Source organism: Pseudomonas sp. HMSC076A11, assembly GCF_001810205.1.
Lineage (GTDB): Bacteria > Pseudomonadota > Gammaproteobacteria > Pseudomonadales > Pseudomonadaceae > Pseudomonas > Pseudomonas aeruginosa.
Genome location: NZ_KV800281.1, coordinates 33,085 through 146,167 on the forward strand (window position 1 = coordinate 33,085; position 113,083 = coordinate 146,167).

The following is a 113,083-nucleotide window of genomic DNA, read 5'->3' on the forward strand; positions in this document are numbered from 1 at the left end:
AGCCGGACATCGGCTCGACGATCACCGCGGCGATGTTCGAGGCGTCGTGCAGTTCGATCAGCTTGAGCAGCTCGTTGGCCAGCTCGACGCCGCCGGTCTGGGCCATCCCGCGAGTGAACGCCATGCCCGGTTGAAGGGTGTGCGGCAGATGGTCGACGTCCATCAGCTGGCCGAACATCTTGCGGTTGCCACCGATCCCGCCGAGGCTGGTGCCGGCGACGTTGACCCCGTGGTAGCCGCGGGCGCGGCCGATCAGCTTGGTCTTCTGCGGCTGGCCTTTCAGGCGCCAGTAGGCGCGGGCCATCTTGATCGAGGTGTCGGCGCACTCGGAGCCGGAACCGGTGAAGAACACGTGGTTCAGTTCGCCTGGCAGCAACCCGGCGATCTTCTCGGCCAACTGGAAGGACAGCGGATGGCCGTACTGGAAGCCCGGCGAGTAGTCGAGGGTGCCGAGCTGGCGAGCCACCGCCTCCTGGATTTCCTTGCGCGAGTGGCCGGCGCCGCAGGTCCACAGGCCGGACAGGCTGTCGTAGACCTTGCGGCCCTTGTCGTCGGTCAGCCAGCTGCCTTCGGCGGCGACGATGATCCGCGGGTCCTTCTGGAAGTTGCGGTTGGCGGAGAAGGGCATCCAGTGGGCGCGCAGGTTGAGTTCGCTGGAAACCGGCGGGGCCACGTTGAGCGGCTGGTTCATCGTTCGATCCTCGGGCTTTCTTGTTGGAAGGTTCCGCGCACGCGGCGGCGGAGCGTTGGATCAAGCTTGGCCCTGACGAAAGGTTAGATAAAGCTTATTCTTCTCACGTTTAGTTTCGACTGGGTAAAACAATAATGGCCAAATCCCGCAACCCGTCGCTCGGCCAGGTCAGCGATTTCGATATCCGCCTGCTGCGCATCTTCAAGACCATCGTCGAGTGCGGCAGTTTCTCCGCCGCGGAGAGCACTCTCGGCCTCAGCCGCTCGGCGATCAGCCTGCACATGGGCGACCTGGAGAAGCGCCTGGGCATGCGCCTGTGCCAGCGCGGCCGCGCCGGCTTCGCCCTGACCGACGAGGGCCGCGAGGTCTATCGCGCGACCCAGACCCTGCTGGCGGCGCTGGAGGGGTTCCGCGCCGAGGTCAACGACCTGCACCAGCACCTGCGCGGCGAACTCAACATCGGCATCATCAACAACCTGGTGACCCTGCCGCAGATGCGCATCACCCACGCTCTCAGCGCGCTCAAGGGGCAGGGACCGCAGGTGCGGATCAACATCGGCATGACCACCCCCAACGAGATCGAACTGGGCGTGCTCGACGGTCACCTGCATGTCGGCGTGGTGCCGTTGATCAGTCCGCTGTCGGGGCTCGAGTACCTGCCGCTGTATGACGAGCACGCGCAGCTCTATTGCAGCCGCGGCCACGCACTGTACGAGCGCGCCGACGGCGATATCGCGGTGGACGAGGTGCTCGCCGCGGACGCCGTGGCGCCCAGCTACCGCCTGCCCGCCGAAGCCCAGGCGCGCCACCAGGAGCTGAACAACAGCGCCAGCGCCTCGGACCGTGAGGGCATGGCATTCCTGATCCTGACCGGCAACTTCATCGGCTACCTGCCGTCGCACTACGCTGCCGACTGGGTCGCCGCCGGGATGCTGCGGCCCCTGCTGCCGGAGCGTTTCCACTATGCCATCGCGCTGACCATCGTGACCCGCAAGGGACGCCGGCCGAACCTGGTGCTGGAGCGCTTCCTGGAGGCGGTGGCGGTGTCGTGAGGGCGCGGATGGAGTAACGCGAGCTTCGGCCGCCCGCCGAACGGCGTCTTTTCTCTACGGCGCGAGGAGGTGGCATGCAGCGACGGGCCGAGCCAACGCGGGAAAGAGACTCTCACCCCTTCACATGGCGCCGCTCCCCCATCACCCAGGTCTCCGCCACCGCGCGGTCGTCGCCCAGGGTGTTCAGCACGAACAGGGTATCGGCCAGGCCGCGCGCATGCTCCATGCGCTGGGCGATCATCGGCGTGGCGGCCAGGTCGAGGGCGACGAAGTCGGCTTCGCGGCCGGGCAGGAAGTTACCGACCAGGCCGTCCAGGTCGAGCGCCCTGGCGCCGCCGAGGGTGGCCAGGTAGAGCGCCTGGAACGGATCGAGGCTGGTGCCGCGCAATTGCTGGATCTTGTAGGCGTCGGCGAGGTTGGCCAGCAGCGACAGGCTGGTGCCGCCGCCGACGTCGCTACCGATGCCGACGCGGATGCCGTATTGCTGGGCGCGGCCAAGGTCGAACAGGCCGGAGCCGATGAACAGGTTGGAACTGGGACAGTGCGCCAGCGCCGCGTTCTTGTGCGCCAGGCAGCGGCATTCGCGTTCGGAGAGATGGATGCCATGGGCGAACACGCTGCGTTCGCCGACCAGGCCGGCGCGATGATAGACGTCCAGGTAGTCCTGCGCCTGGGGAAACAGCTCGCCGACCCAGGCGACTTCCTTGAGGTTCTCCGAAAGATGGGTGTGCAGGTAGACGCCGGGATACTCGTCCAGCAGGCGCGCCGCCGCGGCCAGTTGCTCGGGCGAGGAGGTCGGCGCGAAGCGCGGGGTGACCGCGTATTGCAGGCGCCCGTTGCCGTGCCAGCGCTCGATCAGCGCGCGGCTCTCGGCGTAGCCACTGGCCGCGGTATCGCACAGCGCCGGCGGCGCGTTGCGGTCCATCAGCACCTTGCCGGCGATCATCCGCAGGCGGCGCTTCTGCGCGGCCTGGAAGAATGCCTCGGCGGATACCGCATGGACCGTGCCGAACACCAGCGCGGTAGTGGTGCCGTGGCGCAGCAGTTCGTCGAGGAACAGCTCGGCCTGGGCGGCGGCGTAGCCGGCATCGGCAAAGCGCTGCTCGGCGGGAAAGGTGTGGGTTTCCAGCCAGTCCAGCAGTTGGGTGCCGTAGGAGGCGATCACTCCGAGTTGCGGGTAATGCACATGGCAGTCGACGAAGCCGGGCAGTAGCAGGCGCTGCGGATGCTCCTCCAGCGGCAGGTCGGCGGGCAGTTGCGGCAGCAGGTAGGTTGCGTGATCGAGCGCGCGCACGTGGCCGTGTTCGATCCACAGCAGGCCGTCCTCGAAATACTCCCAGGCCTTGTCGCCGAGTTTCGCCGGGTCGCCGAGGAAATGCAGGATCCGCCCGCGATGGGCCGAACTGCTCATCGCGCTCCCGCCGTGGTCGGAGTGCAGGATAAGTGGGGGGACGAAGTTGCCAGCAGGTACTGCATCGTTCATCTCCTCTGCTGCCGGAATGGCGCTTTCGCCTCTTTAGTCCGGGAAATCGACGGAAATATCCCGTCTTTGGCGCGTGATCTCGCTTCCGCCATTATGCACTGTGCGCATGCTGTGGATAAGTCTGTGTGTAGCGCGTGTGCGGAAAGATTGCACGAGCCATTGCGGGATGTGCCCATCTGGCTTCCGGCAGGCGATCCGCGGAAAGCGTTCCGGCACCTTGAATCCGCCTTGCGAAATGCCCGGTCGGCAACTGGCGCTTCTGTGGGTTTGTCTGTGGAAAAGCTGTTCGCATTCCCCGTTGAAAAAATGCCTTCGGCGGTCGGGGGAAAGGCATTGGACGGAGCCGCAGGATTTCTCCCGGTTGGCGAAAGAGCCAGGGAAAAGGTGCTGTGGAATGCGCCACGACGGTGCATCGCGAAACTGTGGACAGCGGATCCACCCATGGCGCCGCCGAGCATGCTTCCGTCGATCGCCGCGGACTTTCCTGGAAAGCCGGAAAACCCAGTATTCCTGGGCATCATGGCGTCTAAAGGGGAAGTCCTGGAGACATTTTCACGGGCATTCCCGTTCCGCGGGTTTCCTGTGGAAAAGCTGTTGGCAAACTGTGCCGGAAGCGGGCCGCCGGGGCTGCCCCAGGGATTCGGCCGACCCGTGGCTTGGCCGGGAGAGATCGTCCTGCCGTGCTCCTCCGAACGGCTGTCGATATCTTGTGGATAAAGCTGTTGGCAAAGTGTTGGAAAAAATGCCTTGCCAGGTCGCGCCCATGGCCTGCCGGGTTGGCTGTTTTCTGTCCACCGCCGATGTTGCGAAAATCGCCGGGACGATCGGCGCGGGAGGCTTCCCAAGGTCCCGGATGGGCTCCCGACACGCTGTGGATAACTCTGTGAGCAAGGTGGTGATGACTGTTTTGCGACAAATGCTCACGCGGGTGCGCCGCAGGGTTGCCCGCAAATGTGCCGCGGCGTCCCAGGCGTGCCCCGGCTTGGTGCCGCTCGGCGCGGGAGCCTGGTCCGTGGCTCCCGGTGCAAGCCGCGTTCCAGGGCTTTCCTGACCTCCTGGCCAGGTATTTGCACCGGCCGCCGCATCGTCGAGCAACCGATCGGGTCCGCCATGTCCGCACCTTCCTCCTTCGCGCCGCCGCGCCTCGAACTGCGCGGGATCAGCAAGCGTTATCCGGGTTGCCTGGCCAACGACCGCATCGACCTGTGCATCGACGCCGGCGAGATCCACGCCCTGCTCGGTGAGAACGGCGCCGGCAAGAGCACGCTGATGAAGATCATCTACGGCGTGACCCGTCCCGATGCCGGCGAGGTCCGCTGGCAGGGCGAGCCGGTGCAGGTACGCGACCCGGCTCGCGCCCGGGCGCTGGGGATCGGCATGGTGTTCCAGCATTTCTCCCTGTTCGAGACGCTCAGCGTGGCGGAGAACATCGCGCTCGCCCTCGGCGCCGAGGCGGGCAGCCCGCGCCGGTTGGAGGCGCGTATTCGCGAGGTGTCGCAGCGCTACGGCATGCCGCTGGAGCCTCGCCGGCTGGTCCATGGGCTGTCCATCGGCGAGCGCCAGCGGGTGGAGATCGTGCGCTGCCTGATGCAGGACATCCGCCTGCTGATCCTCGACGAGCCGACCTCGGTGCTGACCCCGCGCGAGGCCGAGGATCTCTTCGTCACCCTGCGCCGTCTTGCGGAGGAGGGCTGCAGTGTCCTCTTCATCAGCCACAAGCTGGCCGAGGTCCGTGCGCTCTGCCAGCGCGCCACGGTGCTGCGCGGCGGACGGGTGGCCGGACAGTGCGTGCCGGCGCAATGTTCCGATCTCGAGCTGGCGCGGCTGATGGTGGGCGACGCCGAGGGCCTGGCGGCGGAGTATCCGAAGGTCACCGGCGGCGCGCCTTTCCTCCAGGTGCGCGACCTGCACTGGCGCAACCCGGACCCCTTCGGCGTGTCCTTCGCTGGCCTCGACCTGGAGGTGCGCAGCGGCGAGATCCTCGGTATCGCCGGGGTCGCCGGCAACGGCCAGGACGAGTTGCTTGCCCTGCTCAGCGGCGAAGTGCGCCTGCCGCGCGCCCAGGCCGAGCGCATCCGCCTCGGCGGCTGCGCCGGCGCGCACCTGGCGCCGGATGCGCGGCGCCGCGCCGGCCAGGCCTTCGTGCCCGCCGAGCGGCTGGGGCACGGCGCGGTGCCGGAGATGAGCCTGGCGGACAATGCGCTGCTCACCGCCTTCCAGCAGGGACTGGTTAAGCGCGGGTTGGTCCGGCGGCGCAAGGTGCTGGCGCTGGCCGAGGAGATCATCCGCCGTTTCGCCGTGAAGGCCCCGGGTGCCGGGGCGCCGGCACGCAGCCTTTCCGGCGGCAACCTGCAGAAGTTCATTCTCGGCCGCGAGATCCTCCAGGCCCCGCGCCTGCTGGTGGCGGCGCATCCCACCTGGGGCGTGGACGTCGGCGCGGCGGCGCTGATCCACCGCGCGCTGATCGCCTTGCGCGATGCCGGTACGGCGATCCTGGTGGTCTCCGAGGACCTCGACGAGCTGTTCCTGCTCAGCGACCGCATCGCCGCGCTGTGTTCGGGTCGGCTGTGCCCGGCGGTCGCCACCGCGAGCGCTTCGCCGCAGCAGGTCGGCGGCTGGATGGCCGGTCAATTCGAGGCGCCGGCGGCGGTCGCCGGCGCCGTTGCCCAAGGGAGCCTGTGATGCTGTTGTCCCTGGAACCGCGCGGCCGGCAGTCGCGCTGGATGCTGCTGGCCTCTCCGCTGCTGGCGGGGTTGCTGACCCTGGTCTGCGGCGCGCTGCTGTTCGCCTGTCTCGGCCACGATCCCTGGCAGACCCTGCATACCGTGCTGGTACAGCCGCTCAGCGACCTCTATGGGCTCGGCGAGCTGCTGGTCAAGGCCATGCCGATCCTGCTCTGTGCCCTCGGCCTGGCACTGGCCTACCAGGCGCGCGTGTGGAACATCGGCGCGGAGGGCCAGTTGCTGGTCGGCGCCCTGGCCGGCAGCGCGGTGGCGATCCAGTTGCTCGACTGGCAGAGCCGCTGGGCGCTGGCCTGGGTGCTGCTCGCCGGCACCGCTGCCGGGGCGCTCTGGGCCGGGTTCGCCGCCTGGCTGCGAACGCGCTTCAACGCCAACGAGATCCTGACCACCATCATGCTCAACTACATCGCGCTGAACCTGCTGCTGTACGGCGTGCACGGGCCGTTGAAGGACCCGGATGGCTTCAACTTCCCGCAGTCGGCGCTGTTCGGCGAGGCCAGCCGCCTGCCGGCGCTGTTCGAGGACAGCCGGGTGCACCTTGGCGCATTGTTCGGCCTGCTGGCGCTGGCGGCGGTCTGGGTGCTGGCGCAGCGCAGCTTCCTCGGTTTCCAGGTCCGCGTGCTCGGCCTCGACCGCCGCGCCGCCGGTTTCGTCGGTTTCCGCGAGAAGCGCCTGGTCTGGTTCGTGCTGCTGTTCTCCGGCGCGCTGGCAGGCCTGGCCGGCGTCTGCGAGGTCGCCGGGCCGATCGGCCAACTGGTGCCGCAGGTCTCGCCGGGCTACGGCTATGCGGCGATCACCGTGGCCTTCCTTGGCCGTCTCAATCCGTTCGGCATCCTCTGCGCCAGCCTGCTGATGGCGTTGCTCTACCTCGGCGGCGAGGCCGCGCAGATGAGCCTCAACCTGCCATTGGCGCTGTCCGGGCTGTTCCAGGGGATGATGCTGTTCTTCCTCCTCGCCTGCGACGTGCTGATCCTCTACCGCCCACGTTTGCACGGACGCTGGCGCAAGCGCCCGGCGCTGCGCGACGCCCTGGCCTGACCGAACCGCCGAGGAACCACGATGGATATCGATCTGCTCGACAACCTGCTGTTCGCCATGGTCCGCACCGGTACTCCGCTGCTGCTGGTGGCCCTGGGCGAACTGGTCTGCGAGAGAAGCGGGGTGCTCAACCTGGGCCAGGAGGGGATGATGCTGTTCGGCGCGGTGATCGGCTTCATGGTCGCCTTCTCCAGCGGCAGCCTGTGGCTCGGCGTGCTCCTCGCGGTGCTCGCCGGCATGCTGCTGGCGGCGCTGTTCGCCGGGGTCGCCCTGTACCTGAACGCCAACCAGGTGGCCTGCGGCCTGGCGCTGACCATCTTCGGCGTCGGCCTGTCGTCGTTCGTCGGCGCCGCCTGGGTCGGCAAGCCGCTGCAAGGGTTCGCCCCGCTGGCGCTGCCGGTGCTGGGCGAGTTGCCGCTGCTCGGGCGCATGCTGTTCGCCCAGGACGCGCTGGTCTACCTGAGCCTGGCGCTGTTCGCCGCGGTCGCCTGGATGCTCCTGCGCAGCCGCGCCGGGCTGGTTCTCCAGGCGGTCGGTGAGAACCCTGACGCGGCCAGCGCGATGGGCCTGCCGGTGCTGCGCGTGCGCACCCTGGCGGTGCTCTTCGGCGGCGCCATGGCCGGCCTGGCCGGTGCCTACCTGTCGCTGGCCTACACGCCGATGTGGGCGGAGAACATGACCGCCGGACGCGGCTGGATCGCCCTGGCGCTGGTGGTCTTCGCCAGTTGGCGGGTGTTCCGCGTGCTGCTCGGTGCCTGGTTGTTCGGCCTGGCCAGCATCCTGCACCTGGTGGCCCAGGGGATCGGGCTGTCGATTCCGGCCAACCTGCTGGCGATGCTGCCCTATGCGGCGACCATCCTGGTGCTGGTCCTGCTCTCCCGCGATGCCCTGCGCACCCGGCTGTATGCCCCGGTTTCCCTGGGCCAGCCGTGGAAGGCCGGGCACTGACGAGGGCAGGTTCTTCGATTAGTTGTTTTAACTATTTATATATTCTTCGATAGATTTAGATAATTTCACTGATGGCCTAAATCAATGGGGCATTTTTGCCGAACCCCGTTAAGATTCTCCCAGTCGATTTGAAACACCCCATTCAACTGAGAGAGGAACGACTGATGTCCCTGATCAACACTCAAGTCCAACCGTTCAAGGTCAACGCTTTCCACAACGGCAAGTTCATCGAGGTGACCGAGGAATCCCTGAAGGGCAAGTGGTCGGTCCTGATCTTCATGCCGGCTGCCTTCACCTTCAACTGCCCGACCGAGATCGAAGACGCCGCCAACAACTACGGCGAGTTCCAGAAAGCCGGTGCCGAGGTCTACATCGTGACCACCGACACCCACTTCTCGCACAAGGTCTGGCACGAAACCTCCCCGGCAGTCGGCAAGGCCCAGTTCCCGCTGATCGGCGACCCGACCCACCAACTGACCAACGCCTTCGGCGTGCACATCCCGGAAGAAGGCCTGGCCCTGCGCGGTACCTTCGTGATCAACCCGGAAGGCGTGATCAAGACCGTCGAGATCCACTCCAACGAGATCGCCCGTGACGTCGGCGAGACCGTGCGCAAGCTGAAGGCCGCCCAGTACACCGCCGCCCACCCGGGCGAAGTCTGCCCGGCCAAGTGGAAGGAAGGCGAGAAGACCCTCGCTCCGTCCCTGGACCTGGTCGGCAAGATCTAAGACCGCGCCGGCGGCATTCGCCGCCAGCCTCTCCGGCGGACGATCCCTCGCGGATCGTCCGCCCTTCACCCAGCCAACGCGCCGTGCAGGGCGGATGTCCCATCCGCCGGGGATACGTTTGCCCGAATTTCGAGGAGCTGAACCATGTTGGACGCCAATCTTAAAACCCAGTTGAAGGCCTACCTGGAAAAGGTCAGCCAGCCGTTCGAGATCGTCGCGTCCCTCGATGACAGCGACAAATCCCGCGAGCTGCTGGGCCTGCTGCAAGACATCGTCGGCCTGACCGACAAGATCACCCTGAAGACCGACGGCAGCGATGCGCGCAAACCGTCGTTCTCGTTGAACCGCCCCGGTGCGGACATCGGCCTGCGCTTCGCCGGTATCCCCATGGGCCACGAATTCACCTCGCTGGTGCTGGCCCTGCTGCAGGTAGGCGGCCACCCCTCCAAGCTCGACGCGGACGTGATCGAGCAGGTCAAGGGCATCGAGGGCACCTTCGAGTTCGAAACCTACTTCTCGCTGTCCTGCCAGAACTGCCCGGACGTGGTCCAGGCGCTGAACCTGATGGCCGTGCTCAACCCGAACATCCGTCACGTCGCCATCGACGGCGCGCTGTTCCAGGATGAGGTCGAGGCGCGCCAGATCATGTCGGTGCCGAGCATCTACCTCAACGGCGAAGTCTTCGGCCAGGGCCGCATGGGCGTGGAAGAGATCCTCGCCAAGATCGACACCGGCGCCGCCGCCCGCGACGCCGAGAAGCTGACCGCCCGCGACGCCTTCGACGTGCTGGTGGTCGGCGGTGGCCCGGCCGGAGCCGCGGCGGCGATCTACGCCGCGCGCAAGGGCATTCGCACCGGCGTCGCCGCCGAGCGCTTCGGCGGCCAGGTGCTGGACACCATGGCCATCGAGAACTTCATCTCGGTGCAGGAGACCGAAGGGCCGAAGCTGGCACGGGCGCTGGAAGAGCACGTGCGTCACTACGAGGTCGACATCATGAACCTGCAGCGCGCCAGCAAGCTGGTTCCGGCGAAGAACGCCGGCGAGTTGCACGAGGTGCGGTTCGAGAGCGGCGGCAGCCTCAAGGCCAAGACCCTGATCCTCGCCACCGGCGCTCGCTGGCGCGAAATGGGCGTGCCCGGCGAGCAGGAATACAAGGCCAAGGGCGTGTGCTTCTGCCCGCACTGCGATGGCCCGCTGTTCAAGGGCAAGCGCGTGGCGGTGATCGGCGGCGGCAACTCTGGCGTCGAGGCGGCCATCGACCTGGCCGGCATCGTCGCCCACGTGACCCTGCTGGAATTCGACAGCAAGTTGCGCGCCGACGCCGTGCTGCAACGCAAGCTCTACAGCCTGCCGAACGTCGAGGTGATCACCAGTGCCCTGACCAGCGAAGTGAAGGGCGACGGCCAGAAGGTCACCGGCCTGGTGTACAAGGACCGCAACTCCGAGGAGTTCAAGTCGATCGAGCTGGAAGGTATCTTCGTGCAGATCGGCCTGCTGCCCAACACCGAGTGGCTCAAGGGCAGCGTCGAGCTGTCGCCGCGCGGCGAGATCATCGTCGACGCCCGTGGCGAGACCTCGCTGCCCGGCATCTTCGCCGCCGGCGACGTGACCACGGTGCCGTACAAGCAGATCGTGATCGCCGTGGGCGAGGGCGCCAAGGCTTCGCTGAGCGCCTTCGACCACCTGATCCGGACCTCCGCGCCGGAGTGACCCGGCCAGCGACCGTCGAACCAGGGACGCCCGGAGCGCGAAAGCGCCCCGGGCGTTTTCGTTGGCGCGACCGCCCGCCTCAGGCCGGGATATCCAGGTTCGCGTGGCCCGGCGCGGCGGCCGCCTCGGCGTAGACCTTCTCGTCGTCCTCGATCACCCGCGAGGCCGGCCCCACCAGCAACGGGTCGGGCTCATGGGCGATGCGCCGGTCCTTGTCCGGGTAGTCCAGCGAGTGCAGGAAGTGGCGGATGCAGTTGAGTCGCGCGCGCTTCTTGTCGTCGGACTTGATGACCGTCCACGGCGCGTCGGCGGTGTCGGTATGGAAGAACATCGCCTGCTTGGCGGCGGTGTAGTCGTCCCACTTGTCCAGAGACTTGATGTCGATGGGCGACAGCTTCCAGTGCTTGAGCGGATCGTCGCGGCGCGAGATGAAGCGCCGCAGTTGTTCCTCGCGGCTCACCGAGAACCAGTACTTGAACAGCAGGATGCCGCTGTTGGTGAGCATGCGCTCCAGCTCCGGCGCCTGGCGCATGAACTCCAGGTATTGCAGCGGCGAACAGAAGCCCATGACCCGCTCGACGCCGGCGCGGTTGTACCAGGAGCGGTCGAAGAAGACCATCTCGCCGGCGGTGGGCAGATGTTGGATGTAGCGCTGGAAATACCACTGGCCCTGCTCCTGGGAGGACGGTTTCTCCAAGGCTACGATCCGCGCGCCGCGCGGGTTCAGGTGTTCCATGAAGCGCTTGATGGTGCCGCCCTTGCCGGCGGCGTCGCGGCCTTCGAACAGGACCACCACGCGCTGGCCGGTCTCCTTCACCCAGCTCTGCACCTTGAGCAGTTCGATCTGCAGGTCGTGCTTGGCCTTCTCGTACTCGTTGCGGCGCATCCGCGTGTGATAGGGATAGTTCGCCGGCAGGCTCGCCGAGGTGCTGTCCTCGCTGCTGCCGTGGGGCGCACTGGCGACCTGCAGGGCCACCGGCTTCTGGCTGATTGCCTGGATCTCCTCGCGGGCCTTCTGCGCCGGGCTGGCCACTCGCGGGCGGCGGGTCGCCGGCTTGCGCGGGGCGCGGCGGGCGGCTGGCCGGGCCGGCTTGGCCGGCTGCGCGGCGGGTTGCTCGGGGGAGGGGGGACTGACAGTGGGTTCTTCGCTCATGCGGGACTCCTTCCGTTCTACGTTTTCAGCTATGCAGTCCCCCACTCTATGCCCCTGCCGGGAGGCGTCCGTTGACCCCCATCAAACCGCGCCCGGCCGCCACCGGGAGGAAAGCCTTACACCTCTCCAGAAATCCCTTGTAGGATATCGCCACGCGCGTGGCGCCCCGTCGTCGCCCCGCGGACCTGGATCAGCAGACAGGGTGAACACTGAGCTGGCTCTCATCAACCGAGGGCCGGCAGCGTTCGCGCCGGCCCGCCGATCCGACGAAGGTCCGCACATGTCCCGCACCTGGATTCGCAATCCCCTCGCCATCTTCACCGCCAACGGTCTCGACGCCGCCGGCGGCCTGGTCGTCGAAGACGGCCGCATCGTCGAGCTGCTCGGCGCCGGCCAGCAGCCCGCACAACCTTGCGCCAGCCAGTTCGACGCCAGCCGGCACGTGGTGTTGCCGGGGCTGGTCAACACCCATCACCACTTCTACCAGACCCTCACCCGCGCCTGGGCGCCGGTGGTCAACCAGCCGCTGTTCCCCTGGCTGAAGACCCTCTACCCGGTCTGGGCGCGGCTGACCCCGGAGAAACTCGAACTGGCCACCAAGGTGGCGCTGGCCGAGCTGCTGTTGTCCGGCTGTACCACTGCCGCCGACCACCACTACCTGTTTCCCGGCGGCCTCGAACAGGCCATCGACGTGCAGGCCGGGGTGGTCGAGGAACTGGGCATGCGCGCCATGCTCACCCGCGGCTCGATGAGCCTCGGCGAGAAGGACGGCGGCTTGCCGCCGCAGCAGACGGTGCAGGAGGCCGAGACCATCCTCGCCGACAGCGAGCGACTGATCGCCCGCTACCACCAGCGCGGAGATGGTGCCCGGGTGCAGATCGCCCTGGCGCCCTGCTCGCCGTTCTCGGTGACTCCGGAGATCATGCGCGCCAGCGCCGAACTGGCGGCGCGCCACGACGTACGCCTGCACACCCACCTGGCGGAGACCCTCGACGAGGAAGACTTCTGCCTGCAGCGCTTCGGCCTGCGCACCGTGGACTACCTGGACAGCGTCGGCTGGCTCGGCCCGCGCACCTGGCTGGCCCACGGCATCCACTTCAATGCCGAGGAGATCCGTCGTCTCGGCGAGGCCGGCACCGGTATCTGCCACTGCCCGAGTTCGAACATGCGCCTGGCCTCGGGCATCTGCCCGACCGTGGAGCTGGAGGCGGCCGGCGCGCCGATCGGCCTGGGGGTCGATGGCTCGGCTTCCAACGACGCCTCGAACATGATCCTCGAGGCGCGCCAGGCCCTGTACCTGCAACGCCTGCGCTACGGCGCCGAGCGGATCACCCCGGAACTCGCCCTGGGCTGGGCCACCCGTGGCTCGGCACGCCTGCTCGGACGCAGCGACATCGGCGAGCTGGCCCCCGGCAAGCAGGCCGACCTGGCCTTGTTCAAGCTCGACGAGCTGCGCTTCTCGGGGAGCCACGACCCGCTCTCGGCGCTGCTGCTGTGCGCTGCCGACCGTGCCGACCGGGTAATGGTCGGCGGCGCCTGGCGAGTGGTCGACGGTGCCGTGGAAGGGCTCGACCTGGCCGCCCTGATAGCCCGCCACCGCGAGGCGGCGAGCGCCCTGATCGCCGGGTGAGGCGGGCGCCGACGGAGGAGGCGCCAGGCTTCCTCTGTCGGTTCGCATAGGTCGGCGCCTGGCCTGCAACCGGCTAGACTTCGGCATCCCCCACCAGGAGCCGACCATGTCCCGCGCCGCCCGCCCCCGCAATCGCTTTTGCAGCCTTCTGCTAGGACTCTCCCTGCTGATGCCCGCCAGCCTTCCTCTGTCCGCTGCCGAAACGGCGGCGGCGCAATCGCCGCGGACCCTGATCATCGACACCGACCCGGGCGCCGACGACGTGATCGCCCTGCTGTTCGCCATGGCCTCGCCGAAGGAGCTGAAGATCCAGGCGCTGACCACCGTCGCCGGCAACGTGCCGCTGGAAAAGACCGCGCGCAACGCCCGGCTGGCCCGCGAGTGGGGCAAGCGCCCGGATATCCCGGTCTACGCCGGCGCCCCGCGGCCGCTGCTGCGCACGCCGATCTACGCCGCCGACGTACACGGCAGCGAAGGCATCACCGGCGTCGAGGTGCATGAGCCGAAGCAGCCGCTGGCCGAAGGCAACGCGGTGGACTACCTGATCCGTACCCTGCGCGCGGCGCCGGAGAAGAGCGTGACCCTGGCCATGCTCGGCCCGGAGACCAACCTCGCGCTGGCCCTGACCCAGGCCCCGGACATCGTCAAGGGCATCCGCGAGATCGTGATCATGGGCGGCGCCCACTTCAACGGCGGCAACATCACCCCGGCCGCCGAATTCAATATCTTCGCCGACCCCCACGCGGCGGAAATCGTGCTCAAGAGCGGGGCGCCGATCACCATGCTGCCGCTCGACGTGACCCACAAGATCCTCACCAGCCCCGAGCGCATCGCCAAGCTGCGTAACCTCGGCAACCGAGCCGGCAAGACCGTCGCCGACATCCTCGACGCCTACGTCCAGTACGACATCAAGTACTACGGCCTGAAGGGCGGCCCGGTGCACGACGCCACGGTGGTCGCCTACCTGCTCAAGCCCTCGCTGTTCAAGGGCAAGCGGATCAACGTGCAGGTCGACAGCCGCGAGGGCATCACCTTCGGCCAGACCGTGGCCGACTGGTACGGCGGCCTCAAGCAGCCGGCCAACGTCGAGTGGATCAACGAGGGCGATGCCCAGGGGTTCTTCGACCTGCTCGCCGAGCGTATCGCCCGCCTGCCCTGAGCGGGCTTCCCGCGGCGCCCGGCGTGGGCGCCGCGCTCAGAACGCGTAGCCGACGTTGAAGTAGTGGCCGATCCCGCTGGAGTCGGTGCGGCGTCCGTCCAGTTGCTCGCCGTCGCGCCACTGGGTCATGTTGCGGTAGACCTTGGCGCCGTAGCCGAACTTCCAGTGTTCGGTGTGATACCAGAGCCCGAGGTAGGCCTGGAAGCCGTTATCGGTACGGTATTCGCGCTCGAAGGCATCGTCCTTGTCGGGCAGCTTCGAGCCGAACTCGTAGTCGAAGAAGCCCTGGAAGGCGATGAAGCGCTTGCCGCCGAACTGCGCCAGCGGCTTGAACCAGTTCATGTGGGCGACGTAGCCGTCCCAGGCGTTCTCGTTGGACGCGCCGTAGTTCTTGTCGATGTAGCGCGCGTAGAGATTCAGCCCCACCGTACCCAGCCAGGGCAGCTCGGTGTTGGTGCCGATGCCCGACCACAGCACGTTCAGCCCCGGTCCCTGGCGCGCGTCGGCGTAGTAGTAGTCGAAGGCGACGAACCATTCGCGGATCGGGCCGATGGAGAAGTCGCGGCCGAGCAGGCGGTCGATGGAGAGACGTGGCTCGATGTCGACGAACCAGTTCTCGCCGTCGGGTACGTCCGAGCTGGCGTCGTCGAAGAGGTTCTTGTAGTCGATGTAGCCGTACAGGTCGAGCACCCCCTTGCGGCCGCCGAACTCCCATTCCAGGTAGCTGTCGTCGGTCAGGTAGGGGCCGCCGCGCTGGTTGAACGCGCGGTAGACGTGCAGGTTGTTCCAGAGCCCTTCGCGGGCGGCGTTCTCGTCGTTGTTTTCGGCGTCGAAGGCGGCGGCCGCGCACAGCGGGGCGGCACAGCACAGCAGGGCTTTGCGCATGGGAAGTCCTTGCCTGGAGTGGGACGGGTCGGACTCAGCCGCGGGATTGCCCGGCGAGTTGCCGGAGAGCCTGCTCGGCGTCGCCGACGACGATCCTGCCGGGCACCGCCAGCATCAGGTTGAGCGGCAGGCCGAACTCTTCCAGGGCCATGCCGTCGCGGTCGCGGGTCGGATCCTCGCCGACCAGCTCCGGGGCGTGCCGGCGGATCCGCTCGGCGTAGCTGCCGGCGTCGTCGACGTAGCCATAGACCGGCTTGCCGAGAGCGGTGGCGTAGCCGACCTCGAAGGCGGTGCCGCTGTCCGGCTCGGCGCCGCGGAAGAAGTTCAGGTTGGCCAGCACCGCGTCGGCGCGTTCGATCAGGCCGATGTTGGCGCGGTAGATCCAGGCCGCCTGTTCGCGCGGCTCGGCGAGCTGTTTCGGCAGCGCGTTGTCCAGCGGGTATAGGCCTTCGAAGCCGTAGCGTGCGCACAGTGCCTTGAGCGCTTCGCCGTGGGCGACGGCGTCGGCGCGGAACACGTCGGGACCGGCCAGATAGAGTTTCCGCGGTCTGGCCGCGGCGCGTACGCCCGGCAGGCTGCCGAGCAGGGCGCCGGCGGGCAGCAGCAGGGCCGCCAGGCGCAAGAAGGTACGACGGCTGCTGGAACCGTTGGATCGGCTCATCGGATGCTCCCCCCAGGATGCCGGACGCCCCGCGCGGGGGCCGTTGTTGTCCGGGGATTATGGGCAGCAAGCGACATGCCAGGCGGCGCCTACCTGGCAGCAGATAGGCGGCGGCTCGGGTGCTTCTTCCGGCGCTCGGCGCGGGCGCTTCAGGCGTTCCCGCCGAGTTCCTCGGCGAGGCGTCGCAGGGCCTCGCGCGGACCGCCGGCGACCAGCCGCGAAGGCACCGCCAGCATCAGGTTCAATGGCAGGCCGAAACCCTCCAGTTGCCAACCGTCGCGGTCCTCGCCGGGGCGCTCGCCGAGCCATTCCGGGGCCAGCCGGGCGAGGCGCTCGGCGTAGGCGCCGGCATCGCTGAGGTAGGCATATACCGGCTTGCCCAGGGCCAGGGCGTAGCCCACTTCGAAGGCGGTGCCGCTGTCCGGCTCGCTGCCGCGGAACGGTTCGAGGTTGGCCAGCACGCAGTCGGCGCGCTCGATCAGGCCGACATTGGCGCGGTAGATCCAGGCGGCCTGTGCGGCCGGCTCGCGGATGTCGGCGGGCAGGGCGTGGTCGAGCGGGTAGAGGCCGAGGAAACCGAACTCGGCGCAGAGCGCCTTGAGCATTTCGCCGTGGGCCTCGGCGTCGGGGCGGAAGACGTCCGGCCCGGCCAGGTAGATCGCGGTCATCGCGTGCGTGCCTTGTTACGGAAAGCCAGCGCCCATGGTAGGCCATCGTGGCGGCGCCGGCATGCACCAAGCGATGGCGCGCTGCACCGTCCTGCAGCCGCGCCGGCATGGCGCGGCACGCAGAAGCGCGGGCTTGAGCGGAGTTGTCCGGGTGGTCAGGTAATTGCATCGGCGGGCGGGCTGAACGCGAAGCCACGCCCGATGGCCAACCCTGCACTCACCGGAGCACGCCCATCCATGAAACACCGTCGCACGCAATCCCGCATGTCCGTCCTGCGCCGCCTTGCCGTCGTCCTCGGCCTCGGCGCCTGCGCTCTCGCCGCCGAGGCCGCCGATCCACTGAAGATCGGCTTCGTCTATGTCGGCCCGGTCGGCGACCACGGCTGGACCTACCAGCACGAGCTGGGCCGCCGCGAACTGGTGGAGCACTTCGGCGACAAGGTGAAGACCAGCTTCGTCGAGAACGTCGCCGAGGGCGCCGACGCCGAGCGGGTCATCCGCAACCTGGCGAAAGACGGCTACGGCCTGGTCTTCACCACCTCCTTCGGCTACATGAACCCCACCGCCAAGGTGGCCCGGCAGTTTCCCAAGGTGACCTTCGAGCACGCCACCGGCTACAAGCGCGACAGGAACCTCGGCACCTACCTGTCGCGCTCCTACGAGGGACGCTACGTGGGCGGCTTCCTCGCGGCGAAGATGACCCGCAGCCACAAGATCGGCTACATCGCCTCGTTTCCGATTCCCGAGGTGATCCGCGACATCAACGCGATCCAACTGGCGCTGGACAAATACGACCCGCAGGCCGAACTCAAGGTGATGTGGGTGAGCACCTGGTTCGATCCGGGCAAGGAAGCCGACGCGGCCAACGCGCTGATCGACCAGGGCGTCGACGTGGTGTTCCAGCACACCGATAGCCCGGCGCCGATCCAGGCCGCCGAGCGTCGCGGGGTGTACGCCGTGGGCTACGCCTCGGACATGCAGCACTTCGGTCCGAAGACCGTGCTCACCTCGATCGTCAACGACTGGGGCCCGCACTATATCCGCTCGGCCCAGGCGGTGATGGACGGCACCTGGAAATCCGAGGACTTCTGGGGCGGCCTGGCCGAGAGTACGGTGGTCCTGCCGCTGAACCAGGAGGTGCTGCCGGCGCCGGTGCGGGAAGAGGCGGGCAGGCTGATCGAGTCGATCCGCAGCGGAGCCTTCCACCCCTTCACCGGGCCGATCCGCGACCAGTCCGGCAAGGAGCGTTTCGCCGCCGGCGTCAGCGCGACCAATGCCGACCTGGCGTCGATGAACTATTACGTGGAAGGCATCAAGGCCGACCTGCCGAAGTGAGCCCTGGCCTTGTATGGAAAAAGTCGCCGAGCGCAGGCACTTTCCGTACAGGGCCCATCGAGGAGAGCGCGATTGGACCGTCTACCCATCATCGACATCGCCCCGCTCTACGGTGCCGACCGTGGCGCCTGGAACGACGTGGCGCGGCGGATCGACCAGGCCTGCCGCGAGTGGGGCTTCTTCTACATCGCCGGACACCCGTTGCCGGCCGCGCGCTTCGAAGCCCTGCTGGCGGCGGCGCGGGAGTTCTTCGCGCTGCCCGTCGAAGAGAAGCTGAAGATCGATATCACCCGTAGCCGCAATCATCGCGGCTATGGCGCGATCGCCACCGAGCAGCTCGACCCGGCGTTGCCCAGCGACTTCAAGGAGACCTTCGACATGGCCCTGCACCTGCCGGCGGAGCATCCCGACGTGCGCGCCGGCAAGTCCTTCTACGGGCCCAACCGACACCCCGACCTGCCCGGCTGGGAGGCCCTGCTGGAAGGACACTATGCCGACATGCTGGCGCTGGCCCGTACCGTGCTGCGCGCCCTGGCCATCGCCCTGGGGATCGAGGAGGACTTATTCGATCGCCGCTTCGAGCAGCCGGTCAGCGTGTTCCGCCTGATCCACTATCCGCCGGCCTCGGCCCGGCAGAGCGCCGACCAGCCCGGCGCCGGCGCGCACACCGACTACGGCTGCGTGACCCTGCTCTACCAGGACGCCGCCGGTGGCCTGCAAGTGCAGAACCGCCAGGGCGAATGGATCGACGCGCCGCCCATCGACGGCACCTTCGTGGTCAACATCGGCGACATGATGGCGCGCTGGAGCAACGACCGTTACCGCTCGACCCCGCACCGGGTGATCAGCCCGCGCGGGGTGCACCGCTACTCCATGCCGTTCTTCGCCGAACCGCACATGGACACCGAGATCCGCTGCCTGCCGGGCTGCTTCGACGCGGACAACCCGCCGAAGTATCCGCCGACCACCTGTGGCGATTGGCTGACCTCGCGCTTCGCGCAGACCTATGCCTATCGGCGCGGCGAAACGGCCTGAGCCGCCCGTCGCGCGCGGGAGCGGCTCGTGGGTTTGCCGCGGGCCTGACTCCCGGGACAGGTTAAACTTGCCGGCCAAGACCAGCCTGATCGAGAACCCACCCCATGTACGAATGGCTCAACGCCTTGCCCAAGGCCGAACTGCACCTGCACCTGGAAGGTACCCTGGAGCCGGAGCTGCTGTTCGCCCTCGCCGAGCGCAACCGCATCGCCCTGCCCTGGAACGACGTCGAGACCCTGCGCAAGGCCTACGCCTTCAACAACCTGCAGGAATTCCTCGACCTCTACTACGCCGGCGCCGACGTGCTGCGCACCGAGCAGGACTTCTACGACCTGACCTGGGCCTACCTGCAGAAGTGCAAGGCGCAGAACGTCGTCCACGTCGAGCCGTTCTTCGACCCGCAGACCCACACCGATCGCGGCATTCCCTTCGAGGTGGTGCTCGCCGGCATCCGCGCCGCGCTACGGGACGGCGAGAAGCTGCTGGGCATCCGCCATGGGCTGATCCTCAGCTTCCTCCGCCACCTCAGCGAGGAACAGGCGCAGAAAACCCTCGACCAGGCGCTGCCGTTCCGCGACGCCTTCATCGCCGTCGGCCTCGACAGCTCGGAAGTAGGGCATCCGCCGAGCAAGTTCCAGCGGGTCTTCGACCGGGCCCGCAGCGAAGGCTTCCTCACCGTCGCCCATGCCGGCGAGGAGGGGCCGCCCGAGTACATATGGGAAGCCCTCGACCTGCTCAAGGTCGAGCGCATCGACCACGGCGTACGCGCCTTCGAGGACGAGCGGCTGATGCGGCGGCTGATCGACGAACAGATCCCGCTGACCGTCTGCCCGCTGTCCAACACCAAGCTCTGCGTGTTCGACGACATGAGCCAGCACACCATCCTCGACATGCTCGAACGCGGCGTGAAGGTGACGGTGAACTCCGATGACCCGGCCTACTTCGGCGGCTATGTCACCGAGAACTTCCATGCCTTGCAGCAGAGCCTGGGAATGACCGAGGAGCAGGCCAGGCGCCTGGCGCAGAACAGCCTGGATGCGCGCCTGGTGAAGTGAGGGGCGGCGTGCCGGGTAGCCCGGCGCGCGACCCGCAAGGCGTTTCGTCGTCGCCGGCTTCTCGGTATTGATGATAAGCATTATCATTTGCGGGCCTGCTCAGCATTCCCATGGCGCCGCCCCGGCGCCGGCTTTCGTGCAGCCGTCCTCACCGATGCCCGACCGCGACCTACCTCCCGGCCCGCGCCCGGATGCCTTGCCGGCAGACGGCGAGGCGGCGCGCCGCGCGGATCTCCTCAAGGCCTTCCTGGCCCAGCGCCAGCGCATGGAAAGCCTGGTCAGCCGCTGGGTCGGCTGCCGGGCGACCGCCGCCGACCTGGTCCAGGAGCTGTTCCTGCGCTTCTGGCGGCGCCCGGCCGCCCCGGTGGAGGAGCTTGGCAGCTACCTCCTGCGCAGCGCGCGCAACCTGGCCATCGACCACTTGCGTGGCGAAGGATCGCGGCAACGGCAACTGGACGATTGGCTGCCGGAGCAGCGCCAGGGCGAGCCGGTCGGTCCCGAGCAGGCGCTCGAGGCCGGCGACCAGTGGCGCCGGGTCGAGGCCGCCTTGCGCGGCCTGCCCGAGCGGACCCGGCGGATTTTCCTGCTCAATCGCATCCACGGCCGCACCTACGCGGAGATCGCCCAGGCCATGCAGCTTTCCCAAAGCGCCGTGGAAAAACATATGATGCGCGCCCTCGACGCCTGCAAGGCGAGCCTGGCCGGCCCGGCCGGCGAGCAGGCAAGGAGCGCCCAGCCATGACCCGACCCGATAGCGACGCCGCGCCCTACGAGCCCGTCCTCGAGCAGACCGCACAGGCCTGGCTGGTGCGCCTGCGCGGTACGCCGGATGCGGCGACCCGGCGGGCCTTCGAGGACTGGCTGGCGCAGCGGCCGGCGCATGCCGAGGCCTATGCCCGCGCCGAGGCGCTCTGGCGCCTGACGGAAATACCGGCGAGCCGCCTGGCCATCGAAGAGGCCGATGCCCTGGAAGCCTACCTGCGGCCGCGCCGAGCGTCGCGCAACCCGCGGCGCTGGGCCTACCCGCTGGCCAGCGTCGCCTGCCTGCTGGCGATGCTCTGGCTGGGCGGCTGGTGGCAGCCCGGCGACTGGCTGCAGGACTGGCGTGCCGACTATGTCGCCGCGCCGGGACAGGTCGCCGAATGGAAGCTGGCCGATGGCTCCTACCTGAGCCTGGACGCCGGCAGCGCGGTGCGCGTGCGTATCGACGGCGGCCAGCGGCGGGTCGAACTGCTGCGCGGCGCCGCCGCGTTGCGGGTGAAGCGCGACGCGCTGCCATTCGTGGTCGAGGCCGGCGAAGGTCGGGCGCGGGTACTGGGCACCGAGTTCGAGGTCCGTCGCGGCGCCGGGGCGACCCGCGTCACCGTGTTGCAAGGGCGGGTCGCGGTGAGCGTCGGCACCGGTGCGGGCGCCGCCGAGGAAGTGCTGGGCGCCGGCCAGCAGGTCGGCTTCGCCGACGGCAAGCTGGGCCGGCCCGTGGCCATCGACGCCGCCGCCGCGCTGGCCTGGCGCCAGGGTTGGCTGAGCTTCTACCGGCGGCCGCTGGCGGAAGTGCTCGACGAACTCGCTCGCTACTACCCCGGACGCATTCTCCTGCTCGACGACGCGCTCGGTCGCCAGCCGGTCAGCGGCAGCTTCCGCAGCGATGATCCCGAAGCCGCGCTGAAGTCGCTGCAGGCGGTGCTCGGCTATCGCCAGCAGATCCTGTTCGGACGCCTGGTGGTGATTCGCTGACGGTGGCCCTGGTCCGTTTGGCCGCAGGAATCTTTCCCGGCGAAGAATTTTTTTGCCCTGCGGGGTGAGGTAAATCCGGCGCCGCTTCGTGTAGTGCTCATGACCGCGATTGATTCGCATTAGAAAAGCGACCGACACGAGCAACCCATGACCCTGTTCCCGCGCTTCGCCCTGCGTACTCTCCCCGCCCTGTTCCTCAGCCTCGGCTGTCTCGCCGCCACCGTGCAGGCCGCCGAGGCGGTTCGCTACCGCTTCAGCCAGGCTGCCGCGCCGCTGGCCCAGGCGCTCAACGCGTTCAGCCGGGCCAGCGGGCAGACGCTGCTCTACACCGCCGAGCTGCCGCCGCAGGCGACCGCTCCGGCATTGCACGGTTCGCTGGTCGCGGAGGAGGCGCTGCAACGCCTGCTGCAGGGCAGCGGCCTGCGCGCGCGGCGGATCGACGAGCGCACCCTGACCCTGGAACCGATCCCCGCCAGCGGCGCGCTCGACCTCGATGCCACGACGGTCTCCGCCGCCGCCCCGGCGCAGGGCTACCGGCCGGCGGCCAACGCCTCGATCAGCCGCGGCGATGCGCCGCTACTGGAAATCCCCCAGGCGATCAGCGTGGTCCCGGCACAGGCGCTGCAGGACCAGCGCCCGCGCAACCTTGACGACGCGCTGGGCAACATCAGCGGCATCACCCAGGCCAACACCCTCGGCGGTACCCAGGACGCGGTGATGAAGCGCGGCTTCGGCGACAACCGCGACGGCTCGATCATGCGCGACGGCATGCCCTCGGTGCAGGGCCGCAATTTCACCGCCACCGCCGACCACGTCGAGGTGCTGAAGGGGCCAGCATCCCTGCTCTATGGCATCCAGGATCCGGGCGGGGTGGTCAACGTGGTGAGCAAGAAGCCACAACTGCAACAAGCCAACGCCCTGACCCTGCGTGGCTCGGCCTACGCCCACGGGCGCAACGGCAGCGGCGGCCAGCTCGACTCCACCGGCCCGCTGGGCGACAGCGGACTGGCCTACCGGATGATCCTCGATCATGAGGACGAGGATTACTGGCGCGACTTCGGCAAGAGTCGCGAGACGCTGGTGGCGCCCTCGCTGGCCTGGTACGGCGAGGACACGACGGTCAACCTGAGCTACGAGCACCGCGAGTTCACCACGCCGTTCGACCGTGGCACGGCCATCGACCCGCGTACCAACCGCCCGCTGGACATCCCGCGCAGCCGGCGCCTGGACGAGCCCTTCAACATCACCGAGGGCCGTTCCGAGCTGACCCGCCTGGATCTCGAACGGCAGCTCGACGACACCTGGAAGGCCCACTTCGGCTACGGCTACAGTCGCGAGACCTACGACGACAACCAGGCCCGGGTGATGGCCGTGAATGCCGACGGCACCCTGACCCGGCGCATGGACGGCACCCACGGCGCGGTCAGCAGCGACAGCTTCGCCACCCTCGGCCTGAGCGGAACGCTGCAACTGGCCGGGATGCAACATGACCTGCAATTCGGCATGGACCACGAGAAGCGCAAGATCTTCCGCGCCGACCTGCTGCGCGACAGCAAGACCAGCCGCTTCGACTACCTCGACCCGGTCTATGGCCAGGTGGTGCCGTCGACCCGGGTGGTCGCCGGCGACAGCGACCAGACCGACAAGCTGCGCAGCGACTCGCTGTACTTCCAGGACTCGATCCACCTGGACGAACGCTGGATCCTGGTCGGCGGCGCGCGCTACCAGATCTACGACCAGCTCGCCGGGCGCGGCCGGCCGTTCAACGCCAACACCGATATCAACGGGCAGAAATGGGTGCCGCGCGGCGGCCTGGTCTACCGCCTGAGCGACGAGGTTTCGCTGTACGGCAGCTACACGCGCTCGTTCAAGCCGAACTCGACCATCGCCCCGCTGAGCACCGGCGAGACCATCGATTCGGCGATCCTGCCGGAGGAGGCGACCTCCTGGGAGCTGGGCGCCAAGCTGGATGTGCCGGGGCGTCTCAGCGGCACCCTGGCGCTGTTCGACATTCGCAAGAAGAACGTGCTGGTCAACGAACTCGACGGTGCCGGCAACAGCAGCGTGCGCGCCGCCGGCCGGGTCCGCTCGCGCGGCCTGGAGCTGGACCTCACCGGCCAGCTCAGCGAACGCTGGAGCCTGATCGGCAGCTACGCCTGGCTCGCCGCGGAAGTCACCGAGGACCCGACCCTGGAGGGCAAGCGCCTGCAGAACGTGGCGCGCAACACCGCGTCGCTGTCGGCGGTCTACGAACTCGGCCAGCTCTTCGGCGGCGACCGCCTGCGCCTGGGCGGCGGCGCGCGCTACGTCGGCAAGCGCCCGGGCGACCCGGCCAATTCCTTCGACCTGCCGTCCTACACCGTGGCCGATGCCTTTGCCAGCTACGACACCCGCTTTGGCGGACACGGCGTGAAGTTCCAGCTCAACGTGAAGAACCTGTTCGACCGCACCTACTACCCGTCCAGTGCCAATCGACTGTACGTGGCGATGGGCGAGCCCCGGCAGTTCCAGGTGTCGACGACGGTGGAGTTCTGAGTCGGCGCTCGCTCCAGGTGGGGTTCCCCGGCGTCCTCCTGGACGTGGAGGCCCCCCTGAAGGGCGAAGGGTCGGCGCGATGCTGCCCGACCATGCTCCATCCGGTTCCTTCTTCCCCCAGGGAAGGGATTGCCCGGCGCGTGAGTCGTTCCGCCATCCAGTGCCTTCTCCCTTTGGGGAAAGGAAGGCGGAGAACCGCCTGGCACGACCTCGCCGCACGCCACACCTCGTTCCCAACCCGCCCGTTGGGTACCATGCCCGCACCACTCGCCGCCCCGGCCGCCCCATGAACCTCGACAACCGCATCAAGTTCCGCCACCTCGCCTGCTTCCTCGAAGTCGCCCGCCAGCGCAGCTTCGCCAAGGCGGCGGATGCCGTGGCGGTGTCGCAGCCGGCGATCTCCAAGACCCTCAAGGAACTGGAGGAAATCCTCGGCGCGCGCCTGTTCGAACGGAGCAAGGCCGGCGCCGAGCTGACCGAGGCGGGCGTGACCTTCCTGCGCTATGCCGGCCCCTGCGTGCAGGCCCTGCGCGACGGGGTGAACACCCTGCGCGGCCACGAGGCGCAGGTCGAGACGGTGCGGGTCGGCGTGCTGTCGACGGTGGAGAGCCTGGTGGTGCCCGAGGTGATCCGGCGCCTGCACCGGCGCCACGGTGCGCTGGTGGTCAGCGTCGCCACCGGACCCAGCGCCTACCTGCTGGCGCAACTGAAGGTCGGCGAGCTGGACCTGGTGGTCGGGCGGATGACCGATAGCCCGGACATCCAGGGCCTGACCTTCGAGCACCTGTACAGCGAGTCGATGATGCTGGTGGTGCGTCCCGGCCACCCCTTGCTCGCCGCGCCCCTCGGCGACCTGCAGCGGCTGGCCGAATTCCCACTGGTGCTGCCGCTGGCCGGCACCACCATCCGCCGCCACGCCGACAGCCTGTTCGTGCAATGGGGCATCGCGCTCGCCGGACAGCGCCTGGAAACCCTCTCGCCGACCCTCAGCCGCAGCTATGTGTTGCGCAGCGAGGCGATCTGGGTGGCGCCGCGCGATGCCGTGCGCCTGGACGTCGGCAACGGCGAGCTGGCCGAGCTGGACCTGGGTATCCGCGAACCGGGCGGTTCGGTCGGGCTGTGCCACAACGCGGCCTTGCCGTTGCCGCTGGGGGCGCAATGGTTCAGCGCGGTGTTGCGCGAGGTGGCCGCCGAGTTGCACTGATAAAGCATAACCAAATGGTTATGTATGGGGCCGGATAATTCACTGTCCCCGTCCCGCCTCCTGCGCAAGACTTCGTTTTCCATGCCTGAATCCACAAGCCTGGCGACCGATAACGCGAATAACAGGAGCCCGACATGCACGACGCCGAAAGCCGTCGTTTCGTCATCCGTGACCGAAACTGGCACCCCAAAGCCTTGACCCCCGACTACAAGACCTCCGTGCCGCGCTCGCCGAGCCAGGCGCTGGTGAGCATCCCGCAATCGCTCTCGGAAACCAGCGGGCCGGACTTCTCCCACCTCAGGCTCGGCCGCCACGACAACGACCTGCTGCTCAACTTCGACCACGGCGGCCTGCCCCAGGGCGAGCGCATCATCATGTTCGGCCGGGTCTTCGACCAGTACGGCAAGCCGGTCCCGCACACCCTGGTGGAGATGTGGCAGGCCAACGCCGGCGGGCGCTACCGGCACAAGAACGACCGCTACCTGGCGCCGCTCGACCCGAACTTCGGCGGCGTCGGCCGGACCCTCACCGACAGCGAGGGCCACTATTACTTCCGCACCATCAAGCCCGGGCCCTATCCCTGGCGCAACGGCCCCAACGACTGGCGCCCGGCGCACATCCACGTGTCTGTCAGCGGCCCGGCGATCGCCGCGCGGCTGGTCACCCAGATGTACTTCGAGGGCGACCCGCTGATCCCCAAGTGCCCGATCATCCGCACCCTTGCCGACCCGGAGGCGGCGCAGAGCCTGATCGGCCGGCTCGACATGAGCATGGCCAACCCGATGGATTGCCTGGCCTACCGCTTCGACATCGTCCTGCGCGGGCAGCGCAAGACCTTCTTCGAGAACGCCTGAGGAGCCGACCATGAGCCACGAACTGCTGCGGGAAACCCCTTCCCAGACCGCCGGTCCCTATGTCCACATCGGCCTGGCGCTGGCCGCCGCCGGCAACCCGACCCGTGACCTGGAGATCTGGAACCGCATGGCCCGCGAAGACGCGCCGGGCCAGCACATCCTCCTGCTCGGCCACGTCTACGACGGCAACGGCCACCTGGTGCGCGACTCGTTCCTGGAGTTCTGGCAGGCCGACAGCGAAGGCCGCTACCAGGAGCGCTACGATCCGGAGCGTCCGTTCAACAGCTTCGGCCGCACCGCCACCACCTTCGATGCCGGCGAGTGGACCCTGCACACGGTCAAGCCGGGGGTGGTGCGTAACGCCCAGGGCGTGCCGATGGCGCCGCACATCAACGTCTCGCTGTTCGCCCGCGGCATCAACATCCACTTGCAGACCCGGCTGTACTTCGATGACGAGACCGAGGCCAACGCCGCCTGTCCGGTGCTCAACCTGATCGAGCAGGCGCCGCGTCGCGACACCCTGCTCGCGCAGCGCTGCGAAGTGGACGGACAGCTCGCCTACCGTTTCGACATCCGCATCCAGGGCGACAACGAGACGGTGTTCTTTGACTTCTAGGCGCATCGATCGCGCGGGAAGGAAGGGCGCCCTTGCCGGAGCGGCAAGGGCGTACCCAGAACCCGCCGATGGGTACCTGACATTACTCCCGGAGGGCGATGGGTAGCCCCGACAGTACTACAGTCGGAGGCGCTCCGGTCAATTGCGATGATCGAACGAGTGTCCGATAATCGGCGAGCCTTTCCGTGACCCGAGCCCGAACGTCCATGAGCGAACTCCCGGAACACCCCGCCACCCTGGCGCCGCCGACCGTCCTTTCGCCGGCCAAGCGCATCGAGGCCTTCACCGGCGATCCCAACTTCATGACCTCGCTGGCCCGTGGCCTGGCGGTGATCCATGCGTTCCAGGAGCGCAAGCGGCACCTGACCATCGCCCAGATCAGCCACCGCACCGAGATACCCCGCGCCGCCGTGCGTCGCTGCCTGCACACGCTGATGCAGCTTGGCTACGCCACCACCGACGGGCGCACCTACTCGCTGTTGCCGAAGGTGCTCACCCTCGGCCACGCCTACCTGTCGTCGACGCCGCTGGCGATCACCGCGCAGCCGATCCTCGACCGCCTCAGCGAACAGCTCCACGAAGCCTGCTCGATGGCCACCCTGGAGGGCGACGACGTGCTCTACATCGCCCGTTCGGCCACTCCCCAGCGGCTGATTTCGGTGGACCTCAACGTCGGCAGCCGGCTGCCCGCCTATTGCACCTCGATGGGCCGCATCCTCCTCGCCGCGCTGGACGACGACGCGCTGCACGCCTACTTCGGCGGAGTGGAGATGCAGGCCAAGACCAGCCGTACCCTGTATACCCCCGAGACCCTGCTGCCGTGCCTGGTGGAGATTCGTCGCCAGGGCTGGTGCATCGTCGACCAGGAGCTGGAAGTCGGCCTGCGCTCGCTGGCGGTGCCGGTACGCGACTCCGCCGGCCATGTGCTCGCCGCGCTGAACGTCGGCACCCATGCCGGGCGGGTCTCCCGCGCCGAACTGGAAAGCCGTTTCCTGCCGTTGCTGCTGGAGGCCAGCCGCGAGCTGAGCGCGCGCCTGTTCACCTGACGCCGGAGGCGATCCCCTCCACAAGTTTGGAAAAGGAACCCCCGCTTCCATCTGATAGTCGCAATCCTTGGGGACGCGGCTAGAATCCCTGCCAATTCTGGGAGTTTCCGGCCGGATCGGCCGGTATCTGTATGGATCGCGAAGGGGAAGGCATGTCAGACGCCAGAGGCGCTTTTCATTCCAAAGGTCGCTGGTCGCGGATGGCGCTGCCTGCCATCCTGTGCGCCGGCCTGCTTGTCGGTTGCGGCGCCGAGCCGCCCGCCGAGGAACACGTCCGTGTGCTGGCGCAGACGGTGAAGATGGCCGAGTTCGCCTCGGCCACCTCGATCACCGGCGACATCCAGGCACGGGTACAGGCCGACCAGTCGTTCCGTGTCGGCGGCAAGATCGTCGAGCGCCTGGTCGATGTCGGCGACCACGTCGCGGCTGGCCAGGTGCTGGCGCGGCTCGACCCGCAGGACCAGCGCAGCAACGTGGAGAACGCCCAGGCGGCGGTCGCCGCGCAGCAGGCGCAGTCGAAGCTCGCCGACCTCAACTACCAGCGGCAGAAGGCGCTGCTGCCCAAGGGCTACACCAGCCAGAGCGAGTACGACCAGGCGCTGGCCTCGGTGCGCAGCGCGCAGAGTTCGCTGAAGGCCGCCCAGGCGCAGTTGGCCAACGCCCGCGACCTGCTTTCCTATACCGAGCTGCGTGCCTCCGACGCCGGGGTCATCACTGCCCGCCAGGCCGAGGTCGGCCAGGTGGTGCAGGCCACCGTGCCGATCTTCACCCTGGCCCGCGACGGCGAGCGCGACGCGGTGTTCAACGTCTACGAGTCGTTGTTCAGCCACGATGTCGACGGCCAGCGGATCACCGTCAGCCTGCTCGGCAAGCCGGAAGTCACCGCCAGCGGCAAGGTCCGCGAGATCACCCCCACGGTGGACGAGCGCAGCGGTACGCTGAAGGTCAAGGTCGGCCTCGACTCGGTGCCGGCGGAAATGAGCCTCGGCAGCGTGGTCAACGCCAGCGTCGCCGCGCCGGCCGAGCACAGCGTGGTGCTGCCCTGGTCGGCGCTGTCCAAGGTCGGCGAGCAGCCGGCGGTCTGGTTGCTCGACCAGCAAGGCAAGGCGCGTCTGCAACCGGTGCGGGTGGCACGCTACGCCAGCGAGAAGGTGGTCATCGACGGTGGCCTGGAGGCGGGCCAGACGGTGGTCACGGTGGGCGGCCAACTGCTCCATCCGGGCCAGGTGGTCGAGGTGGCCCAGCCGCCGCAGCCGACCCAGAGCACCGCCAGCCGCGACGCCGTGGGCGGAGGCCAGCCATGAAGCCGTTTTCCCTCGCCGGCCTGTTCGGCTTCGCCCTGCTCCTCTCCGGCTGCGGCGACGAGCCGCCGCCGGCACCGCCGCGGCCGGTGCTGACGGTGACCGTGAAGACCCTGAAGAACGACGACCTCGGTCGCTTCGCCGGGAGCATCCAGGCGCGCTACGAGAGCGTGCTCGGCTTCCGCACCAACGGACGGATCGCCTCGCGCCTGTTCGACGTCGGTGACTTCGTCGGCAAGGGCGCGCTGCTGGCGACCCTCGACCCCACCGACCAGCAGAACCAGTTGCGCGCCAGCCAGGGCGACCTGGCCAGCGCCGAGGCACAGTTGATCGACGCCCAGGCCAATGCCCGGCGCCAGGAAGAACTGTTCGCTCGCAGCGTCACCGCCCAGGCGCGCCTGGACGATGCGCGGACCCGCCTGAAGACCAGCCAGGCCAGCTTCGACCAGGCCAAAGCGGCGGTGCAGCAGGCCAGGGACCAGCTTTCCTACACGCGCCTGGTGACCGATTTCGACGGCGTCATCACCACCTGGCACGCCGAGGCCGGGCAAGTGGTCAGCGCCGGCCAGGCGGTGGTCACCCTGGCCCGGCCCGAAGTGCGCGAGGCAGTCTTCGACCTGCCCACCGAGGTCGCCGAGAGCCTGCCGGCCGACGCGCGCTTCCTGGTCAGCGCCCAGCTCGACCCGCAGGCCAGGACCACCGGCAGCATCCGCGAGCTGGGTCCGCAGGCCGACGCCTCGACCCGCACCCGTCGCGTGCGCCTGAGCCTGGCGCAGACGCCGGAGGCGTTCCGCCTCGGCTCGACCATCCAGGTCCAGCTGAGCAGCGCCGGTAGCGTGCGCAGTGTGCTGCCGGCCAGCGTGCTGCTGGAGCGCGACGGCAAGACCCAGGTCTGGGTCGTCGATGGGAAACAGTCCAGCGTGGCCCTGCGCGAGGTACAGGTGCTCAGCCGCGACGAACGCCAGGTGGTGATCGGACAGGGCCTGGCCGACGGCGACCGGGTGGTCCGCGCCGGAGTCAACAGCCTCAAGCCCGGCCAGAAGATCAAACTCGACGAGGATGCGCGATGAAGGGCGGTTTCAACCTGTCGGACTGGGCCCTGCGCCACCAGTCCCTGGTCTGGTACCTGATGGCGGTATCGCTGGTGATGGGCGTGTTCTCCTACCTCAACCTGGGGCGCGAGGAGGATCCCTCGTTCGCCATCAAGACCATGGTCATCCAGACCCGCTGGCCGGGCGCCACGGTGGACGACACCCTGGAGCAGGTCACCGACCGCATCGAGAAGAAGCTCGAGGAGCTGGACTCGCTGGATTACGTGAAGAGCTACACGCGACCCGGCGAATCGACGGTCTTCGTCTACCTCAAGGACACCACCAAGGCCGGCGACATCCCGGATATCTGGTACCAGGTGCGCAAGAAGATATCCGACATCCAGGGCGAATTCCCCCAAGGCATCCAGGGACCGGGTTTCAACGACGAGTTCGGCGACGTGTTCGGCAGCGTCTACGCCTTCACCGCCGATGGCCTGGACTTCCGCCAGCTGCGCGACTACGTGGAGAAGGTGCGCCTGGACATCCGCTCGGTGAAAGACCTGGGCAAGGTGCAGATGATCGGTGCGCAGAACGAGGTCATCTACCTCAACTTCTCTACCCGCAAGCTGGCCGCCCTCGGTCTCGACCAGCGCCAGGTCGTGCAGAGCCTGCAGGCGCAGAACGCGGTGACCCCGTCGGGCGTGGTCGAGGCCGGCCCCGAGCGCATCTCGGTGCGCACCTCCGGCAACTTCCGTTCGGAAAAGGACCTGCAGGCGGTCAACCTGCGGGTCAACGATCGTTTCTACCGGCTGTCCGACCTGGCCAGCATCAGCCGCGATTTCGTCGACCCGCCGACCTCGCTGTTCCGCTACAAGGGCGAGCCGGCCATCGGCCTGGCGGTGGCGATGAAGGAGGGCGGCAATATCCTCGAGTTCGGCGAGGCGCTCAATGCGCGCATGCAGGAGATCACCGGCGAACTGCCGGTTGGCGTCGGCGTGCACCAGGTGTCGAACCAGGCCCAGGTGGTGAAGAAGGCGGTCGGCGGTTTCACCCGGGCGCTGTTCGAGGCGGTGGTGATCGTCCTCATCGTCAGCTTCGTCAGCCTCGGCCTGCGCGCCGGGCTGGTGGTGGCCTGCTCGATCCCGCTGGTGCTGGCGATGGTCTTCGTGTTCATGGAATACACCGACATCACCATGCAGCGGGTTTCCCTCGGCGCGCTGATCATCGCCCTCGGCCTGCTGGTGGACGATGCCATGATCACCGTGGAGATGATGATCACGCGCCTCGAACTGGGCGACTCGCTGCACGACTCGGCGACCTACGCCTACACCTCGACGGCCTTCCCGATGCTCACCGGGACCCTGGTGACGGTGGCCGGCTTCGTGCCCATCGGGCTCAACGCCAGCTCCGCCGGCGAGTACACCTTCACCCTGTTCGCAGTGATCGCCGTGGCGCTGCTGCTGTCGTGGATCGTCGCGGTGCTGTTCGCCCCGGTGATCGCCGTGCACATCCTGCCGAAGACTCTCAAGCACAAGTCGGAGCAGAAGAAGGGCCGCATCGCCGAGCGTTTCGACAGCCTGCTGCACCTGGCGATGCGCCGGCGCTGGACGACCATCTTCCTCACCGCGCTGCTGTTCGGCGTGTCGCTGTTCCTGATGAAGTTCGTCCAGCACCAGTTCTTCCCGTCTTCCGACCGTCCGGAACTGCTGGTCGACCTCAACCTGCCGCAAAACAGCAGCATCCACGAGACCAGGGCGGTGATGGACCGCCTGGAAGCGACGCTGAAGGACGATGAGGACATCGACCACTGGAGCGCCTACGTCGGCGAAGGCGCGATCCGCTTCTACCTGCCGCTGGACCAGCAGTTGCAGAACAACTTCTATGGCCAACTGGTGATCGTCACCAAGGACCTGGAGGCCCGCGAGCGCGTCGCCGCACGCCTGCGCGATCGCTTGCGCAAGGACTACGTCGGCATCAGCACCTACGTGCAGCCGCTGGAGATGGGGCCGCCGGTGGGACGGCCGATCCAGTACCGGGTCAGCGGACCGCAGATCGACAAGGTCCGCGAGTACGCCATGGGCCTGGCCGGCGTGCTCGACGGCAACCCGAACATCGGCGATATCGTCTACGACTGGAACGAGCCCGGGAAGATGCTCAAGATCGACATCGCCCAGGACAAGGCGCGCCAGCTCGGGCTTTCCTCCGAGGACGTGGCGCAGATCATGAACAGCGTGGTGACCGGCAGCGCGGTGACCCAGGTGCGCGACGACATCTACCTGGTGAACGTCATCGGCCGCGCCGAGGATAGCGAGCGCGGCTCGCTGGAGACCCTGGAGAGCCTGCAGATCGTCACGCCCAGCGGCACCTCGATCCCGCTCAAGGCGTTCGCCAAGGTCAGCTACGAGCTGGAGCAGCCGCTGGTGTGGCGCCGCGACCGCAAGCCGACGATCACGGTGAAGGCGTCGCTGCGCGGAGAGATCCAGCCCACCGACCTGGTCGCCCGGCTGGCGCCGGAGGTCAAGCGCTTCGCCGACGGCCTGCCGGCGAACTACCGGATCGAAGTGGGCGGCACGGTGGAGGAGAGCGGCAAGGCCGAGGGCCCGATCGCCAAGGTGGTGCCGCTGATGCTGTTCCTCATGGCGACCTTCCTGATGATCCAGTTGCAGAGCGTGCAGAAGCTGTTCCTGGTGGCCAGCGTCGCGCCGCTGGGGCTGATCGGGGTGGTCGCGGCGTTGCTGCCGACCGGCACGCCGATGGGCTTCGTGGCGATCCTCGGGATTCTCGCGCTGATCGGCATCATCATCCGCAACTCGGTGATCCTGGTGACCCAGATCGATGCCTTCGAGAAAGACGGCAAGACGCCCTGGGAAGCCGTGCTGGAAGCCACCCACCACCGCACCCGGCCGATCCTGCTGACGGCGGCGGCGGCCAGCCTGGGGATGATCCCCATCGCCCGCGAAGTGTTCTGGGGGCCGATGGCCTATGCGATGATCGGCGGCATCGTCGCCGCCACGCTGCTCACGCTGATCTTCCTGCCGGCGCTGTACGTCGCCTGGTACCGGATTCCGGAACCGGGACGCTGAGCGCGACGGAAGGGGAAGGGGGCGCCGCCGTAGCAGAGTCTGTGCGGGGGGAAGGAGAGCGGACGGCGGGTGGGCCATCCGCCCCGACGCCGGGCAGGGTATGCCCGGCGTTGCTACGGCGACGGCGGCCAGTATAGGCAGCCCGGCGTCAGGGAAAATCCGACCAATTTACGAATCTGTTTTGCAACCGAGGTAATAGTGGACACATTGCAAGGCATGCGCGTGTTCGCCAGGGTGGTGGACAGCGGCAGCTTCACTTCCGCCGCCCAGGCCCTGGACCTGTCCACCGCGCAGGTATCGCGGCTGATCTCCGACCTGGAGGCGCACCTGCAGACGCGCCTGCTGCACCGCACCACCCGGCGCCTGGCCCTGACCGAAGCCGGCGAGCGTTACCTGGAACGGTGCCGCGGGATCCTCGAGGACATCGAGGTCGCCGAGGCCGAAGCCGCCGGCGCGCACATCCGCCCCTGCGGCCGCTTGCGCGTGCAGTCGCTGATGGGCATGGGCCAGCATCACCTGGTGCCGATGATCGCCCGCTACGGCGCACTGTTCCCCGACGTGGTGATCGAGCTGACCCTGTCCCAGCGCAACCCGGACATGCTCGAGGAAGGCCAGGACGTGCTGATCACCGGCGAGCGCCAGTTGCCCGACTCGGAGTTCGTCGCCCAGCGCCTGGGCAGCATCCACAGCGTGCTCTGCGCCAGTCCCGGCTACCTGCAGCAGCGCGGCGTGCCACGCTCGGTGGACGACCTGGAGCGCCACGTCTGCCTGCGCCTGCAGGACCCGGCCTACCCGGAGGGCTGGATCTTCGCCGACGAGCAGGGCGAGCGCACCGTCAGCCCGCAGAACACCTTCATGGTCAATGTCGCCGAGGTCATGGCCCAGGCGGCCAAGGCCGACCTCGGCATCGCCCTGCTGCCCAGCTACGTGGCGGCCGCGGCGCTGCGCAACGGCGAGCTGCTACGGGTGTTGCCCGGCCATGCCATGCACCAGCGGACCATCTATGCGCTGTATCCCTCGCGGCGTTACCTGGACGCGAAGATCCGCACCTGGGTCGATCTGTTGCAACAGGAACTTCCCCAGGCATTCGCCCGCGACGAAACTACCATGCAAAGTTCAAGTTACTGGGCACAGTGAAGGATTGTTGTTATTGAGGTAATACTCTCTCGTCTGTTTGGCTATTTTTCCGAGCATGGCGGTTAACTAATATGGCGCCTGTCCCAAGTGAACAGGGTGTCATCGGAGACCCGCCATGAATCGCCAGATCCTTGCTGCCGCCATACTCAGTTTGTTTTCCCTCGCATTTTCCCAGGCCGGTTTCGCCGAAGAGTCCTCGCTGATGACCAACCGCATGGTCGACGCCAACCAGCAGGCCATCGAGCACCAGCAGGAACTTTCCGCCTCCGCCGCGCAGGCCGGGGCCCGCAGCGACTCCTGATCTAGCGCATGGCGCCAGCCGCGCCATGGCTTCCCCCGGGTACTCGGGAAGCGTGAGCCTGGGTACCCTGTCCTTGCGCCGCATATGATATGCGGCGTTTTTTTTGCCTTCCTGACCGTTCGGACAATTCTTGCAGAATATGTAAAAGACTTTCGTTGGATATCGGGTTTTTCCGATAGTGGCAAAAAAATATAATCGCGCCAGCTCAATGGATAATTGTCGCTGGCTGTCGACGATATTCGTTCTGTCTTCATCGATCTCGCCATGCAAGAGCGGGACGTGGAAAGCCTAAAGCCTGATGAGTCGAAGAGACTTTCAATAGAAGAGTCCGACTGCGTTCCAGCCGGTTTCCAGTGTCCGGAAATACACTGGCAAGACTTCCCGACGCCGAACTTTGATTGCTCCTATTCGACGTCTTCTCAAGGCCGCTGATACCAGCGGCCTTTTTTTTCGGGTTGCGCCCGGCTGGGCGCCCCATGGGAGCGATCGCCCGCGCGACGCCAGCAGAAGCGTCGCCGGGAACGACACCACAACACGCTTTCCGGCCTTGCCGGATTTCACCACGCTGTAAGAAGGAGCAACCGCAATGAGGAATCTGTTCGCCTTGACGCCGATGGCGCTGGCGCTGTGCACCGCGTCCGCCGCCTGGGCCGATGAGGGGGAAGCCAAAGAAGGCTTCATCGAAGGCTCCAGCCTCCAATTGCTGACCCGCAACTACTACTTCAACCATGACCGCCGGCACGCTTCCGGGCACGACAGCAAGGAATGGGCGCAAGGCTTCATCGCCACCTTTCAGTCCGGCTACACGCCCGGCGTGGTCGGCTTCGGCGTCGACGCCTACGGCATGCTCGGGCTGAAGCTCGACGGCGGCGGCGGTACCGGCGGCACCAGCATCCTGCCGATCACCGCGCCGAGCAAGGAAGGCTACGAATCCGGCAAGGCGCCCGATGAGTTCTCCAGTGGCGGGGCGGCGCTGAAGATCCGCGCCTTCGACACCGAGCTGAAGCTGGGCGACCAGTTCCTCAGCAACCCGGTGGTCGCCGGCGGCGAGTCGCGCATGCTGCCGCAGACCTTCCGCGGTGTGAGCCTGACCAACAACAGTTTCGAGGACCTGACCCTCACGGCTGGCCAGGTCAGTTTCACCAAGTACTACAACCAGAGTGGCCACCGTCGCCTCGGCTCGTACTACGGCGAACTGCCGGGCGACCGCGACAGCCATCATCTCAGCTGGCTGGGCGGCACCTGGGGCGGCATCGAGGGCTTCACCAGCAGCCTGTACGCCGCCGAACTGCAGAACGTCTGGAAGCAGTACTACGCCGACGTCGACTACACCTACGAGATCGACGACAACTGGTCGCTGAACCCCGGCGCGCACTACTACAAGACCGTCGACAGCGGCGACTCGTTGCTCGGCCGGATCGACAACAACACCTACAGCCTGCATTTCGCGGTCGGCTACAGGCAGCACACCGTCACCGCGGTGCTGCAGAAGGTCAACGGCAACACGCCGTTCGACTACATCAACCAGGGCGACAGCATCTTCCTCGACAACTCGCAGCAGTATTCCGACTTCAACGGTCCCAACGAGAAGTCCTGGAAGCTGCAATACGACTACGACTTCGTCGCCCTCGGCCTACCCGGCCTGAGCGCCTCGGCCTCGTACTCGCGCGGCAAGCTGGACCTGACCCGGGTCGATCCGGACAGCCCCGGCTACGGCGGCTGGTACAGCGCCGACGGCAAGAACGCCAAGCACTGGGAACGCGACCTCGACCTGCAGTACGTGGTCCAGGGCGGTCCGGCCAAGGACCTCTCGCTACGCCTGCGCTGGGCCACCCACCGCGGCACCGGCGGCTACAGCGCGGTGGACAACGACATCGACGAATACCGGGTGATCGTCGACTATCCCATCGACGTGTTCTGAGCCCCGCGCGCTGGGCCCTTCGCCGGGCTCAGCGCTGGCGGAACAGTTCGCCGGGAGTGAAGCCGAAGAGTCCCTTGAAGGCGGCGATGTAGGCCGAGGTCGAGTCGTAGCCGCTGTCCAGGGCGGCGCCGGTGACGCTGTCGCCGGCTTCCAGCGCGTTGAGCGAGGCGAGCAGGCGCTGGCGTTGGCGCCAGAGCCGGTAGTTCATCCCGGTCTCGCGCTGGAACAGGCGCGACAGGGTCTTTTCCGAGGTGCCCAGGCGCTGCGCCCAGTCGCCCATGGTCAGGCTCTGGGTCGGTTCGTCGATCAGTGCCTGGCACAGCCGCAGCAGGCGCGGCTCGCGCGGCATCGGCAGGGAGAAGGCGACCTCCGGCAGCAGCCGCAACTGGTCCAGCAGCACCTGCACCAGCCGCGATTCGGCGCTGTCGCCCTCCGGGTAGTCCACCGGCAACTCGCAGAAACTCTTGATCAGCTCGCGCGCCAGCGGCGTCACCTCCAGCACCCGGCAACGCGTCGGCGCCCAGGCGCAGGCGTCGCCACGGATGTACAGGCTGCGCATCTCGGCGCGGGTGGAGGTGACCACCTCGTGTTCCAGCTGCGCCGGAATCCAGATCGCCCGCTGCGGCGGGGCGAAGAAGCTGCCCTCGGCGGTATGTACGCCGAGCACGCCGCTGATGGCGTAGGAAAGCTGTACCCAGGCGTGCCGGTGGCGCGAGGTCCAGGAGCCGGCGCGCAGGCTTTCGGCGCGCGCGTAGACCGGCCGTGGCAGGCGGGCGAGGGTGGGAATCGGGCGGTGCAGTTCCGCAGGCTGTCCGTTCATCGTCATGACTTGGCGTCGTGTCGCTAGTCGGCAGAGTCTGGCAGGGCTAACCTGCCGCCTCAAGTTTCCCGGAGCCCACGCCGATGCTCGACTTCTCCGCCCACGCGCTTCCCTACGCCTCGCAACGTTCGCCGGTCCATGCCCGCCGCGGCATGGTCGCCACCTCGCAGCCGCAGTCGGCGCAGGTCGGGCTGGAGATATTGCGCCGTGGCGGCAATGCCATCGACGCGGCGATCGCCACCGCCGCCGCGCTGACGGTGGTCGAGCCGACCGGCTGCGGGATTGGCGGCGATGCCTTCGCCCTGGTCTGGACCCGCGGACGCCTGCACGGCCTGGACGCCAGCGGGCGCGCGCCGGGCCTGCTCGATCGCGAGCGGGTGCGCGCCGCCGGCCACGAGCGGATGCCGCTGTACGGCTGGACGCCGGTCACCGTGCCGGGCTGTCCGGCTGCCTGGGGCGAACTGTCGCGGCGCTTCGGCAAATTGCCGTTCGAACAACTGCTGCGGCCGGCGATCGAGCTGGCTCGCGATGGCTTTCCGGTCTCGCCGGTGATCGCCCGCCTGTGGCAGAGCGGCCTGGACAAGTTCCGCGCGGCGTTGCCGCAGCGGCCCGAGCTGCGGGCCTGGTTCGACGAGTTCCTCATCGACGGCCGGGCGCCGCGCGCCGGCGAGGTGTTCCGCCAGCCGGGCCAGGCCGACACCCTGGACGAGCTGGCGCGCAGCCAGTGCGAAAGCTTCTATCGCGGCGAGCTGGCCAGGGCCATCGTCGGCCACGCCGAGCGCAGCGGCGGCTACCTGCGCGCGGAGGACCTGGCCGGCTACCAGGCGAAGTGGGTCGAACCGATCTCGCTGAACTACCGTGGCTATGACGTCTGGGAGATTCCGCCGAGCGGCCAGGGCCTGATCGCCCTGATGACCCTGAACATCCTCAAGGGCTTCGAATTCGGCGAGCGCGACTGCGCGCGGACCTGGCATCGCCAACTGGAGGCGATGAAGCTGGCGTACGTCGACGGGCTGCACTACATCAGCCAGCCGCAGTCGATGCGGGTCTCGGTCGAGGAACTGCTGCACGAGGACTACGCCGCCAGCCGCCGTGCGCTGATCGGCGAGCGCGCGCTCGATCCCAGCCCCGGCCAGCCGAGGCCGGGCGGCACGGTGTACCTGGCCTGTGGCGACGAGGAGGGCAACCTGGTCTCGTTCATCCAGAGCAACTACCACGGCTTCGGCTCCGGCGTGGTGGTGCCCGGCACCGGCATCGCCTTGCAGAACCGCGGCGCCGAGTTCAGCCTCGATCCGGACCACGTGAATTGCCTGGAGCCGGGCAAGCAGACCTTCCACACCATCATTCCCGGTTTCCTCAGCAAGGACGGCGTGCCGCTCGGCCCGTTCGGCGTGATGGGCGCCTATATGCAGCCGCAGGGCCACGTGCAGATGGTGATGAACCTGGTGGACTTCGGCCTCAACCCCCAGGCTGCCCTCGACGCGCCGCGCTGGCAGTGGCTGGGCGGGCTGCGCGTCGGCATCGAACATGCCGCGCCGCGCGCGCTGGCGGCGGAGCTGGCGCAGCGTGGGCACCAGGTGGAGATCGCCTACGACTCGACCAGCTACGGGCGCGGCCAGATCGTCCTGCGCGACCCGGCCAGCGGCGTGCTCTGTGGCGGCACCGAGCCGCGCACCGATTCGCAGATCGCGGTGTGGTGAGGGGACCCATGTGGGTGAGGCGGGGAGACCTGTCCGGCGGATAATGCCCAAGGCGTATCCGCCCTGCGGATGGCGAAGCAAGAAGTCCCGGCAGGCATAGGCTGCCAGGCGACCCGTACTCGAGCGCGCTCCGCTACGCAACATCGAGAGCGCCTTCTGGATGTCATGCCACCGGAGTCTCCCAGGCCCTGGCGAATTTACGTCCGGGCGTCCTGAAACCCGACGAAAAACCCCATTCGGGGATGAATTCCGCCCGCCGTCTCTGGCATCATCCGCGCCGCTTCTCGCCCGAACGCCGGGGCGGTGATGTGTAGAAAGACCACGCACTGTTTTGTGTACAAAAGTCTGCTGATTCTTTTTGTCACAAATCGTTTTTGTGTATCCAGTTTTCTTCGCGCTGCCAACCCAAAGTCGAGCACGCCCCTCCCGACCACGCACCAGTGCAAGGCAAAAACTGTCCTTGGGGTCAGGTTTTTGCCGTCGTAGAGAGGTTGGAGGCATTTCGCCGCCTTTGTCCAAAACACTGAAAAAACAGGCGTTCCCTTCGCCGCAGGAAACCCGGCGAAGCGCCCGCGCCGTCTTGGCTTCGTTCTTGCTATCCATGGCGAGGCCTGACCGCTCGGACAGGTTCGCCCACTAGAAGAAAAGCTATTCACTCCAGGAGCGTTTCAATGAGCCGCACACTCGCCACCGTGATGCTAGCCGGGGGGCTACTGGCCGCAGGCCAGGCTGTCGCCGAAGACCATGACATGACGCCGACCCACGAGACCGACTCGGGGCCGCTGCTCTGGCACAACGAGAGCCTGACCTACCTCTACGGCAAGAACTTCAAGATCAACCCGCCGATCCAGCAGACCTTCACCCTGGAACATGCCAGCGGCTGGACCTGGGGCGACCTGTTCATCTTCTTCGACCAGATCAACTACAACGGCAAGGAAGACGCCAGCAACGGCAAGAACACCTACTACGGCGAGATCACTCCGCGCCTGAGCTTCGGCAAGCTCACCGGAGCGGACCTCTCCTTCGGCCCGGTGAAGGACGTGCTGCTGGCCGGCACCTACGAGTTCGGCGAAGGCGACACCGAGGCCTACCTGCTCGGCCCGGGCTTCGACCTGGCGATCCCCGGCTTCGACTACTTCCAGCTCAACTTCTACTACCGCAAGCCCGACGGCAACCGCGTGCGCGCCGGCGCCTGGCAGATCACCCCGGTATGGTCCTACACCATTCCGGTGGGCAACTCCGACATCCTCATCGACGGCTACATGGACTGGGTGATCAACAACAAGAGCGCCAGCACCAGCCGCCGCAACCAGAGCGACTATCACGCCAACCTGCACTTCAACCCACAGGTCAAGTACGACCTGGGCAAGGCCCTCGGCTACGAGCCTAAGCACCTGTACGTGGGCCTGGAGTACGACTACTGGTCCGACAAGTACGGTGTGAAGGACTCGCAGTACTTCACCACCGACCAGAACACCGCAAGCTTCCTGGTCAAGTATCACTTCTGAGTCCGTCGCGCGGGGCTGCCGGCCGGGCCCCGCCAGCGCGCCCCGTCATTGCGCGCCGTGCATCGGCACGGTGCGCGACGTCGTCTTCGTCGTCCTTGCGTTTGCCTCCCGTTGTTCGCTCGACCCACGCCGGGCGGGCCCTGCAGCCTGAGCGGCAGGAATAAGCTGATCACCTGGACAGCTTTTTGCAGAAGCCGTGCAACCTCCTCCTGTCCGAGGAGCGCCACTTGAGACGGCCCGATGCATAGCGAAGACCAACGCCCCAACGACCTCATCTACGGCCTCGACGACCGGCCGCGCCCGCTTCCCGCCTTCCTTGCCGCGCTACAGCACGTGCTGGCCAGCTTCGTCGGTATCGTCACTCCGCCGCTGGTGATCGGCTCGCTGCTCGGCCTCGGCGAGCACCTGCCATACCTGATCAGCATGGCGCTGATGGTTTCCGGCGCCGGCACCCTGATCCAGGCGCGCCGGCCGTTCGGCATCGGCGCCGGGATGATCTGCCTGCAAGGCACCAGCTTCGCCTTCCTCGGCGCCGTGCTGGCCGCCGGGATGCTGGTGAAGCAGCGCGGCGGCGGTCCCGAGGAGATCCTCGCGATGATCTTCGGCGTGTGCTTCTTCGGCGCCTTCGTGCAGATCGTCCTCAGTCGTTTCCTCGGCCATCTTCGCCGGGTGATCACGCCGCTGGTCACCGGCATCGTCATCACCCTGATCGGCGTCAGCCTGATCAAGGTCGGCATCACCGACCTCGGCGGCGGAGCCGGGGCCACGGACTTCGGCGCACCGGCCAATCTCGCGCTGGGCGCGCTGGTGCTGCTGAGCATCGTCCTGCTGAACCGCTCGCGCCTGCCCTGGCTGCGCCTGGCCGCCATCGTCATCGGCCTGGCGCTGGGTACCCTGGCGGCCTGGGCGACCGGCCTGTTCGTTCCGCGGGCGTTGCCCGAGCTGCCGCTGGTCAGCCTGCCGCAGCCGTTCCGCTTCGGCTTCGCCTTCGACTGGATGGCCTTCCTGCCGGTGGCGCTGATCTACCTGATCAGCAGCATCGAGACGGTCGGCGATCTGACCGCCAACTGCATGCTCTCGCGGCAGCCCCTGGAGGGACCGGCGTACCTGCAGCGGTTGCGCGGCGGGGTGCTCGGCGACGGCGTCAGTTGCCTGCTGGCAGCCACCTTCAGCGCCTTCCCGAACACCACCTTCGCGCAGAACAACGGGGTGATCCAGCTCACCGGGGTGGCCAGCCGGCACGTCGGGATCTATATCGGCGGCGTGTTGCTGGCGCTCGGCCTGTTCCCCTGGGTCGGCGCGATCCTCCAGCAGATCCCCAAGCCGGTGCTCGGTGGCGCCACCCTGGTGATGTTCGGCAGCGTCGCCGCCGCCGGCATCCGCATTCTCGGCCAGACCCCGATGGACCGCCGCAGCGTGCTGATCATCGCCGCCTCGTTCGGCGTCGGCCTCGGCGTGGCCGCGCAGCCGACCCTGCTCGACCAGATGCCGGCGGTGGTGAAGACCCTGTTCGACTCGGCGATCACCAGCGGCGGCATCACCGCCATCCTGCTCAACCTGCTGCTGCCCGAGGAGCGCGTTGCCGAAGCGGCGCAGGCCAGCGCGAAGGGCGGCGCCCTGGCGCGCTGGCGCAAGCCGCTGGGTTGATACGGGCGTTTGCAAATTTTTCCGCGCCTGGCTTGTGTCCCGCAGCCGGGCTGGGGTATCAACGCGGGGATCACGCCGATGGAAACCTGCGCATGACCCTGACAGTGCCCGCCCACGACCCGGCCGCCCGCGACAAGCCGGCCGGGCGCATCCGCCAGAAGAACGAGGAGGCGATCCTCGCCGCGGCCGAGGAGGAGTTCGCCCGCCACGGCTTCAAGGGCACCAGCATGAACACCATCGCGCAGAACGTCGGCCTGCCCAAGGCCAACCTGCACTACTACTTCGGCAACAAGCTGGGCCTCTACACGGCGGTGCTGAGCAACATCCTCGAACTCTGGGACAGTACCTTCAACACCCTCGGCGTCGACGACGATCCGGCCGAGGCGCTGGACCGCTACATCCGCGCCAAGATGGAGTTCTCCCGCCGCTACCCGCTGGCCTCGCGGATCTTCGCCATGGAGATCATCAGCGGCGGCGAGTGCCTCACCGCGCATTTCAACCAGGACTACCGCAGCTGGTTCCGCGGCCGCGCCGCGGTATTCGAGGCCTGGATCGCCGCCGGCCGGATGGACCCGGTGGATCCCGTGCACCTGATCTTCCTGCTCTGGGGCAGCACCCAGCACTACGCCGACTTCGCCAGCCAGATTGGCCTGGTCACCGGCCGCAAGCGCATGTCCAGGCAGGACTTCGCCGCCGCCGCCGACAACCTGGTGCGGATCATCCTCAAGGGCTGCGGACTGACCCCGCCGGCGGCCTGAACGCGATGCCGAGCACCCTGCAAGGCCTCGCCGAATACCGCGAGGAAATCCGCAAGAGCCGCTTCCACACCATCGCCGCGCCGGTGGCCGACGAGGACGAGGCGCAGGCGTTCATCGCCGCCCACCGCGACGCTTCCGCCGGACACAACTGCTGGGCCTGGAAGTGCGGCGCGCAGTACCGCTTCAGCGACGACGGCGAACCCGGCGGCAGCGCCGGGCGGCCGATCCTGGCGGCCATCGAGGGACAGGACATGGACTGCGTGGCGGTGCTGGTCAGCCGCTGGTTCGGTGGCATCAAGCTCGGCACCGGCGGCCTCGCCCGCGCCTATGGCGGCGGCGCGGCCAAGTGCCTGCAGCAGGCGCCGCGCAGCGAGCTGGTCGAGCGCTGCCGGGTGCGTTTCGCCTGTGCCTTCGCCGACCACGCGTTGCTCAAGGCGCGCAGCCTGGCGCTGGGCGCCAGCGTGGCGGCCGAAGACTACGGCGCCGACGGCGTCGTCCTGACCCTGGAGTTGCCGGTGGCGCGCTTCGAGGCGCTTCAGGTGCTGCTGGTGGACCTCAGCCGAGGCCAGGTGCGGCTGCAGCGGCTGGACGCCTGAGGAGGCTCAGCGCGCTGGAGCCGGGCGGGAAGGGGCAGGAAGCGGCGGGAGCGCGGCGAACACGCATTTGTCGCGGCCGCTGCGCTTGGCGTCGAGCAGTGCGGCGTCGGCGCGATTGACGGTCTGCGAATAGGTTTCGCCGATGCGGTGTTCGGTAACGCCGACGCTGGCGGTGACGCTCAGCGCCTCGGTGCCGACGCGTACCGCCAGGGTCCGTACGCTGTCGCGCACCCGCTCGAGTACCGGGCCGGCGTCCTGCAGGCGGGTCTGTGGCAGCAGCAGGAGGAATTCCTCGCCGCCCCAGCGGCCGCAGAGGTCGTATTCGCGTAGCTCGGACTCCATGGCCCGGGCGATTTCCACCAGCACCCGGTCACCGCTGTCGTGGCCCCAGGTATCGTTGACCTGCTTGAAGAAGTCCACATCGAGCATTGCCAGCACGTAGCTCTGGCCGTGGCGCTGGGAGCGTTCGTTCTCCTCCCTGAGGCGCTCCAGCAGCATGCGTCGGTTGGGCAGGCCGGTCAGTGGGTCGCGGATCGAGGCTTCCTTCAGCGCCAGGTTGAGGTCGCGCATCATCTGCTGGTAGCGGTCGGAGATCCGCGCCACCTTTTCCAGGCGCCGCAGCTGCTTGTGGTAGCGCTCGGACAGCGACAGGTTCTGCTCCCGCGCCATCGACTGGAAACCGTCGGAGATCCGGGCGATGCGCTCCAGCCGCACCAGTTGCTCCAGCGATTGCTGGCGCAGGCGGGCCAGCGCCTGGTGCAGCGGATGCCCGTGGAACTGCGGATCGGCCAGCAGGCCGTCGATCCAGGCGTCCAGTTCGCGTTCGCGGCTCATCGTCGGCTACTCGTCGTGGGCCTGGATGGCGAAGGGGAAGCTGCAGTCCTCGCGGAACTCCTCGGCCAGCTCGGCGACCCGTTCGTTGCGCCGGTCGTAGTGCCAGCGCAGGCTGACCGGGCGACCGCCCTGGTGGGCCTCTTCGAGCAGGTCGAGGATGTCCATCATGGCCTTGATCGAACTGGTGTTCAGGTACAGCAGGCGCAGGTCCAGTTCCAGCGGCCGCTGCCCGGCGGCGAGGAAGCGCTCGACCCAGTCGATCACCTGGCCGAACAGTTCATAGGAGTTTTCCGGGTAGGAATCGCCTTGCATGGACAGGCGTCCGGCCTGCCAGTCGCCCTGGATGGCGGGCGTGGACTGGGTGCCGGGTATGTGCAGGTCACTCATGATGGTGTTCTTCCTAAAACACGGGGTCAGATCACGGCGCGCAGGCTGAAGAAGGCGCGCCCGTCGGGCTGTTCCTTCAGCGATGCGGCCAGTGGTTCGCTGGACTTGCGGGCGATGTCCAGCAGGCCGAGACCGGCTCCGCTGGCGCAGCCGCTGTCGCGCGGGCGGCGTAGCTGCTCCTTGTAGGCGGCCTTGAGGGCGGCCTTGTCGAGGTTGGCGATGGCCTGGATGCTGCGCACCAGGCTCTGGCCGTCGTCGCGTTCCACCAGGTTGCCGGCGGACACCACGTAGTGGCCGTCCTCGTTGCGGGCGATGGCTACCGTGGCCGCCGCCTCGTGTTCGCCGTAGCCCTTGAGATTGGCGTAGTGGCGGATGTTCTGGGTCATCTCGATGTACACCGCGAAGACGTCCATCGCTTCGCTCGGCTTGGCCTGTTCGGCGTGCAGGTAGTTGCGCAGCGCGTGGCCTATCTCCTCGATCAGGCTGCGCGAGATCGGTCCGTTGAAGCAGAGCAGGATGCGTTGGCGGGTGTAGCTTTCACGCATGGCCAGCAGGTCTAGCGTTTCCATGGGTGCCCCTAGTCGAATCGGAAGGACAGGATGGTGATGTCGTCGCGTTGCGGGTGCTCGCCCTGGTACTCGGCGAGCGTCGCCACGAAGGCCTCGGCCTGCTCGGGGAGCGGCTGCCGCGCGTGGTCGCGGAGCATGTCGGCGAAGCGCCGGCTGCCGAAGCCGAAGCCGTGTTCGCCGCCGGCCTGGTCGAGGAAACCGTCGGTGCTCAGGTAGAAGGTCCAGCCCGGCGCCAGCGGTACCTCGATGTTGCGGTAGTCGCCACGGCGCTTGTCGCCGATCGCCCGGCGCGCGCCCTTGAGTTCCTGGACCTCCTCGCCGTCGCTGGCGTACAGCGAGATCTTCGCCCCGGCGAAGGCCAGCTGGCGGCGCCGGCGGTCGACCCAGACCAGCCCGGCATCCATGTTGGTGGCCAGCGCCTGGGGGATCTGCTCCTGGCTGAGCATGCTGCGCATCGCCTGGTCGGTCTCGCCGAGGATCGCCGCCGGGTCGCGGCTGCCCACCGCCTCGATGGCGTGGTCGATGGCGGCGCGGGCGAGCATGGTCATCAGCGCGCCGGGCACGCCGTGACCGGCGCAGTCGACCACGCCGATCAGGTAGCCGTCGGCCTGCTCGCGGTACACGTAGAAGTCGCCGCCGACCACGTCGCGCGGTTTCCACAGGATGAAGTGATGCTCGCCGAGGGTGGCGCTGAGCTGGCGGTCGGGGAGGATCGCGCGCTGGATCAGGCTGGCATAGTCGAGGCTGTCGCCGATCTTCTTCTGCGCGGCGGCCATCTCGCGGTTGGCTTCCTCCAGCGCCTGGGTGCGCTCCTGGACCTTGTCTTCCAGCTCGGCGGTGTGCCGGCGGACCTGGTCGGCCATGCTGGCGAAGGCCTTCGACAGCGAGCCGATCTCGTCCTGGCGCGCCAGCGGCAGCGGCGTGTCGTAGCGCCCGGCGGCGATCGCCTTGGCCGAGCGCTTGAGGCTGCGCAGGGGGCGCAACAGCAGGCGCTCGACGGCATAGGCGAAGCCCAGCAGCAGGGCCACCAGCAACAGCAGGAACGTGCCCGCCAGCGGCCAAAGCCAGCGGTTGTCGAGGACCTGGGCGGCGTGCAGGTCGACGGCGGTGAGCACGTACCAGCGCAGTTGGGGAATGTAGGCCACGGCGAAGAGTTGCTGGCGGCCGTCGAGGCCGGCCCACAGGCAGTGCACCGAGCCGGCCTTGGCGCGGGCCAGGCGCATGGCCTCGCGCAGGGCGTCGCGCTGTTCCGGCTGGTCGAGCAGGTCGAACACCCGGTGGCGTTCGCTGGCGCCGCCGGCGGCGGAGCTGTAGGCGATCAGGCGGCGGTCCGGGTGGGCCTGGATGGCGCCGTCGTCGCCGATGATCATCGGCGTCACGCCCGGCTCGCGGGCGATGATGAAGTCGTCGAGGAAGCCGCTCAGGTCCAGGCCGCTGCCGGCCAGGCCGATGGGCCGGCCCTGGTCGCGGATCACCAGGTTGAACCAGACCTTGGTCAGGTTCAGCTTGCTGTCGACATTGACGTTGATGTTGTAGGCGGCGCTGTTGCGCAGGGTATTGAAGTACCAGGCGTCTTCCGGGTCGCCGGCCTCCAGGGTGTAGCGCGGCCGTTCGCTGTAGGGTTGGCGGCCGTCGTTGAAGTAGTAGTGGTGGGAGCCGCTGGCGATGATGAAGTAGGCGTGGTCGCGGAAGTCGCCGCGGTAGCCCTCGGCCTCGCGGAAGAACAGCGCGCGGCGCGCCGGGTCGTCTTCCTTCAGCAGCCAGTCGCGGGTCACCACCGATTCGGCGAAACGGCGCGACAACGCCAGTTCGCGGGAGACCGGGGCGAGGATCTTCTGCCGGTGCAGCAGGGTGAAGTTCTTCGCGTAGGCCAGGCCGAAGTGCGTACGGATGTCGTCCATCGCGCGCCAGCCCAGCAGCACCGCCGGGACCAGTGCCAGGGCACAGGCCAGCAACAGCGCCACCACCGATTTGCCGCGCAACCCCCAGTTCGCCGCCATGGCTATCCCTATCAGTTTCTCGCCCGGCCCGCGGCCGAAATCATGGATCGAAAGCGTGTGTCGAACTTTTGGCGAAAGGGCCAATTGTGCAGATGTGCATTATTTCAGGCAACGTAATTTGGTTTTATTTCGCCATTAATTTGACGTCACAATGATGGCGAGCAGGCAAAGGCCCGTGGTTCGGGCCTGTCGTCGGCGGGGTCTCGGCGGGGGAGGTTGCGGGGGGCGGCGAAAAAGCGCAGCGGGCCGGCCAGGATCCCGCTCAGAGGCGGTTGCCGCTGCCGCGCCGGGCGGCTTGCTGGAGCAGCGCGGCGGCGATCCGTTCGAGCGGCAGCACGTCTTCCGCGGCGCCCAGTTCCACCGCTTCGCGGGGCATGCCGTAGACCACGCAGGTAGCCTCGTCCTGGGCCAGGGTGTAGCCGCCGGCCTGGCGGATCGCCAGGAGCCCGCGCGCGCCGTCCTTGCCCATGCCGGTGAGCAGCCCGGCGAGCAGGTTGCGCCCGGCGCAGCGAGCCAGCGACTCGAACATCACGTCCACTGCCGGGCGGTGGCCGTTGACCTGCGCCTGGCGGTTCAAACGCACCACGTAGTTGGCGCCGGAGCGCTGCACCTCCATGTGGTGGTCGCCCGGCGCGACCAGGGCGTGGCCGGGCAGTATGCGGTCGCCGTCGCGCGCTTCGCTGACGCTGAGCCGGGTCAGGCGATCCAGGCGCTCGGCGAAGCTGCGGGTGAAGCCGGGAGGCATGTGCTGGGTGATGACCACCCCGGGACTGTGCGCCGGCAGGCCGAGCAGCACTTCCTTGAGCGCCTCGGTGCCGCCGGTGGAGGCGCCGAGGGCGATGATCTTCTCGGTGCTGAGCAGCGGCGCCGCGCTTTCCGGCGGCGCCGGCGCGTCCGCCGCACGGCGGCGCAGGCGGGCGCGGGCGACGGTCTTGAGCTTGGCGCGGATTTCCTCGGCATAGGCCTGCATGCCTTCGGCGATGCCCAGCCGGGGCTTGGCGATGAAGTCCACCGCGCCCAGTTCCAGCGCGCGCAGGGTGGCTTCGGAACCGCGCTCGGTGAGCGAGGAGATCATCAGCACCGGGGTCGGCCGCGCCTTCATCAGCTTGTCGAGGAAGGTCAGGCCGTCCATTCGCGGCATTTCCACGTCGAGGCTGATCACGTCCGGCGCGTGCTGCTTGATCAGGTCGCGGGCGACGAAGGCGTCCGGCGCGCAGCCGACCAGGCGCAGCTCCGGGTCGGCCTGGATGATCTCCTTGAGCAGGCTGCGGATCAGGGCGGAATCGTCGACGACCAGGACACTGATGGGCATGGCGGGCTCTCCCGGAGAGTCAGAACAGGTCGATGGGGCCGCCGTCCGCGTTGCGGTCGATACGGCGGCGGTAGTCGCGTTCACGCTGCAGCACGGTGTCGTTCTTCAGCTCCACCAGGGACTTCACCAGGACCCGGCCATTGCGCGGGAAGAAGTAGATCTTGCGCGGGAAGGCCTCCAGCACGTCGCTGGCGAGCAGCGGGATACGCTCGGTGGCCAGGTAGTCGAGGGTGAACTCGACGTTGCGCTGGCCGATGGCGGCGCTGATCTGGCGCAGTACCGAGCCGCCGCCGAAGACCTTGGCCTGCAGGCGCTCGCGGCTGGCGCCGAGGGCCAGCATGCGGTTGATCAGCAGTTCCATGGCGTGGCTGCCGTAGCGCGCCGACGGCGAGGCCGGGTCGCCGCCGAGGCCGCGCTCGGGGAGCATGAAGTGGTTCATCCCGGCGATGCCGTTGAGCGGGTCGCGCAGGCACACCGAGACGCAGGAGCCGAGCACGGTGACGATCACCAGGTCTTCGCCGCTGGCGAAGTATTCGCCGGGCAACAGCTTCACCGCATCGCAGGCGAAGTACGGATCGTAGTAGCGGTTCAGCGGCGCGCCTTCCCGGGCCTGGAGATTCATCGCGATCAGGCCGGGCTGTAGACGGTCTGGCCGACGGAGCGCACCAGGTGGCTGGCGTGGACGAAGTTCTCCGAATGCCCGGCGAAGAACAGGCCCTCCGGCCGCAGCAGGGCCACCATGCGTTCCAGCAAGCGGGTCTGGGTCGGCTTGTCGAAGTAGATCATCACGTTGCGGCAGAAGATCGCGTCGAGTTCCCCGGCGATCGACCAGTCTGCCTCCAGCAGGTTGATCTGGCGGAACTCCACCAGTTGCCGCAGTTCCTCCACCACCCGCGCCTTGCCGGCGTTGGGCCCGGTGCCGCGGAGGAAGAAGCGTTTCTTCAGCGGCGCCGGCATCTGCTCCAGGCGCTCCAGCGGATAGACGCCCTGGCGGGCGCAGTCGAGCACCCCGGTATCGATGTCCGAGGCGACGATCTTCACCGGCGGATCGAAGCTGCCCAGCGCCTCCACCAGGGTGATGGCGATCGAATAGGGTTCCTCGCCGGTACTCGCCGCCGCCGACCAGATGCGCAGCGGGCGATGCCGCTGCAACTGGCGGCGGGCGAGGTCGGCGAGCAGGGGGAAGTGGTGGCGTTCGCGAAAGAATGCGGTGAGGTTGGTGGTCAGCGCGTTGACGAACAACTGCTGCTCGCCCGGCTCGCGGTCGAGGTGGGTGAAATATTCGGCGAAGCTGCCGAGCCGCAACAGGCGCAGGCGCCGCGAGAGGCGGCTATAGACCAGTTGCGCCTTGCTCTCGGCCAGGCTGATGCCGGTCAGCCGGTAGAGCCGCTCGCGTACTTGCTGGAAGTCCTCGCGGGTGTAGTGGAACTCCTGGTTGCCGAACACCGGCGAAGGCGTGGAGGTGGGCATTGGCGTCGGGTTTCCCTGGTCGACCCTAAGGGCTTGCCGCCCTCCGCCTGGCGGAGGCGCGGCGTGGTCTCAGAACTCTTCCCAGCCGTCTTCCTTGCGCGCCTTGCTGGCCCGCGCCATGCCGCTGCGGGCCAGCGGCGCCGGCGCGCTGGGGCGTGGCGCGGACGGCCGCGCGCTGGCGAGCTGGACCACGCTCGGCGGAGTGTCCAGCCTGAACACTGCCACCGACTGGTTGAGCAGGCCCGCCTGCTCCTGCATGGCCTCGGCCGCGGCCGCGGCTTCCTCCACCAGCGCGGCGTTCTGCTGGGTCATGTCGTCCATCTGCGAGACCGCGCTGTTCACCTCTTCGATGCCGGTGCTCTGCTCGGCGGAGGCGGCGGCGATCTCCGACATGATGTCGGTGACCCGGCGGATCGCTACCACGATGTCGCTCATGGTCTGTCCGGCCTGGGCCACCAGGGTGTTGCCATTCTCCACCTTGTCCACCGAGTCGGAGATCAGCGTCTTGATCTCCTTGGCCGCGGCGGCGGAACGCTGGGCGAGGGTGCGCACTTCCCCGGCGACCACCGCGAAGCCGCGGCCCTGCTCGCCGGCGCGGGCTGCCTCGACCGCGGCGTTGAGGGCGAGGATGTTGGTCTGGAAGGCGATGCCGTCGATCACCCCGATGATGTCGGCGATCTTGCGCGCCGACTCGTTGATCGAGGACATGGTGCTGACCACCTTCTGCACCACGGTGCCGCCCTGGGTCGCCACTTCCGAGGCATTGGCCGCCAGCGAGTTGGCCTGGCGGGCATTCTCGGCGTTGAGCTTCACCGTGCTGGTCAGTTCTTCCATGCTCGAGGCGGTTTCCTCCAGGCTCGACGCCTGCTGCTCGGTGCGCGCCGAAAGTTCGGCGTTGCCGCTGGCGATCTCGCTGGCGGCGGTGTTGATGGTGTCGGCGGCCTCGCGAATCTGCCCGAGCATCCGCGACAGGCTTTGTGCGGTGTCGTTGGAGAAATCCTTGAGCTGGCCGAAGGTGCCCTGGTAGTCGGCCTCGATGCGCTGGGTGAGGTCGCCCTGGGCCAGCGCCCCGAGCATCCGCGAGACGTCGCGCAAGCCGCGGTCGGCGGTATCCACCAGGCTGTTCAGGTCCTTCGCCAGCCTGAGGAAGAAGCCTTCCTTGCCGGCCTCCTCGACGCGCTTGCTGAAGTCGCCGGCGGCCGCCGCCTGCACCAGTTGCGAGACTTCCTGCTCGGCGCGGTGTTCCTCGGTGCGGTCGGTCCATTGCACGGCGGAGCCGAGGCGTTCGTTGGCGTCGTTGAACACTGGCACCACATCGAGGGAGAAGCGCCGGCCGCCGAGGTTGAGCTCGGCCTTGTGCACGCCGGTGAGGTTGGCCAGCAGGTGCCGCTGGTGCGCCGGATTCTTGTGGAACACGTCGATGTTGGCGCCCATCAGGCGGCCGGCGTCGAAGTTCGGCAACTGCTTGCGGATATCCGCTTCGGCGCGACCGAGCATCTCGCTGACGGTGCGGTTCATGTAGATGATGTTGAGGTCGTTGTCGGCGATCATCACGTTGGCCGAGACGTTGTCCAGCGCGCTCTTGATCCGCGCGTTGTAGGCCGCCGTGGCCAGTTGCGCCGAGGTCGCCTCGGCGGCCCCGCGCAGGCGTTCGCGAACGCCGTCGATGGCTTCGGTGATCTGCGCCTTCTTGCCCGGCAGGCGGTCCATCAGCGGCTCGAAGTTGCCCTGGCCGTAGGCGGTGACCACGCTGACCACCTTCATCTTCACCGCGATGTGCGCGGACACCAGTTCGTTGACGCCCTTGGCGATGCGCGCCGCGCGACCTTCCAGGCGTTCGGCGGGAATCGTCTGGTCGATCCAGCCGGCTTCGTGCTGGCGGCTCATCTCCGCCAGCCCCGCCTCCAGGCTTTCCACCTGCTGGAGTTCGGCGCGTTGTTCGCGCAGTTGCCGCTGCAGCGCCCGCAGGCTGTCGTAGAGACGCTCGTAGCCGGGCGCCGGGGCCTCGCCGACGGCGGTGTCGAGCTGGCCGTCGGCGAACGACTGGAGGAGCGTGGCGATCCGGTCGGCGCGTTGCTGCGCCACCGCATGTGCATTGAACAGACCCATTTCGATATCCCCTGCCTATCCCTCGTTGGCGCCGCTCAGGCCGCGGCTTCGTCGACCAGCGCCATTTCGCGGCTGGTCATCAGTCTCTCGATGTCCACCAGGATCAACATGCGCTCGCCCGCGGTGGCCAGGCCGAGCAGGTATTCGGTGTCGAAGCTGGCGCCGAACTCCGGCGGCGGCCTGATCGCGTCGCCGCCCAGTGCGATCACGTCGGATACCGAGTCCACCACCACGCCGACGATGCGCCGGCCGATGTTGAGGATGATCACCACGGTGAACGGGTCGTAGGTGACCTCGGCGAGGTGGAACTTGATGCGCAGGTCGACGATCGGCACGATCGCCCCGCGCAGGTTGATCACGCCCTTGATGAAGGGCGGCGCGTTGGCGATCGCGGTGACCTGGTCGTAGCCGCGGATCTCCTGCACGCGGAGGATGTCGATGGCGTACTCCTCGCGGCCCAGGGTGAAGGTCAGGTATTCCTGCGCCGGGCCGTTCGCCTGGCTTGCCTCAGTGCCGTTCATCGGCGGTGTCCTCCCGCGCCGCCAGGCGTGGCAGCGCATCGACGTCGAGAATCAGGGCGACGCTGCCGTCGCCCATGATGGTGGCGCCGGCGATACCCTCCACTCGGCGGAAATTCTGTTCCAGGCTCTTGATCACCACCTGCTGCTGGCCGACCAGTTCGTCCACCTGCAGGGCGAAGCTGCGCCCCTCGGACTCGAGGATCACCACGATGCCCTGCTCCGGCGCCGGCGCTTCGCCGCCGATGCGCAACAGCTCGTGCAGGCTGAACAGCGGCAGGTACTCGCCGCGTACGCGGATCATCGCGTTGTCTTCGCCGCCGAGGCCGCGCACGTCGTCGCTGCGCGCCTGCAGCGACTCGACGATGTAGGTCAGCGGAATCACGTAGTTGACCGCTTCGACGGCGACGATCAGGCCGTCGAGGATCGCCAGGGTCAGCGGCAGGCGGATGCCGATGCGAGTGCCCATGCCGGGCGCCGAGTCGATGTCGATGCGCCCGCCCATGGCACCGATGTTGCGCTTCACCACGTCCATGCCGACGCCGCGTCCGGACAGCTCGGTGACCGCCTCGGCGGTGGAGAAGCCGGGCATGAACACCAGTTGCCAGACCTCGGCGTCGCTCATCCCGTCATGCACCGGCAGGTTGCGCTCGCGGGCCTTGGCGAGGATACGCGGACGCGACAGGCCGCGACCGTCGTCGGAAACCTCCACCACCACGCTGCCGCCCTGGTGGCTGGCGGCGAGCTTCACCGTGCCGCTCGCCGGCTTGCCGGCGGCGAGGCGTTCGGCGGGCGTTTCGATGCCGTGGTCGATGCTGTTGCGGACGATGTGGGTGAGCGGATCGCTGAGTTTCTCGATCACGCTCTTGTCCAGTTCGGTGTGCTCGCCGTGCAGGTGCAGCTCGACCTGCTTGCCCAGGCGCGTGGCGGTGTCGCGCACCAGCCTGGGGAAGCGGCTGAAGATGAAGTTGATCGGCAGCATGCGGATCGACATCACCGACTCCTGCAGGTCGCGGGTGTTGTGTTCGAGCTGGGCCAGGGCGTGCTGCAGGCGCTCGTGGCGGCTCGGGTCGAGCTGCTCGCCGAGCTGGCCGAGCATGGCCTGGGTGATCACCAGTTCGCCGACCAGGTTGATCAGGCTGTCGATCTTTTCCACGCTGACCCGGATCGAGCCGGACTCGCCGTCGCCACGCACGGGCGCGACTGCGCCCCTGGCCGTCGCGGCGACGGCTTGCGCGGGCGCACTGGGCGCGGCGGGGCTGCCGGGGGCGCCGTCGAACAGGCCGAAGGCGCGTTCCTCCGTAGGTGGGGAACCCGGTGCCTCATCGAAGAGGCCGAACGCTTCGCTCGCGGCCGGTGCGCCGGGCGCCTCGTCGAAGAGCCCGAACGCTTCCGGCGCGGCCGCTCGTTCCGGAGCGCCCGGGCCTTCGTCGAAGAAGCCGAAGGCATCGTCGTCCGCGGTTTCCCTGGCGGGCGCGTCGTCGAACAGGCCGAAGCCTTCCTCCGCCGCTTCCTGTTCCGGCACCCGCAGCCAGCCGCGCAGCCGCTCGACCGTCTCCAGCAACGGCACCCCGGGGTCGGGACTGCCGCTGCGATGGGCGTCGAGCAGGCGCTGCAACACGTCGCGGGCTTCGAGGAAGGAACTGATCATGTCCGGCCGCAGGTGCATCTGGCCACAGCGGATGCGGTCGAGCAGGGTCTCCAGTTCGTGGGTGACGGCGGTGATGTCGTCGAAACCGAACATTCCGCTGGAACCCTTGATCGAATGCGCGGCGCGGAAGATGCCGTGCAGCGTCTCGCTGTCCGGCCGGTCCAGGTCGAGACCGATCAGGAGGAGTTCGAGGGTGGCCAGGTGTTCCTCGGTTTCCTCGAAGAACACCTGGAGAAACTGGCTCATATCCTGGGGCATGGGACCTCCCCCGCGGGGGAACGGGAATCAGGGCAGGACCTTGCGCGTCACTTCGAGCAGTTTCGGCGGGTCGAACGGCTTCACCAGCCAGCCGGTGGCGCCGGCGCTACGCCCCTGCTGCTTCATCGCGTCGCTCGATTCGGTGGTCAGCATGAGGATCGGCACGCTGCGGTAGCCGGCCAGGTTACGCAGGCTGCGGATCAGCGACAGGCCGTCCATGTTCGGCATGTTCTGGTCGGTGAACACCAGGCTGTAGCTCTTGCTCTGGGCCTTGCCGAGGCCTTCCTTGCCGTCCGCGGCCTCGTCCACCTCGTAGCCGGCGGACTTCAGGGTGAAGCTCAGCATCTGGCGGATAGACGCCGAGTCGTCGACGATCAGAATCGGTTTGCCCATGGTCTTGCGTCCTCACGGTGTCCCTACCGCAGCGCCAAGCTCGGCGGCGAAGGTGGTGTGTGCCAGGTGGCTGTGACGGAGGGCTCTGATGGCCCTTTGCTAGTTCCAGTAAAGACAATGTCCGGTGGATTTCAATTATTGGCGCCGGTTTCTCGTCGGATAGTTATCCGGTTAGACGGATTGGCTATCGATACCCCTCAGAACAATTCCACTTCGCCCACGTTGACGCTGTTCTGGCTCACCGGGCTGGGCAAGGGCCGGCGCAGTTCCTCGACCTCCCGCGCGACCCGTTCGGGCCATTCCTGGCGCGGCCGCGCCTCCAGCGCGCCGAGGCCGAGGGCGAAGGCGCCAAGACGCGCATGGTGCTTGCGCATCTGGCCGAGCAACTGGCTGCCCATGTCCTGGAATTGCAGGGCGGTGACCGCCGCGTCGACGCCCTGGCCGACTTCCAGCGAGAGCCGGTCCAGTTCGTGGATGACCTTCAGGGTGTGCCGGTTCATCGCCTCCAGGTCATCGAGCATGCCCTGGATCTTGTGCTTGGAATCGAGGGCGAAGGACATGTCCTTGTCGGCCAGTTGCGAGATCGCGCTCTCGGCGTCCTGGATCTCGTGGTGGACCACGTCGACGTGCTTGCGGATGGCGGCGGAAAACTCCGTGGAGCGGGTCGACAGCGCGCGCACTTCATCGGCGACCACGGCGAAGCCGCGGCCGCTCTCGCCGGCTCGGGCGGCCTCGATGGCAGCGTTGAGGGCGAGCAGGTTGGTCTGCTTGGCGATGGCGTCCATGTCCTGGGTCGACTGCAGGATCTCGGTGATCTTCAGGCGCACCTGGTCCATGCGTTCCACCAGTTGCTGCGAGGTCCGGCTGGTTTCCAGGGTAGCCTCGACGAACAGGCTGAGGGTCTGCTGGGTGGTCCTGACGAAGTCCTGGAAGTTGATGCCTTCGTCGACCTGGCCGCGCCCGTCGTAGCGCTCGATCAGCGAATGGGACAGGCCGCGCTGGGTATCGATGCGTTCGGCGAGGCCGTGGAAGCTGTCGCTGAGCTGGCGGATCGCCGAATGCAGCAGTTCGTCGATCTGCCGGGCGTGACCGTCCAGTTGCGCGGTTTCGTCGGCGAGCGCCCGTTGCGCCGCGCTCCAGGCCGGCGAAGCGGCATCCGCCTGCGGGTTGGCATTCGCTACCGCTTGCCGAGGGGCGCGCAGGAGGAGGACGAGCATGGCCAGGCTGGCGAACCAACCGAGCGCCAGGACCAGCCAGACGCCGAGGCCGACGGCATGCAGCCCGGCGCACAACGCCCAGGGTAGGGAAAGCAGGCCCAGCTTCAGCAGCAGGGGCCGGGATGGTAACGAAACACCGAGGGACTCGCGCATGCTGCACTCCATGTGCCGGATCGGAGCAGGGCTTCCAGGCGGTCCCTCGGGACCGTGCGGAAGACGCCTTCCAAGCTCGTCGGCGGCGTTTTCTAAAACTAGAGTCCCAATCGGTAATGTCAAACTGCCGTTTTTCCGGCGAGGCCGGTGCCAGGGCCTTTTCCCGTTTGCCGAGGCGACGGATGGCTGGCGCTAGCCGGTTGGGAAGGCGGAGAAGCGCCGGGCCAGGTCCTGGCGGCGGAAGTAGTCGACGACGAAGTCGACGAAGACCCGGGTCTTGGCCGGTAGCAGCTTGTTCGCCGCGTAGTAGAGGCTGGTGTTGCCGGCGTCGACGTACCAGTCCGGCAGGACCCGCACCAGGGCGCCGGACTCCAGGTAGGCATAGGCGTGCTGCATGCATACCAGGGTGATGCCCAGGCCCATGGCGGCGACCTCGCAGGTGGCTTCCGGGTCGCTCATGGTCATGCGTTCGCGCAGCTCGATCGGCGCCTCCTCGCCGTTGCGCCGGCGCAGCGGCCAGGAGCGCACGCGGCCGGTCTGCGGCGAGCGGATGCGGATCCCGTCGAAGCCGCCCAGGTCGCCTGGATGGCGGATTGGCGGCTTGTCGCGGAGGTAGGCGGGCGAGGCGAGGAGGATCAGGTGGCCCGGCGTTAGGTTGCGCGCCACCACCCCGGGAGGCAGTTCGAAACCGCCGCCGATGGCGGCGTCGAAGCCTTCGCCGATGAGGTCGACCTGGCGATTGTCGAAATGCCAGTCGGGCACGATGTCGGGATAGCGTTCGAGGAACTCGCCGAGCAGCGGCAGGATGTAGTCGCGGCCGAAGGCCAGCCCCATGCTGACCTTCAACGTGCCGCTGGGTTGGTTGCCGACGCTGGAGACGTTGGCGAGAGCGGTCTGGATGCCCTCCAGGCTGCCGCCGACCTCTTGCAGGAAACGCTCCCCGGCTTCGGTCAGGGTCAGGCGCCGGGTGCTGCGCTGGAACAGGCGCACGCCGAGGTTGCTTTCCAGGCGGGCGACGTTCTTGCCCACCCCGGCCGGCGTCAGGCCCAGGCGCCTGGCGGCCTCGGCGAAGCTACCGGCCTCGGCGCTGCGGACGAAGCACTGGATGTTGCTGAGGGTTTCCATGGGAAAGGGCCCGCATAAACCATTGGTATCGGCTGAATATAGCGATTACCCGCTACCAGGTCTGCAATGGACGACGGAAACTCGGGGCCTGTCTATCCACTCCGATGGAGATTTCCATGTCCGTATCCTCTGCATCCCTCGCCGGCAAAGTCGCCTTCGTCCAGGGCGGTTCCCGCGGCATCGGCGCCGCCATCGTTCGCCGGCTGGCCGCCGAAGGCGCCAGCGTCGCCTTCACCTACGTCAGCTCGGCGGACAAGTCCCGGGCCCTGGCGGCCGAACTCGAAGGCGCCGGAGCCAGCATCCTGGCCCTGCATGCCGATAGCGCCGACGCGGCGGCGCTCGTCGCCGCCGTCGACGAAGCGGCGGCTCGCTTCGGACGCATCGACATCCTGGTCAACAATGCCGCCGTCCTCGCCCTCGGTTCGGTGGAAGAGCTGCCGCTGGCCGACTTCGAGCGGACCCTGGCGATCAACGTGCGCAGCGTCTTCGTCGCCACCCAGGCGGCGGTCAAGCACATGGGCGACGGCGGGCGGGTGATCAGCATCGGCAGCACCAATGCCGAACGCATGCCGTTCGCCGGCGGCGCCACCTACGCGATGAGCAAGTCGGCGCTGGTCGGCCTGACCAAAGGCCTGGCCCGCGACCTCGGCCCGCGCGGGATCACGGTGAACAACGTGCAGCCGGGTCCGGTGGATACCGACATGAACCCGGACGACGGCGACTTCGCCGAGGCCCTCAAGGGCCTGATGGCGCTGCCGCGCTACGCCCGCAGCGAGGAAATCGCCAGCTTCGTCGCCTACCTGGCCGGGCCGGAAGCGGCCTACATCACCGGGGCCAGCCTGACCATCGATGGCGGTTTCTCGGCCTGACCCGGGTCGCCTCGTTCCACCCGGCGAAGTAGCCCCTCTCCCCGACCTTCTGGCCAGACGTTCCCTCCTGAAGGGAGAGGGCGAGGGGAGAGGTTCCGCTTATCGCACCAGGAAAGGCGAAGCCCCCTCTACGACACCGGTCTCGCTGACGTATCGCTTCCAATGCTCGATCAGCTCCGCCAGCTTGCCCGGCTGGCTGTCAGCGAGGTCGTGGATCTCGCCCGGGTCGCGGGCCAGGTCGTAGAGCTGCCAGGTGGCCGGGCCCACCGGGGCCGGCAGGTACACCGCCTTCCAGTCGCCCTGGCGGATCGCACGCATGCCGAACAGCTCCCAGCCGGTCACGGTGTTCTCGTCGTGGGCCGCCTCGGTCTCGCCGGAAAGCCAACCCAGCCAAGACCTGCCGCGCGGCTCGGCGATCTCGCGGCCGCGCCAGCGCTTGCCTGGGTGGCGGACACCGGCGAGGTCGAGGAGGGTCGGGGTGACGTCCATCACCGTGGCGAAGGCATGGCTGATCGCACCCTGCCGGCTTAGCCGCGGGTAGCGCACCAGCGCTGGCACGCGAATGCCGCCCTGGGTGGTGAACGCCTTGTACAGGCGCGACGGCGCGGTGGCCGCCTGGGCCCAGCGCGGGCCATACCAGACGTAGGAATTGGCGCGGCCGATATTCTCCAGGCTGTTGTCGTAGTGCCGGTCGAGAAAGCCCAGCAAATCCGGGCCGAATTTCGGAAAGGCCTCCAGCAGGGCGCCTTCGGCGCCGTTGTCGGACATGAACAGGACGAAGGTGTTGTCCAGCTCGCCCTGCCGACGCAGGTAGTCCACGACCCTGCCGATGTTCCAGTCCATGCGCTCGACCATCGCCGCGTAGACCTCCATCGCCCGCGCCGACTTCGCCCGTTCCTCATCCTCCAGGGCCTCCCACTCGCGGCTCAGGGCGAGCACCGGATGGGCTTCGACGTCCGCCTCCACCAGGCCCAGCTCCTTGAGCCGGGCCAGGCGTTCCTGGCGCAGCGCCTCTGGGCCGGCGTCATAGCGGCCGCGGTACTTCTCGACGATCTCCTGCGGCGCCTGCAGTGGCCAGTGCGGCGCGGAGAACGGCAGGTAGGCGAAGAACGGCCGGCTCTGGTCGCGCTCCTTGAGGTAGTGCAGCAGCTTGTCGCCGAAGGCATCGGAGGAATAGAAACCCTCCGGCAGCGTGTCGAGGTAGCGCTCGTCTTCCACGTAGAGCGCCGGCGTGCCCTTGAGAATGCGCGGAGTGCTTTCGTCGTAGGGAGGCTCGAAGCCGTAGTGGTTGGCGGCGCCCGGCAGCAGCGAGAAGGAACGCTCGAAACCACGCGCATGGGGCGTCTGTTCCGGCTTCAGACCGAGGTGCCACTTGCCGGCCATGAGGGTCTGGTAGCCGGCCTCGCGGAGCAGCTCCGGCAGCGCCACCACGCGCTCGTTGAGATGCCCTTCGTAACCCGGCTTGCCTTCCAGTTCCGGGGTCAGCGCCTCGGCCATGGTGCCGATCCCGGCGATGTGGTGGTCGGTGCCGGTGAGCAGCATCGAGCGGGTCGGCGAGCAGGTCGAGGCGGTGTGGAAGTCGGTCAGGCGCAGGCCGGCGATGGCCAGGGCGTCGAGGTTCGGCGTGGCGATCTCGCCGCCGAAGGCGCCGATATCGGAGAAGCCCAGGTCGTCGGCGACGATCACCAGGAAGTTGGGACGTTTGCTCATGCGCGGGTCTCGTCTGGATGGGAGGAGAGGGTGGGGCCCTCGCCCCCGCCCTTCCCGCAGGGGGAAAGGGCCAGGGCAAGGGGCTTTTCAGCAAGCGAGGAATTCGAAGGGCAGGTTTTCCACCCGTCGCGGCGGTGGCGCGACGTACTCGCCGTCGGCGGTCAGTTCGTGCAGCAGCGCTTCGCGCTGGCGCAGGAAGTCGAAGCCACCGCGCTCGCGCGGATGCGCCAGGTCCACCTCGACCACCCGCCTGATCCGCCCCGGGCGCGGCTCCATCACCACCACCCGGTCGGCCAGGTAGAGCGCCTCCTCGACGTCGTGGGTGACCAGCAGGGTGGTGATGCGGGTGCGCCGACGGATCGCCAGCAACTCTTCCTGCAACTGCTGGCGGGTCAGTGCGTCGAGGGCGCTGAACGGCTCGTCGAGCAGCAGCAGGCGCGGGCTGGCCACCAGGCCACGGGCGATCGCCACGCGCTGGGCCATGCCGCCGGACAACTGGTGCGGGTAGGCACGCTCGAAGCCGTGCAGGCCGACCAGGCGGATGTATTCGTCGATCCGCGCCGCCTTGTCGGTTTCGCCAAGGGCTTCGTTGACCAGGCCGAGGGCGACGTTCTGCTGCACCGTCAGCCAGGGGAACAGGCGGTGCTCCTGGAACACGATGCCGCGTTCGCCGCCGATGCCGGCGATTGGCCGGCCGTCGACGCGGATCTCGCCGTCGTAGTCGCGGTCCAGGCCGATCAGCAGGCGCAGCAGGGTCGACTTGCCGCAGCCACTGGCGCCGACGATGGCGATGAACTCGCCCTCGCCGATCTCCAGGTCGAACTGCTGGATCGCTTCCAGTCGCCGGCCGTCCACGGCGAAGTGCTTGCGCACCTGGCGGAAGCTGACCAGCGGGGTGCCCGTGGCGGGCGCGGTGAATGCGTTCATGCGTGTCTCCAGCGCGTGGCGCGCGCTTCGATGCGTTGGCCGAGGGCATTGAGCAGGGCGCCGGTGAGGCCGACCAGGAGCATGCCGGCGCCGATCAGGTCCATGCGGAACAATTGCTGGGCGCCGATCATCAGGCTGCCGATGCCGCCGTCGGAGGGCATGAAGTACTCGGCGCCGATGGTTCCCAGCCAGGCGTAGATCAGCGCCAGGCGCAGGCCGGCGAACACCGACGGGGCGGCACCCGGCAGGACCAGCCGGAGCAGCCGTCGCCAGGGACCCAGGCGCAGCACCCGGGCCGCCTCGCCGAGGCTCGGCGGCAGGCTGGCGATGCCGCGCTGGGTGGCCAGCAGCAGCGGGAAGAAGGCGGCGATTGCGACGAACGTCAGCTTGGCCGGTTCGCCCAGGCCGAACCAGGCGGTGAGCAGCGGTACCCAGGCGAAGATCGCCACCTGCCGCAGTGCCGCGAAAGTGGGGCCGAAGAAGCGTTCCGCCGGGCGCCACAGGCCGAGCAGCAGGCCGCCGAGGAAACCCAGGCCGCCGCCCAGCAGGAGCCCGCCGAGCGTGCGCTTCAGGCTGTCGAACAGGGCGCCTGGGAGGCTGCCGTCGAGCGCTCCGCTCCAGGTCGCCCGCGCCACTTCCAGAGGGCTGGCGAGGATCGCCGGGTCGACCCATTCGGCGCTGCTCGCCGACTGCCACAGGAGCAGCAGCGCCAGCGGCGGCAGCCACACCTGCAGGCGCTGCCAGCCGCGTCCCGGCGGGCGCCGGCGGAATTCGCCGGTGGCGGCTTGCGGCCAGTGCAGCAGGCGGCGGTCGAGCCACTGGATGGCGCGGTCCATGCCCACCCCGACCAGGCCGATGATGAGGATGCAGACGAACACGATGTCGAGCATGAACAGTTGCCGGCCCTGCACCATCAGGTAGCCGATACCCTCGCTGGAAGCCAGCAACTCGACCGCCAGCAGCGAGGTCCAGCCCTGCGCCAGGGCCAGGCGCAGCCCGGTGAGGAAGGCCGGCAGCGCCGCCGGCAGGATCAGCCGCCAGACCAGCAGGCGTGGCGGCAGGCGCAGTACTGCGGCGGCTTCGCGCAGCTTGGGCTGGGCGTCGCGCACGCCGACCAGGGTATGGATGGTCACCGGCACCACGACCGCTTTCACCAGCACCACCAGCTTGAGCAGTTCGCCGATGCCGAAGAACAGCATGAACAGCGGGATCCAGGCCAGCGTGGGGATTTGCGCGAGGGCGCTGAAGGTGGGGAAGACCAGGCGCTCGGCACGCGGACTGAAGCCTAGCCAGGCGCCTAGCGCGGCGCCGCTGGCGACCCCGGCGAGCAGGCCCCAGGCCAGGCGCCGCAGGCTGATCGCCAATTCGCTCCAGAGTTCGCCGGCGAGCAACTCGCGGGCGCTCTGCCAGACCAGCTCGGGAGTTGGCAGCACCTGGGCCGACATCCAGTGGCGATGGCTGGCGACCCACCACAGCAGCGCCAGCCCGAGCGGCAGCAACCAGGGCAGCAGGCCGTCCCCCAGGCGCCGGGCGAAAGCCGCGGAGGGCGGCGGCGCCAGGCGCGGCAGGGGCCGGCTCCAGGCGGGCGAAAGGGTTTTATCGATATTCTTCATGGGAATATAAATCGCCGAATCAATGCATTTTTTCGCTAAGAAGGGCCATTTAAAGAAAGGCACCAGGCAGCGGCAAATGCATTTGGAGAATATTTTCCATGCTCTGGCTGCATATGACGCGGAGAGGCCCGTGCGGCCTGTCATACTGCTTTTGGTTATAAAAAAATGAATTTTTATTATTTATTTTCGAGGCGCCGCTGTGCATAGCTAGCCGCACACCCGCTCCCGGCGGGAATCCCTCTCTTCCCGTTCCAAGGAGCTGCCCCATGAAAGCGCTTACGTCTTCCCTGCTCGGTCTGTTCGCCGCGCCTGTGCTCGCCGGCCTGCTCGGTGCCTACGTGCCGCTGGCGAGCGCCGCTCCGCCGAAGGAAATCCGCATCGCGGTGCCGGACGTCAGCGCCGGCAGTTCGCACTCGGGCGGCGGCGTGGTCGACGTGCTCTACACCCGCCAGTTGCTGGAGAAGGAGTTCGCCAACGACGGCATCGCGGTGAAATGGAGCTTCTTCAAGGGCGCCGGCCCGGTGGTCAACGAAGCGTTCGCCAACGGCCAGGTGGACTTCGCCTACCTCGGCGACCTGGCGGCGATCATCGGCAAGTCCGGAGGCCTGGACAGCCGCCTGCTGGCCGCTACCGCGCGAGGGGTCAACCACTATCTCGGCGTGCAGCCGGGCTCCGGGATCAAGACCCTGGAGGATCTCAAGGGCAAGCGCGTAGGCATCTTTCGTGGCACCGCCAGCCAGTTGTCGTTCGACAATGCCCTGGCCAGCGTCGGTCTCAGCGAGAAGGACCTGAAGGTGATCAACCTCGATTTCAGCGCCGCCCTGTCCGCCCTCGCAGCCAGGCAGATCGATGCCACCTGGGGCCTGGCCGGACTGTTCGCCCTGCGCGACCGCGGGCTCGCGGAAATTCCGCTGAGCACCCGCGACCTGAACGGCGCCGGCACCCTGCAGGCGCTGCTGGTCGGCTCCGGAGCCTTCGTCGATGCCCATCCGGACATCACCGAGCGGCTGCTCAAGGTGCAGTTGCAGGCCCAGGACTGGCTGGCCCGCGAGGAGAACCGCGACGCCTACATCGAACTGGTGTCGAAGCAGGCCAGCTACCCGGTGGTGATCCTGCAGAGCGAGTACCGTGGCCGCAAGCTGGGCGACGCCCTGTCGCCGCGCCTGGACGCCGATTTCCTTGGCCGGCTGGATGCTTCGATCCAGGCGGCCAAGCGTTTCGGCCTGATCCGTCGCGAATTCAGCGCCGAGCAGTGGGCCGCGCCGGAACTGCTGGAGGCGGCCGGCAAGCTGGCGAAGGCCAAGGCCGTGGCGCAGGCGGCGGAGTGACGCCGAGCCGGGGACGGCCGAGGCGGCGCCGTTTCGTAGCAATTTGTAATATGTTTCGAGATTCTTGCACCGACCCAACCAATGACTGGATCGAGCGAAGTATCCAGCCGTTGGTCGGGGATTCTGCGTATATCGCGTCATGAAAGTTTCACGCGGGTAATCCGCAGGTTATTCCGCGATCATTTCGTTCGTTAATCGCCCCATATATTCAGATACAAAATCGGCACTGCCAATTCTTCCAGTTTTCCCTTCCGACAATTCTCCCGACCCTCCCCGGAAACAACTCCAAGTATCTCGCGGCGAACCGCCGCGTCCCGCATCTAGCCTGCCCATCACTACGACAGCGCGGCGCCAGCGCCGGGCCTCGCCCTGCGCGTCGGCGGCATTCCTGATTTTCTTCCGGAGGAGAGCGGTCATATGAATCTCGATAGCAAATTGTTCGACGCGACACTCGATCTCGAACGCGTGAAAGTTTCGGTGAGAACGCTGGTGAAGTTATCCCGCCAGGAACAATCGGCGATCATCCGGACCCTCAACGAGTTTGGTTTCCTGCTGTTGCGCAGCGAACAGGGCGAAGACAGGCAGGAACTTCTCGCGCTCAAGGAGTTGTTCGGCCGCGCCGCCCCCCACCCGCGCGCCGACGCCGACGGCATCGTGCCGATCAGCAATGCGCGGTATGTCAGCGGCTACCTCGGCTCCACGCCGCTGGAGCACAAGCTGCACACCGACGGCGCTTTCCTCGACACCCCGGAGCAATTGTGCAGCCTGCAATGCGTGCGCAACGCCCGGGAGGGCGGGGAGACCCTGCTGGCCAGCGCCGGACTGGCCTTCGAGCGCCTGCGCCGGCGCATGCCGACCAAGCATCTCGGCCTGCTGCGCGGCGACGCCCTGACCATCGTGCGCAAGCACCAGAGCAGCACCCAGCCGGTGTTCCGCCTGAACGGCGAGGCGCTGGGCATCAAGTTCCGGCAGAACGACGGGGCGGCCGAGGTGGTCGAGCATCCTGTGGCGGTGGAGGCCTTCGCCGAACTGGTGGCGGCGCTCGAGGATCCGGCCTGCCAACTGCGGATCAAGCTCGAGCCGGGGGAAATCCTGGTGCTCGACAACACCGCGGTGTTGCACGGGCGCACTGCCTTCTGCGCCAACGAACTGCGCGAGATGCGCCGGCTCAACTTCGACGGCCACGGCCGCCTGCGGGCGGAGCTGGAACTGGGCTTCAAGGTGGGGTTGTGATCGCACAGTTCGTCGCGGTGGTGCTGCCGATCCTGATCTGCACCGGGATCGGTTTCGCCTGGAGCCGTTCCGCCGGGCCGGTGGATACCCGCGCGCTGGTGTTCCTGGTGGCCAACGTCGGCTTTCCCTGCCTGCTGCTGTCGTCGCTGGACCGCCCCGGCCTGTCCATTGGCATGGTGGCCGGGGTGTTCCTCGCCACCGCGCTGGCGGTGCTGGCGTTCGCCCTGCTGGGCCTGGTCGCCCTGCGCCTGCTGCGGATGCCGGTGCGGCGCTACCTGCCGTCGATCATGCTGCCGAACTCCGGGAACATGGGCATCCCCATCGCCTACCTGGCCTTCGGCGAGGAGGCGCTGGTGTATGCGGTGGCGTTCTCCACCCTGATCCAGGTGGGCCACGCGACGCTCGGCGTCTGGTTCGCTTCGGGCGATATCACCCCGGCGAGCATCCTGCGCAACCCGATGATCTATGCCCTGGCCGTGGCGCTGGGCCTGATCGCCCTGGGCTGGAGCCTGCCGCCGCCGTTGCGCGATGTGACCCGCCTGCTGGGCGGGATTACCGTGCCGCTGATGCTGGTGATGCTCGGCCTGTCGCTGGCCGGTCTGCGCCTGCACGAGACCTGGCGGCCGTTGCTGCTGTCTCTGGTGCGGGTCTGGGGCGGTTTCGCGGTCGGCTATGGGATCGCTGCCGGCCTGGGCATGGAGGCGGTGGCGGCGGGCACCTTCGCCATCCAGTGCGGGATGCCGACCGCGGTGCTCACCTACCTGTTGGCCAAGCGTTACGACGGACCGGTGAACGAAGTGGCAGGCATGGTGCTGATCACCACGCTGCTGGTGCTGCTCTCCACGCCTTTGTTCATCCAGTTGCTGCCGCGCGCGTGAAGACGATCCGGGCCGCCCCGCGGGGCGGCCCGGGGCGTCACCAGATCGAGCGGGAGTAATCGACGACCAGCCGGGTTTCGTCGATGTCGCCGTCGAGATAGCTCGCGTTGCCCCGGTGCCAGGCCTGCGAGGCGCGCAGCGCGAGGCCGGCGAGGGGGCCCGCCTTGACCCGATAGGCGAAGCCGAGGTCGCTTTCCCGGTGCCGCCCGTCACGCCCGTAGAGTCCGGCGTAGATGCTCTCGGCGGCACTGCTGGCGCTGGCCCCGGCACGGCCGCGGGCATGCAGCGCATGCAGGCTGAGCCCAGGCAGGCCGAGCGCGCCGAGGTCCAGGTCATAGCGTAATTGCCAGGAACGCTCGCCCGGTCCGTTGAAGTCGGAGTAGCCCACCGAGTTGGCCAGTACCATGGACGCGCTGGAGCGCCCGTCGCCGAAGGCCATGTAGTCGAACGGCTGCTCGCCATGGACACGCTGGTAGGCCAGGGTGATGCGCTGCGGCCCCTGTTCGTAGCCCAGGGCCAGGGAGCTGGCCAGGGTGTCGATGCGGCCGAAGCGGCTCTGGCCGCTGTCGCGGGTGCGGTAGGCGTCGAGGTCGACCCGCAGCGCGCGCTCCCCGCCCAGCGGCTGGCGATGGCTGGCGCCGAAATAGGCCTGCTGCCAGATGTCGTCGAAGCGCGAGGCGTAGAGCGACAGTTGCAGCCGCTCCGTGGCCTGCCATTGACCGCCGAGGAAGCCGACCGCGTCGAGGCGCACCGGATAGGCGCCGAGGCGTCCGTAGACGGTGCTGATGTCGCCGCGGACCTTGGATTCGCCGGGGCCGGAGGCGGCGGTGAAGCGCCCGCCCTCGAGCAGCAGCCCGTCGAACGAGCGGTCCTCCAGCAGCAGGCCGTAGGCCATGCCGGCCAGCGTGCGGTTGCTGCTGGCGGCGAACACCGGCGCGCTGGTGGTGGTCTGGCCGTACTTCAGGCGGGTTTCGCCGTGGCGTAGCCTGAGGGCGCCACCGACCTTGCCGTAGCGATGGTCGGGATGGCCGTCGGCGCCGACCGGCAGGTTGCCGGTGCCGGTGCGGCCGCCGCCGCTGTCCAGTTGCAGGCCGAGCATGGCATGGGCGTCGAGGCCGAAGCCGAGGCTGCCCGGCGTGTAGCCGGAGGCGAACTGGAGGCGCAGGCCCTGGGTGGCTTCCTCGCGGTAGCCGTTGCGCTCGCTCCTGGGCTTGAAGCGGTTGCGCCCGGCGTTGTTCGGGCTGTCGCGGTAGTCGCGGTTGAAGTAGTAGGTGCGAGCGAGGAACTGCAGTTCGCTGTCCTCGACGAAGCCCCCATCCCCGGCCGTCGCGGCCGCCCCTTCGGAAAGCGTGCCGGCGACCAGGCCGGCGAATACAGCGCGTCTGAGATTTTGCATTTATTGTTTTCTCCCACCTGAGTGCCAGGTGGGCGCAGTCTCGGAAGTCGCTCCGCAGGCCGCTTGTGTTTCCCTGCCTCGGCTTTTGCCGGGGCCTGCCATTGGCAGGGGCTGGCATGTGCAACGGCAGGCCGGGTCAAGCATTTCGGAAGTCACCGACGGAGAGTGTGGCGTCGGCCGTCATCCGCAACGGCCGTGGGTGGGAGCCTAGGCTCCCGATGCAACCTCGCCTCAGGGAATACGCTTCATGAACAACAAGACCCTATGCCCTTCGCTCTTGCTCTGCCTTTCGCTGCTTGCACCGCTGTCTTGTCTCGGGGAGACCGCCGCCGCGCCCTATCCGCTGGCCCACCCACCGCGCCTGGCCGACTACCTCCCGCCGCCGCCGGCGGCGGACTCGGCTGCGGCCGTCGCCGATCTCGGCGCGGTGCTGGAGGCGCAACGCCTGCGCACGCCCGAACAGGTACGCCGGGTACGCGCCCACGACCAGTGGGAGGACAACGTCTTCCCCTTCGCCGGCGACCTGCTGGGCGCCTCGTTCGACAAGGAACGCCTGCCGCTGACCCGGAGTTTCTTCAACCGCGCCCAGGAAAACCTGGTCGAGGTGCTGATGCCGGCGAAGAAGCACTTCGCCCGCCCGCGTCCCTACGAAGTGACACCGAAGGTGAAGCCGGTGCTGCCGCCGCCGGAGGGGGAGTCCTATCCCAGCGGCCACACCATGGACAGCTACTTCAAGGCCTCGCTGCTGAGCATGCTGGTGCCGGAGCATCACGATGCGTTCTTCGCCCGCGCCGAGGAGCATGCGCAGAGCCGTGTGCTGGCCGGCGTGCACTTCCCCAGCGACCTGGAAGGCGGGCAGACCGCCGCCGCGGCGCTGGTGGCGAGCCTGCTGGCCGATCCGGCGGTGGCCGCCGACTTCGCCGCGGTGCGCGAGGAGCTGCGCGGCGCGCTGGGGTTGCCGAAACTCCAGTAGAGGAAGGGAAAGCGCGCGGCGGCTCAGGCCGCCGCGTGTTGCGCCTGGTCCAGTTCCACCAGCGTCTCGATCATCGCCTTGGCCGCTGCCGAAAGCCGGTAGCCGCTGCGGCTGATGATGCCGCAGCGGGCGCTGAGGCTATCCAGGTTCTGCGGCAGGTTGCGCCACTGTAGCGGTTGCAGTTCGCCGCGCTGCAGGTAGGGGCGCAGGGTCTCGTCGCTGGCGATGCCGATGGCGTCGGTCTGGCGGACGATACGGATCAGCGCGTGCATGTTCTCGCAGCGGATGTTGGCGGCGAAGTCGATCTTGCCGCTGAGGTTCGCCAGCAGCTTGCGGATGCCCGGGGGAATCAGGGTCGAGGCCAGCGGGTAGTTGAACAGGTCGTTGGTGGACAGGCTGTCCTTGCCCAGCAGCGGATGTTGCGGACGGCAGAAGAACTGGCCGCGGCGCGGGGTCAGCGGGCGCGTCTGGAAGTTTGGGTCGGCCTCGAAGTCGCGGATGTCGGCGACGAAGAATTCGATCTCTTCGCGGAGCAGGGCGCGGCTGAGCTTTTCCCAGTTGTCCACGTCCAGGCTGATCTGCACCCGCGGGTGGCGGTTGATGAAGTCGGCCACCGCGTCCGGCACCAGTTGCTGGGCCGGCGCCGGCCCGCTGCCGAAGCGCAGCTCGCCGGCATCCAGCTTGTTCAACTGGGCGATCTCGTGGATCAGGTTGGCCGACCCCTGCACCAGGCTCAGCGCGTGTTGCAGCACCACCTGGCCTTCCGGCGTCGGGCGCAGGTCCTTGCTGCCACGGTCCACCAACTGACAGCCAAGCTCCTGCTCCAGGCCCTGGATGCTGCGGCTGAAGGCCGGCTGGGTGATGCCCATGGCGTCCGCCGCGCGGACGAAACTGCGGTGTTCGGCGAGGGCGATGAAATAACGCAGTTGGCGCAGATCCATGATGCTTTACCGGCATTGGAAATATTGGACAAAGGCATTTGCCGTTCGGGATGTGCTGGTTTTAAATGCAAGCTCTTATTCCGTCAACAAAGAACAAATTAGAAAAATATGCGATTTAGTAATAAGCATAGATAGACCCCAGGAGCTGAACATGGTCCACCGTGCCTTTGCCGCCCCACCTCCGCCGTTCCGAATGCCCTTCCGCGTCGCCGGCGGCTGTCGCCCCTGACAGTCGCCCGGGGCTGAGCCGTCCGCCGGCCCCCTTCGAACCTTTCGCCAGATCGCTGCCTTGCGCGGCATGGCCGCCTGCTGCCTGCGTCCGGCTGCGCCGGAACCGAGGACATTCACGATGAAGCACCACTACCGCTTGCCGCTCCGCCGAACGCCGCACGGCGGCTCCGACTACGCCCTGGCCCTGCTGCTCGCCCTCGGCGGTGCGTTGCCGGCCAGTGCCGCCGATGCTCCCGCGCCCGCCGAGGAAGCGCCGCCGCTGGCCAGCAGCGTCCCGGACAAGGCCGATACGGCCCTGGGCAAGGTCACTGTCACCGCGCGTCGCCGCGAGGAGGATTCGCAGAAGGTACCGACGCCGATCACCGTGCTCGGCGGCGAGACTCTCGAGGCCCAGCGCATCTCCCGGGTGCAGGACCTGCAGCAGGTGCTGCCCAGCGTCAATGTCGCCTACATCCATGCGCGGCAGTCGAGCGTCGCCGTGCGCGGCATCGGCAACAACCCCGCCAGCGACGGCCTGGAAGGCAGCGCCGGGATCTACCTCGACAACGTCTACCTGGGACGTCCGGGAATGGCCGTGTTCGACCTGCTGGACATCGAGCAACTGGAGCTGCTGCGCGGTCCGCAGGGCACCCTGTTCGGCAAGAACACCACCGCCGGGGTGCTGAACATCAGCACCCGCGCGCCGACCTTCACTGCCGAGCGTACCGTCGAGGTCTCCGGCGGGCAGGATGGCTACTTCCAGGGCCGCGGCACGGTTTCCGGGCCGCTCGGCGAAACCCTCGCCGGACGCCTCTCGGCCTATCGCACCCGCGACGACGGCTACATCAAGAACATCCACGACGACAACTATCTCAACGGCGGCGAGCGCCAGGGCGCGCGCGGGCAATTGCTGTTCGAGCCGAACGAGGACTTCAGCCTGCGCTGGATCGCCGACTACAACGAGGAGGATTCGAGCAACGGCAGCATGGTGGTCTACGGCGGCGCCGAGCGTTTCTGGCAGCGCGCCGCGCTGGTCGGCGCTTCGCCGTTGCGCGATCCGCAGCGCAGGAAGGTCAACATCAACGGCCGCCAGCACGTCAGCGTGCACCAGGGCGGCAGCTCGCTGGAGGCCAACTGGAACCTCGCCGGCGGCTACCGCCTGACCTCCATCAGCGCCTACCGCTACTGGCACTTCACCCCGGCCAACGACGAGCAACTGAACGTCTCGGCGATCAACGACACCGGGGTGGAAGTGCACGACCGGCAGTTCTCCCAGGAGATCCGCCTGGCCTCGCCCACCGGCGGTGCCTTCGACTACGTGGTGGGCGCCTACGCGTTCAGGCAGAACCTCGGCAACAAGACCTTCACCTCCTACGGACCGTTGGCCGACCTGTACCTGCTCGGCGCCAATCTCGGCGCGCTGAACGACACCTACTCGAAGGCCAACGGCAAGATCGAGACCGACAGCTTCGCGCTGTTCGCCCAGGGCACCTGGCACCTCACCGAACGCCTGGACTTCACCGCCGGCCTGCGTGGTACCTACGAGGAGAAGAACGCCAAGGTTGAGCGCTTCGCTCCGCTGGGCGGCGCGGCGGTCGGCGGGGTCGGCGCGGCGGTGCGCAACGGCCAGCTCGGCGCCTACGATTCCGGCGATCTCAGCCAGTACAACTTCGCCCCTTCGGCGTTGCTCAGCCTCAGCTACCAGTTCAGCGACGACCTGCTCGGCTACGCCAGCCTGTCCCACGGCGAGAAGTCCGGCGGGGTCAACCTGGCGGTGGGCAGCGCACCGAGCGCCGGCGCCGATTCGCTGCTGGTCGGACCGGAGCGCGCCAACGACGCCGAGCTGGGCCTGAAGAGCACGCTCTTCGACCGGCGCCTGCTGCTCAACGCCAACCTGTTCTGGACCGGCATCCACGGCTACCAGGCCACCACCCTGTACCAGGCGCCGGGCTCGACCCAGTTGGTGCAGGTGCTGGCCAACGCCGGCAGCGTGCGCTCGCGTGGTCTGGAGTTCGAGGCCACCGCGCTGCCGTTGCGCGGCCTGACCCTGAACTTCAACGGCTCCTATAACGACGTCACCTACCTGTCGTTCAAGGATGCCCCGTGCCCTGCGGAAGTCAGCACCCGGCCCGGCGCGCCGAGCAGTTGCGACCTCACCGGGCAGCGCGTGGTCGGCGCCTCGAAATGGATCGCCAATCTCAATGGCGAATACCAGTGGCGCCTCGACGACCGCTTCCAACCCTACGTCAGCGCCAGCTACGCCTACCGCTCCGCCGCCGAGGGCACGCTGGACAACTCCGACCTTTCGAAGATCGACGGCTACGCCCTGGTGAACCTCGCCGCCGGTCTGCGCAGCGATCTCGGCGACGGCCAACTGGACACCTCGGTATGGCTGAAGAACGCCTTCGACAAGGACTACTACCTGAGCGCCTTCGCCAGCATCAACGGCTCCTACACCGCATCGGTGGGGCAGCCGCGCACGCTCGGCGTATCGCTGCGCTACGACTTCTGAGCCTTCACCCACGCAGTACCCCACGCATGAGGAACATGACATGAGCAATGCAGCACAAGCCCTCGCCACGCCGGTACGGCTCGACATCCGGCCGGTCGCCGGACGGATCGGCGCGGAGATTCGCGGCGTGACCCTGTCCGGCGAACTGGACGCCGCCACCGTCGAGGCGATCCAGGCCGCCCTGGTACGCCACAAGGTGATCTTCTTCCGGGACCAGAGCCATCTCGACGACCAGACCCAGGAGGCCTTCGCCCACTTGCTCGGCGAACCGGTCGCCCACCCCACCGTGCCGTCCCGCGAAGGCACCCGCTTCCTCCTCGAGCTGGATGGCGCCGAAGGCCGCCGGGCCAATTCCTGGCATACCGACGTGACCTTCGTCGAGGCCTACCCGAAGGCCTCGATCCTGCGCAGCGTGGTGGCCCCGGAGTCCGGCGGCGACACCGTCTGGGCCAACACGGCGAGCGCCTACGCCGACCTGCCGGCGGAGCTGCGCGAGCTGGCCGACCGCCTCTGGGCGGTGCACAGCAACGAGTACGACTACGCCGGGGTCAAGCCCAGCGCCTCGGTGGAGCAGTTGGAGAACTACCGCAAGGTGTTCACCTCGACCGTCTACGAGACCGAGCACCCGGTGGTCCGCGTGCATCCGCAAAGCGGCGAGCGGACGCTGCTCCTCGGCCACTTCGTGAAACGCCTGAAGGGTCTTTCGCAGCATGACTCGGCGCACCTCTTCGCGGTGCTGCAGGGGCACGTCACGCGCCTGGAGAACACCGTGCGCTGGCGCTGGCAGGCCGGCGACGTGGCGATCTGGGACAATCGCGCGACCCAGCACTACGCGATCGACGACTACGGCGACCAGCCGCGCGTGGTGCGCCGGGTGACCCTCGGCGGCGACGTGCCGGTAGGCATCGACGGGCAACGCAGCCGGACGATCCGGAAGGCATGACGGACCCGGCCCTCTCCTCGCCGGGGAGGGCGACCACAGGAAGAACGAACCCGCGAGGACCCCTTACATGAGCCAATCCGCCACCGCCCGGCAACCCGAACCCGAGGTCGCCGAGGCATTCCGCATCACCCCCCTGGAGGCGCCGCTGGGCGCCGAAGTCCGTGGCCTCGACGCGCGCCGGCCGCTGGCGCCGGAGCAGGTCCTGGCGCTCAAGCAGGCGCTGCGCGAGCACCACATCCTGGTGTTCCGCCAGCAGCACCTCGACGATGAGCAGTACTTGCGCTTCGCCACCCTGTTCGGCTCGGTGTTCCAGCCGCCGGCGGACATCCCGGTGCTGTCCTCGGGTGGCGACGGCAAGGTGCCGGACATCGTCAAGGTGGCCAACACCGGCGACGGCGAACTGGGCAACTTCGCCCTGCCGGCACACATCGACCACCAATGGACGCCGGTGCCGTCCTCCGGCTCGTTCCTCTACGCACTGGAGGTGCCGTCCAGTGGTGGCGAGACGCGCTTCACCAACCTGGCGCGCGCCTACGAGAGCCTCGACGAGGCGACCCGGCGCGAGATCGATGGCCTGCGCCTGATCAACTACAACCCCTTCATCCGCCTGCGCGAGGGCGGCTACGGCGGCGGTTTCGCCACCTACCGCACGCCGGACATCGAACCGATCCAGGGCAGCGAGCACCCGCTGGTACGCACCCACCCGGAAAGCGGCCGGCGCGTACTGTTCCTCAGCGCCCACACCGAGGTGGAGATTCCCGGCTACGACCCCGCGCGGGGCCAGGCGCTGATCGGTCGCCTGCGCGAACATCTGGCGCGCCCGGAACTGAGCTACAGCCACGCCTGGTCGGTGGGCGACATCGTCTGGTGGGACAACCAGGCCGTGCTGCATGCGCGCAACGCCTTCCCGGCCAGCGAGCGGCGGCGCCTGAAGCGCATCAGCCTGGCGGGCAGCCGTCCGTTCTGAGCCGGCATCCCCCAGCGTGCGCCGGCTCCTCCGTTGCCGACCGGCGTAGGTCGCTGCGCGCCGCTCTGGCGAGCCCCTTCCGTTCCGGCGAATAGCTAGCAGAACTGCGACATGCTGTCGCAGTTCTGCCATTTCTCCGCGTCTATCCTGCCCATAGGGCAATTCGCCTTTGGTCTAACGAGCTGGCCTGCAGCGCCCATGAAAAGGCGATTCTGACTTTGTAGTCAAAGTTTTGCTTTGCTACTTTGGCCAGGCATCAGGGATTGCTGATACAGCGTATTAAAAACATTAATTACCCCGGCATTCCGCGGCGCTGGCAGGATATTTTCCCGTCGAAGCCGTAGCGGCTTGACCTGATAGCCGGTCATTCACGGCAGGGATGTCATATTCTCGCGCGGGCTTCCCCGGATAGGCTGCACGCCAGTCAGGACGCGCCCGGCGGCGATGGGCGGGAATTGTTGGTCGGTTTATGACTTGTAGTTTCTCTGTCGTATGCCTTCAGAACTTGTTGAAGGCTTTTCGGCTCGATTGCACAATGCCGCGCCAAGGTTCGTTCGCGAATCGCGGTATGTGAGCTAGACCTCCGCAGCCGGTGCGCCATCCGCAGTGCCCCGGACTACTCGACAATCACGCAGGAGATTCGTGAGTGCAGATCGGTGTCCCCCTCGAGACCCATGCCGGTGAGACGCGGGTTTCCGCCACCCCGGAAACCGTCAAGAAGCTGATCGGCCAAGGCCACCAGGTGATCGTCCAGAGCGGCGCCGGCGTCAACGCCAGCCAGCCGGACAGTGCCTATGAAGCCGCCGGCGCGACGATCGGCAGCGCCGCCGAGGCCTTCGGCGCCGACCTGGTGCTGAAGGTGGTCGCGCCCAGCGCCGCCGAGCTGGCCCAGATGAAAAGCGGCGCCGTGCTGGTCGGCATGCTCAACCCCTTCGACAACGAGAACATCGCCCGCATGGCCGAGCGCGGCATCACCGCCTTCGCCCTCGAGGCCGCGCCGCGTACCTCGCGGGCGCAGAGCCTGGACGTGCTCTCCTCGCAGGCCAACATCGCCGGCTACAAGGCGGTGATGCTCGCCGCCAACCACTACCCGCGCTTCATGCCGATGCTGATGACCGCCGCCGGCACCGTGAAGGCCGCCCGCGTGCTGATCCTCGGCGCCGGCGTCGCAGGCCTGCAGGCGATCGCCACGGCCAAGCGCCTGGGCGCGGTGATCGAGGCTTCCGACGTGCGTCCGGCGGTGAAGGAGCAGATCGAGTCGCTCGGCGCCAAGTTCGTCGACGTGCCCTACGAGACCGACGAAGAGCGCGAGTGCGCCGAAGGCGTCGGCGGCTACGCGCGGCCGATGCCGGCCTCGTGGATGGAGCGCCAGGCCAAGGCCGTGCACGAGCGCGCCAAGCAGTCGGACATCGTCATCACCACCGCGCTGATCCCCGGCCGCAAGGCGCCGACGCTGCTGCACGAGGCGACCGTGGCGGAGATGAAGCCGGGCTCGGTGGTCATCGACCTGGCCGCCGCCCAGGGCGGCAACTGCCCGCTGACCGAGGCCGACCAGGTCGTGGTCCGGCACGGCGTGACCATCGTCGGCCACAGCAACCTGGCCGCGCTGGTACCGGCGGACGCCTCGGCGCTATACGCGCGCAACATCCTCGACTTCCTCAAGCTCACCCTGAACGCCGAAGGCTTCAGCGTGAACCTCGAGGACGACATCGTCGCCGCCTGCCTGATGTGCCGCGACGGCCAGGCGGTGCGCAAGAACGGCTGAGCCGCTGCGTCGGGAAGCTTCGATAACGATAAATGCGCACGCCTCGCGCCTGCGCCCTGAAGGCCGGTGAAAACGATGGATATCATTTCTGACGGGATCTACAACCTGATCATCTTCGTGCTGGCCGTGTACGTCGGCTACCACGTGGTATGGAACGTCACCCCTGCCTTGCACACCCCGCTGATGGCGGTGACCAACGCGATTTCCGCGATCGTCATCGTCGGCGCCATGCTCGCCGCCGCCCTGACCGTGACCCCGCTGGGCAAGGCCATGGGCACCCTCGCCGTGGCCCTGGCCGCGGTCAATGTGTTCGGTGGCTTCCTGGTCACCCGGCGCATGCTGGAAATGTTCAAGAAGAAAGCGCCGAAGGCGGGGGGCCACTGATGAGCATGAACCTGGTCACCCTCCTGTACCTCATCGCCTCGGTCTGCTTCATCCAGGCCCTGAAAGGCCTGTCGCACCCGACCACCTCGCGCCGCGGCAACCTCTTCGGCATGGTCGGCATGGCCATCGCCGTGGCCACCACCGTCGGCCTGGTGTTCAAGCTGGGCGCGGAGATCGCCACCACCGGCGTCGGCTACATCGTCGTCGGCCTGCTGGTCGGCGGTACCGCCGGCTCGATCATGGCCAAGCGCGTCGAGATGACCAAGATGCCCGAGCTGGTCGCCTTCATGCACAGCATGATCGGCCTGGCCGCGGTGTTCATCGCCATCGCCGCGGTGGTCGAGCCGCAGTCGCTGGGGATCGTCGCGCACCTGGGCGACACCATTCCCACCGGCAACCGCCTGGAGCTGTTCCTCGGCGCGGCCATCGGCGCCATCACCTTCTCCGGTTCGGTGATCGCCTTCGGCAAGCTCTCCGGCAAGTACAAGTTCCGCCTGTTCCAGGGCACCCCGGTGCAGTTCTCCGGGCAGCACCTGCTGAACCTGGTGCTCGGCCTGGCGACCCTCGGCCTGGGCCTGGTGTTCATGTTCACCGGCAACCTCACCGCCTTCGCCGTGATGCTGGCGCTGGCCTTCGTCCTCGGCGTGCTGATCATCATCCCCATCGGCGGCGCCGACATGCCGGTGGTGGTGTCGATGCTCAACTCCTATTCCGGCTGGGCCGCGGCGGGGATCGGCTTCTCGCTGAACAACTCGATGCTGATCATCGCCGGCTCGCTGGTCGGCTCCTCGGGCGCGATCCTCTCCTACATCATGTGCAAGGCGATGAACCGCTCGTTCTTCAACGTCATCCTCGGCGGCTTCGGCGCCGAAGCCGACGCCGGCGGCCCGGCGGGCTCCAAGGAGCAGCGTCCGGTGAAGTCCGGTTCGGCCGACGATGCCTCGTTCCTGCTGACCAACGCCGACAGCGTGATCATCGTCCCCGGCTACGGCCTGGCGGTGGCCCGTGCCCAGCACGCGCTGATGGAACTGGCGGAGAAGCTGACCCATCGCGGGGTCACCGTGAAGTTCGCCATCCACCCGGTCGCCGGGCGCATGCCGGGGCACATGAACGTGCTGCTGGCCGAGGCCGAGGTGCCCTACGAGCAGGTGTTCGAGATGGAGGACATCAACTCCGAGTTCGGCCAGACCGACGTGGTCCTGGTGCTCGGTGCCAACGACGTGGTCAACCCGGCGGCGAAGAACGATCCGAAGTCGCCCATCGCCGGCATGCCGATCCTCGAGGCCTACAAGGCCAAGACCGTGATCGTCAACAAGCGCTCCATGGCCAGCGGCTACGCCGGCCTGGACAACGAGCTGTTCTACCTGGACAAGACCATGATGGTGTTCGGCGACGCCAAGAAAGTCATCGAAGACATGGTCAAGGCGGTGGAGTGATTCCCCGCTGAGTCCACCAGAACCCCGGCCCAGGCCGGGGTTTTTCGTTTTCGCGGGTTGTCCGCGCAGCGTTCTCCGCCGCTTCCAACGGCGAAAACACCAGCCTTTCAGGAATATTTTTCATGCCCGCAAGGCATGGGTTTTTCGTCGGATCGCTGTAGCCCGCCAACCACGCGGCCTGTGGCGATAGGGGCGAAACCCATAGCTCCAGAAGTTATTTCCATAACAAAAATAATTACTTCAGGCGCTAAGCCTCCTTGCCAATCATGCAACTCCCTGCGCCGCTAGGACTCCAGCACGGACCTGAGCGGCCATCGAGTTCGTCAGTGCAAGGAGCTTTTCATGGCAACACCCCAGCCCGTCGATGCCCGCACGCAGCCCTGGCGCGAGACGCCCGGCGGCGACCTGGTGGCGCTCGGTCGGCCGGTTCGCCAGGCGTTGCACCTGGTTCGCCACAACCCGGCACAGGGTCGGGTGCTCAGCCGGCGCGAGACGATCCTGCTGGTCCTGTTCGCCCTGACCCTGCACGGAGCGGTGATCCATTGGCTGAGCCAGCAGAGAACCCCGGCGCTGCCCGAGGTGCCGCCACAGGTGCCGCCGATGACCATCGAGTTCACCGCCCCGGCGCCGCCGGTGGTGGAACCGCCGCCGCCCGAGCCGCTGCCGCCGGTGGTCGAGGAACCGCCACCGCCGGTGGTCGACGAGAACGGGGTGAAGCCGCCGCCGCCGAAGCCGGTGCCCAAGCCGAAACCCAAGCCCAAGCCACAACCCCGGCCGAAGCCGGCGCCGAAGGCCGTCGAGCCGGCTCCGCCCGCGCCGCCGCAACCCGCCGCGCCACCCGCCCCGCCGGCTCCGGCCGCCGCCCCGGCAGCGTTGACGCCGCCGTCGGCGAACGCCGGCTACCTGCACAACCCGGCACCGGAATACCCCGCCTTGGCCATGCGCCGTGGCTGGGAGGGCACCGTGCTGTTGCGGGTGCATGTCCTCGCCAGCGGCAGCCCGAGCGAGATCCAGGTGCAGAAGTCGAGCGGACGCGAAGCCCTCGACCAGGCCGCGGTGAAAGCGGTCAAGCGCTGGTCCTTCGTTCCCGCCAAGCGCGGCGACAAGGCCGAGGACGGCTGGGTCAGCGTACCGATCGATTTCAAGTTGAACTGAATCTGCAGCGTCACGAGGAGCATCCGTCATGAGTCTGTTAACCACCCCGCTCGAATCCGTCGAAGGCGCCGTCATCTGGCTGCTGGTCGGCTTTTCCGTGGTCACCTGGGGCCTGGCCCTGGTCAAGGGCGTGCAGTTCGCCCGGCAGAAGCGCCAGGACCGCCAGTTCCAGAAGCAGTTCTGGAGCGCCACCAGCCTCGACTCCGCCGGCGAGCAGGCGCAGGACAAGCAGGGCGCCGGCGCCCGCGTGGCCCAGGCCGGCTTCGCCGCGATCCAGGTGCAGGACAACGGCCAGCCCGACCTGGCCCAGTCGATCAACCACCAGGACCGTCTCGAACGCGCCCTGCGCCAGCAGATCCAGCGCGAGCGGCGTTCCCTGGAGTCGGGCCTGGCGGTGCTCGCCTCGATCGGCTCGACCTCGCCCTTCATCGGTCTGTTCGGCACCGTCTGGGGCATCATGGAGGCGCTCAAGGGGATCAGCGCGGCCGGCTCGGCGAGCCTGGAGACCGTGGCCGGGCCGATCGGCAGCGCGCTGATCGCCACCGGCGTGGGAATCGCCGTCGCGGTGCCGGCGGTGCTGGTCTACAACTACTTCCTGCGGCGCCTGAAGCTGACCGCCGCCGACCTCGACGACTTCGCCCACGACTTCTACAGCCTGGCGCAGAAGAGCGCGTTCCGCGTCATCGTCCATCCCTCCGCCGCGCGCCAGGCCGGCAACCCCTCGCGCAACGTGAAGGAGGCGTCCTGACATGGCCTTCTCGACCCAGGACAGCGACGAAGTCCTTTCCGAAATCAACGTCACCCCGCTGGTCGACGTGATGCTGGTGCTGCTGGTGGTGTTCATCGTCACCGCGCCGCTGCTGACCAACTCGATCCCGATCAACCTGCCGAAGACCGAATCGGTGGCCCCGCCGGAGCAGAAGGATCCCCTGGTGGTGAGCATCGATGGCGCCGGCAAGCTGTTCGTCAACAAGGACGAGATCCAGCCGGAGCTGCTGGAGAGCAACCTGGCCGCGGCCAAGGCGAAGGACGCCGAGGTCCGCGTGCAGTTGCAGGCCGACGAAGGGGTGAACTACGGCCAGGTGGCGAAGGCCATGGCTTCCATCGAGCGCGCCGGGATCACCAGGCTGGCGGTGATCACCGCACGCTGAAGCGAATCCACGCCGTCCGGCGCAGGCCGGGCGGGCAACGGTTTCGACCGCTCCGATCCGGGCAGGGGAGAGCGGTCTTTTTTATTCCGGATGGACGCTCCTCGGGCGTGTCCGCCGAGGCCGGGCTCGCGAATGATGCGTCGCGCATCGTGCCCGTCGCTTGCACGCCCCACGCCTGGGCGGTCAGGCCTGGCGTGCCGGCGCCTCCTGCTCCTTGGCGTCCTCCGTTCCTTCGACTTCCCATTCACCGGCCCAGTCCTCGCCGAACAGTTCGCTGGGATGCTGGGTGCGGCTGGCGCCGTTGCCGCAGCCCATCGATTCCGCCGAACAATAGCGGTCGCAACCCCAGCAGATGCGCTCCGGATGGCTGGGATGGAGAGGAAATTTCTTGGCCATGATCCTGTCCCGATACCTGATGCCTGCGCTCAGGTATACCGCCGATAGCTTGCGCCGCCCAGGCGTTGCCGCGGAAAAGTGGCTTCGGCTTGCGCTGGATCAACTCGATTGGCGTATATGTATTAATAGAATATTAAAATTGCTTTTTATTCCTTAGATAAAAAAGGCTACGCCCTTACACTTCCCTGGTGATGAATTTTTCTGGAGGGTTCTCCATGCACAGCGAACGCGTCCGTTATGTGTTGGTGCCCGGTTGGTACGGCTCGGAAGACGCCCATTGGCAAAGTCACTGGCAGCGCGCGCTGCCCAATGCCTCACGGGTCGAGCAACAGGACTGGATCACCCCGCTGCGCGCCGATTGGATCGCCGAGCTGGACGCCGAGATCCGCCGCCAGCCCGGGCCGGTGGTGCTGATCGCGCACAGCCTGGGTTGTGTGACAGTGGCGCTGTGGGCGGCCCAGGCCGAGCGCCGGGTGCGCGAGCAGGTGCGCGGCGCCCTGCTGGTGGCGCCGGCCGACGTCGAGCGCGAGAGCTGCGCCGAGGCGCTGCGCAACTTCGCGCCGATCAGCCGCGAGCCGTTGCCGTTCCCCAGCGTGCTGGTGGGTTCCGACAACGACCAGGCCTGCAGCCCGCAGCGCGCCATGCACCTGGCCCGCGCCTGGGGCGCGGAGACGGTGATCCTGCCCGAGGCCGGGCACATCAACGTGAAGTCCGGCCACGGCGCCTGGGAGGCCGGCTACCGTCACCTGTTCCGCTTGCAGTACCTGATCGACAGCCAGGCTCGCCGCCGCGCCTGAGACCACTTCAGTTCGCCAGCAGCGGCGACGGCTGGCGCTCGAACCAGCGGCTGGCCCGCTCGTAGGCGTGGGCCAGTTGCAGTACCGCGAAGTCGGCCTGGTGCGGACCGATGATTTGCAGGCCCATCGGCAGTCCCTCGGCATTGAAGCCCGCCTGCACATTGGCCACCGGGCAGCCGGACAGGCTGCCGGGAACCACCACTTCCATCCAGCGGTGGTAGGTGTCCATTGCCACGCCTTCGATGCTGCGCGGCCAGGGGGTTTCCTTGGCGAAGGGAAATACCTGCGCGCTGGGCAGCAACAGGTAGTCGTAGCGCTCGAACAGCCGGCCGATGGCGCGATACCAGTCGCTGCGGATGACCGACGCGCGAAAGACCGCGTCGGCGCCCAGGCGCAGCCCGTTCTCCACCTCCCAGAGCGCTTCCGGCTTCAGCAGGGCACGCTTCGCCGGATCGGCATGCACGCCGCCGAGCGAGCCGGCCACCAGCCAGTGGCGCAAGGTGCGCCAGCATTCCCAGAGGCGCTCCGGGGCGAAGCCGAGGTTCGCTTCTTCGATCTCGCAGCCGAGGCTGCGGAAATCGCCTAGCGCGCGCTGGCACAGTTGGAGGATGCCGTCCTGCATAGGCAGGTAGCCATCGAGGTCGCCCAGCCAGCCCAGCCGGATGCCTTCGAAATCGCGCTCCAGCGGAGCGGCGAACCGCGCGCCGGGTTCGGCGATGGATAGCGGCGCGCGGCGATCGGCGCCAGCCTGCACCGAGAGCAGCAGGGCGGTGTCGCGCACGCTGCGGCCCATCGGGCCTTCGTAGCCGAGCTGGTCGAAGAACAGGTCGGCGCTGTCGTCGAACGGTACGCGGCCTTGGGAAGGGCGGAAGCCGATGACGTTGTTGAAGGCCGCCGGGTTGCGCAGCGAGCCCATCATGTCGCTGCCGTCGGCCACCGGTACCAGGTGCAGCGCGAGGGCAGCGGCGGCTCCGCCGCTGCTGCCGCCGGCGCTGAGGCGTTCGTCGTAGGCGCAGGCGGTGGCGCCGAACAGCGGGTTGTAGGTCTGCGAGCCGAGGCCGAACTCGGGGGTGTTGGTCTTGCCGATGAGAATCGCGCCGGCGGCCCTGATCCGCTCCACCATGATCCCGTCGCGCTCGGGAATGTAGTCGCGGTACAGCGGCGAGCCGAGGGTGGTGCGGATGCCACGGGTCAGCGACAGGTCCTTGATGGCATGTGGCAGACCGTGCATCCAGCCACGCCATTCGCCACGGGCGAGTTCGCCGTCGCGCGCGTCCGCCTCTTCCAGCAGGCGTTCCGCCGGCAGCAGGCTGACCAGGGCGTTGACCCGTGGGTTGAAGCGCTCGATATGCGCCAGGTAGGCCTGCATCACCTCGCGGCAGGACACCTGGCGCAGGCGGATGCGTTCGGCAAGCTGGTGGGCCTGGAGCAGGACCAGCTCGTTGATCGGAGGGTTGGGCTTCATCGGGGTCGGGCCTTGGCAGTCGAGAAGGGGCGCCCCTGTGCCAGGGGCGCGAAACGGCGCTGCGCTCAGCGCATCAGGTTGGTCCACAGGCGGTCGGCGAGGCGGATCGCGTCTTCGCCGCAGGTCTGGCTGAACACCACGCGGGTACCGGCGGGGACGTGCAGCTCCGGGGCGTCCTTGAGACTGGCGTCGAGGTAGGGCTCGACGCCCTTCACCGGGCTCTGGTGCTTGAGGAAGTTCTGGGTCAGCGCGGCGTTCTCCGGCTGGGCGAGGAAGGCGATGAAGCGCCGCGCGTTGTCCGGGTTGCGGCTGCCGCGCGGGATCACCAGGTTGTCCACCCAGGCCAGCACGCCTTCCTTCGGATACAGGTACTTCAGGCTCGGCTTGAGTTCGCGCGCACGCATCGACGAGCCGCCCCAGAACATCGACATGTCCACCTCGCCCGCGGCGAGGTTCTCGCGGATCGAGCCGGCCTTGGAGCTGTAGGTCTTGACGAAGGGTTTCTGCGCCTTGAGCAGTTCGAGGACGCGCTGCATCTGCTTCGGGTCCGCGCTACAGAGTGGGATGCCCAGGTACAGGCTGGCCATGTCGACCACCTCGCTCACCGAGTCGAACATGTTGATCCGCCCGCGCAGTTCTTCCGGCGGCTGGTAGAGCACCGCGTAGCTGTCGGCCGGGCCGGCGTAGCGCGCGCCATCCAGCACCACGCTGGTGGTGCCCCAGATGAAGGGCACGCTGTAGGCGCCCTCCGGGTCCCAGGCGGGCTTCTTCAGGTTGTCGAGCAGGTTGGCGTAGTACGGCTCGGCGGCCGGGTCGAAGCGCTCGAGCAATGCTTCCTTGACCAGGATCGGAACGAACTGCTGCGAAGGAATCGCCACGTCGTAGCCGGCGCCGCCCTGCTTGAGCTTGGCCAGCAGGGTTTCGTTGGAGTCATAGGAGTCCACCGTGACGCGGATGCCGCTTTCCTTCTCGAATTTCTCCAGCAACTGCGGCGAGAAGTAGCCGCTCCAGCTGACCACGTTGAGTTGCCCGGCGGCCTGGGCGCTGCCGCCCAGGGCCAGGGTGAGGCCGAGGCCGATGCTTGCGATCCGTTGATGCATGGGGATTTCTCCGACGTAGGGCTCAGGCGCGTGGCTTGCCGAGCAGGTAGGAAAGGCTGACGAAGATCACGGAGACGCCGAGGATCAACGTCGACACGGCGTTGACGTCGGGCGTGACGCCCATCCGCAGCAGTCCGAAGATGAAGATCGGCAGGGTGGTGGTGCCGGCCTGCGAGACCATCATCGAGATCACGAAGTTGTCCAGCGAGACGATGAAGGCGAGCATCAGGCCGGAGAAGATGCCCGGCGCCAGCAGCGGCAGCGTCACCTTGCGCAGGGTCCGCCACGGACCGGCGTAGAGGTCGGCGGCGGCCTGCTCCAGGGAAAGGTCCATGTCATCCAGGCGGGCACGGATCGGCAGGTAGGCGAACGGGATGCAGAACACCGTGTGGGCGATGATCAGGTTGCCGTAGCCGAGAGACAGCCCGACGGTGGAAAACAGCGCCAGGGTGGCGACCCCAACCACGATTTCCGGCAGCACCAGGGGCAGCATGATCGCTCCCATCGACAGGCGCAGGCCCCTGAACTTCGCCCCACGCGAGGTGCCGAGGGCGGCCAGGGTGGCGATCGCGGTGGCCGCGGCGCTGGCGCACACGGCGATCAGCAGGCTGTTGCCGGCGGCCTGGCGCAGCGCCTGGTTGGCGAAGGCGGCGCGGTACCAGTCGAGGCTGAAGCCGGTCCAGACGGTGGCCGACTGGTTGGCGTTGAAGGAGTACACCACCAGCACCAGGATCGGCGCGTACAGGTACAGGTAGAACAACAAGCTGAAGGCACCGAAGCCGGGGAAGTCCTGGACGTTATGGCGGCTGCCTTTCCACAGGCGCGCGATCATCGGCCCATCCCCCGTGCGAGACGTTCGGCGCGCCAGGCGTAGACGGTCAGGACCAGCATCACCGCGGCCATCAGCACCAGCGACAGGGCGGCGCCGAACGGCCAGTTCCGGGCGTCGGCGAACTGCCGGAAGATCAGGTTGCCAAGCATCATGCGGGTGCCTCCGCCAAGCAGTTCCGGGGCGATCATCGCGCCCAGGCAGGGCACGAAGGTCAGGATGGCGCCGGCCAGGATGCCCGGCCGGGCGATCGGCAGGACCACCTTGCGTAGCGTGCGCAGGCGGCCGGCGTAGAGGTCCTGGGCGGCTTCCAGCAGGCGCATGTCCATTTTCTCCAGGGTCGCGTAGATCGGCAGTACCACGAAGGGCGCGTAGGTGTAGACCAGGCCGAGCAGCACCGCGCCGTCGCTGTAGAGCAGCGGCAACGGGTGGTCGACCAGGCCGAGGCCGAGCAGGCCGTTGTTGATCACTCCGCTGCCGCGCAGCAGGAGAATCCAGGCGTAGGTGCGGATCAGCAGGTTGGCCCAGAACGGCACGGTGATCAGGAAGATCAGCAGGCCGCGCCGACGCGGCGGCTGCATGGCCAGCCAGACCGCCACCGGGAAGCCGAGCGACAGGGTGATGAGGGTGGTCAGCGCGGCGATGCCGAGCGAGCGCAGGGCGATTGTCAGGTAGGAGTCGGCGAAGGCCAGGCTGTCGTCCATCTGCCGTTCGAAGAGCAGGGATACGTACGCCTCGCCGCTGAAGGCCCGGTCGACCCCGCCATAGGGGTTGGCCTCCATCAGCGAATAGGCGGCGACGATGAGGATCGGCAACACCAGGAACAGGCCGATGGCGACCAGCGCCGGAGTGACGCCGAGGAAGCTGTGCAGGGCCTGGCGACGCTGCAAGGCTGCGCCGGGGGAAGGGATCGGATGCATGGCTGTGGTCCGTTGCCGAAGGGGATCAATCCAGCAGGACGCTGGCGCTGTCTTTGGCCACGGCCAGGCAGGCAGCTTCGCCGGTGGCGAAGCGCCGTGCCGTGCCGTTCGGTGTGCGCACCGTCAGCAGGCTGCCGTCGGCCAGGCGCACCCGGTATTGCAGGTCGGTGCCGAGGTAGACCTGGCTTTCCACCGTGCAGGGCAGGCCGCCGCCGGTGTTGGCCGCCAGCAGGTCCAGGCGTTCCGGGCGGATCGACAGGCAGACCCGGGCTCCGGCTGCCAGGCCGTCGCGCGCGGTGGCCTCGAACGCTTCGCCGCCGGGACCGCGGTACAGCGCCAGCGGGCCGTCGCGCTGGAGCAGCTCGGCTTCGATGAAATTGGTCTCGCCAATGAAGTCGGCGACAAAGCGGTTGCCGGGGCGCTCGTAGATCTCTTCCGGCGGCCCGACCTGTTGCACCTGTCCCTCGGAGAGCACGGCGATGCGATCGGACATGGTCAGCGCCTCCTCCTGGTCGTGGGTGACGAAAATGAAGGTGATCCCGGTCTTCGCCTGGATCGCCTTGAGTTCCTCGCGCATCGCCTGGCGCAGCTTCAGGTCGAGGGCCGAGAGCGGTTCGTCGAGCAGCAGCACCCGCGGTTGCGGCGCCAGCGCACGGGCCAGTGCCACGCGTTGCTGCTGGCCTCCTGAAAGCTGCCCGGGACGGCGATCGGCGAAACGTTCCATCTGCACCAGGGCGAGCATCTCGCGGACCCGCTCGGCGATCTCCGCCTTGCCCAGGCTGCGTCCCAGTGGGCGCGATTCGAGGCCGAAGGCGAGGTTCTCGGCGATGCTCATGTGCGGGAACAGCGCATAGTGCTGGAACACGGTGTTCACCGGGCGCTCGAAGGGCGGTCGCGCGGCGATGTTCTCGCCGTAGAGGAGGATCTCGCCCTCCGTGGGAAACTCGAAGCCGGCGATCATCCGCAGCAGGGTGGTCTTGCCGCAGCCGGACGGGCCGAGGAGGGTGAAGAATTCATTGTCGCGGATATCCAGGTCGACGCGCTTCAGCGCCACCGGGCCGCTCTCGGGATCGCCGTACACCTTGCGTACCGCGCGGATGGACACTGCATGGGTACGCAGCGAATGCAGGGCACTCATGGACTTACCTCCGATTCCCCTTCGTGCGTGCCGCAATGCGGCGCGACGATGGTTGTTGTTCTTATGGCAGGGCTGGAAAGTAGGCTTCCGCGAGGTGGCGGAAGGGTAGCGCCGGCTTGTGGTCGCCGATGGCTGGAGCGGATGATGCGGAAAAGGGGCGGCTGTCGAAAGCTCAATTTTCTTATATAAGGTGTTAAAAAAATTAACACCTAGCGAGGTTCGCAAGGCCCATGTCGATCCCCCGTCTGCCCCCGTTGAACGCTGTGCGCGCCTTCGAGGCCGCCGCCCGCCTGGGTAGCTACGTGGCGGCGGCGAAAGCCCTGCACGTAACCCAGCCGGCGGTCGGCCGGCATGTCCGGCTGCTGGAAGACTGGCTTGGCGCGCGTCTGTTCGAACGTACTTCGCGTGGCGTGCTGTTGACCCCGGCCGGGCGGCAGTACTACGCCGCGGTGTCCACCGCGTTGCAGCAGATCGCCGAGGCCGGCGGCCAGCTCAGTGGCGCGCGCTGGCTGCGGATCATGGCGGTGCCGGCGTTCTCCCGGCGCTGGCTGACGTCGCGCCTGGAAACCCTCTGCGCACAGCGACCGGGGCTGAAGATCGCCCTCGAACCCAATCCCACCTTCGACCACGTGGAGGAGCGCAGCGCCGACCTCGGTATCGTCTATGGCCTGCCGGGCCAGTACGCCAACCCGCGCGCGCTGCTGATCCGGCCCAAGGTGTTCCCGGTGTGCTCGCCGGCCTACCTGGCCGCCGCCGGACCGCTGGAGTCGGCGGAGCAACTGGTCGCGCACAAGCTCATCCATGTCGACGACGGCGAGTGGTGGAACCTCTGGTTCTCCGCCATCGGGGTCGACGTCGAGGTCCGTCCGGCGGTGCTCTACCTGAGCAACGATCATGCCCTGGCGCGGGCCGAAGAGGGTCTCGGCATCGCCCTGGCCAACGAGGTGCTGGTCCGCCAGGAACTGCGCAGCGGCGCTCTGGTGCGGCCCCTGGCCGCCGAGGCGGCACTGGAGTGCTACCAGGTGCTGACCCCGCCCGGCACGCCCTCGGCGGACGTCGAGTGGTTCATCGGCTGGTTGGGCGAGGCCCTGCGCGAAGAGTTTCCGGACGCCGTGACGTCCTGAACGCAGCGCCAGCGCTGCATCGTTAACCCAAGCGTAACGATCATGTCGGCTGCTTGATTGAACAGGCCTGGCGGCCTGCCTACCGTGGCTCCTCACCACAGCGTGAAACCTGGAGCCGACATGACGACACCGATCTCTCCCCCGCCGCAGTGGTCGCGGCGCCGCCAGGAAAAGCAGCGGCGCCTCGAGCGCGTGCGCGGCCTGGCTGACGGCGCGGTGCTGCCGCGCGAACGCCTGGTCGCCGCGCTGGAGGCGCTGATCGCGCCGGGCGATCGGGTGGTGCTGGAAGGCAACAACCAGAAGCAGGCGGATTTCCTCTCCCGTTCGCTGGCGCGGGTCGATCCCGGCAAGCTGCACGACCTGCACATGATCATGCCCAGCGTCGGCCGCCCGGAGCATCTCGACCTGTTCGAACTGGGCATCGCGCGCAAGCTCGACTTCTCCTTCTCCGGCCCGCAGAGCTTGCGCATCGGCCAGTTGCTCGAAGACGGCCTGCTGGAGATCGGCGCGATCCACACCTACATCGAGCTGTACGCGCGGCTGGTGGTCGACCTGATCCCCAACGTGGCGCTGGTCGCCGGTTTCGTCGCCGACCGCGAAGGCAACGTGTACACCGGGCCGAGCACGGAAGACACCCCGGCGCTGGTGGAGCCCACCGCGTTCAGCGACGGCATCGTCATCGTCCAGGTCAACCGTATCGTCGACGACCCGCGCGACCTGCCGCGAGTGGATATCCCGGCGTCCTGGGTGGACTTCGTGGTCGAGGCCGACCAGCCGTTCTACATCGAGCCGCTGTTCACCCGCGACCCGCGCCACATCAAGCCGGTCCACGTGCTGATGGCGATGATGGCGATCCGCGGCATCTACCAGCGGCACAACGTGCAGTCGCTGAACCACGGCATCGGCTTCAACACCGCGGCCATCGAACTGATCCTGCCGACCTACGGCGAGTCCCTCGGCCTGAAGGGCAAGATCTGCCGACACTGGACCCTCAACCCGCACCCGACCCTTATCCCCGCCATCGAGAGCGGCTGGGTCGAGAGCGTGCACTGCTTCGGCACCGAGCTGGGCATGGAGGGCTACATCGCCCAGCGTCCCGACGTGTTCTTCACCGGTCGCGACGGCTCGCTGCGTTCCAATCGGATGTTCTGCCAACTGGCAGGACAATACGCCGTCGACCTGTTCATCGGCGCTACCCTCCAGGTCGACGGCGACGGCCATTCCTCCACCGTCACCCGCGGACGCCTGGCCGGCTTCGGCGGCGCCCCGAACATGGGCCACGACCCGCGCGGCCGGCGCCACTCGACGCCGGCCTGGCTGGACATGCGGGGCGAACCCGAGGCCTTGCTGGAGCGCGGCAGGAAGCTGGTGGTGCAGATGGTCGAGACCTTCCAGGACGGCGGCAAGCCGACCTTCGTCGAGCGCCTCGACGCGCTGGAGGTGGCGCGCCAGACCGGCATGCCGCTGGCGCCGGTGATGATCTATGGCGACGACGTCACCCATGTGCTCACCGAGGAAGGCATCGCCTACCTGTACAAGGCGCGCTCCCTGGAGGAACGCCAGGCGATGATCGCGGCGGTGGCGGGGATCAGTCCGATCGGCCTGCGCCACGATCCGCGCGAGACCCTGCGGATGCGCCGCGAAGGGCTGATCGCGCTGCCCGAGGACCTCGGCATCCGCCGCACCGACGCCTCGCGCGAGCTGCTGGCGGCGAAGAGCATCGCCGAGCTGGTCGAGTGGTCCGGCGGGCTGTACCAGCCGCCGGCGCGTTTCAGGAGCTGGTGATGAACGCCATCGCGAACCTCGCGGCGACGCCGTGCGCCGACCTCGGCGAATGCCTGGCCGACCTGGCGGTGGACGCCCTCATCGACGAAGCCGAACTGTCGCCCAAGCCGGCCCTGGTGGACCGCCGCGGCAATGGCGCGCATGCCGACCTGCACCTGGGCCTGATGCAGGCCTCGGCGCTGAGCCTGTGGCCGTGTTTCAAGGAAATGGCCGACGCCGCACAGCGGCATGGGCGCATCGATGCGCGCCTGCGCGGCGTCCTTGGCCAACTGGGGCGCGACGGCGAGGCGGCGATGCTGCGTACCACCGAAGGCGTGAACACCCATCGCGGAGCGATCTGGGCGCTCGGCCTGCTGGTCGCGGCCGCCGCTCTCGAACCGCGCCGCACGCAGGCCGGCGAAGTGGCCGCGCGCGCAGGACGCATCGCCCTGCTCGACGATCCGGCGGCCGCCATCGGCGACAGCCACGGCGAGCGCGTCCGTCGGCGCTACGGCGTCGGCGGCGCCCGCGAGGAGGCGCGTCTCGGCTTCCCCCGCGCAGTGCGCCACGGCCTGCCGCAGCTATGGCGCAGCCGCGAAGGCGGCGCTGGCGAGCAGAACGCCAGGCTCGATGCGCTGCTGGCGATCATGAGCGTCCTCGACGATACCTGCGTGCTGCACCGCGCCGGCCGCGTCGGCCTCGCCGTGATGCAGGATGGCGCCCGCGCGGTGCTCGCCGCCGGCGGCAGCGCCAGTCTCGCCGGGCGTCGCCGCCTGTGCGAGCTGGACCGCCGCCTGCTGGCGCTGAACGCTTCGCCCGGCGGCGCCGCCGACCTGCTGGCCGCCTGTCTTTTCCTCGATCGCCTGCCCGCCGTGTCCGGTGGGTGGGCTGGGAGTCTCTGAGATGGAAACCCTGACCTTCGAATTTCCCGCCGGCGCTCCGGCGCGCGGTCGCGCCCTGGCCGGCTGCGTCGGCTCCGGCGACCTGGAGGTGCTGCTCGAGCCGGCCGCCGGAGGCGCGCTGAGCATCCAGGTGGTGACCTCGGTAAACGGCAGCGGCCCGCGCTGGCAACAACTCTTCGCGCGGGTCTTCGCGGCGTCCACGGCGCCGGCCGCGTCGATCCGCATCCACGATTTCGGCGCCACTCCCGGGGTGGTCCGCCTGCGCCTGGAGCAGGCACTGGAGGAGGCTGGCCATGACTGACGTCGCCCGCCTGCTGGCGCTGCGCAGCTTCACCGAACTGGGAGCGCGCCAACGCGCCCGTGCCCTGCTTGACGCGGGCAGCTTCCGCGAGTTGCTCGATCCCTTCGCCGGCGTGCAGTCGCCCTGGCTGGAACGACAGGGCATCGTGCCCCAGGCCGACGATGGGGTAGTGGTCGCCCGTGGCCTCCTCGACGGCCAGCCGGCGGTGCTCGCCGCCATCGAAGGTGCTTTCCAGGGCGGCAGCCTTGGCGAAGTCAGCGGAGCGAAGATCGCCGGCGCGCTGGAGCTGGCCGCCGAGGACAATCGCAACGGCGTTCCGACCCGGGCCCTGCTGTTGCTGGAAACCGGTGGCGTGCGCCTGCAGGAAGCCAACCTCGGACTGGCGGCGATCGCCGAGATCCAGGCGGCCATCGTCGATCTGCAGCGCTACCAGCCGGTGGTGGCGGTGATTGCCGGGCCGGTCGGCTGCTTCGGCGGCATGTCCATCGCCGCCGGGCTGTGCAGCTACGTGCTGGTGACCCGCGAGGCGCGCCTCGGCTTGAACGGTCCGCAGGTGATCGAACAGGAGGCCGGCATCGCTGAATACGACTCGCGCGACCGGCCGTTCATCTGGAGCCTCACCGGCGGCGAGCAGCGCTTCGCCAGCGGTCTCGCCGACGCCTACCTGGCCGACGACCTCGATGAGGTACGCACCTCGGTACTCGCGTATTTCGCCAAGGGCCTGCCGGCACGGCCGCGCTGCCGCCGCGCCGAGGATTACCTGCGGCGGCTGGGCGACCTCGATACCGCCGAGCAACCGGATGCCGCCGGCGTGCGCCGGCTGTACCAGGGGCTGGGCCAAGGAGATGCAACATGAGCCAACCGTTCGCTTCCCGTGGCCTGGCCTGGTTCCAGGCGCTGGCCGGTAGCCTCGCGCCGCGTCCCGGCGATCCTGCTTCGTTGCGCGTCGCCGATGCCGAGCTGGACGGCTACCCGGTGCGTTTCCTGGCCGTCGTGCCCGATCCCGACAATCCGTTCCCGCGCGCTCGCCAGGGCGAGGTCGGGCTGCTCGAGGGCTGGGGCCTGGCCGCCGCCGTCGACGAGGCGCTGGAGGCCGACCGCGAGGCGCCACGCAAGCGCGCGCTGCTGGCCATCGTCGACGTGCCGAGCCAGGCCTACGGCCGCCGCGAGGAGGCCCTGGGTATCCACCAGGCGCTGGCCGGGGCGGTGGATGCCTACGCCCGCGCCCGACTCGCCGGGCATCCGCTGATCGGCCTGCTGGTGGGCAAGGCGATGTCCGGCGCGTTCCTCGCCCACGGCTACCAGGCCAACCGCCTGATCGCCTTGCACGATCCGGGGGTGATGGTCCACGCCATGGGCAAGGCCGCCGCCGCGCGGATCACCCTGCGCAGCGTCGAGGAACTGGAGGCGTTGGCGGCGAAGGTGCCGCCGATGGCCTACGACATCGACAGCTACGCGTCGCTCGGCCTGCTCTGGAGGACCCTTCCGGTGGAGACCGTCGAGGTGCCGTCGACGGCGGACCTGGTGCGGGTCCGCACCTGCCTGGGCGAGGCCCTGGCCGATATCCTCGGCGGCCCGCGCGACCTCGGCGGCCGCCTCGGCGCGGCCAACCGCGAGGCGTCGGCGCGGGTGCGCCGGCTGCTGCGCGAGCAGTGGTGAATTCAGGAGCGAGCCGTGGTCATCGCGAACAGCTCACAGCGGGGCTCCAGCCGGCGACGGCTCGCTCCTGATCCGATGCGTCGCAGGGCAGGGCCGGAACCCCATGACTTGCTCCTGGGCATGGCGCCGGCGCATTTGCCGGAGAATGCTCCGGCCTGGGTCTGCGCGGCACTGAAGGCCGGCTGGCCGGTGGTGGTGCGCCGTGCGCCGGCAGATCCTGCGCGGGTGGCCATCGGCGTGCGCGGCCTGGCGCGGGAGCAGCGCTGGGCCGGCTGGATGCCGTTGGCGGCAATCACCCGGCGCTTGCGCCCGGAAGCGCTGGGCCAGCGCGAGCCGGCGATGCTGCGCGATCTGCCGGCCTGGCGTGCCTTGCGCGACCTGCGTGCGCCGCTGAACGCGCTGGGACTGGCCTGGGGCGTGACCGGCGGCGCCGGTTTCGAGCTGGCCAGCGGGGTCGCCGTGCTGCATCCGGACAGCGACCTCGACCTGCTGCTGCGCACCCCGCGCCCGTTCCCGCGCGATGACGCGCTGCGCCTGCTGCAGTGCTTCGAGCAGTGTCCCTGCCGGATCGACCTGCAACTGCAGACCCCGGCGGGCGGCGTGGCCCTGCGCGAATGGGCCGAGGGTCGGCCCCGGGTGCTGGCGAAAGGCAGCGAGGCGCCGCTGTTGCTGGAAGACCCCTGGCGGATCGCGGAGGTCGAGGCATGAGCGTGCTGTTCGCCTATCCCGGCCAGGGCGCCCAACGTCCCGGCATGCTCGCGGCCTTGCCCGACGAACCGCCGGTGCGCGCCTGCCTGGAGCAGGCGGCGGACTGTCTCGGCCAGGCGCCGGCCGAACTGGAGAGCGCCGAGGCCTTGCGCGGCACCCGCGCGGTGCAGTTGTGCCTGCTGATCGCCGGGGTCGCCGCCAGCCGCCTGCTGGAGACGCGCGGGCATCGGCCGGGGCTGGTCGCCGGGCTGTCCATCGGCGCCTATCCGGCGGCGGTGGTAGCCGGCGCGCTGGACTTCGACGACGCGCTGCGTCTGGTGGCGCTGCGTGGCGAACTGATGCAGGCCGCCTGGCCCGAGGGCTACGGGATGAGCGCCATCCTCGGTCTCGAACAGGCGCAACTGGAAGCGCTGATCCTGGCGGTGCGGCGCGAGCACCCGCCGCTCTACCTGGCCAACGTCAACGCCGAGCGGCAACTGGTGGTGGCCGGCAGCGAAGCGGCTCTGGCCGCCCTCGCCGAACGCGCCCGTGCCGCCGGCGCCAGCGCGGCGAAGCGCCTGGCGGTGAGCGTACCGTCGCACTGTGCGCTGCTCGACGAACCGGCCGCGCGCCTGGCCGAAGCCTTCGCCGGCATCCGCCTGCATCGGCCGCGCGTGCCCTACCTGAGCAGCAGCCGGGCGCGCCTGGTCGCCGAACCGGCCGCGCTGGCCGACGATCTCGCCGGCAACATGGCGCGCCGCGTCGAGTGGCTGGCGACATTGCGCAGCGCCTACGAGCGCGGTGCCCGCCTGCATCTCGAGCTGCCGCCGGGACGGGTCCTCAGCGGTCTGGCGCGGCCTCTGTTCGGCTGCGCCACGCCGGCCTTCGAAGGCTCCCGGGCAGATACCCTGGACGCGCTGTTGCGCGAGGAGGAAAAGAGAACCCGATAAGCGTTCGTTCGAGGCATAAAAACAACAACATCGATCCGCAACCGAGGACAACAATAATGATTATCTACGGTGTCGCACTGCTGTCTCTGTGTACCCTCGCCGGGCTGTTCATCGGCGAGATCCTTGGCGTGATGCTCGGCGTGCCGGCCAACGTCGGTGGCGTCGGCATCGCCATGCTGCTGCTGATCTTCGTCGGCAGCTACCTGGGCAAGCGTGGCCTGCTCTCGGCGAAGACCGAGCAGGGCGTGGAGTTCTGGAGCGCGGTCTACATTCCCATCGTGGTCGCCATGGCCGCCCAGCAGAATGTCCTCGGCGCGCTGAGCGGCGGGCCGGCCGCTATCCTCGCCGGCATCGCCGCGGTCGCCGTGGCCTTCGCCCTGGTCCCGCTGCTCGACCGCTTCGGCCGGAAGAAAGCCGAAGGCGCCCCGCCATTGAAACCGCGCACCAGCGTGCAGGGGTGAGCGCCATGTTCGAGTCCCTGAACAAAGTCATCAATGGCTACGGCCTGATCAGCGGCTTCGCCATCATCGGCGTGACCATGGCGGTGTCCTACTGGTTGTCGGCGCGCCTCACCCGCGGGCGCCTGCACGGCTCGGCGATCGCGATCTTCCTCGGCCTGGTGCTGTCCTACGTCGGCGGCGTCGCCACCGGCGGGCAGAAAGGATTGGTGGACGTGCCCCTGATGTCCGGTATCGGCCTGCTGGGTGGCGCCATGCTGCGCGACTTCGCCATCGTCGCCACGGCCTTCGGGGTGAATGTCGAGGAACTGCGTCGGGCAGGGGTTTCCGGGGTGGTGTCGCTGTTCCTCGGAGTCGGTTCGTCGTTCGTCGCCGGGGTCGCGGTGGCCATGGCGTTCGGCTATACCGATGCGGTCAGCCTGACCACCATCGGCGCCGGCGCGGTCACCTACATCGTCGGACCGGTGACCGGCGCCGCCCTGGGGGCCAGCTCCGAGGTGATGGCGCTGAGCATCGCCGCCGGGTTGGTGAAGGCGATCCTGGTGATGGTCCTGACGCCTTTCGTCGCGCCCTACATCGGCCTGAACAATCCACGTACGGCGGTGATCTTCGGTGGTCTCATGGGCACCTCCAGCGGCGTCGCCGGCGGCCTCGCCGCCACCGACCCGAAGCTGGTGCCCTACGGTTGCCTGACCGCGGCGTTCTATACCGCCATCGGTTGCCTGCTGGGGCCGTCGCTGCTGTATTTCAGCGTGCGCGGCCTGGTTGGGTGAGCGGGCTCGTCCGGGCACCCTCTCCCTGAAGGGCGAGGGTTGGGGAGAGGTCAGCGGGCCAGCGGTAATGTGGATTTCCGTCCGCTATCCCGCCGCCTCCTGCTCCAGGCGCAGGCTGTACATCCGGCACTCCGCGAGCAACGCCAGCAGGTTCGGGTCGCGCTCCTTGGCCTTGAGGAACACCACGCCGATGTGCTGCTGCAGGCGATAGCGCGGTTGCAGCGGGATCAGCCGCACGCGGTTCTCGTAGACCGCCTCGATGCGTTTGGGCAGCAGCGCATGGCCGACCCCCGAGCTGACCATGCTGAGGAGGGTGAATATGTCGTTCACCTGCATGGCGATCTGCGGTTCGAAGCCGGCCTGCTGGAACACCCGGGTGCCGTCCTGATGGGTGGCGAAGCCCTGGGTGAGCGTGACGAAGGGCGTGTCGCGCAGGGTGCTGAGATCGATCTCGGCGAGCCTGGCGTAGGGCGAGTCCACCGGCACGGCGAGGAAGATGTCATCGGAGAACAGCGGCAGGTGCTCGCAGTCGGGATCGCTGACGCTGTCGTTGAGCGACACCAGGATGGCGTCCAGCTCCATGTTCTTCAGCTGGTAGAACAGATCGACGTTGGAGCCGAGGATCAGGTCGATGTTCAGCGCGCTGCGTCGCAGCTTGAGGCCCATGATCAGTTGCGGCACGGTCTTCACCGTCAGCGAATAGAGCGCGCCGAGCTTGAAACGCTCGGCGGAGAAGCCGGCCGCCTCGCGGGTCAGACGCACCGTGTCGAGTACCTCCTGGACCAGCTTCTGCGCGCGCTCCTCGAGCACGTAGGCGCTTTCCAGCGGGGTCAGGTTGCGTCCCTCGTGCTTGAACAGCGGGCAGCGCAGGGCGCTTTCCAGCGAGTGGATGGCGCGGTGCACGCTGACGTTGCTGGTGCCCAGTTCCGCCGCCGCGCGCGCCAGGTTGCCGGTGCGCATGAAGGCGAGGAAGGTTTCCAGCTTCTTGAGGGTGATTTCTTCGTCGATCAGCATCCGCGTTCCCCTGGCCGGTGGCGTCGGGGGATTGTGCCTGAGGCGGCGCGGGAGGGGTAAAAAGGGCCGTCATGTCCTAGCGCGTGGCGGAGCATGACGGCCTGGAAACGCCTTGGGGAAGGCGGAGTTGCACTGACCGGATGGAATCCCGCTTCGGCAGCCTGAGCCGCCGATAGGCTAACGGAACTCAGCGGATGGAGCGGATGGTGCGCCGGACCGGGGTGGTCCGGAGCGCCGGCCACCCTAGCAACGGAGGCTTTTTGCCACAGTCATCGGATTCGTCTTTGTCAGAAAGAAAGTTCCTCTTGGAATGTCGGAAAGCTGAGGGTCAGTGCCGGCGCTCGGCAAGCTTGCCCAGTTGCTCCCGGCAGTAGTCGACGAACAATCGTGCCGGCTTGGTCAGTTGCGCGCGTTTCAGCCAGGCGGCGGCGAGCCCGGAGGTGGACACCGGCTCGGCGAGGTCGACCATGACCACCTTCTTGCCGTCGTAGGTGCATTCCGAATGCGGGCGGGTGACCAGCAGGGAGAAGCCGAAGCCCTGGCCGACCATGCCGCGCACCATCTCGATGGACGGCGAGCTGAAGGCGATGTTCGGCGTCAGGCCGAGTTCCTCGAACAGGCTGACGAAATAGGTGCGGCTGGGCTGCACGTCGAGCAGGATCATCGGTTCCAGGCACAGGTCGCGCAGCGACACTTGCGCCTGCCCGGCGAAGCGGTGTCCTTCGGGGAGCAGCGCGTGGGGTCGTTGCGGCGGCATCAGCGGCTCGGTCTCGATGGTCGAGTCGAGGTCGTGCTCGTAGAGGAAGGCCAGGTCGAAGCGCCCGGAGGTGAGGCCTTGCACCAGTTCCTGCTGCTCGCCGTCGCGGATGCGGATCTCCACCCCCGGATAGGCCTGGCGAAAGCCGGCGATCAGGCCCGGCAGGTAGAGCGGGGCGACCGTCTCGAAGCAGCCGATGTCGATCTGCCCGGCGATCACGTCGTTGTCGGCCAGGGCGTTCTGCTCGAACTCGTGGGCCATCCGCAGCAGTTCCTGCGCCTTGCGGTAGAAGCGCGCGCCGGCGGGGGTCAGCGACACGCCCTGGGCGTGGTGGCGGATGAACAGCTGCACGCCGAAGCTTTCCTCCAGACCCTTCACCGCCGTGGAGATCGACGGCTGGGCGATGTACAGCTTGCGCGAGGCCTCGGCCACGCTGCCGCATTCCACGGTGGTCACGAAATACTTGAGTTGCCGCAAGGTATAGGACGCCACTGCAAGACCTCATTGGCGCATCATCCTCCCCGGGCCGGGCGTGCGCGCCTCGATTGTTGTGTCCGCCGCGCTGCAAGCAAGTTGCAGGCCGCTGCCGAGCGTCGCGGCGCTGGCCGCGACGACGATTGCCCGCCTGCACGATAACCCAGCACGACGCACTTTGCCGGGGCACGCCTGGCCAGCTTTTTCTTATGTCCCGAGGACATTTTTAATAATTTTCCTTCGCCGCGGCTTGCGCGACCATCCTTCCCCATCGACCCCATGGACAGCGGTCCGCCTCCCGGCGGTCCGGGCCATGCGTGCAGAACCACGACCGGCGCAGACCGGCGAGATAACAAGGAGAAGGTGGGGTGTTCGAACTCAGCGATTGGCAACGGCGCGCCGCGACACAGCGCTTCATCGACCAGGCCCTGATCGGCGGCCGCCAGCGTCCAGCCGCCAGCGGCGCTACCTTCGACGCCATCGATCCGGCGAGCAATCGCCTGCTGGCGCGGGTCGCGGCCTGCGATGCGGCCGACGTCGACGCGGCAGTGGCCGCCGCCCGCCGCGCCTTCGACGAAGGCCCCTGGGCGCGTCTCGCCCCGGTCGAGCGCAAGCGCGTGCTGCTGCGCCTGGCCGAGCTGATGCTGGCCCATCGCGAAGAGCTGGCGCTGCTCGACTCGCTGAACATGGGCAAGCCGGTGATGGACGCCTGGAACATCGATGTACCCGGCGCCGCCCACGTCTTCGCCTGGTATGCGGAAAGCCTCGACAAGCTCTACGACCAGGTCGCGCCGACCGCCCAGCAGACCCTGGCCACCATTACCCGCGTGCCGCTGGGGGTGATCGGCGCGGTGGTGCCGTGGAACTTCCCGCTCGACATGGCCGCCTGGAAGCTCGCCCCGGCCCTGGCCGCCGGCAACTCGGTGGTGCTCAAGCCGGCCGAGCAGTCGCCGTTCTCCGCCCTGCGCCTGGCCGAGCTGGCCCTGGAGGCGGGGGTGCCGGAAGGCGTGCTGAACGTGGTGCCGGGCCTCGGCGAGCAGGCCGGCAAGGCCCTCGGCTTGCACCCGGAGGTGGACGCACTGGTGTTCACCGGCTCCACCGAGGTCGGCAAGTACTTCATGCAGTATTCCGCGCAATCCAACCTCAAGCAGGTCTGGCTGGAGTGCGGCGGCAAGAGTCCGAACCTGGTGTTCGCCGATTGCCGCGATCTTGACCTGGCGGCGGAAAAGGCCGCCTTCGGCATTTTCTTCAACCAGGGCGAGGTCTGTTCGGCGAACTCGCGCTTGCTGGTGGAGCGTTCGATCCACGACGAGTTCGTCGAGCGCCTGCTGGCCAAGGCCCGCGACTGGCAGCCGGGCGATCCGCTGGACCCGGCCAGCCGCGCCGGCGCCATCGTCGACCGCCGGCAGACCGCCGGGATTCTCGCCGCCATCGAGCGGGCGCAAGGCGAGGGCGCGACCCTGCTCGGCGGTGGCCGCCAGTTGACGATCAACGGTTCGGACAACTTCATCGAACCGACTCTGTTCGGCGACGTACGCCCGGACATGCAGCTGGCCCGCGAGGAAATCTTCGGTCCGGTGCTGGCGATCAGCGCCTTCGACTCCGAGGACGAGGCCATACGCCTGGCCAACGACAGCCGCTACGGCCTCGCCGCCTCGCTGTGGAGCGACGACCTGCACCGTGCACACCGGGTGGCGCGGCGCTTGAATGCCGGAACGGTGTCGGTGAATACCGTGGACGCGCTGGACGTCGCGGTGCCTTTCGGCGGCGGCAAGCAGTCCGGCTTCGGTCGCGACCTGTCGCTGCATTCCTTCGACAAGTACACCCAGTTGAAGACGACCTGGTTCCAGTTGCGCTGAAGACGCGACGGACGCGACACGACTCGATGCCGATAACGACAACAAGAGGACGATCGAATGAACGACACGCCGAACGTGCGTGAGCCGGCCCTGCGCCGCGTGCTCGGGCTGGGACCGCTGCTGGCGGTGGCCATCGGCCTGGTGGTTTCCCAGGGCGTGATGGTACTGATGCTGCAAGGCGCCGGGACGGCCGGCCTGGGCTTCATCGTGCCGCTGGGAGTGGCCTACCTGCTGGCGCTGAGCTACGCCTTTTCCTTTTCCGAGCTGGCCCTGATGATTCCCCGCGCCGGTAGCCTGAGCAGCTACACCGAGGTGGCCATCGGGCATTTCCCGGCGATCCTGGCGACCTTTTCCGGCTACGTGGTGGTGGCGATGTTCGCCCTCTCGGCGGAACTGCTGCTGCTCGACCTGATCATCGGCAAGGTCTACCCCGGCGCGCTGCCGCCGATGCTGGTGGCCTACGGCGTGCTCGGCCTGTTCACCCTGCTCAACCTGCTCGGCATCGACATCTTCGCGCGCCTGCAGAGCGCCCTGGCGCTGCTGATGATGATCGTCCTGCTGGTGCTCGGCCTGGGTGCGGTGAGCAGCGACCACGCTTCCGCGCAGACCGCCCTGGCGAGCGGCTGGAACCCGCTCGGGGTAAGCGCCCTGGCGCTCACCGCGATGGCCGTGTGGGGCTTCGTCGGCGCCGAGTTCGTCTGCCCGCTGGTGGAGGAGACGCGGCGTCCGGAGCGCAACATCCCGCGTTCGATGATCCTCGGCCTGAGCATCATCTTCCTGACCATCGCCCTCTACTGCTTCGGTGCGCTGCTGTGCATCCCGCAGGCGGAACTGGCCGGCGACCCGCTGCCACACTTCCTCTTCGCCAACCGCGTGTTCGGCGAGTACGGCCAGCTGTTCCTGGTGATCGCCGCGATCACCGCCACCTGCAGCACCCTCAACTCGTCGCTGGCGGCGATCCCGCGGATGCTCTACGGGATGGCGCAGAACGGCCAGGCCTTCCCGCAATTCAAGCAGCTCAGCCGGCGGGCGCGCACGCCCTGGGTGGCGGTGCTGTTCGTCGCCGCGATCACCGGCCTGCCGATCCTGATCCTCGGCCAGGACCCGGACTCGATCAACCTGCTGCTGCTCGCTGCCGCGCTGGCCTGGCTGCTGGCCTACATCATCGCCCACGTCGACGTGCTGGCCCTGCGCCGTCGCTATCCGCACATCGCCCGTCCGTTCCGCACGCCGTTCTACCCGCTGCCGCAACTGTTCGGCATCGCCGGGATGATCTACGCGGTGGTCCACGTCTCGCCGACCCCGGAAATGACCGGACGGATCTTCGCCAGCGCCGGCGTGGTGCTCGGCGTGGTCTCGCTGGTGGCGGTGGTGTGGATCAAGGGCGTGATGCGCAAGCCCCTCTTCGTACCCGAACCGCTCGAGACGGCCGGTGAGACTGCCCAGGGCAAGTCCGTCGCCCTCGATCCCCTGCAATCCCCTTCGGCCTGACGCGCCAAGGGAACAAGGAGAACACAGACGATGACCGCTCAGCTCAACCCGCAGCGCGACACCCGCGACTACCAGCAACTGGACGCCGCGCACCACATCCATGCCTTCCTCGACCAGAAGGCGCTGAACCGCGAAGGCCCGCGGGTGATGGTCCGCGGCGATGGCCTGCAGCTCTGGGACAACGACGGCAAGCGCTACCTGGACGGCATGTCCGGCCTCTGGTGCACCAACCTCGGCTACGGCCGCCAGGACCTCGCCGCCGCCGCCAGCCGCCAGCTGGAACAACTGCCGTACTACAACATGTTCTTCCACACCACCCACCCGGCGGTGGTGGAGCTTTCCGAGATGCTCTTCAGCCTGCTGCCGGACCACTACAGCCACGCGATCTACACCAACTCCGGCTCCGAGGCCAACGAGGTGCTGATCCGTACCGTGCGGCGCTACTGGCAGATCCTCGGCAAGCCGCAGAAGAAGATCATGATCGGCCGCTGGAACGGCTACCACGGCTCGACCCTGGGCAGCACCGCGCTCGGCGGGATGAAGTTCATGCACGAGATGGGCGGCATGCTGCCGGACTTCGCCCACATCGACGAACCCTACTGGTACGCCAACGGCGGCGAGCTGAGCCCGGCCGAGTTCGGTCGCCGCGCGGCGCTGCAACTGGAGGAGAAGATCCTCGAACTGGGCGCGGAGAACGTCGCCGCCTTCGTCGCCGAGCCCTTCCAGGGCGCCGGCGGCATGATCTTCCCGCCGCAAAGCTATTGGCCGGAGATCCAGCGCATCTGCCGGCAGTACGACGTGCTGCTGTGCGCCGACGAAGTGATCGGCGGCTTCGGCCGCACCGGCGAATGGTTCGCCCACGAACACTTCGGCTTCCAGCCGGACACCCTGTCCATCGCCAAGGGCCTGACGTCCGGCTACATCCCCATGGGCGGCCTGGTACTCGGCAAGCGCATCGCCGAGGTGCTGGTGGAGCAGGGCGGGGTGTTCGCCCACGGCCTGACCTATTCCGGCCACCCGGTGGCGGCGGCGGTGGCCATCGCCAACCTCAAGGCGCTGCGCGACGAGGGCGTGGTCACGCGGGTCAGGGAGGAGACCGGACCTTACCTGCAACGCTGCCTGCGCGAGGTCTTCGGCGACCATCCGCTGGTCGGCGAGGTCCAGGGCGCCGGCTTCGTCGCCGCGCTGCAGTTCGCCGAGGACAAGGCGACCCGCAAGCGCTTCGCCAACGAGAACGATCTGGCCTGGCGCTGCCGCACCATCGGCTTCGAGGAGGGCGTGATCATCCGCTCCACCCTCGGCCGCATGATCATGGCCCCGGCGCTGGTGGCCGGGCGTGCCGAGATCGACGAACTGATCGACAAGACCCGTATCGCGGTGGATCGCACCGCGCGCGAGATCGGCGTGCTCTGACGCGCCCCGGCGGCCCGGCCTCGGCCGGGTCGACTGCGACACGGAGCGTCCCCCCATAACGACGATGCGGCGCCTGGCGACCGCGCGCGGAACCGTTTCGGCCTCTGGCCGGCAACTGCCTCAGCAACATCACAACAATGCCAATCGGCTGTGGGAGTGTTCCATGTTCAAGTCCTTGCACCAGTACGCACACGTGTTTTCCCGGTTGTCCCTGTTCGGCCTGGCGTTCGCCGCGGCGGCCCAGGCGCAGAGCCAGAGCCTGACGGTGATCTCCTTCGGCGGCGCGACCAAGGCCGCCCAGGAACAGGCCTATTTCAAACCCTTCGAGCGAAGCGGCGGCGGGCAGGTGGTCGCCGGCGAATACAACGGCGAAATGGCCAAGGTGAAGGCCATGGTCGACGTCGGCAAGGTCAGCTGGGACGTGGTCGAGGTGGAGAGCCCCGAACTGCTCCGCGGCTGCGACGAGGGGCTGTTCGAACGCCTCGACCCGGCGCGTTTCGGCGACCCCGCGCAGTTCGTCCCCGGCACTTTCAGCGAGTGCGGGGTGGCCACCTACGTCTGGTCGATGGTGATGGCCTACGACTCGACGAAGCTGGCCAGGGCGCCGCAGTCCTGGGCGGATTTCTGGAACGTCCGCGAGTTCCCCGGCAAGCGTGGCCTGCGCAAGGGCGCCAAGTACACCCTGGAAGTGGCGTTGCTGGCCGACGGGGTGAAGGCGGAGGACCTCTACAAGGTACTTGCCACCCCGGAGGGGGTCAGCCGCGCCTTCGCCAAGCTCGACCAGCTCAAGCCGAACATCCAGTGGTGGGAGGCCGGCGCCCAGCCGCCGCAATGGCTGGCGGCCGGCGACGTGGTGATGAGCGCGGCCTACAACGGGCGCATCGCCGCTGCGCAGAAGGAGGGGGTGAAACTGGCCATCGTCTGGCCCGGCAGTCTCTACGATCCGGAGTACTGGGCGGTGGTGAAGGGCACGCCGAACAAGGCGCTGGCGGAGAAATTCATCGCCTTCGCCAGCCAGCCGCAGACGCAGAAGGTGTTCTCCGAGCAGATCCCCTACGGGCCGGTACACAAGGGCACCCTGGCGTTGCTGCCGAAGACGGTGCAGGAGGCGCTGCCGACCGCGCCGGCCAACCTCGAAGGCGCGCGGGCGGTGGATGCCGAGTTCTGGGTGGACCACGGCGAGGAGCTGGAACAGCGTTTCAATGCCTGGGCGGCGCGCTGAGCGCGCTGCGCGTCGGCAAAAAAAACGACGGGCCCCAAGTCGTCCGGGCCCGTCGGGTCAAAGCGCTGACGGGGTGATCAGCGCAGCTCTTCCAACAACCCCTGCAGATACCGACAGCCCTCGGTATCCAGCGCCTGCACCGGAAGGCGCGGCGCCCCCACCTCCAGGCCGGAGAGGCCCAGGCCGGCCTTGATGGTGGTCGGCAGGCCCCGGCGGAGGATGAAGTCGAGCAGCGGCAACTGCCGGTAGAACAGCGCGCGGGCCTTCTCCAGGTCGCCGTCGAGCACCGCCTGGTAGAGCTGGCCGTTGAGCGTCGGGATCAGGTTCGGCGCGGCGCTGCACCAGCCTTTCGCGCCGGCCACGAAGGCCTCCAGCGCCAGCGGGTTGCAGCCGTTGTAGAAGGGCACCCGGCCTTCGCCGAGCAGGCGCAGCTTGTGCATGCGCTGGATGTCGCCGGTGCTCTCCTTGACCATGGTCACGTTGTCCACTTCGCGGACGATGCGCAGGATCAGTTCCACCGACATGTCGATGCCGCTGGTGCCCGGGTTGTTGTAGAGCATCACCGGCACGCCGATGGCTTCGCCCACCGCGCGGTAGTGCTGGAACACTTCCGCCTCGTTGAGCTTCCAGTAGGAGATCGGCAGGACCATCACCGCCTCGGCGCCGAGGGATTCGGCGAACTGCGCGCGGCGCACGGTCTTGGCGGTGGTCAGGTCGGAGACGCTGACGATGGTCGGCACGCGATGGGCGACGGTCTTCAGGGTGAAGTCGACCACCTCGTCCCATTCCGGGTCGCTCAGGTAGGCGCCTTCGCCGGTGCTGCCGAGCGGGGCGATGGCGTGCACGCCGCCGTCGATCAGGCGCTCGATGGAGCGGCCGAGGGCCGGCAGGTCGAGACCGCCGTCGGCGGCGAAGGGGGTGATGGTGTAGCCGATGATGCCGTGGATGGATGCGGACATTGGATGTACCCGTGACATTGAGTGGGAAATGCCAGGACGGACCTGGTGGGAAAGGTCGTTCAGCTCAGGCAGTCGCTGTTGCGCGGCAGGCAGCGCCGGGCGTAGTAGTTGAATGCGGCGCCGTGGCGCTTCGGGGTGGAGATCCAGTCGTGGGCCTCGCGCGCCAGGGCCGGCGGGATCGGCTTGATCTCCCCGGCGGCCATCGCCAGCAACTGCATCTTCGCCGCGCGCTCGAGCAGCACCGCGATCACGCAGGCCTCCTCGATGCTTGCACCGGTGGCCAGCAGGCCGTGATGGGAGAGCAGGATGGCGCGCTTGTCGCCGAGGGCGGCGGAGATGATCTCGCCTTCCTCGTTGCCTACCGGCACGCCCGGCCAGTCCTTGAGGAAGGCGCAGTCGTCGTATAGCGGGCAAAGGTCCATGTGCGAGACCTGCAGCGGTACTTCCAGGGTCGACAGCGCGGCGATGTGCAGCGGGTGGGTGTGGATGATGCAGTTGACGTCCGGGCGGGCGCGATAGACCCAGCTGTGGAAGCGATTGGCCGGATTCGCCATGCCGTGCCCGTGGAGGACGTTGAGGTCTTCGTCGACCAGCAGCAGATTGCCGGCGCTGATCTCGTCGAAGCCCAGGCCCAGTTGCTGGGTGTAGTAGGTCCCCGCCTCCGGGCCGCGCGAGGTGATCTGCCCGGCGAGCCCGGAGTCGTGGCCGGCCTCGAAGAGAATCCGGCAGGTCAGGGCCAGCTTTTGCCGGTCAGTCCACGTATTATCGCCGAGGCTGCTTTTCATCTGCTTCAGCGCGTGCTGGATCAGTTGATCCTTGGGTAATTCCAGTGTCGTAGCCATGCGAGGTTCCTTTGACGGAGCGAGTCGGGGGAAACGCCAGGCAGTTGCGCGCCACGCAACGACCCGGCTGTAAATGACACGGATCAAGTTATATGACACAAAGTGTCATTAGCAAGAGAAAAGTTTCATCGCCATCGGGAGAAGGCTGTCCTCAATGTCCATGCGCTTGAAATTGCTGAGAAAAAAACTCGGGGTCACGCTGGAGACCCTGGCCGACAAGACCGGCCTGACCAAGAGCTACCTGTCCAAGGTCGAGCGCGGGCTGAACACGCCGTCCATTGCCGCCGCGCTGAAGCTGGCGAAGGCGTTGAACGTGCAGGTGGAGGAGCTGTTCTCCGAGGAAAGCGACGGTGTCGACGGCTACAGCATCGTTCGTCGCGACCAGCGCAAGTCGCTGTCCAGCGGCGACGACGGCCCGGCCTACGCCTCCCTCGCGCAGCAGATCGGCGCCCGCGCGCTGTTGCCGTTCATCGTCCACCCCCCGCGCGATTTCAGTCACTCGACGTTCAAGGAGCACCTCGGCGAAGAGTTCATCTTCGTCCATGAGGGCCAGGTCGAGGTCGACTTCATGAACCAGCGGATCATCCTCGAGCGCGGCGACGCCCTGCATTTCAACGCACAGAAGCCGCACCGCATCCGCTCCCTGGGGGAGACCCAGGCGGAATTGCTGGTGGTGATCCACAGCGACGAATGAGGCGACGGCTTCGGTCGATCGGATGCTTGCTAACGTTCTGTTCGATTATCGAACTGTTAATCGATTATCGGATTGTGAGCCCTCGGACCCCGGCGTAAGGTTCTCGTCACGTGCCGTCCAGGCAGCGCACAACAAGACGAGACCCGACCGATGGCTGAAATCCTCTCCCTGCGCGAAGCGGTGCGACGCTTCGTCCACGATGGCGACAGCGTCGCCCTCGAAGGCTTCACTCACCTGATCCCGACGGCCGCCGGCCACGAGCTGATCCGCCAGGGCAGGAAAGACCTGACGCTGATCCGCATGACTCCCGACCTGGTCTACGACCTGCTGATCGGTGCAGGCTGCGCGAAGAAGCTGGTGTTCTCCTGGGGCGGCAACCCCGGTGTCGGTTCGCTGCACCGCCTGCGCGACGCGGTGGAGAAGGGCTGGCCGCAACCGCTGGAGATCGAGGAACACAGCCACGCCGACCTCGCCAACGCCTATGTCGCCGGCGCCTCCGGGCTGCCCTTCGCGGTGCTGCGCGCCTACGCTGGCTCCGACCTGCCGAAGGTCAACCCGCTGATCCGCAGCGTCACCTGCCCGTTCACCGGCGAAGTGCTGGCGGCGGTGCCCTCGGTGCGTCCGGACGTCAGCGTGATCCACGCGCAGAAGGCCGACCGCAAGGGCAACGTGCTGCTCTGGGGCATCCTCGGCGTGCAGAAGGAAGCCGCCCTGGCGGCGAAGCGCTGCATCGTCACCGTCGAGGAGATCGTCGACGAACTGGACGCCCCGATGAACGCCTGCGTCCTGCCGAGCTGGGCGCTCAGCGCCGTGTGCCTGGTGCCCGGCGGCGCGCATCCGTCCTATGCCCACGGCTACTACGAGCGCGACAACCGCTTCTACCAGGACTGGGACCCGATCGCCCGCGACCGCGAAAGCTTCACCGCGTGGATCGACGAATACATCCGGGGGACCGAGGATTTCGGCGCCTTCCAGGCCAAGCTCGCGGAGGGCAAGCGATGAGCAGCTACAGCACCAACGAGATGATGACCGTGGCCGCCGCCCGCCGCCTGCACAACGGCGCGGTGTGCTTCGTCGGCATCGGCCTGCCGTCGAAGGCCGCCAACCTGGCGCGCCTGACTTCCTCGCCGGGCGTCGTGCTGATCTACGAGTCCGGGCCGATCGGCGCCAAGCCCAGCGTCCTGCCGCTGTCCATCGGCGACGGCGAGTTGGCCGAGACCGCCGATACCGTGGTCCCCACCGGCGAGATCTTCCGCTACTGGCTGCAGGGCGGACGGATCGACGTCGGCTTCCTCGGCGCGGCCCAGGTCGACCGCTTCGGCAACATCAACACCACCGTGATCGGCGACTACCGCCAGCCCAAGGTGCGCCTGCCGGGAGCCGGCGGCGCGCCGGAAATCGCCGGCAGCGCCAAGGAAGTGCTGATCATCCTCAAGCAGTCGCACCGCACCTTCGTCGACAAGCTGGCCTTCGTCACCTCGGTCGGCCATGGCGAGGGCGGCGACTCGCGCCAGCGCCTGGGCCTGCCGGGCAAGGGGCCGGTGGCGATCATCACCGACCTGTGCATCATGGAGCCGGAAGCCGGCAGCAACGAGTTCGTGGTCACTTCGCTGCATCCGGGCGTGACCCGCGAGCAGGTGGTCGAGGCCACCGGCTGGGCGATCCGCTTCGCCGAGCGGGTCGCCGAGACGCCCGCGCCGAGCGAGGTCGAACTCGCCGCGCTGCGCGACCTCGAGGCGCGCACCGCGGCCGCCCATGGACAGAAGGGGAGCGACGAATGAGCCGCGAGGTATTCATCTGCGATGCCGTGCGCACGCCGATCGGCCGTTTCGGCGGCAGTCTTTCCGCGGTGCGCGCCGACGACCTCGCGGCGGTGCCGCTGAAGGCCCTGGTCGAGCGCAACCCGGGGGTCGACTGGTCGGCGTTGGACGAGGTGTTCCTCGGCTGCGCCAACCAGGCCGGCGAGGACAACCGTAACGTGGCGCGCATGGCGCTGCTGCTGGCCGGTTTGCCGGAGAGCGTGCCCGGCGTCACCCTCAACCGCCTCTGCGCCTCGGGGATGGACGCCATCGGCACGGCGTTCCGCGCCATCGCCTGCGGCGAGATGGAGCTGGCCATCGCCGGCGGCGTCGAGTCGATGTCGCGCGCGCCGTACGTGATGGGCAAGGCCGATAGCGCCTTCGGGCGCGGCCAGAAGATCGAGGACACCACCATCGGCTGGCGCTTCGTCAATCCGCTGATGAAGGAGCAGTACGGCATCGACCCGATGCCGCAGACCGCCGACAACGTCGCCGACGACTATCGCGTGTCGCGTGCCGACCAGGATGCCTTCGCCCTGCGCAGCCAGCAGCGCGCCGGCAGGGCGCAGGAGGCCGGTTTCTTCGCCGAGGAAATCGTCCCGGTGACGATTCGCGGGCGCAAGGGCGACACCCTGGTCGAGCACGACGAGCATCCGCGTCCCGACACCACCCTGGAGGCGCTGGCCCGGCTCAAGCCGGTCAACGGGCCGGAGAAGACCGTCACCGCCGGCAACGCGTCCGGGGTCAACGACGGCGCCGCCGCGCTGGTCCTGGCCTCCGCCGAGGCAGTGGAGAAGCACGGCCTGACTCCGCGCGCGCGGGTGCTGGGCATGGCCAGCGCCGGCGTCGCCCCACGGATCATGGGCATCGGCCCGGTGCCGGCGGTGCGCAAGCTGCTGCGGCGCCTGGACCTGGCGATCGACGCCTTCGACGTGATCGAACTCAACGAAGCCTTCGCCAGCCAGGGCCTGGCCTGCCTGCGCGAACTGGGCGTGGCCGACGACAGTGAGAAGGTCAACCCGAACGGCGGTGCCATCGCCCTCGGCCACCCGCTGGGGATGAGCGGTGCGCGGCTGGTCCTCACCGCGCTCCATCAACTTGAGAAGAGCGGCGGCCGGCGCGGCCTGGCGACCATGTGCGTAGGCGTCGGCCAAGGCCTGGCGCTGGCCATCGAGCGGGTCTGACTGGCACAACCGGGTCGCCCGCCCGGTATCAAGAGCGCGCGTCGCGCGGCGCTGCCCATGTTTCGGCGGCGGCGCGGCGCGTGTGCAGCGGAACAGGACGCTCCGTCGCACGGTCAGGATGAAACGGACCCTGTCGAGAGAACAACAGCATGACTGCCCCTGTTCACCAGTACAGCAACGAAGAACGCCGCAAGCGCATCTTCGCCATCGTCGGCGCCTCCTCCGGCAACCTCGTGGAATGGTTCGACTTCTACGTCTACGCCTTCTGCGCGATCTACTTCGCACCGGCCTTCTTCCCCTCCGACAACCCCACGGTGCAGTTGCTGAACACCGCCGGGGTCTTCGCCGCCGGCTTCCTCATGCGCCCCATCGGCGGCTGGATGTTCGGCCGCATCGCCGACAAGCACGGGCGCAAGACCGCCATGCTGATCTCGGTGGTGATGATGTGCGCCGGCTCCCTGGCGATCGCCTGCATGCCCACCTACGCCAGCATCGGTACCCTGGCGCCGGCGCTGCTGTTGCTGGCGCGGATGTTCCAGGGCCTGTCGGTGGGCGGCGAGTACGGCACCAGCGCGACCTACATGAGCGAGGTGGCGCTCAAGGGCCAGCGCGGCTTCTTCGCCTCGTTCCAGTACGTCACCCTGATCGGCGGACAGTTGCTGGCGGTGCTGGTGGTGGTGATCCTGCAGCAGTTGCTGAGCGAAGACGAACTGCGCGCCTGGGGCTGGCGGATTCCCTTCGTGATCGGCGCGATCACCGCGGTGATCGCCCTCTGGCTGCGGCGCTCGCTGAACGAGACCGCTTCGAAGTCGACCCTGGAGCGCAAGGAGTCTGGCACCTTCGCCGAGCTGTTCAAGCACAAGCGGGCCTTCTTCACCGTGCTCGGATTCACCGCCGGCGGCTCGCTGATCTTCTACACCTTCACCACCTACATGCAGAAGTACCTGGTCAACACCGCCGGGATGAGCGCCAAGACCGCCAGCGCGGTGATGACCTTCGCCCTGCTGGCGTACATGCTGATGCAACCGCTGTTCGGCATGCTTTCCGATCGCATCGGGCGCAAGACCTCGATGCTCTGGTTCGGCACCCTGGGCACGCTCTGCACCCTGCCGATCCTGCTCGCGCTGAAGACCGTGAGCAGTCCCTACATGGCCTTCTTCCTGATCATCCTGGCGCTGGCCATCGTCAGCCTGTACACCTCCATCAGCGGCCTGATCAAGGCCGAGATGTTCCCGCCGGAGGTGCGCGCCCTCGGCGTCGGAGTGTCCTACGCGGTGGGCAACGCGATCTTCGGCGGCTCGGCCGAGTACGTCGCCCTGGGGCTGAAGTCGGTAGGGATGGAGAACGTCTTCTACTGGTATGTTTCAGCCATGTGCCTGCTGGCGCTGCTGGTCTGCGTGAGCCTGCCGGACCTGCGCAAGGTCAGCTACCTGAACGACGAGCCCTGACGGGCCGGGAAAAGGAAAACCGATGAGCGACGTACCCGCCAACCAGTTGTTCGATGCCTATTTCACGGCGGCGCCGATGCGCGCGGTGTTCTCCGACCGCGGCCGCCTGCAAGGCATGCTCGACTTCGAGGCCGCCCTGGCTCGCGCCGAGGCGCGCACCGGGGTGGTTCCCGCGACGGCGGTGGCGCCGATCGAGTCGGCCTGCCGCGCCGAACTGTACGACCCGCTGGCGCTGGCCGAGGCGGTCGCCACTGCCGGCAACTCGGCGATCCCGCTGGTCAAGGCGCTGGGCCGCCAGGTGGCGGCTGGCGACGCCGAGGCCGAGCGCTACGTGCATCTCGGCGCCACCAGCCAGGACGCCATGGACAGCGGCCTGGTGCTGCAACTGCGCCGTGCGCTGGCCTTGCTCGAGCAGGATCTGCAACGTCTTGCCGAGGTCCTGGCGGACCAGGCCGAACGGCATGTCGACACGCCGCTGGCCGGGCGCACCTGGTTGCAGCACGCCACCCCGGTGACCCTGGGCATGAAGCTCGCCGGCCTGCTCGGTGCCTTGACCCGGCACCGCCAGCGCCTGCGCGAGTTGCGCCCGCGCCTGCTGGTGCTGCAATTCGGCGGCGCCTCGGGGACGCTCGCCGCGCTCGGCGAACAGGCCCTGCCGGTGGCCGCGGCGCTGGCCGAGGAGCTGGGCCTGGCTTTGCCCGAACAACCCTGGCACACCCAGCGCGACCGCCTGGTGGAATTCGCCAGCGTGCTCGGCCTGGTGGCCGGTAGCCTCGGCAAGTTCGGTCGCGATGTCAGCCTGCTGATGCAGACCGAGGCCGGCGAGGTCTTCGAGCCGGCCGGCGCCGGGCGCGGCGGTTCCTCGACCATGCCGCACAAGCGCAACCCGGTGAGCAGCGCGGTGCTGATCGCCGCCGCCACCCGTGCGCCGGGGCTGGTCTCGACCCTGTTCGCGGCGATGCCGCAGGAACACGAGCGCAGCCTCGGTCTCTGGCACGCCGAGTGGGAAACCCTGCCGGAACTCTGTTGCCTGGTTGCCGGCGCGCTGCAACAGGCGATCGGCCTGCTCGAAGGCCTGGAGGTGGACGCCCAGCGGATGCGCCGCAACCTTGGCCTGACCCACGGCCTGGTGCTCGCCGAGGCGGTGAGCATCGCCCTGGCCCGCCGTATCGGCCGCGAAGCCGCGCACCATCTGGTGGAACAGTGCTGCCGCCGCGCCGTCGAGCAGCGCCGCGAGTTGCGCGCGGTGCTCGGCGAAGAGGCGCGGGTGAGCGCCGAGTTGTCCGGCGACGAACTGGACCGCCTGCTCGATCCCGCCCATTACCTCGGCCAGGCCCGCGCCTGGGTCGAGCGCGCGCTCGCCGAACACCATGCCCTGGGCTTCGAACCCCATCCCGCCTGACTGGAGATCCCTTCGTGCCAACCGTACGCCTCGCCGACGGCGACCTGAACTACTCCCTGGAAGGACCGGCCGGCGCGCCGGTCCTGCTGTTGTCAAACTCGCTGGGCACCGACCTGGGCATGTGGGACACGCAGATCCCCGCACTCACCGCCCATTTCCGCGTGCTGCGCTACGACACCCGCGGCCACGGCGCCTCGCTGGTCACCCCCGGACCGTACGCCATCGGCCAGCTCGGCGCCGACGTGCTTGCCCTGCTCGATGCCCTCGAGCTGCCGCGCGTGCATTTCTGCGGGCTGTCCATGGGCGGCCTGATCGGCCAGTGGCTGGGCATCCACGCCGGCGAGCGGCTCGGCCGGCTGGTGCTGTGCAACACCGCGGCGAAGATTGCCAGCGACGAGGTCTGGAACACCCGCATCGATACCGTCCTGAAAGGCGGCGAGCAGGCCATGCGCGACCTGCGCGACGCCTCGGTGGTGCGCTGGTTCACCGCGGGCTTCGCCGAGCGCGAACCGGCGCAGGTCGAGCACATCGTCGCGATGCTCGCGGCCACCTCGCCGCAGGGCTACGCGGCCAACTGCGCTGCGGTACGCGACGCCGATTTCCGCGAGCAGCTCGGGCTGGTCCAGGCGCCGACGCTGATCGTCGCCGGCAGCCACGATGCCGTGACCACTCCGGACAACGCCCGCTTCATGCAGGCGCGCATCGCCGACGCGCAGTTGGTCGAGTTCGCCGCCGCGCACCTGTCCAACGTCGAAGCGGGCGACGCCTTCAGCCGCCGCCTGGTCGATTTCCTGCTGTCCGCCTGAGGAGCCGCCGATGGACGAGAAACAACGCTACGAAGCCGGCATGCAAGTGCGCCGCGCGGTGCTCGGCGACGCCCATGTCGAGCGCAGCCTGGCCAACCTGACGCCGTTCAACGAAGAGTTCCAGGAAATGATCACCCGCCACGCCTGGGGCGACATCTGGACCCGTCCGGGGCTGCCGCGACACACCCGCAGCCTGGTCACCATCGCCATGCTGATCGGCATGAACCGCAACGAGGAACTCAAGCTGCATCTGCGCGCGGCGAAGAACAACGGGGTGAGCCGCGACGAGATCAAGGAAGTGATCA

General features: G+C 68.0%; 100 protein-coding genes and 1 pseudogene (1 of these 101 cut by a window edge). 66 read left to right on the forward strand and 35 right to left on the reverse strand.

The features are described from left to right. Positions 1-691 (reverse strand): annotated as a pseudogene (gene bauA, locus HMPREF2716_RS05745) (beta-alanine--pyruvate aminotransferase); the annotation flags it as partial. 134 nt (positions 692-825) lie between these two features. Here bauA and bauR point away from each other — a divergent pair. Beyond that, positions 826-1,743, forward strand: a complete 918-nt coding sequence (gene bauR, locus HMPREF2716_RS05750) for an HTH-type transcriptional activator BauR (protein WP_017002050.1) — start codon at positions 826-828, stop codon at positions 1,741-1,743. A 112-nt stretch (positions 1,744-1,855) separates the two neighbouring features. On the opposite strand, the gene guaD is transcribed toward bauR, so the two are convergent. Further along, positions 1,856-3,226, reverse strand: coding sequence for a guanine deaminase (guaD, locus tag HMPREF2716_RS05755; RefSeq protein WP_003142418.1), 1,371 nt, complete (start codon positions 3,224-3,226; stop codon positions 1,856-1,858). A gap of 1,110 nt (positions 3,227-4,336) precedes the next feature. Between guaD and HMPREF2716_RS05765 the strand changes: the two genes are divergently transcribed. The 5 genes from HMPREF2716_RS05765 to ahpF all read left to right on the forward strand — a co-directional run bounded on the left by HMPREF2716_RS05765 (position 4,337) and on the right by ahpF (position 10,391). After that, entirely contained in the window at positions 4,337-5,908 is a 1,572-nt protein-coding gene (locus HMPREF2716_RS05765) for an ABC transporter ATP-binding protein (protein ID WP_003121624.1), read from the forward strand. Beyond that, the gene (locus HMPREF2716_RS05770; RefSeq protein ID WP_003112631.1) at positions 5,908-7,005 is read left to right on the forward strand and encodes an ABC transporter permease; all 1,098 of its coding nucleotides are present in this window, start codon (positions 5,908-5,910) and stop codon (positions 7,003-7,005) included. Before HMPREF2716_RS05765 ends, HMPREF2716_RS05770 begins: the two co-directional genes overlap by 1 nt. 21 nt (positions 7,006-7,026) lie before the next feature. Next, the gene (locus HMPREF2716_RS05775; protein ID WP_003083821.1) at positions 7,027-7,953 is read left to right on the forward strand and encodes an ABC transporter permease; all 927 of its coding nucleotides are present in this window, start codon (positions 7,027-7,029) and stop codon (positions 7,951-7,953) included. Positions 7,954-8,117: 164 nt separating this feature from the next. Continuing rightward, positions 8,118-8,681 carry an alkyl hydroperoxide reductase subunit C gene (ahpC, locus tag HMPREF2716_RS05780; RefSeq protein WP_003083828.1) on the forward strand — a complete coding sequence of 188 codons (564 nt, stop codon included), beginning with the start codon at positions 8,118-8,120 and terminating at the stop codon, positions 8,679-8,681. A 144-nt stretch (positions 8,682-8,825) separates the two neighbouring features. Beyond that, complete coding sequence (gene ahpF / locus HMPREF2716_RS05785; protein WP_003111221.1) at positions 8,826-10,391, forward strand: alkyl hydroperoxide reductase subunit F; 1,566 nt, start codon at positions 8,826-8,828, stop codon at positions 10,389-10,391. A 79-nt stretch (positions 10,392-10,470) separates the two neighbouring features. Here ahpF and ppk2 read toward each other — a convergent pair whose 3' ends face one another. Further along, positions 10,471-11,367 (reverse strand): polyphosphate kinase 2, encoded by an 897-nt coding sequence (gene ppk2 / locus HMPREF2716_RS05790; protein ID WP_003119523.1) that lies wholly within the window; start codon positions 11,365-11,367, stop codon positions 10,471-10,473. Positions 11,368-11,824: 457 nt separating this feature from the next. Here ppk2 and HMPREF2716_RS05795 point away from each other — a divergent pair, with 457 nt between their 5' ends. Both HMPREF2716_RS05795 and HMPREF2716_RS05800 read left to right on the forward strand, forming a co-directional pair. Beyond that, positions 11,825-13,174 carry an 8-oxoguanine deaminase gene (locus tag HMPREF2716_RS05795; protein ID WP_004352010.1) on the forward strand — a complete coding sequence of 450 codons (1,350 nt, stop codon included), beginning with the start codon at positions 11,825-11,827 and terminating at the stop codon, positions 13,172-13,174. A 106-nt stretch (positions 13,175-13,280) separates the two neighbouring features. Continuing rightward, on the forward strand, positions 13,281-14,333 hold the full coding sequence (locus HMPREF2716_RS05800; RefSeq protein WP_022580846.1) for a nucleoside hydrolase: 1,053 nt from the start codon (positions 13,281-13,283) through the stop codon (positions 14,331-14,333). 36 nt (positions 14,334-14,369) lie between these two features. Here HMPREF2716_RS05800 and HMPREF2716_RS05805 read toward each other — a convergent pair whose 3' ends face one another. The 3 genes from HMPREF2716_RS05805 to HMPREF2716_RS05815 form a co-directional block, all read right to left on the reverse strand. Next, positions 14,370-15,218, reverse strand: a complete 849-nt coding sequence (locus tag HMPREF2716_RS05805) for a nucleoside-specific channel-forming Tsx family protein (protein ID WP_023097121.1) — start codon at positions 15,216-15,218, stop codon at positions 14,370-14,372. Positions 15,219-15,252: 34 nt separating this feature from the next. Next, a complete protein-coding gene (locus HMPREF2716_RS05810) occupies positions 15,253-15,879 on the reverse strand; it encodes a nucleoside 2-deoxyribosyltransferase (protein WP_003083840.1) in 627 nt (208 codons plus the stop codon). Positions 15,880-16,028: 149 nt separating this feature from the next. Then, positions 16,029-16,547: a nucleoside 2-deoxyribosyltransferase gene (locus HMPREF2716_RS05815; RefSeq protein ID WP_003128350.1), complete on the reverse strand. Its 519-nt coding sequence runs from the start codon at positions 16,545-16,547 to the stop codon at positions 16,029-16,031. Between the two features lie 237 nt (positions 16,548-16,784). Here HMPREF2716_RS05815 and HMPREF2716_RS05820 point away from each other — a divergent pair, with 237 nt between their 5' ends. From HMPREF2716_RS05820 to HMPREF2716_RS05900, 16 genes are all read left to right on the forward strand, one after another. Continuing rightward, positions 16,785-17,882 (forward strand): BMP family ABC transporter substrate-binding protein, encoded by a 1,098-nt coding sequence (locus HMPREF2716_RS05820; protein WP_031631575.1) that lies wholly within the window; start codon positions 16,785-16,787, stop codon positions 17,880-17,882. 72 nt (positions 17,883-17,954) lie between these two features. After that, positions 17,955-18,917 carry an isopenicillin N synthase family dioxygenase gene (locus HMPREF2716_RS05825; RefSeq protein ID WP_031800961.1) on the forward strand — a complete coding sequence of 321 codons (963 nt, stop codon included), beginning with the start codon at positions 17,955-17,957 and terminating at the stop codon, positions 18,915-18,917. 104 nt (positions 18,918-19,021) lie between these two features. Continuing rightward, positions 19,022-19,972, forward strand: a complete 951-nt coding sequence (locus HMPREF2716_RS05830; protein WP_003112641.1) for an adenosine deaminase — start codon at positions 19,022-19,024, stop codon at positions 19,970-19,972. Between the two features lie 196 nt (positions 19,973-20,168). Then, complete coding sequence (locus HMPREF2716_RS05835) at positions 20,169-20,714, forward strand: RNA polymerase sigma factor (protein ID WP_003112642.1); 546 nt, start codon at positions 20,169-20,171, stop codon at positions 20,712-20,714. Continuing rightward, entirely contained in the window at positions 20,711-21,706 is a 996-nt protein-coding gene (locus tag HMPREF2716_RS05840; protein WP_023117887.1) for a FecR family protein, read from the forward strand. The genes HMPREF2716_RS05835 and HMPREF2716_RS05840 overlap by 4 nt, the downstream gene beginning before the upstream one ends. Positions 21,707-21,853: 147 nt before the next feature. After that, positions 21,854-24,241 (forward strand): TonB-dependent siderophore receptor, encoded by a 2,388-nt coding sequence (locus tag HMPREF2716_RS05845; protein ID WP_070621835.1) that lies wholly within the window; start codon positions 21,854-21,856, stop codon positions 24,239-24,241. Positions 24,242-24,527: 286 nt separating this feature from the next. After that, positions 24,528-25,445, forward strand: coding sequence for a pca operon transcription factor PcaQ (gene pcaQ / locus HMPREF2716_RS05850; RefSeq protein ID WP_003102186.1), 918 nt, complete (start codon positions 24,528-24,530; stop codon positions 25,443-25,445). 134 nt (positions 25,446-25,579) lie between these two features. Beyond that, entirely contained in the window at positions 25,580-26,299 is a 720-nt protein-coding gene (pcaH, locus tag HMPREF2716_RS05855; protein ID WP_003102187.1) for a protocatechuate 3,4-dioxygenase subunit beta, read from the forward strand. A 10-nt stretch (positions 26,300-26,309) separates the two neighbouring features. After that, positions 26,310-26,915, forward strand: coding sequence for a protocatechuate 3,4-dioxygenase subunit alpha (gene pcaG / locus HMPREF2716_RS05860; protein WP_003118582.1), 606 nt, complete (start codon positions 26,310-26,312; stop codon positions 26,913-26,915). Positions 26,916-27,121: 206 nt separating this feature from the next. Further along, positions 27,122-27,961, forward strand: coding sequence for an IclR family transcriptional regulator domain-containing protein (locus tag HMPREF2716_RS05865; protein WP_003083866.1), 840 nt, complete (start codon positions 27,122-27,124; stop codon positions 27,959-27,961). A gap of 152 nt (positions 27,962-28,113) precedes the next feature. Further along, on the forward strand, positions 28,114-29,265 hold the full coding sequence (gene triA, locus HMPREF2716_RS05870) for a triclosan efflux RND transporter adaptor protein TriA (protein WP_003118583.1): 1,152 nt from the start codon (positions 28,114-28,116) through the stop codon (positions 29,263-29,265). Continuing rightward, positions 29,262-30,332, forward strand: coding sequence for a triclosan efflux RND transporter adaptor protein TriB (gene triB / locus HMPREF2716_RS05875; protein WP_003083872.1), 1,071 nt, complete (start codon positions 29,262-29,264; stop codon positions 30,330-30,332). The genes triA and triB overlap by 4 nt, the downstream gene beginning before the upstream one ends. After that, positions 30,329-33,376 (forward strand): triclosan efflux RND transporter permease subunit TriC, encoded by a 3,048-nt coding sequence (gene triC, locus HMPREF2716_RS05880; RefSeq protein ID WP_003102199.1) that lies wholly within the window; start codon positions 30,329-30,331, stop codon positions 33,374-33,376. The genes triB and triC overlap by 4 nt, the downstream gene beginning before the upstream one ends. Before the next feature lie 198 nt (positions 33,377-33,574). Next, positions 33,575-34,513: a LysR family transcriptional regulator gene (locus HMPREF2716_RS05885; RefSeq protein WP_003118585.1), complete on the forward strand. Its 939-nt coding sequence runs from the start codon at positions 33,575-33,577 to the stop codon at positions 34,511-34,513. Between the two features lie 115 nt (positions 34,514-34,628). Continuing rightward, entirely contained in the window at positions 34,629-34,814 is a 186-nt protein-coding gene (locus tag HMPREF2716_RS05890) for a hypothetical protein (protein ID WP_003083879.1), read from the forward strand. Positions 34,815-35,400: 586 nt separating this feature from the next. Then, the gene (locus tag HMPREF2716_RS05900) at positions 35,401-36,735 is read left to right on the forward strand and encodes an OprD family porin (RefSeq protein ID WP_003102204.1); all 1,335 of its coding nucleotides are present in this window, start codon (positions 35,401-35,403) and stop codon (positions 36,733-36,735) included. A 28-nt stretch (positions 36,736-36,763) separates the two neighbouring features. On the opposite strand, the gene HMPREF2716_RS05905 is transcribed toward HMPREF2716_RS05900, so the two are convergent. After that, a complete protein-coding gene (locus HMPREF2716_RS05905; protein WP_003083886.1) occupies positions 36,764-37,561 on the reverse strand; it encodes an AraC family transcriptional regulator in 798 nt (265 codons plus the stop codon). 77 nt (positions 37,562-37,638) lie between these two features. Between HMPREF2716_RS05905 and HMPREF2716_RS05910 the strand changes: the two genes are divergently transcribed. From HMPREF2716_RS05910 to HMPREF2716_RS05930, 5 genes are all read left to right on the forward strand, one after another. Then, the gene (locus HMPREF2716_RS05910; RefSeq protein WP_031801021.1) at positions 37,639-39,255 is read left to right on the forward strand and encodes a gamma-glutamyltransferase family protein; all 1,617 of its coding nucleotides are present in this window, start codon (positions 37,639-37,641) and stop codon (positions 39,253-39,255) included. A 671-nt stretch (positions 39,256-39,926) separates the two neighbouring features. Then, a complete protein-coding gene (locus HMPREF2716_RS05915; RefSeq protein ID WP_003102209.1) occupies positions 39,927-40,763 on the forward strand; it encodes an outer membrane protein OmpK in 837 nt (278 codons plus the stop codon). 240 nt (positions 40,764-41,003) lie between these two features. Next, entirely contained in the window at positions 41,004-42,410 is a 1,407-nt protein-coding gene (locus HMPREF2716_RS05920) for a uracil-xanthine permease family protein (RefSeq protein ID WP_003162957.1), read from the forward strand. 92 nt (positions 42,411-42,502) lie between these two features. Next, on the forward strand, positions 42,503-43,168 hold the full coding sequence (locus HMPREF2716_RS05925; protein ID WP_031801244.1) for a TetR/AcrR family transcriptional regulator: 666 nt from the start codon (positions 42,503-42,505) through the stop codon (positions 43,166-43,168). A 5-nt stretch (positions 43,169-43,173) separates the two neighbouring features. Continuing rightward, the gene (locus HMPREF2716_RS05930) at positions 43,174-43,764 is read left to right on the forward strand and encodes an IMPACT family protein (protein WP_070621836.1); all 591 of its coding nucleotides are present in this window, start codon (positions 43,174-43,176) and stop codon (positions 43,762-43,764) included. 6 nt (positions 43,765-43,770) lie between these two features. Here the strand turns inward: HMPREF2716_RS05930 and siaD are convergent, their stop codons facing one another. The 13 genes from siaD to HMPREF2716_RS05995 form a co-directional block, all read right to left on the reverse strand. Next, entirely contained in the window at positions 43,771-44,598 is an 828-nt protein-coding gene (siaD, locus tag HMPREF2716_RS05935) for a biofilm formation regulator diguanylate cyclase SiaD (protein ID WP_003083910.1), read from the reverse strand. A gap of 6 nt (positions 44,599-44,604) precedes the next feature. After that, entirely contained in the window at positions 44,605-44,985 is a 381-nt protein-coding gene (siaC, locus tag HMPREF2716_RS05940; protein ID WP_003102215.1) for a biofilm formation regulator SiaD modulator protein SiaC, read from the reverse strand. A 26-nt stretch (positions 44,986-45,011) separates the two neighbouring features. After that, positions 45,012-45,554, reverse strand: coding sequence for a biofilm formation regulator kinase SiaB (gene siaB / locus HMPREF2716_RS05945; protein ID WP_003083916.1), 543 nt, complete (start codon positions 45,552-45,554; stop codon positions 45,012-45,014). An 8-nt stretch (positions 45,555-45,562) separates the two neighbouring features. After that, positions 45,563-47,554, reverse strand: a complete 1,992-nt coding sequence (siaA, locus tag HMPREF2716_RS05950) for a biofilm regulation protein phosphatase SiaA (RefSeq protein WP_016263969.1) — start codon at positions 47,552-47,554, stop codon at positions 45,563-45,565. Positions 47,555-47,816: 262 nt separating this feature from the next. Beyond that, complete coding sequence (locus HMPREF2716_RS05955) at positions 47,817-48,866, reverse strand: protein-glutamate methylesterase/protein-glutamine glutaminase (protein ID WP_003083922.1); 1,050 nt, start codon at positions 48,864-48,866, stop codon at positions 47,817-47,819. A gap of 19 nt (positions 48,867-48,885) precedes the next feature. Then, a complete protein-coding gene (cheD, locus tag HMPREF2716_RS05960) occupies positions 48,886-49,488 on the reverse strand; it encodes a chemoreceptor glutamine deamidase CheD (RefSeq protein WP_003102220.1) in 603 nt (200 codons plus the stop codon). Positions 49,489-49,493: 5 nt separating this feature from the next. Further along, positions 49,494-50,336, reverse strand: a complete 843-nt coding sequence (locus HMPREF2716_RS05965; RefSeq protein ID WP_003102222.1) for a CheR family methyltransferase — start codon at positions 50,334-50,336, stop codon at positions 49,494-49,496. A 69-nt stretch (positions 50,337-50,405) separates the two neighbouring features. After that, entirely contained in the window at positions 50,406-52,445 is a 2,040-nt protein-coding gene (gene aer2, locus HMPREF2716_RS05970) for an aerotaxis transducer Aer2 (protein ID WP_003102224.1), read from the reverse strand. 35 nt (positions 52,446-52,480) lie between these two features. Continuing rightward, positions 52,481-52,966: a chemotaxis protein CheW gene (locus HMPREF2716_RS05975; protein ID WP_003083938.1), complete on the reverse strand. Its 486-nt coding sequence runs from the start codon at positions 52,964-52,966 to the stop codon at positions 52,481-52,483. Continuing rightward, positions 52,953-54,872: a chemotaxis protein CheA gene (locus HMPREF2716_RS05980; protein WP_003117226.1), complete on the reverse strand. Its 1,920-nt coding sequence runs from the start codon at positions 54,870-54,872 to the stop codon at positions 52,953-52,955. The genes HMPREF2716_RS05975 and HMPREF2716_RS05980 overlap by 14 nt, the downstream gene beginning before the upstream one ends. Positions 54,873-54,899: 27 nt before the next feature. Continuing rightward, positions 54,900-55,265 (reverse strand): response regulator, encoded by a 366-nt coding sequence (locus tag HMPREF2716_RS05985; RefSeq protein ID WP_003083943.1) that lies wholly within the window; start codon positions 55,263-55,265, stop codon positions 54,900-54,902. A gap of 197 nt (positions 55,266-55,462) precedes the next feature. Further along, positions 55,463-56,647 carry a trichloroethylene chemotactic transducer CttP gene (gene cttP, locus HMPREF2716_RS05990; RefSeq protein WP_009875676.1) on the reverse strand — a complete coding sequence of 395 codons (1,185 nt, stop codon included), beginning with the start codon at positions 56,645-56,647 and terminating at the stop codon, positions 55,463-55,465. Positions 56,648-56,827: 180 nt separating this feature from the next. Beyond that, positions 56,828-57,760, reverse strand: coding sequence for a LysR family transcriptional regulator (locus HMPREF2716_RS05995; RefSeq protein WP_003083951.1), 933 nt, complete (start codon positions 57,758-57,760; stop codon positions 56,828-56,830). A 116-nt stretch (positions 57,761-57,876) separates the two neighbouring features. Between HMPREF2716_RS05995 and HMPREF2716_RS06000 the strand changes: the two genes are divergently transcribed. Further along, positions 57,877-58,629 carry a 3-oxoacyl-ACP reductase family protein gene (locus HMPREF2716_RS06000; RefSeq protein ID WP_003106691.1) on the forward strand — a complete coding sequence of 251 codons (753 nt, stop codon included), beginning with the start codon at positions 57,877-57,879 and terminating at the stop codon, positions 58,627-58,629. Between the two features lie 99 nt (positions 58,630-58,728). Here HMPREF2716_RS06000 and atsA read toward each other — a convergent pair whose 3' ends face one another. The 3 genes from atsA to HMPREF2716_RS06015 all read right to left on the reverse strand — a co-directional run bounded on the left by atsA (position 58,729) and on the right by HMPREF2716_RS06015 (position 62,879). Beyond that, entirely contained in the window at positions 58,729-60,339 is a 1,611-nt protein-coding gene (gene atsA, locus HMPREF2716_RS06005) for an arylsulfatase AtsA (RefSeq protein WP_003162953.1), read from the reverse strand. A gap of 87 nt (positions 60,340-60,426) precedes the next feature. After that, complete coding sequence (locus tag HMPREF2716_RS06010; RefSeq protein ID WP_003137062.1) at positions 60,427-61,266, reverse strand: ABC transporter ATP-binding protein; 840 nt, start codon at positions 61,264-61,266, stop codon at positions 60,427-60,429. Continuing rightward, entirely contained in the window at positions 61,263-62,879 is a 1,617-nt protein-coding gene (locus tag HMPREF2716_RS06015; protein ID WP_003106694.1) for an ABC transporter permease, read from the reverse strand. Before HMPREF2716_RS06015 ends, HMPREF2716_RS06010 begins: the two co-directional genes overlap by 4 nt. 266 nt (positions 62,880-63,145) lie before the next feature. On the opposite strand from HMPREF2716_RS06015, the gene HMPREF2716_RS06020 reads away from it, so the two are divergent. The 3 genes from HMPREF2716_RS06020 (at position 63,146) to HMPREF2716_RS06030 (ending at position 66,318) form a co-directional block, all read left to right on the forward strand. Then, positions 63,146-64,207: an ABC transporter substrate-binding protein gene (locus HMPREF2716_RS06020; protein ID WP_003112655.1), complete on the forward strand. Its 1,062-nt coding sequence runs from the start codon at positions 63,146-63,148 to the stop codon at positions 64,205-64,207. Positions 64,208-64,624: 417 nt separating this feature from the next. Continuing rightward, the gene (locus HMPREF2716_RS06025; protein ID WP_003107194.1) at positions 64,625-65,440 is read left to right on the forward strand and encodes a TauD/TfdA family dioxygenase; all 816 of its coding nucleotides are present in this window, start codon (positions 64,625-64,627) and stop codon (positions 65,438-65,440) included. Beyond that, positions 65,437-66,318 carry an AEC family transporter gene (locus HMPREF2716_RS06030; protein WP_003107192.1) on the forward strand — a complete coding sequence of 294 codons (882 nt, stop codon included), beginning with the start codon at positions 65,437-65,439 and terminating at the stop codon, positions 66,316-66,318. Before HMPREF2716_RS06025 ends, HMPREF2716_RS06030 begins: the two co-directional genes overlap by 4 nt. A gap of 37 nt (positions 66,319-66,355) precedes the next feature. On the opposite strand, the gene HMPREF2716_RS06035 is transcribed toward HMPREF2716_RS06030, so the two are convergent. After that, a complete protein-coding gene (locus HMPREF2716_RS06035; RefSeq protein ID WP_003142446.1) occupies positions 66,356-67,714 on the reverse strand; it encodes an OprD family porin in 1,359 nt (452 codons plus the stop codon). A gap of 247 nt (positions 67,715-67,961) precedes the next feature. On the opposite strand from HMPREF2716_RS06035, the gene HMPREF2716_RS06040 reads away from it, so the two are divergent. Beyond that, complete coding sequence (locus HMPREF2716_RS06040; RefSeq protein WP_003083962.1) at positions 67,962-68,687, forward strand: acid phosphatase; 726 nt, start codon at positions 67,962-67,964, stop codon at positions 68,685-68,687. Between the two features lie 23 nt (positions 68,688-68,710). Here the strand turns inward: HMPREF2716_RS06040 and HMPREF2716_RS06045 are convergent, their stop codons facing one another. Beyond that, positions 68,711-69,628: a LysR family transcriptional regulator gene (locus HMPREF2716_RS06045; RefSeq protein ID WP_003083964.1), complete on the reverse strand. Its 918-nt coding sequence runs from the start codon at positions 69,626-69,628 to the stop codon at positions 68,711-68,713. Positions 69,629-69,977: 349 nt separating this feature from the next. Here HMPREF2716_RS06045 and HMPREF2716_RS06050 point away from each other — a divergent pair, with 349 nt between their 5' ends. The 9 genes from HMPREF2716_RS06050 (at position 69,978) to HMPREF2716_RS06090 (ending at position 80,151) form a co-directional block, all read left to right on the forward strand. Continuing rightward, on the forward strand, positions 69,978-72,350 hold the full coding sequence (locus HMPREF2716_RS06050) for a TonB-dependent receptor (protein WP_003161019.1): 2,373 nt from the start codon (positions 69,978-69,980) through the stop codon (positions 72,348-72,350). 40 nt (positions 72,351-72,390) lie between these two features. Further along, positions 72,391-73,293 (forward strand): TauD/TfdA dioxygenase family protein, encoded by a 903-nt coding sequence (locus HMPREF2716_RS06055; protein WP_003112660.1) that lies wholly within the window; start codon positions 72,391-72,393, stop codon positions 73,291-73,293. A 67-nt stretch (positions 73,294-73,360) separates the two neighbouring features. Further along, on the forward strand, positions 73,361-74,260 hold the full coding sequence (locus HMPREF2716_RS06060; RefSeq protein ID WP_003112661.1) for a TauD/TfdA dioxygenase family protein: 900 nt from the start codon (positions 73,361-73,363) through the stop codon (positions 74,258-74,260). Positions 74,261-74,906: 646 nt separating this feature from the next. Beyond that, positions 74,907-76,025, forward strand: coding sequence for a Re/Si-specific NAD(P)(+) transhydrogenase subunit alpha (locus tag HMPREF2716_RS06065; protein WP_003083972.1), 1,119 nt, complete (start codon positions 74,907-74,909; stop codon positions 76,023-76,025). Between the two features lie 75 nt (positions 76,026-76,100). After that, complete coding sequence (locus tag HMPREF2716_RS06070; protein WP_003083974.1) at positions 76,101-76,409, forward strand: NAD(P) transhydrogenase subunit alpha part 2; 309 nt, start codon at positions 76,101-76,103, stop codon at positions 76,407-76,409. Further along, a complete protein-coding gene (locus HMPREF2716_RS06075) occupies positions 76,409-77,845 on the forward strand; it encodes an NAD(P)(+) transhydrogenase (Re/Si-specific) subunit beta (protein WP_003083975.1) in 1,437 nt (478 codons plus the stop codon). The genes HMPREF2716_RS06070 and HMPREF2716_RS06075 overlap by 1 nt, the downstream gene beginning before the upstream one ends. A 342-nt stretch (positions 77,846-78,187) precedes the next feature. After that, entirely contained in the window at positions 78,188-79,000 is an 813-nt protein-coding gene (locus tag HMPREF2716_RS06080) for an energy transducer TonB (protein WP_023518261.1), read from the forward strand. Between the two features lie 28 nt (positions 79,001-79,028). After that, on the forward strand, positions 79,029-79,748 hold the full coding sequence (locus HMPREF2716_RS06085; RefSeq protein ID WP_003083979.1) for a MotA/TolQ/ExbB proton channel family protein: 720 nt from the start codon (positions 79,029-79,031) through the stop codon (positions 79,746-79,748). A gap of 1 nt (position 79,749) precedes the next feature. Further along, positions 79,750-80,151 carry an ExbD/TolR family protein gene (locus HMPREF2716_RS06090; protein ID WP_003106175.1) on the forward strand — a complete coding sequence of 134 codons (402 nt, stop codon included), beginning with the start codon at positions 79,750-79,752 and terminating at the stop codon, positions 80,149-80,151. A gap of 183 nt (positions 80,152-80,334) precedes the next feature. Here HMPREF2716_RS06090 and HMPREF2716_RS06095 read toward each other — a convergent pair whose 3' ends face one another. Continuing rightward, positions 80,335-80,547, reverse strand: a complete 213-nt coding sequence (locus tag HMPREF2716_RS06095) for a DUF3079 domain-containing protein (protein ID WP_003111981.1) — start codon at positions 80,545-80,547, stop codon at positions 80,335-80,337. Positions 80,548-80,762: 215 nt separating this feature from the next. Between HMPREF2716_RS06095 and HMPREF2716_RS06100 the strand changes: the two genes are divergently transcribed. After that, on the forward strand, positions 80,763-81,344 hold the full coding sequence (locus HMPREF2716_RS06100; protein ID WP_016263963.1) for an alpha/beta hydrolase: 582 nt from the start codon (positions 80,763-80,765) through the stop codon (positions 81,342-81,344). Positions 81,345-81,351: 7 nt separating this feature from the next. On the opposite strand, the gene HMPREF2716_RS06105 is transcribed toward HMPREF2716_RS06100, so the two are convergent. The 5 genes from HMPREF2716_RS06105 to HMPREF2716_RS06125 all read right to left on the reverse strand — a co-directional run bounded on the left by HMPREF2716_RS06105 (position 81,352) and on the right by HMPREF2716_RS06125 (position 86,796). Next, on the reverse strand, positions 81,352-82,809 hold the full coding sequence (locus HMPREF2716_RS06105) for an amidase (protein ID WP_004346843.1): 1,458 nt from the start codon (positions 82,807-82,809) through the stop codon (positions 81,352-81,354). A gap of 65 nt (positions 82,810-82,874) precedes the next feature. After that, positions 82,875-83,909 (reverse strand): ABC transporter substrate-binding protein, encoded by a 1,035-nt coding sequence (locus HMPREF2716_RS06110; RefSeq protein WP_003106178.1) that lies wholly within the window; start codon positions 83,907-83,909, stop codon positions 82,875-82,877. Positions 83,910-83,931: 22 nt separating this feature from the next. After that, complete coding sequence (locus HMPREF2716_RS06115; protein ID WP_003106179.1) at positions 83,932-84,741, reverse strand: ABC transporter permease; 810 nt, start codon at positions 84,739-84,741, stop codon at positions 83,932-83,934. Further along, positions 84,738-85,658, reverse strand: coding sequence for an ABC transporter permease (locus HMPREF2716_RS06120; RefSeq protein WP_023518262.1), 921 nt, complete (start codon positions 85,656-85,658; stop codon positions 84,738-84,740). Before HMPREF2716_RS06120 ends, HMPREF2716_RS06115 begins: the two co-directional genes overlap by 4 nt. Before the next feature lie 25 nt (positions 85,659-85,683). Further along, complete coding sequence (locus tag HMPREF2716_RS06125) at positions 85,684-86,796, reverse strand: ABC transporter ATP-binding protein (RefSeq protein WP_023518263.1); 1,113 nt, start codon at positions 86,794-86,796, stop codon at positions 85,684-85,686. A 230-nt stretch (positions 86,797-87,026) separates the two neighbouring features. On the opposite strand from HMPREF2716_RS06125, the gene HMPREF2716_RS06130 reads away from it, so the two are divergent. The 10 genes from HMPREF2716_RS06130 to madM all read left to right on the forward strand — a co-directional run bounded on the left by HMPREF2716_RS06130 (position 87,027) and on the right by madM (position 95,414). After that, positions 87,027-87,920 (forward strand): LysR substrate-binding domain-containing protein, encoded by an 894-nt coding sequence (locus tag HMPREF2716_RS06130; protein ID WP_003106182.1) that lies wholly within the window; start codon positions 87,027-87,029, stop codon positions 87,918-87,920. A 120-nt stretch (positions 87,921-88,040) separates the two neighbouring features. Continuing rightward, entirely contained in the window at positions 88,041-89,705 is a 1,665-nt protein-coding gene (mdcA, locus tag HMPREF2716_RS06135) for a malonate decarboxylase subunit alpha (RefSeq protein WP_003111980.1), read from the forward strand. Next, on the forward strand, positions 89,705-90,586 hold the full coding sequence (locus HMPREF2716_RS06140; RefSeq protein WP_012613463.1) for a triphosphoribosyl-dephospho-CoA synthase: 882 nt from the start codon (positions 89,705-89,707) through the stop codon (positions 90,584-90,586). Before mdcA ends, HMPREF2716_RS06140 begins: the two co-directional genes overlap by 1 nt. Before the next feature lies 1 nt (position 90,587). Further along, a complete protein-coding gene (locus HMPREF2716_RS06145) occupies positions 90,588-90,887 on the forward strand; it encodes a malonate decarboxylase subunit delta (protein ID WP_003084001.1) in 300 nt (99 codons plus the stop codon). Beyond that, on the forward strand, positions 90,880-91,743 hold the full coding sequence (locus HMPREF2716_RS06150; RefSeq protein WP_003084003.1) for a biotin-independent malonate decarboxylase subunit beta: 864 nt from the start codon (positions 90,880-90,882) through the stop codon (positions 91,741-91,743). Before HMPREF2716_RS06145 ends, HMPREF2716_RS06150 begins: the two co-directional genes overlap by 8 nt. Next, positions 91,740-92,546, forward strand: coding sequence for a biotin-independent malonate decarboxylase subunit gamma (mdcE, locus tag HMPREF2716_RS06155; protein ID WP_003112668.1), 807 nt, complete (start codon positions 91,740-91,742; stop codon positions 92,544-92,546). Before HMPREF2716_RS06150 ends, mdcE begins: the two co-directional genes overlap by 4 nt. 15 nt (positions 92,547-92,561) lie before the next feature. Continuing rightward, on the forward strand, positions 92,562-93,254 hold the full coding sequence (locus HMPREF2716_RS06160; protein ID WP_003118606.1) for a malonate decarboxylase holo-ACP synthase: 693 nt from the start codon (positions 92,562-92,564) through the stop codon (positions 93,252-93,254). After that, complete coding sequence (mdcH, locus tag HMPREF2716_RS06165; RefSeq protein WP_003112670.1) at positions 93,251-94,183, forward strand: malonate decarboxylase subunit epsilon; 933 nt, start codon at positions 93,251-93,253, stop codon at positions 94,181-94,183. The genes HMPREF2716_RS06160 and mdcH overlap by 4 nt, the downstream gene beginning before the upstream one ends. A 56-nt stretch (positions 94,184-94,239) precedes the next feature. Beyond that, positions 94,240-94,644, forward strand: coding sequence for a malonate transporter subunit MadL (gene madL / locus HMPREF2716_RS06170; RefSeq protein ID WP_003161012.1), 405 nt, complete (start codon positions 94,240-94,242; stop codon positions 94,642-94,644). A 5-nt stretch (positions 94,645-94,649) separates the two neighbouring features. Continuing rightward, entirely contained in the window at positions 94,650-95,414 is a 765-nt protein-coding gene (gene madM / locus HMPREF2716_RS06175) for a malonate transporter subunit MadM (protein WP_003084016.1), read from the forward strand. An 84-nt stretch (positions 95,415-95,498) separates the two neighbouring features. Here madM and HMPREF2716_RS06180 read toward each other — a convergent pair whose 3' ends face one another. Together HMPREF2716_RS06180 and HMPREF2716_RS06185 are read right to left on the reverse strand one after the other, a co-directional pair. After that, positions 95,499-96,428, reverse strand: coding sequence for a LysR family transcriptional regulator (locus tag HMPREF2716_RS06180; protein WP_003084019.1), 930 nt, complete (start codon positions 96,426-96,428; stop codon positions 95,499-95,501). A gap of 328 nt (positions 96,429-96,756) precedes the next feature. Continuing rightward, positions 96,757-97,677 (reverse strand): LysR substrate-binding domain-containing protein, encoded by a 921-nt coding sequence (locus tag HMPREF2716_RS06185; protein WP_003084035.1) that lies wholly within the window; start codon positions 97,675-97,677, stop codon positions 96,757-96,759. Between the two features lie 350 nt (positions 97,678-98,027). On the opposite strand from HMPREF2716_RS06185, the gene HMPREF2716_RS06190 reads away from it, so the two are divergent. From HMPREF2716_RS06190 to HMPREF2716_RS06205, 4 genes are all read left to right on the forward strand, one after another. Then, the gene (locus tag HMPREF2716_RS06190) at positions 98,028-99,518 is read left to right on the forward strand and encodes an aldehyde dehydrogenase (RefSeq protein ID WP_003112672.1); all 1,491 of its coding nucleotides are present in this window, start codon (positions 98,028-98,030) and stop codon (positions 99,516-99,518) included. Between the two features lie 57 nt (positions 99,519-99,575). Further along, positions 99,576-101,009, forward strand: a complete 1,434-nt coding sequence (locus HMPREF2716_RS06195) for an APC family permease (protein WP_003084045.1) — start codon at positions 99,576-99,578, stop codon at positions 101,007-101,009. A gap of 30 nt (positions 101,010-101,039) precedes the next feature. Continuing rightward, complete coding sequence (locus HMPREF2716_RS06200; RefSeq protein ID WP_003101901.1) at positions 101,040-102,422, forward strand: aspartate aminotransferase family protein; 1,383 nt, start codon at positions 101,040-101,042, stop codon at positions 102,420-102,422. 163 nt (positions 102,423-102,585) lie between these two features. Then, positions 102,586-103,644, forward strand: a complete 1,059-nt coding sequence (locus HMPREF2716_RS06205) for an ABC transporter substrate-binding protein (protein WP_003101898.1) — start codon at positions 102,586-102,588, stop codon at positions 103,642-103,644. A gap of 77 nt (positions 103,645-103,721) precedes the next feature. On the opposite strand, the gene HMPREF2716_RS06210 is transcribed toward HMPREF2716_RS06205, so the two are convergent. Further along, positions 103,722-104,603 (reverse strand): dihydrodipicolinate synthase family protein, encoded by an 882-nt coding sequence (locus HMPREF2716_RS06210; RefSeq protein ID WP_003101895.1) that lies wholly within the window; start codon positions 104,601-104,603, stop codon positions 103,722-103,724. A 59-nt stretch (positions 104,604-104,662) separates the two neighbouring features. Then, on the reverse strand, positions 104,663-105,445 hold the full coding sequence (locus HMPREF2716_RS06215; protein ID WP_003084054.1) for an aldolase: 783 nt from the start codon (positions 105,443-105,445) through the stop codon (positions 104,663-104,665). 154 nt (positions 105,446-105,599) lie between these two features. Here HMPREF2716_RS06215 and HMPREF2716_RS06220 point away from each other — a divergent pair, with 154 nt between their 5' ends. From HMPREF2716_RS06220 to pcaC, 8 genes are all read left to right on the forward strand, one after another. Continuing rightward, a complete protein-coding gene (locus HMPREF2716_RS06220) occupies positions 105,600-106,139 on the forward strand; it encodes a helix-turn-helix domain-containing protein (RefSeq protein WP_003084057.1) in 540 nt (179 codons plus the stop codon). 150 nt (positions 106,140-106,289) lie between these two features. Then, positions 106,290-107,141 carry a CoA transferase subunit A gene (locus HMPREF2716_RS06225; protein ID WP_003084060.1) on the forward strand — a complete coding sequence of 284 codons (852 nt, stop codon included), beginning with the start codon at positions 106,290-106,292 and terminating at the stop codon, positions 107,139-107,141. Then, complete coding sequence (locus tag HMPREF2716_RS06230; RefSeq protein ID WP_023518265.1) at positions 107,138-107,920, forward strand: CoA-transferase subunit beta; 783 nt, start codon at positions 107,138-107,140, stop codon at positions 107,918-107,920. The genes HMPREF2716_RS06225 and HMPREF2716_RS06230 overlap by 4 nt, the downstream gene beginning before the upstream one ends. Further along, positions 107,917-109,122, forward strand: coding sequence for a 3-oxoadipyl-CoA thiolase (gene pcaF, locus HMPREF2716_RS06235; RefSeq protein WP_003101891.1), 1,206 nt, complete (start codon positions 107,917-107,919; stop codon positions 109,120-109,122). Before HMPREF2716_RS06230 ends, pcaF begins: the two co-directional genes overlap by 4 nt. 149 nt (positions 109,123-109,271) lie before the next feature. Continuing rightward, the gene (locus HMPREF2716_RS06240; RefSeq protein ID WP_003101889.1) at positions 109,272-110,570 is read left to right on the forward strand and encodes an MFS family transporter; all 1,299 of its coding nucleotides are present in this window, start codon (positions 109,272-109,274) and stop codon (positions 110,568-110,570) included. A gap of 22 nt (positions 110,571-110,592) precedes the next feature. Beyond that, entirely contained in the window at positions 110,593-111,972 is a 1,380-nt protein-coding gene (locus HMPREF2716_RS06245) for a 3-carboxy-cis,cis-muconate cycloisomerase (protein ID WP_023518266.1), read from the forward strand. A 14-nt stretch (positions 111,973-111,986) separates the two neighbouring features. Next, positions 111,987-112,778, forward strand: coding sequence for a 3-oxoadipate enol-lactonase (pcaD, locus tag HMPREF2716_RS06250; protein WP_023518267.1), 792 nt, complete (start codon positions 111,987-111,989; stop codon positions 112,776-112,778). Positions 112,779-112,788: 10 nt separating this feature from the next. Next, positions 112,789-113,083, forward strand: partial view of a 4-carboxymuconolactone decarboxylase gene (pcaC, locus tag HMPREF2716_RS06255; RefSeq protein WP_003084072.1) — the 5' portion only. 107 nt of this gene lie beyond the right edge of the window; the window shows 295 of its 402 coding nt (coding positions 1-295); the start codon lies at positions 112,789-112,791; the stop codon falls past the right edge of the window.

Bases quoted from the DNA above. Each gene is read 5' to 3' on its own strand.
- bauR (WP_017002050.1), top strand. From the start codon at position 826: ATGGCCAAATCCCGCAACCCGTCGCTCGGCCAGGTCAGCGATTTCGAT.
- guaD (WP_003142418.1), bottom strand. From the start codon at position 3,226: ATGAACGATGCAGTACCTGCTGGCAACTTCGTCCCCCCACTTATCCTG.
- HMPREF2716_RS05765 (WP_003121624.1), top strand. From the start codon at position 4,337: ATGTCCGCACCTTCCTCCTTCGCGCCGCCGCGCCTCGAACTGCGCGGG.
- HMPREF2716_RS05770 (WP_003112631.1), top strand. From the start codon at position 5,908: ATGCTGTTGTCCCTGGAACCGCGCGGCCGGCAGTCGCGCTGGATGCTG.
- HMPREF2716_RS05775 (WP_003083821.1), top strand. From the start codon at position 7,027: ATGGATATCGATCTGCTCGACAACCTGCTGTTCGCCATGGTCCGCACC.
- ahpC (WP_003083828.1), top strand. From the start codon at position 8,118: ATGTCCCTGATCAACACTCAAGTCCAACCGTTCAAGGTCAACGCTTTC.
- ahpF (WP_003111221.1), top strand. From the start codon at position 8,826: ATGTTGGACGCCAATCTTAAAACCCAGTTGAAGGCCTACCTGGAAAAG.
- HMPREF2716_RS05795 (WP_004352010.1), top strand. From the start codon at position 11,825: ATGTCCCGCACCTGGATTCGCAATCCCCTCGCCATCTTCACCGCCAAC.
- HMPREF2716_RS05800 (WP_022580846.1), top strand. From the start codon at position 13,281: ATGTCCCGCGCCGCCCGCCCCCGCAATCGCTTTTGCAGCCTTCTGCTA.
- HMPREF2716_RS05805 (WP_023097121.1), bottom strand. From the start codon at position 15,218: ATGCGCAAAGCCCTGCTGTGCTGTGCCGCCCCGCTGTGCGCGGCCGCC.
- HMPREF2716_RS05810 (WP_003083840.1), bottom strand. From the start codon at position 15,879: ATGAGCCGATCCAACGGTTCCAGCAGCCGTCGTACCTTCTTGCGCCTG.
- HMPREF2716_RS05815 (WP_003128350.1), bottom strand. From the start codon at position 16,547: ATGACCGCGATCTACCTGGCCGGGCCGGACGTCTTCCGCCCCGACGCC.
- HMPREF2716_RS05820 (WP_031631575.1), top strand. From the start codon at position 16,785: ATGAAACACCGTCGCACGCAATCCCGCATGTCCGTCCTGCGCCGCCTT.
- HMPREF2716_RS05830 (WP_003112641.1), top strand. From the start codon at position 19,022: ATGTACGAATGGCTCAACGCCTTGCCCAAGGCCGAACTGCACCTGCAC.
- HMPREF2716_RS05840 (WP_023117887.1), top strand. From the start codon at position 20,711: ATGACCCGACCCGATAGCGACGCCGCGCCCTACGAGCCCGTCCTCGAG.
- HMPREF2716_RS05845 (WP_070621835.1), top strand. From the start codon at position 21,854: ATGACCCTGTTCCCGCGCTTCGCCCTGCGTACTCTCCCCGCCCTGTTC.
- pcaQ (WP_003102186.1), top strand. From the start codon at position 24,528: ATGAACCTCGACAACCGCATCAAGTTCCGCCACCTCGCCTGCTTCCTC.
- pcaH (WP_003102187.1), top strand. From the start codon at position 25,580: ATGCACGACGCCGAAAGCCGTCGTTTCGTCATCCGTGACCGAAACTGG.
- pcaG (WP_003118582.1), top strand. From the start codon at position 26,310: ATGAGCCACGAACTGCTGCGGGAAACCCCTTCCCAGACCGCCGGTCCC.
- HMPREF2716_RS05865 (WP_003083866.1), top strand. From the start codon at position 27,122: ATGAGCGAACTCCCGGAACACCCCGCCACCCTGGCGCCGCCGACCGTC.
- triA (WP_003118583.1), top strand. From the start codon at position 28,114: ATGTCAGACGCCAGAGGCGCTTTTCATTCCAAAGGTCGCTGGTCGCGG.
- triB (WP_003083872.1), top strand. From the start codon at position 29,262: ATGAAGCCGTTTTCCCTCGCCGGCCTGTTCGGCTTCGCCCTGCTCCTC.
- triC (WP_003102199.1), top strand. From the start codon at position 30,329: ATGAAGGGCGGTTTCAACCTGTCGGACTGGGCCCTGCGCCACCAGTCC.
- HMPREF2716_RS05890 (WP_003083879.1), top strand. From the start codon at position 34,629: ATGAATCGCCAGATCCTTGCTGCCGCCATACTCAGTTTGTTTTCCCTC.
- HMPREF2716_RS05900 (WP_003102204.1), top strand. From the start codon at position 35,401: ATGAGGAATCTGTTCGCCTTGACGCCGATGGCGCTGGCGCTGTGCACC.
- HMPREF2716_RS05905 (WP_003083886.1), bottom strand. From the start codon at position 37,561: ATGACGATGAACGGACAGCCTGCGGAACTGCACCGCCCGATTCCCACC.
- HMPREF2716_RS05910 (WP_031801021.1), top strand. From the start codon at position 37,639: ATGCTCGACTTCTCCGCCCACGCGCTTCCCTACGCCTCGCAACGTTCG.
- HMPREF2716_RS05915 (WP_003102209.1), top strand. From the start codon at position 39,927: ATGAGCCGCACACTCGCCACCGTGATGCTAGCCGGGGGGCTACTGGCC.
- HMPREF2716_RS05920 (WP_003162957.1), top strand. From the start codon at position 41,004: ATGCATAGCGAAGACCAACGCCCCAACGACCTCATCTACGGCCTCGAC.
- HMPREF2716_RS05925 (WP_031801244.1), top strand. From the start codon at position 42,503: ATGACCCTGACAGTGCCCGCCCACGACCCGGCCGCCCGCGACAAGCCG.
- HMPREF2716_RS05930 (WP_070621836.1), top strand. From the start codon at position 43,174: ATGCCGAGCACCCTGCAAGGCCTCGCCGAATACCGCGAGGAAATCCGC.
- siaD (WP_003083910.1), bottom strand. From the start codon at position 44,598: ATGAGCCGCGAACGCGAACTGGACGCCTGGATCGACGGCCTGCTGGCC.
- siaC (WP_003102215.1), bottom strand. From the start codon at position 44,985: ATGAGTGACCTGCACATACCCGGCACCCAGTCCACGCCCGCCATCCAG.
- siaB (WP_003083916.1), bottom strand. From the start codon at position 45,554: ATGGAAACGCTAGACCTGCTGGCCATGCGTGAAAGCTACACCCGCCAA.
- siaA (WP_016263969.1), bottom strand. From the start codon at position 47,554: ATGGCGGCGAACTGGGGGTTGCGCGGCAAATCGGTGGTGGCGCTGTTG.
- HMPREF2716_RS05955 (WP_003083922.1), bottom strand. From the start codon at position 48,866: ATGCCCATCAGTGTCCTGGTCGTCGACGATTCCGCCCTGATCCGCAGC.
- cheD (WP_003102220.1), bottom strand. From the start codon at position 49,488: ATGAATCTCCAGGCCCGGGAAGGCGCGCCGCTGAACCGCTACTACGAT.
- HMPREF2716_RS05965 (WP_003102222.1), bottom strand. From the start codon at position 50,336: ATGCCCACCTCCACGCCTTCGCCGGTGTTCGGCAACCAGGAGTTCCAC.
- aer2 (WP_003102224.1), bottom strand. From the start codon at position 52,445: ATGGGTCTGTTCAATGCACATGCGGTGGCGCAGCAACGCGCCGACCGG.
- HMPREF2716_RS05975 (WP_003083938.1), bottom strand. From the start codon at position 52,966: ATGAACGGCACTGAGGCAAGCCAGGCGAACGGCCCGGCGCAGGAATAC.
- HMPREF2716_RS05980 (WP_003117226.1), bottom strand. From the start codon at position 54,872: ATGCCCCAGGATATGAGCCAGTTTCTCCAGGTGTTCTTCGAGGAAACC.
- HMPREF2716_RS05985 (WP_003083943.1), bottom strand. From the start codon at position 55,265: ATGGGCAAACCGATTCTGATCGTCGACGACTCGGCGTCTATCCGCCAG.
- cttP (WP_009875676.1), bottom strand. From the start codon at position 56,647: ATGGAGTGCAGCATGCGCGAGTCCCTCGGTGTTTCGTTACCATCCCGG.
- HMPREF2716_RS05995 (WP_003083951.1), bottom strand. From the start codon at position 57,760: ATGGAAACCCTCAGCAACATCCAGTGCTTCGTCCGCAGCGCCGAGGCC.
- HMPREF2716_RS06000 (WP_003106691.1), top strand. From the start codon at position 57,877: ATGTCCGTATCCTCTGCATCCCTCGCCGGCAAAGTCGCCTTCGTCCAG.
- atsA (WP_003162953.1), bottom strand. From the start codon at position 60,339: ATGAGCAAACGTCCCAACTTCCTGGTGATCGTCGCCGACGACCTGGGC.
- HMPREF2716_RS06010 (WP_003137062.1), bottom strand. From the start codon at position 61,266: ATGAACGCATTCACCGCGCCCGCCACGGGCACCCCGCTGGTCAGCTTC.
- HMPREF2716_RS06015 (WP_003106694.1), bottom strand. From the start codon at position 62,879: ATGAAGAATATCGATAAAACCCTTTCGCCCGCCTGGAGCCGGCCCCTG.
- HMPREF2716_RS06020 (WP_003112655.1), top strand. From the start codon at position 63,146: ATGAAAGCGCTTACGTCTTCCCTGCTCGGTCTGTTCGCCGCGCCTGTG.
- HMPREF2716_RS06025 (WP_003107194.1), top strand. From the start codon at position 64,625: ATGAATCTCGATAGCAAATTGTTCGACGCGACACTCGATCTCGAACGC.
- HMPREF2716_RS06035 (WP_003142446.1), bottom strand. From the start codon at position 67,714: ATGCAAAATCTCAGACGCGCTGTATTCGCCGGCCTGGTCGCCGGCACG.
- HMPREF2716_RS06040 (WP_003083962.1), top strand. From the start codon at position 67,962: ATGAACAACAAGACCCTATGCCCTTCGCTCTTGCTCTGCCTTTCGCTG.
- HMPREF2716_RS06045 (WP_003083964.1), bottom strand. From the start codon at position 69,628: ATGGATCTGCGCCAACTGCGTTATTTCATCGCCCTCGCCGAACACCGC.
- HMPREF2716_RS06050 (WP_003161019.1), top strand. From the start codon at position 69,978: ATGAAGCACCACTACCGCTTGCCGCTCCGCCGAACGCCGCACGGCGGC.
- HMPREF2716_RS06055 (WP_003112660.1), top strand. From the start codon at position 72,391: ATGAGCAATGCAGCACAAGCCCTCGCCACGCCGGTACGGCTCGACATC.
- HMPREF2716_RS06060 (WP_003112661.1), top strand. From the start codon at position 73,361: ATGAGCCAATCCGCCACCGCCCGGCAACCCGAACCCGAGGTCGCCGAG.
- HMPREF2716_RS06070 (WP_003083974.1), top strand. From the start codon at position 76,101: ATGGATATCATTTCTGACGGGATCTACAACCTGATCATCTTCGTGCTG.
- HMPREF2716_RS06075 (WP_003083975.1), top strand. From the start codon at position 76,409: ATGAGCATGAACCTGGTCACCCTCCTGTACCTCATCGCCTCGGTCTGC.
- HMPREF2716_RS06080 (WP_023518261.1), top strand. From the start codon at position 78,188: ATGGCAACACCCCAGCCCGTCGATGCCCGCACGCAGCCCTGGCGCGAG.
- HMPREF2716_RS06085 (WP_003083979.1), top strand. From the start codon at position 79,029: ATGAGTCTGTTAACCACCCCGCTCGAATCCGTCGAAGGCGCCGTCATC.
- HMPREF2716_RS06090 (WP_003106175.1), top strand. From the start codon at position 79,750: ATGGCCTTCTCGACCCAGGACAGCGACGAAGTCCTTTCCGAAATCAAC.
- HMPREF2716_RS06095 (WP_003111981.1), bottom strand. From the start codon at position 80,547: ATGGCCAAGAAATTTCCTCTCCATCCCAGCCATCCGGAGCGCATCTGC.
- HMPREF2716_RS06100 (WP_016263963.1), top strand. From the start codon at position 80,763: ATGCACAGCGAACGCGTCCGTTATGTGTTGGTGCCCGGTTGGTACGGC.
- HMPREF2716_RS06105 (WP_004346843.1), bottom strand. From the start codon at position 82,809: ATGAAGCCCAACCCTCCGATCAACGAGCTGGTCCTGCTCCAGGCCCAC.
- HMPREF2716_RS06110 (WP_003106178.1), bottom strand. From the start codon at position 83,909: ATGCATCAACGGATCGCAAGCATCGGCCTCGGCCTCACCCTGGCCCTG.
- HMPREF2716_RS06115 (WP_003106179.1), bottom strand. From the start codon at position 84,741: ATGATCGCGCGCCTGTGGAAAGGCAGCCGCCATAACGTCCAGGACTTC.
- HMPREF2716_RS06120 (WP_023518262.1), bottom strand. From the start codon at position 85,658: ATGCATCCGATCCCTTCCCCCGGCGCAGCCTTGCAGCGTCGCCAGGCC.
- HMPREF2716_RS06125 (WP_023518263.1), bottom strand. From the start codon at position 86,796: ATGAGTGCCCTGCATTCGCTGCGTACCCATGCAGTGTCCATCCGCGCG.
- HMPREF2716_RS06130 (WP_003106182.1), top strand. From the start codon at position 87,027: ATGTCGATCCCCCGTCTGCCCCCGTTGAACGCTGTGCGCGCCTTCGAG.
- mdcA (WP_003111980.1), top strand. From the start codon at position 88,041: ATGACGACACCGATCTCTCCCCCGCCGCAGTGGTCGCGGCGCCGCCAG.
- HMPREF2716_RS06140 (WP_012613463.1), top strand. From the start codon at position 89,705: ATGAACGCCATCGCGAACCTCGCGGCGACGCCGTGCGCCGACCTCGGC.
- HMPREF2716_RS06145 (WP_003084001.1), top strand. From the start codon at position 90,588: ATGGAAACCCTGACCTTCGAATTTCCCGCCGGCGCTCCGGCGCGCGGT.
- HMPREF2716_RS06150 (WP_003084003.1), top strand. From the start codon at position 90,880: ATGACTGACGTCGCCCGCCTGCTGGCGCTGCGCAGCTTCACCGAACTG.
- mdcE (WP_003112668.1), top strand. From the start codon at position 91,740: ATGAGCCAACCGTTCGCTTCCCGTGGCCTGGCCTGGTTCCAGGCGCTG.
- mdcH (WP_003112670.1), top strand. From the start codon at position 93,251: ATGAGCGTGCTGTTCGCCTATCCCGGCCAGGGCGCCCAACGTCCCGGC.
- madL (WP_003161012.1), top strand. From the start codon at position 94,240: ATGATTATCTACGGTGTCGCACTGCTGTCTCTGTGTACCCTCGCCGGG.
- madM (WP_003084016.1), top strand. From the start codon at position 94,650: ATGTTCGAGTCCCTGAACAAAGTCATCAATGGCTACGGCCTGATCAGC.
- HMPREF2716_RS06180 (WP_003084019.1), bottom strand. From the start codon at position 96,428: ATGCTGATCGACGAAGAAATCACCCTCAAGAAGCTGGAAACCTTCCTC.
- HMPREF2716_RS06195 (WP_003084045.1), top strand. From the start codon at position 99,576: ATGAACGACACGCCGAACGTGCGTGAGCCGGCCCTGCGCCGCGTGCTC.
- HMPREF2716_RS06200 (WP_003101901.1), top strand. From the start codon at position 101,040: ATGACCGCTCAGCTCAACCCGCAGCGCGACACCCGCGACTACCAGCAA.
- HMPREF2716_RS06205 (WP_003101898.1), top strand. From the start codon at position 102,586: ATGTTCAAGTCCTTGCACCAGTACGCACACGTGTTTTCCCGGTTGTCC.
- HMPREF2716_RS06210 (WP_003101895.1), bottom strand. From the start codon at position 104,603: ATGTCCGCATCCATCCACGGCATCATCGGCTACACCATCACCCCCTTC.
- HMPREF2716_RS06215 (WP_003084054.1), bottom strand. From the start codon at position 105,445: ATGGCTACGACACTGGAATTACCCAAGGATCAACTGATCCAGCACGCG.
- HMPREF2716_RS06220 (WP_003084057.1), top strand. From the start codon at position 105,600: ATGTCCATGCGCTTGAAATTGCTGAGAAAAAAACTCGGGGTCACGCTG.
- HMPREF2716_RS06225 (WP_003084060.1), top strand. From the start codon at position 106,290: ATGGCTGAAATCCTCTCCCTGCGCGAAGCGGTGCGACGCTTCGTCCAC.
- HMPREF2716_RS06230 (WP_023518265.1), top strand. From the start codon at position 107,138: ATGAGCAGCTACAGCACCAACGAGATGATGACCGTGGCCGCCGCCCGC.
- pcaF (WP_003101891.1), top strand. From the start codon at position 107,917: ATGAGCCGCGAGGTATTCATCTGCGATGCCGTGCGCACGCCGATCGGC.
- HMPREF2716_RS06240 (WP_003101889.1), top strand. From the start codon at position 109,272: ATGACTGCCCCTGTTCACCAGTACAGCAACGAAGAACGCCGCAAGCGC.
- HMPREF2716_RS06245 (WP_023518266.1), top strand. From the start codon at position 110,593: ATGAGCGACGTACCCGCCAACCAGTTGTTCGATGCCTATTTCACGGCG.